Origin of the sequence: Gibbsiella dentisursi (genome assembly GCF_039539505.1) — a bacterium.
In the GTDB taxonomy this organism is placed as follows: domain Bacteria; phylum Pseudomonadota; class Gammaproteobacteria; order Enterobacterales; family Enterobacteriaceae; genus Gibbsiella; species Gibbsiella quercinecans.
Map to the genome: position 1 here is coordinate 633,953 of NZ_BAABDG010000007.1, position 115,343 is coordinate 749,295.

The window sequence follows — 115,343 nt, forward strand, 5'->3', positions numbered from 1 at the left end:
ATTGCCCGGCACGTTCGTCTTATGGTCAAACAGAGACAAAAAATTATAAGCTCGCAAGGCCACGACGCGGCGCCGCTAACAACCACGGCACGGTGTATCAGCAGAGCAAGCGGCATCTGGAATTTAATCCACACTCAGCACAATCCGGTACTGCCGGACCCATTATCTGTCCCAACATCACAGCGTTAATTCCAGGGCTTCGGCTTGAGCCCATCTTACACAGATGAGAACTATGGCTAATCAATCGATTTCACCGTCAGCGGATGACCCGCGTCATCAAGAAAACAACCCGCAACAAGACCAAGATAGCGAACAACCCGAACGCCGGCGCCCCGGTAAAAAGCCGCTGATTGTTTTAGCGATCGTGGTGGTGGTGATGCTGATCGTCGCCCTGTGGTACTGGCTGGCTACACGCAATATTGAAACCACCGACGATGCCTATACCGAAGCCGACGCGGTCACCATCGCGCCAAAAACGTCGGGCTTTGTCACCCAACTGTTGGTGAAAGACAACCAGCGGGTGAAACGCGGCCAGCTGCTGGTGGTTATCGATCCACGCGACAACACCGCCCAGCGCGATCAGGCCCAGGCCCAACTGGGGCTGGCCGTCGCGCAGTTGCATCAGGCACAGGCGGCGCTGGATCTCGCCAAAGTGCAATACCCGGCGCAGAAAGATCAGGCGCTGGCCCAGTTGGCCAAGGCGCAGGCCAACCTGCTCAACGCGCAGGAAGACGACAAACGGCAACGGGGCGTAGATCCGCGCGCCACCTCGCAACGCAATATCGATGCGGCCAGCGCCCAGTTGAGAAGCGCACGGGCCGAGCTGGCAAGCGCCAAAGCGCAGGTGGAAATCGCCTCGCAGATCGCGCTGCAAATCCGCCAACAGGAAACCACCGTTGAGGCGCGCCAGCAGCAGGTTCAGCAGGCACAGGCCCAGCTCAACACCGCCAACCTGAACCTGGCCTACACCGAAGTGCGCGCCCCTTACGATGGCTTTATCACCCGGCGTAACGTGCAGCTCGGCAGCCTGGTGCAGGCAGGCAGTTCATTGTTCTCGCTGGTTTCCCCCGAGGTGTGGATCAGCGCCAACTTCAAAGAGACCCAGTTGGCGCGCATCCGCCCGGGCAATCCGGTGGATATCACCGTCGACGCCTGGCCGGATATCACACTGCACGGGCATGTCGACAGCGTTCAGATGGGTTCCGGCTCGCGCTTCTCCGCCTTCCCGGCGGAAAACGCCACCGGCAACTTTGTGAAAATCGTCCAGCGCGTGCCGGTGAAAATCGTCATCGATAAAGGGCTGGACGCCGACAAACCTTTGCCGCTGGGCCTGTCGGTTGAACCCAGGGTGACGGTGAAATGAGCCAAAGCCAGAGCTGGCAGCCGGCCAGCAACCCCTGGCTGGTGGCCATTACTGTCACGCTGGCGGTGTTTATGGAGATCCTGGACACCACCATCGTTAACGTGGCGCTGCCGCACGTCGCCGGCTCGCTGTCATCCAGCTATGATGAATCTACCTGGGTGCTAACCTCGTATCTGGTGGCCAACGGCATTGTGCTGCCGATTTCCGCATTCCTGAGCCGGGTATTCGGCCGCAAGCAATTTTTCCTGATCTGCATCGTGATGTTCACGCTCTGCTCGTTCCTGTGCGGCATCGCCACCGAGCTATGGCAGATTATTCTGTTCCGGATCATGCAGGGCTTTTTCGGCGGCGGGCTACAGCCGGTTCAGCAATCGGTGCTGCTGGATTATTTTAAGGTGGAGGATCGCGGCAAGGCGTTCGGCCTTTCCGCCATCGCGGTGATCGTCGCCCCGGTGATCGGGCCGACGCTCGGCGGTTGGATCACCGATAACTACAGTTGGCGCTGGGTGTTCTTCATCAATATTCCCGTCGGCATCTTCAGCGCGCTGGCGATCTATCAGCTGCTGGAAGATCCGCCGTGGGAACGCAAGACGGCGAAGGGCAAGCTCAGCATCGATTACATCGGCATCGGCCTGATCACCCTGGGGCTGGGCTGCCTGCAGGTGATGCTCGATCGCGGCGAGGATGAAGACTGGTTCCAGTCAAACTTCATTATCACCTTTGCCATCCTGACGACCATTGGCCTGGTCGGCGCCGTCTACTGGCTGCTGTACGCCAAAAAGCCGGTGGTTGATCTCTACTGCCTGAAAGACCGCAACTTTGCGGCCTCCTGCGTGCTGATGGCAGGCATGGCGATGATCCTCTACGCCAGCGCGGTGGTGATCCCACAGCTCGCGCAACAGGATCTGGGCTATACCGCCACCTGGTCCGGGCTGATCCTCTCGCCGGGCGGCGTGCTGATCGTGCTGTCGATCCCGCTGGTGCTGCGGCTGATGCCGGTGATACAAACCCGCTGGCTGATCGCCTTCGGCTTCTTCTGCCTGTCGGCCTCGTTCGTCTATTCCGCCACGCTTGCGCCGAACGTTGACTTCACCACGCTGGTATTGATGCGCAGCGCCCAAACCATCGGGCTGGGCTTCCTGTTTGTGCCGCTGACCACCATTGCGTTCGTCACCATACCGCAGCGGCTAAATGCCGATGCCTCCGCCCTGTTCACTATGTGCCGCAACGTGGCGGGCTCGATCGGCATTTCACTCTCCACGGCGATGATCACCGAACGCCAACAGGCCCACAGCGCCAATATGGTGCACAACATGTCAACCCTGAATGAGCCTTTTAACCTGACGGTGGAACGCTGGGCGCAAGCGATCAGGGATTTCACCACCCAGACGGGCGATCCCATTTCTCTCGCCACCGGCCAGTTATACAAAACCATGATCGAGCAAGCGCGCATCCTCGCCTACATTGACGTTTTTACCGGCCTGAGCGTTATCGCCCTGCTACTTATTCCTTTTTGTTTACTGCTTGCGCCCATCAAGAGCAAAGGCAGTGCGGGAGCACACTGACATGACGGTTTACCCCTCATTTTCCGCCTCACGAGCCGGCTTACTGGCAACGGCCCTGCTGGCGCTTTGCGCCTGTTCGGTCGGGCCTGACTACCAGGCCCCCACGCCCAACACGCCGGGCGGGTTTAATACGTTGGCTTCCGACGGCGCGTCAAAACCGCAGGCCACGGCGATCGACGCCAACTGGTGGAAATCCTTTCACGATCCGCAGCTCGACAGCCTGGTGGAGCGGGCGATCGCCGGCAATCTGACCTTGCAACAAGCCGTGCTGCGCATTGCCGGTTCGCGCCAGCAGTTGAACCAGGCGCGCGGCGCCTGGTATCCGGCGGTGGAAAGCAAAGCGTCGGTACAGCGCCAGCAGATGGGGCTGAAGGGGATCCTGGAATCCCATGGCGCATACAGCAAGGTGGATGAGGTCGATCCCAGCCTGAGCTCGGCGCTGGATAGCCTGGCCCAGCCGGTAGGGCTGTATCAGGGCAGTTTCGATGCCTCCTGGGAACTGGATCTCTGGGGCAAAGTGCGCCGGCAGGTGGAAATGGCCGGCGCCCAGCAGCAGCAAGCCATCGAAAACCGCAACGACGCGCTGGTGTCACTGGAGGCGGAAGTCGCCAGAACCTATTTACAGCTGCGCGGGGCGCAGGCCACCAGCCAGACGCTCGCCAGCCAGATTGAGATCGCACAGCAGACGCTGGAACTGACGCAAAGCCAACAGCGCAATGGCCTGGCGCCGCAAATGAACGTGGAAAACGCCCGCGCCCAGCTTGGCTCGCTGCGCGCGCAGATGCCGCAATACCAGGCGCAGATCCATCAGGCGATGAACGGCCTGGCGGTGCTTATCGGCCAGCCGCCGGGCGCGCTGGATGGCGAACTGGCGGCGAATAAGCCGCTGCCCGCCTTGCCGAAGGCGGTGCCGGTCGGCGTGCCGTCCACGCTGGCCAGGCGCCGGCCGGACGTGCGCGAAGCGGAGGCGCAGCTGCATGCCGCCACCGCCAACATTGGTGTTTCCATCGCACAGTTGTTCCCGGATCTGTCGCTAACCGGCCAGTTCGGCGTACGCAATACCGACGCCAGCTATCTGGATAACTGGAGCAGCCATTTCTACAGCTACGGCCCTTCGATTTCGTTGCCGATATTTCAGGGCGGCCGGCTGGTGGCCGGCGTTAAGCTGGCGCGCGCCGAGCAAGCCAGCGCCGCGCTGGGCTACCGCCAGACGGTGCTGACCGCGCTGCAGGATGTGGAAAACGCGCTGGTGAGCTACCGCGCCGATCAGCAACAGGCGCAGGAGCTTGATCACACCGTCGACGCATTGCAAAACGCGTTTGAACTGGCCAGCGACGGCTACCGCCAGGGGCTGTCTTCGTTTATCGACGCGCTGGATACCCAGCGCCAGTTGGCGCAGGCCAGGCAACAGGCCAGCCAGGCGCACATGCAAAGCAGCCTGGATCTAGTGGCGTTATATAAAGCGCTGGGCGGCGGCTGGGAACCTTATCAGCAGGCCAGGCTGCCCGATTACCCGGTATTCGGCCCGGCCGGCAGCTAAAAAAACGGGCGTTGCCCCCGCGGCCGGCCGCCGTGGGGGCAACACATCGGCCAGCGCGTCATCCGCCGGGCAACCGCCTCTCCCCTTTGTTAACGCCCTGCACAAGCACACTAAAAATAATTGCACCTATGTGCAAAACGGTCACCGGGCCGTCATAAAGCGCCGATATAGTCCTTTCCTGTCTAAAAACAGAAAAGGGAATCCCCCGTGACGCCCGAAGCCGTTAACCCGGCACCGCCTTCATGGTGGTGCAAATTCCGGCACGCTTTCACCATCGCCCGCCACGAGCCGGCGAACCTGATTGGCATGCTGTTGATAGTGCTGTTTGCCTGGATCATCCTGGCGCCGGTGCTGTCGATTCTGCTTGACGCCATCGTCGTGCAAAGCGGCGACAGCGAGCGCGTGCAGGCAGCCGAAGGCGCCTTTACCCAATATTATCTGCTGCGCACCCTGGCTTCGCGCATGTCCAGCCTGCTGCTGTGGACGCCGTTGCTCAATACGCTGGCGGTGGCGATCAGCAGCGTGTTGGGTGCGCTGGTGGTCGGCGTCAGCCTCGCCTGGCTGGTCAACCGCACCGATATGGCCGGGCGCAAATGGTTCGCCACTGCGCTGATCGTGCCGTTTATGCTGCCCTCCTGGACCTTCGCGCTGGCCTGGACCACGCTGTTTAAAAACCACACCGTCGGCGGCCAACCCGGCTGGCTGGAAACCCTCGGCTTCCACACGCCGAACTGGCTGGCCTATGGCTATTTCCCGATCGTGGCGATCATGGTGCTGCACTACGCGCCGCTGGTGATCCTGATCGTCGGCAACGCCCTGAAACGCATGGATAGCCAGTTGGAAGATTGCGCCCGGGTGCTCGGCGCCTCACGCCAGGTTATCGCGCTACGGATTATTGTGCCGCTGGTGCGCCCGGCGCTGCTGTCGGCCGCACTGCTGATCTTCGCCGATTGCATCGGCGAGTTCGCCATTCCGTACATTCTCGGCTTGCCGGTGCACTTCGATACGCTGTCCACCGGTTTGTACCGCGCGTTGGGTTCACGCCAGACCGGCGTTGCCGCGGTGATCGCCGCGGTGATTATGCTGATGGGCATGATCACACTGCTGCTGGATATGCGCATGCTGCGCGAAGCCAAACGCTTCGTTACCGTCAGCGGTAAGGGTGGGCTGGATCGCCGCCGCCATCTCGGCCGCTGGCGCCTGGCCGCCGGGGCGGCCGCACTGCTGTTTGTGCTGCTGGGCGTGGCCATACCGCTGCTCACGCTGTTCTTTTCCACCATCATGAAACTGCCGGGGCGGTTCAGCGCCGACAACTTCACCTTCGATTTCTGGATTGGCCATCATCTGGATACGGTAGCCCTGCATAACGGCATTCTGATTACGCCGGATTTCTGGCACGCGGTCTGGAACACCGTGGTGATTGTCGGCTCGGCATCGCTGGCCTCCGGCGTCCTCGGCCTGTTGGTCGGCTATGCGGTGATACGCAGCACGGTGCGCTGGGTGGGCGGGTTTTTACGCCAGATCACCTTCCTGCCCTACCTGGTGCCCGGCATTGCCTTCGCCGCCGCGTTCCTGTCGCTGTTTGCCGTCGCGCGCGGCCCGGTGCCCGCCCTGTACGGCACCCCGCTGATCCTGGTGATTGCGCTGATCGCCGAGAAAATGCCCTATGCCAGCCGTTCCGGCATCGCCGCAATGACCCAGTTGGGCAAAGAGCCGGAGGAAGCGGCGCGCGTGGCCGGCGCCGGCTGGTTCACCCGCATCGGGCGGATTGTGATCCCCATCCAGGCCGCGCCGCTGACCACCGGCATTCTGCTGCCATTTATTTCCGGTATTAAGGGCGTCAGCCTGTTCATCATCCTGGCGATCCCCGCCACCGACGTCCTGACCACCTATTCACTGCGCTTGATTGACTACAACTACCAGCAGGCGGCCAACGCCGTGGTGTTGATGATCGCGCTGATTTCATGGGCCGGCACGGTACTGATTCAAAAAATCTCCGGTACCGGGTTGGCTGAAGGTTTGGAGAACTGACATGCCCGCCATTACCCTGACCAACCTGAGCAAAACTTACCCCGGCGCCAAACAGCCGGCGGTCAACGCCATCAACCTGACCGTTAAAGACGGCGAATTCATGTGCCTGCTTGGCCCCTCCGGCTGCGGCAAAACCACCATCCTGCGCATGATCGCCGGTATTGAACACGCCAGCGGCGGCGAGATCGCCATCGGCGATGCGGTGATGGATTCCGTATCCCAGGGGGCCTTTGTGCCGCCGGAGCGCCGCCGCGTCGGGCTGGTGTTCCAGAGCTACGCCCTGTGGCCGCACATGACGGTGGAGCAGAACGTCGATTTTGGCCTGCGGCTGCAAAAAGTGCCGAAGCAGGAACGTATTGCCCGCAGCCGGGACGTGATGGAAAAGCTGCGCATCGCCGAGTATGCCGGCCGCTATCCGGCACAGCTTTCCGGCGGCCAGCAACAGCGCGTCGCACTGGCGCGCATGCTGGCGGTCAACCCCGGCGTACTGCTGCTCGATGAGCCGTTGTCCAACCTGGACGCCACCCTGCGCCTGGAAATGCGCGCGGAGCTGCGCCGCCTGCACGCCGCCTTCGGCACCACCATCGTGTTCGTCAGCCACGACCAGTGGGAAGCGATGACGCTGGCCACCACCATCGCCGTGATGAGCGCCGGACATGTCCAGCAGGTGGGCACGCCGGATGAGATTTACGCCAGGCCCGCCAACCGCTTTGTCGCCGAGTTTATCGGCACGCCGAAGCTGAACATGATCCCGCTCAATCAGCCGGCCAGCGCATTGGCCGCCCACCTGCAGCAGCGCTTTGCCCTGCGGGAAACGGCGCATACCTGCGGCATTCGCCCAGAGGAGATCGCGCTGTGCGAGCAGCCGCACAGCGACAGCATTCCGATGACGATCGACAACATCATGCCCACCGGCGGCAGTTGGGTGATCGAGCTGGTAAAAGACGGCGATCGCCTGTTTCACTCAACGCAACTGCGCCCGCGCTGGCAGGCCAACCAACAGGTGCACTGCCAGTTGCCCGCCGCCGCCCTGCACTTCTTCAACCAGCAGGGGCAACGCCAGGAACCGTATGGGCGCTAACCACCACGATAGCCGTTTCGCTTAACCGCAACCCAAGGAAATGTGATGAACCGCAAATTGATAACGCGTCTGGCGATACTCGCCGTCTGTGTCGCCGGTGCTGCCGGCGTCAACGCGGCCGAACCGCTGGATCTCTCCACCCTGATTGCCAACGCCAAAACAGAAGCGCCAATCACCGTTTATGCCTCCACCGGCAAGATCGTCGAGCAGGCGAAAAGCTTTAGTCAGCAATATGGCGTTAACGCGGTAGGCATTAAGGCCGACGCGCCGCAGATCATCGAGATCATCAGCCGTGAAGCGCAGGCGCACAACGTGAAAGCCGATGTGGCGATCATCGAAGACGCCCCGGCCGGCATGGCGCAGCTGTTAAACAAAGGCTATGTGCAAAGCTGGGTGCCGGATGACATGAAGGCCACCGTGCCGGCACAGTATCAGGCACCGTTGACGGTGGTGCTGGCGCCGAACGTGTTTGCCTACAACACCGCGCATCACGGCCGTTGCCCCATCACCAATATCTGGCAACTGACCGAGCCGCAGTGGCGCGGCAAAGTCGCCATGCAGGATCCCACCAGCAAACCGGCCTACACGGATTGGTTCAGCCAGATGGCCACCCACTATGATCAAGAGGTGCGCGCCGCCTATCAACAGGCGTACGGCAAACCGCTGGAAACCGACGAAAGCACGGCGACGGCGGCGTTCGTTAAGGCGCTGGCCGCCAACAGCCCGCTGCTGACGCATTCCGACAACGACGCGGCCGAAGCGATTGGCGCGCCGGATGGCAAAGGCGATTTCGTCGGGCTGGTTTCCACCGCGAAATTCCGCGATAACAAACAGGGAATGAAGCTGGGCCTGTGCAACGGAATGAAGCCGTTTATCGGCTGGAACTACCCCAGCCTGGGCGTGGTGGCGACCGGTAGCCACAGCCCGAACGCCGCCAGGCTGTTTGTCCATTACCTGATGACCGCCGAAGGCATCGCACCGCAAGGCGTGGACGGCAAAATGTCCACCAACCCGGCGGTAAAACTGCCGGCAAACGAGGCTTCGGGCATCGAAAAATACCGCACGGAGCTGATGGTCTACCAGACCACCAGCGCCAAGACGGACTGGCAGAGCCGCCAGGACTGGCAAGATCTCTGGAACCTGAACTACCAAAAATAACCGCGCCGCCGCGCGCCCGATATTTTCAGACTGGGAGAGCCCTTTGACACAGATTAACCTGGCGCAGCGTGAAGCTGCGTTAAAACGCATTATCCTCGCCGCCGGCGAGACGGCGCTCGGCCACTTCCGTTCCCGCCAGCCGGGAGCGTTCTCACTGAAAGGCCACCAGGACTTCCTGACCGAAGCCGATACCCTGGTAGAACAGCAGATCCGCCAGGCCATTGCCGCGGCGTTTCCCGAAGACACCCTGCTGGGTGAGGAAACCGGCAGCACGGCCTGCGATGCCACCCGCCTGTGGGTGATCGATCCCATCGACGGCACCGCGAACTTCGCGCGCGGCATCGAGCATTTTTGCGTCGCCATCGCCTTCGTCGCCGACGGCGTCACCGAGCTGGGCGCCATTTACAACCCCGCCAGCCAGGAGCTGTACCTGGCGCGGCGCGGCCACTACGCCGAGAAAAACGGCCGGCCGCTGCAGTGCGTCGCCACCGATGACGTGCGCAACGCCACGTTTGAGCTCGGCTGGTCAACCCGCGTGCCGCAGCGGCGTTATCTGGACGTGCTGGCCGCGCTGTTGGGCCAGGGAGCGAACGTGCGGCGCGGCGCCTCGGGTGCGCTGGCGCTGGCCTGGGTGGCGGAAGGCCGCACCGACGGTTACGCCGAACTGCACATGAACGCCTGGGATTGCCTGGCCGGGCTACTGCTGGTACGTGAAGCCGGCGGCCGCACCGGGTACATCCCCACCCACGCAGCAGACATCTTTAACGGGCTGCCGGTGTTAGCGGCCGCACCGGCCGTGGTCAATGCGCTGGCGCGCGCGACCGGCATTCCGGTCGCCACGGCGGCGTTGCCCCCCGCCGAAGAATCGCTGGCCACTACGCATTACGATCGCCCGGCCATCAGCCTGATCGCATCCGATTTTCCCGGCTGGGGAATGGATATTTATATCGGCGGCTCCAGCGGCGTGACCGATCTGGCGCTGCTGGAACAGTACGGCATCAAGACGGTGATCAACTGCGCCGTCAACCTGGATATCGACTGGGTTTCCACGCCGGAAGCGAACATCGGCGCGCACTTGCTCAACCACGGCGCCGGGGCCATTCGCTATTACAAACTGGGGCTCATCGACGGCGAGGGCAACGCGCCGACCATGCTGCACGCGGGCTATCACCTGATGCGCTCCGCCCTGCTGCAGCAAATCCCCGCCAAGCCGTCTTACCGCAACCGCGAGCGCGGCAATGTATTGGTCAACTGCCGCGGCGGCCGCAGCCGGTCGGTGGCGCTGGTGGCCCTGTTTATGCACCTGGAGTGCCCGGCCCGTTACCCGACGCTGGATGCCGCTATCGCCCATATCCGCGATAAACGCCGCCTGCACCCAGACGAATGGTACGAAACACCGAAGCCGGAAATGGTGGCCCTGGCGCAGCGCGCTATTGAGATGGAACAGGCGTTAAACGCGGCAGGGTTGGGCATTGGGCAATAAACCCCGCCAGGAGGCCACGGCATGAGCGTGAAAAACATGGCCAGCGCTGCCGAAGTGGCGCGCCTGGCGGGGGTTTCCCGCTCGGCGGTGTCGCGCACCTTTACCCCCGGCAGCAGCGTTTCGGCAGAAACCCGGCGCAAAGTGTTGGCCGCCGCCGAAGCGCTTAACTACCACGTAAACCATCTGGCGCGCGGCCTGTCCAAACCGGCCAGCCGCCCGGTTTGTCTCCTCGGCGGCAACCTGAGCGCGCCCTACCAGGCCAGCCTGCTGGACCAGATCACCCGGCGCCTGCATCAGGCGCAGCGCGCCGTGATGGTGATCAATACCGACGGCGGGGAAGAAAGCGCCGACGCCGCGCTGCGGCAAACCCTGAATTACCGCGCCGCCGCCACCATCGTGCTGTCGGGCAGGCCACAAACCTCGCTGGTGGAAACCTGCCTGCAAAGCGGCCAGCAGGTGATACTGATTAACCGCATGGGGCAATTCGCCGGCGCCGACAATATCGACATCGATTACACCTCAACCATGGCCGATGCTCACCATATGCTGCGCCAGGCCGGCTGCCAGCGCATCGCCCTGGTCTCGTCTTCCGCCCGTTCACCCAGCATGGTGATACGGGAAAGCAAGTTTCTCGAAGCCGCCGGCGCTCAGTGCCAGGTAGCGCGCCCGGGGCCGGCCGACTATGCCAGCGGCGCTGCCGCCGCGCGGCAACTGCTGGCGGGGCCGAACCGGCCGGACGGTATTTTTTGCGTGACCGATCTGCTCGCCTGCGGCGTTATCGACGTGGCCCGTCATGAATGGGGGTTGCGTATTCCCGAGGATCTTTGCGTTATCGGTTTCGACGACATCGAACAGGCGAGCTGGGGCGGCTATCAGCTCACCACCTTCGCCCAGCCGCTGGCGGAGATGGCGAACGCCATCATGGAACTGTTGCAGCCGGCATCAGCGCCGCGCCTGCCGGGCAAGCGCCTGTTCCAGGCGCCGCCGGTATGGCGCAAAACGGTGCGTTTAGGCTGAACCGGCCTACGCGCTGCCGCGTACCCGCAATGCCGGCGCCAGGCTCGTGAGCGCCGGGATGGCCTCTTCGCTCTCCGCCATCATGTGCAGCAGTTGGATCACCCGTTCGGCAATCTGCGCAACCGGCTGGGCGACCGTGGTCAATTGGTAGCCTTGCCAGGCGGCCTGCGGCACATCATCACAACCGATCACTTTCAGTTGGCCGGGAACAGACGGCCCCCCCTGTTGGCGGCAGCAGTCCATCAGCCCCATCGCCAAGGTATCGCAAGCGCAAAACACGCCGTCCATATCACGCAGCGAGGCCCGCGCGCGCATGGCCAGCGCAAAACCCGCCGCGTAGCCATATCGCCCGGCTTCCAGCCGCTGCGGCGCCGCGCCCCCCATAGCCTGGATCTGCTGGCAAAAACCCAGGTAACGTTCGTTGGAGGCTTGCCCATCGCCGCGCCCGGCGACAAACCCCAGCCGCGTCAGCCCCAGCGAGAGCAGGTGCGCGGCCGCCAACCGGCCGGCCTGCACGTTATCAGTCTGCACCGCGGGAATTAAACCGCGGGCATCGGTGCGCCCCAGCGTCACCAGCGGCAATGAAAGTTTCAGGCACTGGCCGAAACGCTCCGCCGGCAACGATCCGACAACCGCAACCACGGCGTCCACCTGGTAACCTGATAAGCGCAGGATGGCGTCATCGAGATCCTCATGCTGGTTAACGCTCAGTAACATCGGCTGCTTGCCGTGGCGTTGTAATGCCGCCGACAGCGCTTCAAACAGATACGACTGATAGGGGTTGGAAAAATCGCTGATCAGTATCGCCACCAGATTCGAACGTTTGCGCTGCGCCGGCGTGCTCAGCGTGCGGGCAAAGAAATTGGGTTGGTAACCCAGCGCTTTCGCCGCGGCCAGGATGCTGGCGCGTTTCTTTGGCTGGATGCTGGCGCCGTCGGTAAATGCGCGCGACACCGCCGAGCGCGACACGCCGACATAAGCGGCGACGTCGGCGGCGGTCACTTTTTTATTCATATTAACGATGAGCTTGCTCCTGTTTAACGTAAACACGGCCGTTCCTTATGCACGGGCGCTGCGGGCGCCGATATCCGCGACGGCCAGCGTTTCCCCCTCTTGCGCCAACGCCAGCCCGGCGATGCCTGCGGTACGGGCGCGTAGCTCTGGGCGGCAGTGCGGGCTGATATGGTACAAGCGCCACTGGCTGCCCGGCTTGCGCGCCAACGGGGCGATAGCCTGCCATGAGCCGTGGCTGGGGTGATGTTCCAGCACTTCACACTCTAAAAATACCCAGTCGCTTTGCGCCGCCAACCACTCGCCCGCCGGCGACAATAATCCGTCACCGGAGTAAAACAGCTGGTGCCCGCCGGCGGTGGTGACGTGCAGGCTACGGTTCGGCACCGCGTGGCGGGTCAGCGAGGTTTGCAACGCCCACGGGCCGAGCGAAGCTACGGTTTCGCTGTCTTGCTGCACGAGCGCAAACCCGCCGGTGGCCTGCGGCCAAAATGCGTAATCAATCAGCGGCGCGATCACGCGCCACTGCGCACGTTGGGCGATCAGCGCCAGCGGCCGCCGCCGGCCATTGGCCGCCATCCAGTTCAGCAGCGCCGTCAGGCCCAGGCAGTGATCCGGGTGGGCATGCGTAAGGTAAACGGCATCAATCCCATGCGGATCGCGCCCTTGGGCGAATAGCGCCGCCGGCACGGTCGGCCCACAGTCAATCAGCAACTGATAGCCGCCCTCCGTTACCAGCACGCTGGCGTTGGTATGTTCCCCGTCATAAGCATTGCCGCAACCTATCACCTCAAGTTGAAAATCACGCGGCATGCGTCACCTCTGCGGGCACAACGCGCCGTTGCGCGGCGTCGAAATAATGCAACAGGGAATCCGCCAGCCGCAGCGGCAAACGGTCACCGGTTTGATAATCGGCCGTGCTCTCGACGATAAAGGGCTGGCCTTGCAGCTGGCCATAATACAAACGCGCATGGCCCAGCGGCTCCACCACGCTAATCGTCATTTCACAGTCCGGGCGCGCGGCGTCAATCACCACATGGTTCGGCCGCACGCCAACGGTGGCGACGTTTTCCATCGCCGCGCCGTTGATCAGGGTATTAAACAGACGGGCATCGAGAAAGTTCATCACCGGCGAGCCGATAAAGGCGGCGACGAACTGGTTGGCCGGCTGCTGGTAAAGCGCTTCGGGCGAGCCAATTTGCTCGATCCGCCCCTGATTGAGCACCACGATTTTATCGGCCAGCGTCATGGCCTCGACCTGATCATGCGTAACATAAATCATGGTGGCCTTCATTTGCTGATGCAGCTGTTTCAAATAGGTACGCATTTCGCTGCGCAGCTTGGCATCCAGGTTCGACAGCGGCTCATCAAACAAAAACAACTGCGGGCGGCGGACGATCGCCCGGCCGATAGCGACCCGCTGCCGCTGGCCGCCCGACAGTTCGCCCGGCAGGCGGTTTAACAACGGGGTCAGCTGTAAGTTCTCTGCCGTCTGCCGCACGCTCTGCGCGATCGCCGCTTTGGCCATGCCGGCCATTTTTAGCGGGAACCCCATGTTTTTCTCAACCGACATATGCGGATAAAGCGCATAGGACTGAAACACCATCGCGACTTCGCGCTCTGACGGATGCACGCCGTTCAGCGCCTTGCCGTTCAACAAGATCTCGCCCTGGGTGACGCTCTCCAGGCCGGCGATCATCCGCAACAGGGTGGATTTACCGCAGCCGGAAGGGCCAACGAACACCACGAACTCCCCTTCTTCCACGGTCAGGTCCACATGGGGAATAACGCATTGCTGGCCATAGGCTTTTTGAATGTTTTTAAGTTCAAGCTTTTTCATGGTGATGTCCTATTTCAGCCCCATCGAAAAACCGCGCAGCAGGTAGCGCTGCATGTAGCTGGCCAGCGCCAGCATCGGCAGGGATGAGACGATGCCGGTCGCCATCAACTGGCCCCAGACGGTGCCGTCTTCGGTAACAAAATTGGAAATAAACAGCGGCAAGGTGAGCTTATCCGGACTATGCAGAAACAGCAGTGAGAAAAGAAACTCATTCCAGCCGAGGATCATGGCGAAAATCGCGGTGGCAACCAGGCCCGGCGCGCACAGCGGCAGCACGATCAACGCCAGGCGTTTGCTCAGGCGCGCGCCATCCATCGCCGCGGCCTCTTCAATTTCTGCCGGGATGTCGCGCACGAAGCCCAGCAGCATCCAGATGCAAAACGGCAGGGTATAAACCTGATAGACCAGCACCAGCCCGAGCCGGGTATCCAGTAGCCCCAGTTGGTTCATCAACGAATAGAGCGGGATTGCCACCACGATCGGCGGCATCATTTTGATCACCAGCACCGCCAGTAAAAACAGCATATCCAGGCGAGCCGGGAAGCGGTAACGCACCAGCGCATAGGCCGCCAGCACGCCGGCCATCACCGATACGGCGGTGGAAGCCAGCGAGACAAACAGCGTATTGCCGACCAGCATCGGCAAATCCCCCTGCCAGATCGCCTTGAAGGATGCGAAGCTGATCTGCCGCGGCAGCAGGTTGGCGCCGGCGTTGAGAATTTCGCCCGGCGGCTTGAAGGCCGTGCCGAACATCCAGACAATCGGCAGAATAAACAGCACGACGATCAGCCAAACCCACAGCGGGTGAAGATACGCTTTCATCGTGTGCTCCCCTTCATCACTTTGCGGGCATAAAACAGCGTCATCGCCAGCGAGATCGCCAGCATGACCAGCGCCGAGCTGCTCGCCATCCCCAGATCAAAAAAGCGGAAGCCATATTTATAGACAAACATCGACAGCGTTTCAGTGGCGTTGCCCGGCCCGCCGCCGGTCATCACGTACACCTTGTCAAACAGCTTGAAGGTATCGATCGCACGCAGCAAAAACGCCAATATCACCTGGTTTTTAATCTGCGGCAGGGTGATGTAGACAAAGGCGCGCCAGCCTTTGGCGCCATCAACCAGCGCGGCTTCGCTGATGTCTTTCGGGATGGATTGCAGGCCGGCCAGCACGATCAGAAACGCCATCGGCGTCCATTGCCAGGTATCCACCAGCGCAATGGCGTACAGCGCCAGATGGGGGTTAAACAACCATTCTTGCGCCGGCAGGCCCAACGCGGTCAACACCGTGTTCAGCAAGCCGTAATCGTAATTGAACCAGGCGCGCCAAATTGCCGAGCACACCATGGTCGAGATCATCATCGGGTAGATAAACAGCGGCAGGGCCAGGCGGCGCCCGGGAAAACGGCGGTGAAACAGCAGCGCAATGCCAAGGCCAAGCACCACCTGCGCCACCGAGGCCACCACGGTAAACACCAGGGTATTTTTAATCGCAGCGACAAAGAAAAAGTCATCGAACAGGGTGCGGAAGTTAGCCAACCCGACAAACTGATAGTGGTTGTTTGCACGATCGACTTCGCCGAAGGCGTGATAAATCACGCTGACGATAGGGTACGCCGTTAATAATCCCAGAATCGCCAGGGCGGGCAACAGCAGAATCAGGCATTGTTTACGATTTTCAGAAAACATAAATCAATCCGAATTGGCGCTGGCGTTAACGCACAGCGCCGTTGAGCCAATTACATTTTGATGATGCGGCTAATGCTGCGCTGGGCCTGCTGCAGCGCCTGTTCGGCGCTCATCTGGCCCATCATGGCCATTTGCAGGTAATCGCCCAGGATGCTTTCAACCTCGGCCCAGTTCTGAATGCGCGGGCGCGCCTTGCCGATTTTCAACGCTTCGGCCTGCTGCGGATACCAGCGGTATTTCGCCACCACGTCTTTGTCGGCATAGACGCTGGCGCGCGTTGGCGGCATGCCGTAGCTCAACGCCAGCGTTTTCTGCATATCGGCACTGGTGGCGAAGGTGAGGAAAGCTGCCGCATCGGTTTTGTTTTTCGCATCTGCCGGGATCGCCAATTGCCAAAGCCCCAGCATCGGCGACGGTTTACCGACTTCCGCCGGCGGCGCCATGATTTCCATCTCGCCGACGACTTTCGACACTTCCGGGTTATCCAAATTCGGCACCCAGGCCGGCCACACTTCGATCGCCATGGCGGCGCGGCCTTTTTGCAACGCGTCGCGCACTTCATCGGCGTTATAAACATCCACGCCGCGCGCCGCGTACTGCTTCATGGTCAGGAACGTTTCCAGCGCCTGCTTCGCCTGCGGCGAATCCAGCGTCGCCTTGCCGTGTTGGTCCACCACGTCGCCACCATAGCCCCACAGAATCGGCAGGAACCCGGTGACGATCGGGTTGCCCTTCACGCCGCGGAACACCACGCCCTTCATCTCTGAATGCTGATTAATCACCTGCGCAGCGTTGAGAACATCACGCCAGGTTTTCGGCTGTGAGAGGTGGTATTTTTCAAACTCCGCGCGGTTCCAGGCGAACATGGCGACGTTGCCCACCATCGGCAATGCGTAGATCGCGCCATTGGCATCGGGATAACGGCCAATATCAAACGGCGCCGTAATGAAATCGCTGTCTGCCACATCGTTGGCCAACGGCGCCAGCCAGTGGTTGCTGAAAAACTCCGGCGCCCAGGCATCATCCATTTGAATGACATCGTAATTACCGGTCTTTTCACGCATAGACAGCGCGATGTTCTCGTAAAGGCCCTTATTCGGGCGCTTCACCAGGGTGATTTTGGTTTCCGGGTGGGCTTTTTGGTAGGCGTCCACGACGTACTGCAGCGCTTCGCCATAGCTGCTGTCGCGGCCGGCAATAACCAGTTCGCTCGCCAGAGCGCCAAACGTGGTGGCCAACAGCGTAGCGGCAAGGATGGTGCGTTGGAACATGGATATCTCCTCAACATTGCTCATGAATGCGTCTTTTTGCACGCGCGTGCATTTCAATGAGCACCAGCCTAGAGAGGAAAAATGTCACCCAGATTACAACGCCGTAAAAGTTAATAGGCGGCGCCGACGCGCCGCCCGTCTTCCCGATTACCGGCAACCGGCCCTACCCGCATGGCAGCGATGCCGGCGTGCCAGCCACAGCAAGGGAAGCTGGGCCAACAACGCCAGCGCAAACCCGGCCCAGGGGGTGTGGGCCAACTGCCCCTGCGCCACCAAGGTGCTGCCGCAGGCCTGGCCAAGGGTAATGCCCAGATTAAAGGCCGAGATATTCAGCGCCGAAGCAAAATCCACCGCCCGCGGCGCCCAGCGTTCGGCGGTATCCAACATCCCGGTCTGGAACCCCGGCGACATGCCGAAGGCGAATACGCCCCAGATAAACAACAGCGGCACCATCGCCGTCTTGCTGGTCATCAATAACGCCAACGCCGCGAAGACCACCAGCAGCCCGGCAAACATACGCCGCAGCGCCAGCGGCCAGCCCAGGCTTGCCGCCAGCCGCCCGCCCAGCAGATTGCCCACCAGCGTTGCCGCGCCAAACACCACCAGCAACAGGCTGGCGCTATGCAGCGAAAACCCGCTGATGTCGACCAGAATCGGCGTGATAAAGGTGAAAGCGGCAAAGCTGGCGCCAAACCCCAATGCGGTGATGCACATCATCGCCAGCACCGCCGGCTGGCGTAACGCGGCCAACTGCTCCCTTCCCCGCGCGGCGGCCAGGGTGGGCAAGTTCGGCACCCAGCGCGCGGCCGCCAACCAAGCCAGCCCGGCCAACAGCGCCACGGCGAAAAACGGCAAGCGCCAGCCAAAACTGTTGCCGATAAAACTCCCCAGCGGCACGCCAACCACCATCGCCAGGTTCAACCCGGCGAACATCACCGCAATCGCCCGGCTGGCCTGCCCTTCCGGCGCCAGGCGCGCGGCGATGGTGGCGCCGATCGCAAAGAAACTGCCGTGCGCCACCGCGGTGATGCTACGCCCGGCCAACAGCATCGGGTAGCTGGCAGACAACGCCGACAGCAGGTTGCCCGCCAGAAACAGCGCCACCAACCCCAGCAACACCGTTTTACGCGGCAAACGCGCCAGCGCCAGCACCACCAACGGCGTGCCGATCGCCAATGCGAAGGCGTATAGCCCCACCAGCCCACCCGCGCTGGCCAGCGGCACGCTGAATTCTGCGGCAATGGCCGGCAGTACGCCGACCACGATGAACTCCGCGACGCCAATCGCAAACGCCCCAATGGCCAGCGCATAGATGCCGGGGTGGGTATGGTCCTTACGACGCATGCGGCCCCTCCTGCGTGGCGAACGGATAATCGGTATAGCCTGCCGCCGCACCGCCGAAAAAGCGATCGGCGTCCGGCAGGTTCAACGGCAGCCCCAGGCGCAGGCGCGCGGGCAAATCCGGGTTAGCGATAAACGGCCGCCCAAAGCCGATCAAATCTGCCCAGCCGTGTCGCAACGCCGCCTCGGCGCGCGCCAACGTGTACTTACCGGCATAAATCAGCGTCCCGCCATAGATCAGCCGCAGCGCTTCTTTGAACGCTGCCGGCATCTCGGGGGCATCCTCCCAATCCGCCTCGGCGATGTGCAGGTAGGCGACATGACGTTCGCCAAGCAAACGGGCGGCGGCCAGATAGGTCGCCTGCGGCGTATCGTCCACCGCGCCCTGCAGGGTGGTTAATGGCGCAAGCCGGACACCGAGCCGCTCCGGGCCGGTGACGGCAGCGACCGCCTCAACCACTTCGCGCAGGAATCGCAGGCGGTTGCCCAGGCTGCCGCCGTATTCATCGCGCCGGGCGTTGGCCTGGGAGTCGATGAACTGGTTGATCAGGTAGCCGTTGGCGGCGTGCAGCTCTACGCCGTCGAAGCCGGCCGCCAGCGCATTACGCGCGGCATCGGCATAATCACGCACGATGCCGGCGATTTCCGTTATTTTCAGCGCACGCGGCGCCGAGTGCGGTACCTTTTCGCCCATGCCGGCCAGCGGCCCTTTGCCGTCGGGATCGATAAATACGCTCACGCCCTCGGCCCGCAGCGGCGAAGAGGACACCGGCGCCGCCCCTGCGGGCTGCAATGACGTATGGGAAACACGGCCGACGTGCCAAAGCTGTGCGAAGATGCGTCCGCCGGCGGCGTGCACCGCGGTGGTTACGCCGCGCCAGCCGGCAACCTGTTCGGGGCTGTGGATGCCGGGCGTCCAGGCATAGCCTTGCCCCTGCTGACTGATTTGCGTGCCTTCACTGACGATCAATCCGGCCGAGGCGCGCTGCGCATAATATTCGGCCATCAGGGCCGTCGGTACGTTAGCGGCGCCGGCGCGCGAACGGGTCATCGGCGGCATCACGATTCGGTTGGGCAACGTCAGATCGCCCATTTGATAAGGGGTAAAAAGCATAGGTTAGTGCTCCTGTGTGGTGGCCGGCAGTTTAAGATCCGGTAACAAGGCCGGTAGATCGACGGCCGCGGCCAGCGCGCGGTTGCCCTCATCACCCGGGTGCAGGCGATCGCCGGAATCGAAACGGGCCGCCAGGCGGGCGCAGTGCGCGCCATCGCGCAGAATGGCATCGGCGTCGATCACTGCATCGAACGCGCCGCTGTGGCGTATCCAGTCATTCACCTGCCGGCGCAGGGCATCCTTGGCCGGCTGGTAGTAATCCTCCAGCGGCGTGCCGGGCAATGCGCCCTCGAACGGCGTCAGCGTGGCGCCGATGACGCGCACGCCGTGGCTGTGCGCCTGCGCAATCAGTTGACGGTACCCCGCGGTTAACGCGGCCAGCGTGGGGGGCGCGCTTGCCGGCGCGAATGCCGTTCCCGGCCAGGCAATATCATTGATCCCCAGCATCACAATGGCGCTTTGCACGCCCGGCTGCGCCAGCACATCACGCTCCCAGCGCGCCAGTGCATTGACGCCCATGCCGTCGGATAACAAACGCCCGCCGGAAATACCGGCGTTGAGCACGGCAACGCCATGCGGCGCCAGGCGGGCGGCCAGGAAATCGGGCCAGCGCGCGTTGTTATCCAGGCTGGCGGCGGCGCCATCGGTGATCGAATCGCCAATAACCGCCACCGCGCGCGCCGCTGCGGGCGCCTCGACTTGAACCCCGGCCAGCAGCAGCCGCGTCGTCGTGGTTTCCCCGCCGGACAGCGCCGGCGCCATCACCCGATCGCCCGGTACAATCCAGCCGGTCTGGCGGCCATCCCAGTGGAAGGTGCTGATGGGAATAGCCGCCGGCAGGTACAGACTCACCGCCACCTGCCCCAAGGCGGGCACCGGCAGCGCGATCGGATCGCTAAGCAGCACGGCGCCGGGCGGGATCACCGCCGCCGCCTGGCCGCCGAAGGTAATGGTACGCAGGCTCTCAACGTGTATGGCCCCGTCGGGCGCTGGCTGGGCGGCCGTCGCCTGGCCCAAAAAAAGCGGCCGGTCGCCGTAGGCGTTGGACAAGACGATGCGTATCCGTGGCCCGCCCAAACTGACGCGCACCAACTGGCGCACGGTATGATCGTGCAGTTGCGCGGGCGCATTGCGCGGAAATAAAAAATCCGCATCCCAAACGGGCTGGGGGCTGGCGCTCCAACTGGCCACCCAATGGGAAGCGGATGCCGCCGCGCCTCCTGCGGTGAATGCACTGGCCAGCAGCATGCCTGCCGATAGGGTTTTGGCGTTTTTCATCCTGGTGATCTCAATGGCAATGTGTCGCTAAAGGGTGAACCTAACGGCAAAAATGGACTAGACTGCCTTCAGGAAAAACATTTATGAATTGAAGTCATAAGGAGACCACGATGGCCCGGCTGGAAATCAACCGTTCCGGTGAACTGGACGTTTTTGTGCAGGTTATTGAACAGGGTGGGTTTTCTGCCGCTGCGCGCGCCTGTGGGATGACGCCCTCCGCCGTAAGCAAGCTGATCACTCGCCTGGAACGCCGGCTGGGCACCCGGCTGTTGAACCGCTCGACCCGCCAGCTCCAGCTCACGCCGGAAGGCTGCGCCTTTTACGAGCGCGGCGTGCGCATCCTGGCCGATCTGGCTGAAGCGGAACGTTGCGCCAGCGCCCACTCGACGCCGCGCGGGCGGCTGCGGGTGAATGCCAACGTGCCGTTCGGCCACCATTTTCTGTTGCCGCTGGCGCCGGAATTTCTCGCCCGCTACCCCGACGTGGCGTTAGATATCGTACTGACCGATGAGGTCATTGATATTCTGGAACAGCGCACCGACGTGGCCGTGCGCGCCGGCCCGCTCAAAGACTCCAGCCTGGTGGCGCGCAAACTCGGCCAGACGCGCATGATGATCGTCGGCGCGCCGGATTATCTGGCGCGCAACGGCATGCCGACCACGCCGGATGAATTGGCGCATCACAACCTGCTGGGCGCCAACTATGTGCGCGCCCAACCCGGCTGGCCGCTGCGTTACCAGGGGGAGGACATCACCGTGCCGATCGGCGGCAATGCGCAGGCCAGCGACGGCGAAGCGCTGCACCGCCTGGCGCTTTGCGGCCTGGGCCTGACGCGTCTGGCGGCGTTTCAGGTGCGCGAAGACATCGCCGCCGGCCGGCTGCTGCCGGTGCTTGAGGCGTGCAACCCCGGCGATATCGAAGAAATCCACGCGGTATTCGTCGGCCAGGGGGGCTACCTGCCGCTACGGGTGCGCGCTTTGCTGGATTTCCTCGTTGAGCGGGTCAAGATCGGCGCGGAGTAGCCCGGTTGGCGGGAAAGAAATGGGCGGCGCTGTTGGCATGGCGTAAGCACGCCATGCCCGCTCTTTATTCCGGCAGCGCGGCCACAAAACGCGCAGTGATCTGCTGCGGGCGGGTAATGGCGCCCCCAACCACCACCGCATGGGCGCCCAACTGCAGGCAGCGCGCCATCATCGCCGGCGTCGTGATATTCCCTTCGGCGATCACCGGCCTGGCGACCGCCGCCAGCACCTGCTGAAGAAACGCGAAATCATCCATCGGCAGGCTGCGGCCCTGCGTTTCCGCGGTATAGCCATGCAGCGTCGTGCCGATGCAGTCAAACCCCAGCGCGTCGGCGGCGCGCGCTTCTTCCAGCGTGGCGATATCCGCCATCAGCAGCAGTTGCGGATAGCGGCGGCGGATTTCGCAGACCAGTTCCGGCAGCGAAACGCCGCCCGGGCGTGGGCGCGCCGTAGCGTCCAGCGCGATCATAGCCGGCGCCGCGGCCATTAACTCTTCCACTTCTTGCAGCGTGGCGGTGATGAAGATGGCGCTGTCGGGGTAATCACGCTTTATGATGCCGATGACCGGCAGCGCCACCGCCGCCATAATCGCTTTGATATCGGCCACACTATTAGCGCGGATCGCCGCGGCGCCGCCTTGCTGGGCTGCCAACGCCATGCGGCTCATAATAAAATCACTGTGCAGGGGTTCATCGGCTAACGCCTGGCAAGAGACAACCAATTTCCCTTTGATGGTTTCCAACATCGTCCGGCTCATAGTGCCAATCTCTCCTCAATTTCATTTTTGATCACGGTAACCTGCGGGCCATAGATCACCTGAATGCCCTTGCCATGGCTGACCACGGCCCGCGCGCCGGTCTGTTTCAGTAGCGCTTCGTCGACCAAGGCGCCGTCTTTCACCGTCACGCGCAGCCGGGTGGCACAGCAGTCCAGTTCATCAATGTTGTGTTGGCCGCCCAACGCGGCGATCGCCAGTTCAGCGCGCGATCCTGCCGCCGCCAGCGGCGCATCGGGAGCCAACGTTTCCTGCTCACGCCCCGGCGTTTTCAAATCGAAGCGGGTGATCAGGAAACGGAACGAAAAGTAATAAAGGAAGAACCAAGGCACCCCGACCAACGGAACCCGGAGCCAATGCGTTTTGGCTTCGCCCTGCAGGACGCCGAACAGAATAAAATCAATAAAACCGCCCGAGAACGTCTGGCCGATGGTGATGTTGAGCATATGCGCCAGCATGAACGCCAGGCCGTCAAAAAAAGCGTGCAATACGTACAGCAACGGCGCGACAAACAAGAAGGCGAACTCGATCGGCTCGGTGATACCGGTCAGGAAAGAGGTGAGCGCCGCAGACAGCAACAGGCCGCCAACGCGTTTTTTGTTCTCTGGCCTGGCGGTGTGATACATCGCCAGGCACGCGCCGACCAAGCCGAACATCATGGTGATGAAGCGGCCCGACATAAAGCGCGAGGTGCCGGAATAGAAATGGCGGGTAGCGGGATCGGCCAGTTGCGCGAAGAAGATCCGTTGTGTGCCCTCCACCAATTGGCCGTTAATCATTTCGCTGCCGCCCAGGGCGGTGGTCCAGAACGGCAGGTAGAAAATGTGATGCAGCCCCAATGGCCCCAGCATGCGCAGAATAAAGCCGTACAAGAAGGTGCCGATATAGCCGGTTTGCTCCACCAGGCCGCCCAGCCCAAAAATCACTTTTTGGAAATGCGGCCATACCACCACCATCACGCCGCCCAGGGCGATCCCCGCCAGCGAACAGACGATCGGCACAAAGCGTGAGCCGCCGAAAAAACCCAGAAACTGCGGCAGGCTGATCTTGTTATAACGTTGATGCAGCCAGGCGCACACCAGGCCCACCACCACGCCGCCAAACACGCCGGTTTCCAGCGTTTGGATCCCCAGCGTCATGCCCTGCCCCACCGCGCCGGGATTACTGGCGGCCAGCTTGCCGCTCAGCGTCAGCAAGCTATTGATGGTGGCGTTCATCACCAGAAAGGCCAGCAACGCGGCCAGGCCGGCGGTGCCCTTATCGCTGCGCGCCAGCCCCACCGCCACGCCGACCGCAAACAGCACCGCCAGGTTGGCAAAGACGACGGCGCCGGCGCTGCTCATCACCGAGAAAATGCCCTGTAGCCAGGGGATATCGAGGAAGGGGTAAGCGGTGACGGTATTGGGGTTCGACAGCGCGCCGCCGATCCCAAGGAGTAACCCGGCCGCCGGTAACACCGCGATCGGCAACATGAACGACTTGCCAAAGCGTTGCGCTTTTTCAAACCAGGGACTGTTGCCACTGCTGCGAAATATCGACATGAAAATTTTCCTCACCGACGTAGCCATTAGTGATAATTTTTATCACAGCAATCGAAAAAGGAAACAATTATCATCATAGGATTTGATTATGATCGCAGGGCGAGGACGGGATGAACGAGAAAGAGAATGTGCTGCTGCACCTGAAACAGGATCTGCCAAGCCTTAGCCCGGCATTACAGAAGTTGGGCAGCTACGTTATTTCGCAGGCGGAGCGGGTGCTCTACCAGACTATCACCGAACTGGCGCGGGAAAGCCAAACCAGTGAAGCCACCATCACCCGCCTGTGCCGCCTCCTGGGCTGCAAAGGGTACACCGAATTCAAGATGGCGCTGGCGTTCGACATTCAGCAAACGGCGCCGGCCATCGCCAGCGGCCGGGATGATATCGACACCCTGATCGATGAATGCGCCCAGTCCCTGCGCGACACCGGCAGGCTGACCAAACGTGAGGATCTGGATAGCGCCGCCGCGCTCGTCCATCAGGCACGCCACATTCAGATCTTCGGCGTGGCGGCCAGCGCCACGGTCGGCGATTACCTGCACTATAAGCTGATGCGCCTGGGCATCCCGGCGCAGGCGTTTACCGATAGCCATTCGGCGGCGATGAACTGCGTCAGCCTGGGCGCGGAAGACGTGACGTTCGCCGTCTCCAGCTCCGGCTCTACCCGCGATGTGCTTTACGTGGTTGAGCAGGCCCGCAAACGGGGCAGCAAGATCATTGTGTTGAGCAACACCTCGCGCAGCCCGCTGGCCAACCTGGCCGACGTACTGCTCGTGGCGGCCAAACCGGAAGGCCCGTTCACCGCCGGGGCATTGAATTCGAAGGTGGGCGTGATGCTGCTGGTGGAAATGCTGATCATGGCGCTGTTGAAGTGCGATCCGCGCTATGCGCAGCGCAGCCAGGAAACGGCGAGCGTGACGCTGCCGATGCTGCTGTAACGCGCCTGCGCCGCAGAAACGATGGGCAGCGCTGCGGCTGCCCTTACCGCCTTACTGCTCCAGTTGGCTGATATCCGCCGGCGATAACTGCAGGTGCGCCGCCGCCAGGTTTTCCTGCAGATGGCCCAGCGATGAGGTGCCGGGGATCAGCAGAATATTCGGCGAGCGCTGCAGCAACCAAGCCAGCGCGACCTGCATCGGCGTGGCGCCCAGCCTGCCGGCCACATCGTCCAGCGCCGCAGATTGCAGGGGCGAAAAACCGCCCAGCGGGAAATACGGCACCAACGGAATCCCCTGCGCAGCCAGGGCATCAACCAGGCTATCGTCCTGGCGGTGAGCCAGATTGTAGTGGTTTTGCACACAGGCCACCGGCGTGATTTTCTGCGCATCGGCAACCTGCCTGGCCGTGACGTGGCTCAGGCCGATATGGCGGATCAGGCCACGCGCCTTCAGCTCCGCCAACACGGTTAAGGGTTCTTCCAGCGGGCCTTCGGCGGGCTGATGCGGATCGAACATGCTGCGCAGGTTGACGACATCCAGCACGTCCAGCCCCAAATGGCGCAGGTTGTCTTCCACCGCCTGGGTGAGCTCTTTCGGTGAAAAGGCCGGCAGCCAGTTGCCTTTATCATCCCGCCGCGCGCCCACCTTGGTGACGATGCACAGATCGTCCACGTAGGGATGGAGCGCTTCTTTGATCAGCTTGTTGGTGACGTGAGGGCCGTAAAAATCGGACGTATCGATATGGTTAACGCCGGCGGCCACGGCTTCGCGCAGCACGCGAATGCACATTTGCGGATCCTTGGGCGGGCCAAACACCCCAGGCCCAGCCAGTTGCATTGCGCCATAGCCGATGCGTTTCACCTGCCGATCGCCCAGTTGATAACTGCCGGACGCATGAATGTTAGACATTGTGGCTCTCCTGTTCGGGGTTTGTTTCATTGTACGGGCCGTTGACCTGTACGACTATACGCCCAAACAGAGACAGGCTGTACGGCGTTCAGAACAATGCCAACCAGCCTGTAAAAGCACCTGCGGGATTGCATGAAAAACGCATCGGCGCTTTTATTGAAAGTATATATCCAATCGATGGCCGGCATCGCCAAAAATTTTGGCTGCTGTAGCAGCGACGTTTATTTCGAAGACAGATTCTTATAAAAAAACAAAGCGGCCAATAGGCTGCTGGTATATTAAGGATAATTCATCCTACAGATATTTCCCTCCCGACAAATAAGATGTTGTTACCCATTAAAACTAAGTCCGCCGAATGGACTTTCACTTTATTCAACTTGGAAAGTCCATCATCCAATAGGATAATTTAAACCGACGCAAAGTTGATATATATCGAAAATAATTCGAGCCGCAGTGTGAAATAGGGCCGCCACAACGGCGGTTTTTAACAGGATGGAATGCTTGTCATGAGCAGAAAAGCGTTGTGCTGCCGTGCCATGCTCCCCTTAATCTGCCGAAGCGGCAAACGGTTCATTTGGCAAGCGCATATACCCTACCACCAGGAGAAATAAAATGCATAACGCCACCACGACAACGTTCAATCGTCATCCACGCCCGGTCGCCATCGTCACTGGGGGGTTGCAGGGCCTGGGGCTGGCCACCGCAAAACAACTTGATAGCGACGGGTTTGATATCGCCATCATCGATTTGCACCCTGAGAACCGGTTAGGGGAAGAGGCCGCCCAGTTTATTGCCGATGGGCGCGGGCGCCATCGCTACTATATGCTGGATATCGCCGAACTCGGGCAACACACCGCGGTACTGGCGCAGATCGTCAACGACTATGGGCGCCTGGACTGCCTCGTCAACAACGCCGGTATTGCCGCCCGCCCGTTGACGGATCTGCTTGAATTAACACCCGAAGCCTTTGATCGCTCCGTCGCGATCAACCTGCGCGGAACCTTCTTCCTGACCCAGCGCGCCGCGAAACTGATGCTGGCGCAGAAAGCCGTTGATGCCGCAGATTATCGCGCCATTATCTTTATTACGTCCATCGCGGCGGGCATGGTGTCTACCGATCGCAGCCAGTACTGTACGACAAAGGCCGCACTGTCAATGGTCAGCAAACTGTTCGCGATCAAGCTGGCGCCGCACGGTATCCACGTTCATGAGATCCGCCCCGGCTTTATGCGCACGCCGATGACCGCTTCTCTTGGGCGCACCGCCGTAGATGAATGGATCGAATCAGGCAGGGTTCCGCTCAGCCGCTGGGGGGAAGCCAGCGATATCGCCCGCGCGATCGGCACGCTGGCCCGCGGCCAACTGCCCTATATGACTGGCGAAGCGCTGTATATTTCCGGCGGCGTTGATATTCCACAAGCAACATGACGACAATCCCTGCCGCTGGCATATGCCGGGGCAAAACGCCCTCTCCGTCTGGAGAGGGTATGGCTGCACCGCTTAAAACAATTTGAAGCGATATTCGGCGATGAACTCGGCGCCCAGGGTATGCGCCGTCCGGTAATGCCCGTTGGTTATCACCGGCGTTTTATTCTCGTTTTTATAAGACCAGCCCGGCCCAACAATGGCGAAGACAACCAGATTTTTTAACGTGGGATGGGAAGGCGCCCAGCGGCCAAAAACGTTGACCTCGCCGGTACGCACGGCGACGCCCTGATAGCTGAACTGCCCATAGTTGCTCAGTATACCGGCGGTGAATTCAGGCGTGATACGATAGTCGATCTGCGCGGCCAACATGGTTTCCCCGTCACGCATATAGTCTTCGGCCGCAAAGGCCATTGAGGTGAAGGTGCCGCGAGCATTCTTCGCCATATGGCGCGGATAAAAACCAAGCTCGCCGCCGCCCTTTGGCGCCCGCGTATGGCCAACGCCGAGCTTAAGGCTCCAGCGCGGCGCCTGCCATTTGGCGTCGAGGGCATAATGATTGGCCTGTCGGTCAAAATTGCGTTTGCTCAACGCCATCGCCTTGTAACCTGCCAGCGCCTGCGTGGTGTAAATCTGGCTGCCCAGGCTAAGCCTTGCCGCCGGCTTGAACGCCATACGCAGGATCTGGCGGCGCAGGTAGTTTTGCGATTCACCGTACGCCAGTTGGCCGGTAAACGCGTGGCCCTCGTAGCCCAGCTCACCGCTAAACAGATGCTGGATGGAACGCCCGTCGTTGGTTTGCAGGCGCAGGCTATTCGGTGAGTTGCGCTCTATGCTGCGTTCAATATAAGCGCCGTGCAGCGAAAAGCCGGCATGCCGCACCCCGCCGCTCCAGCCCAGATAGGTGGTCGGAGAAAGACGGTACGAGGTGGTAATCACACCATCATTGCGCAACATTTGCCAACCGACGCGCGCGTTGAGATCGGCGCCGCCGATATTCCCCTTCAGCTTGATATAACGCTGGCCAAACTTGCTGTAGCCGGCAGCATTATATTTGCTGCTGGCACTCTGGGTGCTATATAACACGCCACAGGAATTAAAATTATCATTGGCCGCTAATTTTACCGCGCCATAGTAATGGATATCGGCGCCGATCGTGTCAGCCAGATAGCCGGACTGATAGCCCATTGCAATCCCTTGCCCCCAGGCGTTGTGCACCGCCTTTGGGTTGGCGGCATCTTCCTTTAAATATTTCCAGTAATTCTTTAACGCTATTTCCGCCTGGCCGTCGGTGAAAAAAGGCGAAGCGGCCATTGCGCTGAGCGTGCTTTCCGCGGCGGCGTTGGTGATGAAAGACAAGAGCAGGATATGAATAAAATTCCGGGCGGCGTAAATTCTCATCGTAATAACTCTCCCTGATATAAAAAATAGCAATCCACTGGCGGGGAATTACGCCCCCGCCTTATCGCACACTGTTGCTATTTCGGCGCTCTGCGCTACGGCGTTTTTTCCAGCGCCGCCTTGCCTTTGGCGACATATTGCATATCGCCAATATCGGCTACGGTATATTTACCGTTTTTATAGGTAATTTTGACTACCGCGGCGTTGGCCAGCGGCCTGTTCTTCGCCGGGTTATCGGTCAGATCTGAAATCATCATCAGGATGGAAAGCCCGGAAGAGACGGCCAGCACATGCTTATCCCCGGCTTTTAACGCATCCTGCACCATCGTATGCAGCGCCTGCTGCGTGCGGGCCTTCACCTGGGCGGCGTTTTCCGCCGCTTGTTTCTCATCAATTTGGCTGATGGCGTCGATCACGAGGGGCATCGCGGGCATGACGATATCCATTGCCTTACGATCGGCAAAGCCTAATTTTTTCGCGGCGAGATCAAGCATATCCGCCAGCGACAGCCCTTCAAAACCGCCGAAGAATACCTCGCGCAAGCCGAGAAGCTCCACCACCGGCGCCTGGGGCTGGCCCATTTCCTGCAGGATTATCTGCATGGTTTCCCGCTGCCGCCCGGCATCACTGGTGTAATAACGGCCGAACGGGATCCCTTTTAGCCCGGCGCCCAAGTAGCGGGCGGTTTCAATGCCGGGCGCGACCAAGGGGGAATCGGCCCACCCCTGCGCGCGATCGTAAGTATTGAGCACCGTTTTCCCATGGCGGGCAAAGTAAATAGTAACGCCGTCCTCCCCGGCGGCGGCGTTATTGATTAATGCCGTTGAAACGGCAAGCAAAGAGATAAATAACCCTTTTTTTATGTTCATCCTGGATTCCTTATCGGGCACAAATAGAGACGCCATAGGGGTTCATGCCCCCATCCGTTGTCATGGTAAGAGCAAGATTGCGAATATTTTTAAATCAACCCCCGGCGAACGGCCTGCTACAGCCCGATCGGCAGTTCGCCGCATTTACCGCGATTACAGGCCGAGCAGCTTTTCCAACATCACATTTGCCTGCAGCCAGAAGGTGTAGCCATTTTCAGGTTTGACGCTGGTGGCGGCGTACTGCCAGTTCGTGTTGTTCCAGACGCGGGAACCCGTCATGGTCAGATTGATCTCCGGCGTCAGCATGAACGATGCGTCGATGCTCAACTGGTATTCATTGCGCGGCACTCGCCAGCCGGCCCCGCCCAGGGAATCGTAGGTATCCTGCAAGTAGCGCTGTTCTCCCCCGGTCAGGCGGCCGTAGCGAAACGTCAGGCCATAGCTGTCATGGGGACGGCTGCGCCAGGGGCCGGACCAGATCACCCCGGCATCAGCCAGCGTCGCGACGCCCGTATAAGCATCCGACTGCAAGGTTTGCGTAATGCTGCCGTGCAGGCTCACGGCGCTGGGGGCGTCATCCTGCGGGTTGGCGCCGCCGTCGCTTCGCCATACGGCCTTTTTGGCCGTCAAATAAATCCCTGACACGCCTTTATGCGTGCGCACCGCAGCGTTGCCGTCATAAACTTTCGAGGTGCCGTTCACCGTGTAATAGGCATCGTCAAAGGTCAGATCGTTATAGAACGCCAGCATTTCCCAGTTAAATGGATAGGCTTCCTGCTGCCAGTTCACGCGGCGTGCAATATTGGCGACCACCAAGGTGCTGCCTGAACCATAATCATCGTCCCACCGTTCCCAACCGTTGGTGAACGGAAAAGCCTGATAGGTGCGCCAGGCACCGAGGGTGGATGCCAGGGCCGGTGTGAACTGATAACTCGCACGCATACCCCAGCCGGCATAGGGCGCCGGCCCGAACACCGCGGTTTTATTCAATACCGTATTGACACAGGACGATTGCACATTGCAGTTAGTGAAACCGACAAACTGACCGGGGTTGCTCTTGCCAAGCTCAATCGACAGCCGATCGTTAAACAGCTTCTGCTCATAACCAAAACGCAGTAAATGCGCGACCTTAGGGATATAAGGCGGCGGATCGCCGGCCAGTAAACCGCCCGCGCCGTCGCCCAGGCTGATGTTGTCTTTGAAAGGCACCCACAGTTGCATGAAATGAACGCTGCCGCCGGGGATCAGCCCCATGCGATCCAGATCGAAATCCGCACCGGCGAAAAACAGGGTATAAGCCGACTGTTCACCGGTGCGGGTTCCCGCGCTGGGGTTCCCCAACCAAAGCTGCGATACCATGATATGGGGAGTGACGCCGTGCTCTTTCAGCCATGTTCCCGTATCGGCCAACGGCCGGTCGGCACTTTCCACATCCGCAGCGGCGGCGCCATTCGTCAGCATAATGGCGCACGCGATCGCGCCAGAGCACAACATTCTCTGCCATAGATTACGAGGTGTTATTTTCATATTGCTATCCCATCACGATGGGACGGAAATGCGCGGTCATCAACGACCAAAAACAGCAAAGTAAATCTTTAACTCTTATTTTTAAGCCTGGTTAGATGAATACCGACAGGCCGCGAATAAGATTATTAAAACTTTATTTCGGTCCAGAGAAATACAGTAATGACGTTCAAGCAGCAATAATTTATATACTCGTCATACTTCAAGTTTCAGGTGTATTGGCTTTCCTGCAACTCGAATTATTTAGAGTATCCACTTACAGCGGATATTATCCATTATCACTGCTTTATTTCCGTCTCTAATCAATATTAATACGGTTCGTTTTACCTATGCCGTACATTGTTGTTTCCGTTATTACGGTATATTTTTCTTTTCACCTTCCTGCCGGGGTTAAACGCGCTCAACGATCATCGCCACGCCTTGCCCGCCGCCGACACACAGCGTCGCCAGCCCCAGCGTTTTGTCTTTGGCCGCCAGCGCATGCAGCAGCGTGACCAGAATACGGGCCCCTGAAGCACCGATCGGGTGCCCTAATGCAATCGCGCCGCCGTTAACATTGGTTTTTTCCATATCCAGCTTCAATTCACGGGCAACGGCGATGAATTGGGCGGCGAAGGCTTCATTCGCTTCGATCAGATCGAGATCCGGCACGGTCAACCCGGCTCGGCTTAACGCCAGGCGGGTGGCGGGCAAAGGCCCCAGCCCCATCAACGCGGGATCGACGCCGCTGGTCGCGTAACCGCGAATACGGGCCAGCGGGCGAATGCCCAGGCTTTTCGCCCGTTCCTCACTCATCACCAGCAGCGCCGCCGCGCCGTCGTTGATACCCGAGGCGTTGCCTGCGGTAACCGTCCCCTCTGGCTCGAACGCCGGTTTCAGTTTCGTCAGGCTCGCCAACGTCGTATCGCTCTTGGGGTGTTCATCCACCGTAAACAGGCTGTCTCCCTGTTTGGTGCGCACGGTCACCGGAACAATCTCCGCCCGGAAGGCGGCACGTTCAATCGCCGCCGCCGCCCGCTGCTGCGATAACAACGCAAACTCATCCTGCTCCTGGCGGCTGACGCCGCAGCGCCGCGACACGTTTTCCGCCGTGATGCCCATGTGGTAGTGATTGATCGCGCAGGACAGCCCATCGTTGACCATACTATCCCTCACGGGATAATCCCCCATGCGATACCCCCAGCGCGCCTTATTGAGCAGATAAGGCGCCGCCGACATATTTTCCATACCGCCCGCCAGCACCACCTCGGCAGTGCCGGCGGCAATACTTTGCGCGGCGGCGATCACGCTTTGTAACCCAGAGCCGCAAACCATATTGAGGCTGGTTGCCGGCTTATCTTCCGGCAGGCCGGCCTGCAACATCGCCTGACGCGCCGGGTTTTGGCCCAACCCCGCCTGCAACACATTACCGAAAAGCACTTCATCAACGGCAGAGGGAGCGACAGCCGCCCGTTCGATCGCCGTTCTCATCACCAGCGCCCCCAGTTGCGGAGCGCTGACCGTAGTCAGACTGCCGCCGAATTTACCGATAGCAGTGCGCACGGCACTCACAATCACCAACGATTTCATATTTACCTCGCGTCATCTGCGGTCATGCCGGTACTGACCGGCGTCACATCAATCAACCAAAACAACAACAGCGTTATCGCGCCCACCCCGGCCAACAGCAGATAAGCGCCGGCATAGCCCCCCAGATAAGTCAGGCCGAAGGCCAACAGGGTAAATGCGGAACAGCGCACCACCGACTGGATCGGGTGGATAATGCCGAGGGCCCGCACATAGATGCGGCGGGGGAACTTGGCGGCGATCAGCGCAGTGCTTAGGTTGGTCGCCCCCGGCATCGCCAGGCCGATCATCACCAAAGAGATCCACAGCGCGACGGCGTGGTGAGCAAGCATGTTGATCACTATCGCCAGCATCCACCATAGGGTGTAGAACAGCAGCGATCGCCGGACGCCAAAGCGCTGGTTGCACCAGCCCCAGCCATAGGCCGCGGGTAAACCACACAGCGCCGATAGGGTCATATAAAAGATGGCCGTGCTCTGGGCATAGCCCATGCCCACCAGCCGGGGCACGATCTGGCTGGTCACCCCGACCAGCATGATGTAGAGGCCGCCGGTCGCGATCCCCATAAACCATACGTCCCGCATGCGCAGCAGTTGCCCAATGCCCAGGGGGAACCTGTCGCCGTCATGCTGGCGGCGCCGTTCGGTTTGTTCTCCACCGGAAAGCCCGCCGTTATCAGGCGCAAGCCCCATATCCTCAGGCCGGTTGGCGATAAAGCGTTGCGCCAGGACGGCCACGATGAACATCATCGCCGAAATGCCCCAGAAACCGTCACGGACGCCCAGCCAGAGAAAAAGCCCGGCCAGCGTCGGCACAAAGAACGCGCTGGATAGCGTCTGCCCGATGGTGCACCACCCCAGCGCCAGCCCCTGCCTACGCACGAACCAATTGGCCATGATCGCCGTGCCGCCGACATAGGCGAAGCCGGTACCAAAGAAGCAAACACCGGCGAATAGCAGCGTGAAACCGATAAAAGATCCGCAATATCCCAGCAGGCCATAACAGAGGCCACAGGCTATCAGGCAGAAGATGACGTTGAATTTGGCCCCTTTCTTTTCACTCAACCACGCGCATAGCGGGCCGGCGAGGATCGAGGACCAGGATGCCGGCGTCGCCAGCGCAAGCAGCACACTGTAGTCCAGGCCAAAGTTGCGCGCCAAAGCGGGCAACATGACGTTCAGACCGTGAGTCACCGCACCGGCGGCAATCCAAAACAACACGCCCTGGAACACAATGACGCGCCAGCCGTGCACGCCAAAGTGATTCCCACGGTGCGCAACGTCGGGGCCATTTTCGGCGGTCTGCACCCTATTATTTTCCTGCGCAATCATAGCGTTGTTGTCCTTGAACCGATGCGATAGCGCACCATTCGCACACCGTGTCAGGCCGACATCACCTTCGGCGATGCGGGTACGATCAGCCGGGGTTCCACCTGGCTCTGGATGTCGTCCGGCGTCAGCCCTTCCAGCAGTTCAACCAGCACCAGCCCATCGGGCGTGACGTCGATGACGCACTGTTCGGTAACGATATGATCCACGCAGCGGCGCCCGGTCAGCGGATAGCTACAGGCGTTGACCACCTTCGGCTTACCGTCTTTGGTGCACAGTTCCATGGTGACGATCACCTTGCGGGCGCCGCTGACCAAATCCATCGCGCCCCCCATCCCGAACACCCGGCCGGGCTGGGCCCAGTTGGCCAAATCGCCGTTTGCCGCCACCTGTAACCCGCCCAGCACCGTCGCCGCCAACTTGCCGGAACGCACCAGCGCGAAAGATTCCGCACTGTCGAACGCACTGGCGCCGGGTACCGGAATAAAACGCAGGGCAGTGGCATTGGAAAAGCCCTCTACCGCCAACACGCCCTCCACCAGCGGCCCCATCCCCACCAGGCCGTTTTCGGTGTGGAACATCACCCCAGGCGGGGCATAGTCGCTGCACAGGCTGGGTATGCCGATGCCGAGGTTGATGACGTCGCCGTCGGTGAAGTACTCCGCCGCGCGGCGGGCGATTCTGTTACGTGGGTTCATAGCCGTTCCCCCTGAACCGTCAGGATCTTGTTCACGTAGACGCCGGGCGTGACGATGCTATCAACGCCCAGTTCGCCCACGTCTACCTGTATATCGGCGTCGACCAGCGTCAGGTTGGCCGCCTTGGCCACCAGCGGGTTAAAATTGCGCATCGTGCCGCGATAGGTCAGGTTGCCCAACGGATCGGCGGTGCGGGCGCGCACCAGGCCGATGTCCGCCCGCAGCGGCGTTTCCAGCAGCCACTCTTCGCCATCCACCTCAATGTGCTGTTTGCCCTTATCGACCACCGTACTCAACCCCGTTTTCGTCAGCACGCCGCCCAGCCCGGAACCGCCGCAACGCATGCGCTCCGCCAGGCTACCTTGCGGCACCAGCTCCAGCGCGATCTTGCCTGCCGCCACCAGCGCCACGGTTTCGGTATTGCGGCCGATATGCGAAGCGATCAGCTTGTCGACCAGCCCGTGATGGATCAGGCGCCCAATCGTCAGGTTGGCGTCGCCGCTGTCGTTAGAGATCAGGGTGAAATGCCGCGCCCCGCTGGCGATGACGCAATCGATGAGCCGATTCGGCACGCCGTGGTTGGCAAAACCGCCGCACATCAGCGTCTGCCCGTCTTTAAACAGCGCGATAATCTCTTCGGGTAGTGCAAATTTAGTCGCCATGGTTTATTCCCTCGTCAGCAATACCGCCACGCCCTGACCACCGCCGACGCAGAAGGTGATAACGGCATTGTCCAGGTGGCGGCGGCGCATGTCGTACACCGCTTTCGCGGCCAGGATCGCGCCGGTGCCGGCCAATGGATGGCCCATGGCGATGGCGCCCCCATTTGGGTTGACCCGATCGGGATCCATACCGATTTCCAACATGCAAGCCAGCGATTGCGCGGCAAAGGCTTCATTCAGCTCCCACAGATCGATATCGCTCACCGACAACCCGGTTTGCTGCAGGAGCTTGGCGGTCGCGGGCACCGGCCCGAGCCCCATGTAGTTGGGATCAACACCGGCGGCGGCATAGCCGCGAAATACGCCCAGGATTTCCCGGCCCGTTCGCTCCGCCAGGCCGCGCTCCATCACCACCAGCGCACCGGCACCGTCGCTCATCGGCGAACTGTTGCCCGCCGTGACCACCCCGTCGGGGCGGAAACTGGGGCGCAGCGTGGCCAGCGTCTCTAGCGAACAATCGGGGCGCACCGATTCGTCGCGGCTGACCGCTGTCGCCCGCCCTTTTCTGTCCATTACGGTCACGGGCACAATCTGTTCGTCATAACACCCGGCCTGCCAGGCAGCACTTGCCCGTTGGTGACTCCGTTGCGCAAACGCATCCAGTTGCCGGCGGCTGAAATCGTATTTCTCGGCAATGTTCTCCGCGGTGATCCCCATCGGCGGGTTACCCAAGCTGTCCGGTGCTGTATGAATGTCCACGAAGCGTGGCGGCTGCACGGAATAAGCCATGTCGGTTTTTTCCAGCATCCAGGTGCGGCGCGAATCGCTCTCTACGCCGCCGGCGACGATCACATCGGCAAAGCCCGCCATAATCTGGATAGCCCCGTAGGCCAATGCGTTGAGCGACGCCGCGCACTGACGATCGAGCGTGATGCCGGGAACCGAAATGGGCAGGCCCGCTTCTAACGCCACCATGCGCCCCATGTTGTTAATCTCGTGATTCATCAGATTGGCGAAAATCACGTCGTCGATACTTTCGGCAGCAATGCCGGCGCGGCGCACCGCCTCTTTTACCGCCAGGGCACCCAGTATGTGCGCTGGCACCGGCGCCAATACACCGCGGCAGCGGCCGATGGGCGTGCGCGCCGCTGCAACAATAACGGCTTCTCTCATCATTTTTTCCTTAACGTCTCGGCATGCTTATCGGCCTATTGATATCAGCGCGCTCACGCGGAAATGGCCGTTGCTCCTGCCGACGACAGTGTTTAACGCGCATTAACGGTGAGCGGCGCAATGCCCAGAATCTCTCTGGCGATAGCCGGCGTGGCCACCCGTTTACCAAATAGCTGCACGGCTTGCGCCGCACGTTCCACCAATTGAGGGTTGCTCGCCTTGACGCCCTTGCTGAAATAGACGTTATCCTCCAGCCCCACGCGCACGTGGCCGCCCAACGCTAACGCGGCAAACAGTATCGGCAGGTGCGATTTGCCCACCCCGAAGGCCGACCAGGTGGAACCTGCGGGAATCTGCCGGGTGAGATAAAGCAGGTTTTCCACTGTGGCGGGCATGCCCCCCGGAATACCGAGGCAGAACTGATAGTGAAGCGGCGTGTTCAACACCCCTTGCTCAGCAAAATAGTGGGCAACCCCCAGCATGCCGCTGTCGAAAATCTCCACCTCGGGCTTGATGCCGCGATCCTTCAGGACTGCGGCCAGGCGCCCCAAGAACTGTGGGCTGTTGACGAACACCCCGCCGGGCATCCAGTTGAACGAGCCGGCATCCCAAGAGGCGATTTCGATACCGTTCAGCGTCGAGACGTGCGCCATGCGCTGTTCATCGCTGGCCCGGTGGTCGCCGGAGGTGGTGCAGTTGATGATGACGTCGCAGTCCCGGTATTCCCGTAACAAGCGGATGGTTTCGGCAAAGCGTTCACGGTCCATCGTGCCCAGGCCGTGTTCATCGCGCATATGCAGATGAACCACCGCCGCCCCTTGCTGCCAGCACCGGTAGGCGTCGGCAGCAATTTCCTCCGGTGTGAGCGGAATATATTCGTTAATCTCTTTCGGCGTTACCGCGCCGGTCAGGGCAGCAGAAATAATGACGTCGTTTCCGGTTTTCATGAAACACTCCCGCTTACTGTCGTTGTTATTTTTTAAACGGCATGTTGTATTAAATAAAACGCGCATCTTGCCATCATGGGGAAATAAATGTTTTATTCTTGCACCGCCCCACCGACATTAATTATTAAATATCGGAAAAAACGGTGCGCAATAAACAACCGACATTTGACCAGCCGCAGGCTGGCTTTCGGTGAATGAACGCCGCCACCCCATATGCAATGTGAAATATGGCGAGTATAAGCCGGTTATTTTAATTATGCCGTTACCAAACTGGCCGCAGAAGATTATTTAATTTCGTCTTCTGCCTGCCCACCACCGATGCGCGGGCGCACCACCTGGCCATTTTTCTCTGCGGCTTTAACCAGCTCCGCTTCTTCTTTGGCCCATTGCCAGTAATTAACTTCGTGGGGCGAGTGTTCGGTGGCGGTGACGTACATCTCCGCCGCGAAGGCATTACGCAGTTCGTTGGCGATGTCTTCCTTCCAGGCTTTGCGCAACTGCTGGGTGGTAATACGACGGGTGACGCGGGTGCCGGTGCGCATAATCAGCTCGGCGATCTCCCAGGCGCGATCATAGCAAGCTTCGGTGTCGGCGCAGATTTCGTTGACCATACCCAACGCCAACGCCTTGCGCGCGGTAATAATCTCACCGGTCAGTTCCGCATAGGCATATCTCTTGCGCCCCATCAACTCACGCCAGGCAATCCCAATGCCATCGCCCGGCACCATATTTACGCGAAAATGCATCTCAGTGGTCCAGGCATCTTCCGTGCAAAGGGTAATATCATTAAACAACACCAGATCGGTGTGAAAAGCCGCGCCGTTCCATACGCCGATAGTGGGCACTTGAATATCGAACACCTGGCCTTCAATGTCCCTGGTGCCATCGTAATACTGATAGTCGTACATCTTCCAGGCTTCTTCCGGGGCGGAATTAAATTCGGTTGCCGGTTGCCACTGGCCTTGATCATCAATCCGGCCAATCCCTTTCATAAAGTCTTGCCCGGTGCCGCCAAGAATAATCACTTCGTTATCCGGATCTCTTCCCGCCCAGTTAAAGAAATAATGCAACCCCTGATGGGCCGGCGCGCCCCATTGCAAACTATCGCCATTGGTATGCAAACGGGCTTCCAGGATGCCGTTCTTTCTTTTCATGGTAAAGCAATGCTTCAGTCTTTCCGAGTATTCTTCGAAAGGCATATGAGGAATCGTCCCCAATTCCTTATGCGACATTTCTTTACGTTTATCATGATCGGATTCATAGTTGGCTTTAATTACCATGAATAACTCCTTAATAAATCACTATGAGGGTGAGTAACGTCTAATATCCCTTACGACAGCCGCTCGCATTCGCCGCAGAATGTCGTATTAGCAACAGTGGCAAGAATTTTTAGCCACCTGGCGACGACTCAGAACGTAGCACCACCTAAAAGTTGGGAGAAATTCTTTTTTATCTTTATGGCTATGTCATTTTCACATAACCAAGAAAAATCAACGTGAGAATATTTTATAGCGATTGAAAAACAAGCATAAAATAAAACACCTCATATTAAATGGGGCAGCCTTTCCCCAACAAAGAAACGGCAACGACAATTAATTATTGTGAGTTAAATCACATAGAGTTATCCGCGCCGAGGAGAATAACCTATCTCTTCGGCGGGCCGGCGAACACACTATCCGTGATTGGCATCTAAAAACTTTCTAAACTCTGTTAAAAAAATATTGATATCCGCATTGGTATTTTGATTATCCCAAACCAATTCCAGATTGAACCAGTAATCATCTTCGATGACCTCCAGCAACACGCTGTTATCGCCGAGCAGGTACTGCCGATGCTTCGGCATCAGTAGCGCCACGTCTTTCCGGTATTCCAGATTAAAGCAGCAGGTTTTCAGGTTGGGGTATTCTTTATCCAGCCTGTAGGTGATGTTGTAATGGTCGAGAAAGCGTGTGCTGAATTGCTCGAATAACGGGGATTCGCGATGGTCGACGCGGATAATCGGCCATTCACTGACCTCCCTCAGCGATACCTTGCCCCGTTTAGCCAGAGGATGATGCCGGTTCACCGCCACGCACAGCGGATCGGTAAGAAACGGCAACGCACAAAAGCGGTTGTTTTCCAGGAAATTGGGGCGGATCACGAACCCCAGATCGCAGGCGTGCTCTTCCAGAAAACGCAGCGCCTCATCCAATTCGTTGTCGCGGCACTCTATCGCGATATCGGCATAGTCCTGCTGAAACTGCGTTAAAAAAGGCGTCAGGAAATCCTGTATGGCCTCACCTAACACCACGATCTTCAATTGCCGGTAGCCCTTGCCGGCAAAGGCATTGATGATCGCCAATGAGCCTTCGTACTGTTGGACGATTTTGCGCGCTTCCTCTAAAAACAGTTTACCGGCTGATGTCAGTGCGACCTTATGCGTACTACGGATAAACAACACTACGCCTAACTTGTCTTCCAGCATTTTCATATGGCGGCTAAGTACAGGTTGCGTGACGTTCATTTTTTGCGCGGCCTGGCTAAAATTAAGCAAATTTGCTAGCTGCATAAATTCATACAGAAGTTGCATCTTCATAGATAACCTCATGATTATTAATCGATTCTAATGTTACTCTCTGGAAGATTAATCACTTTGCTGCAGGATAACGCTATCTCAATAACATGCGCCCCGCATTGGTTATGTCACCAGAACATGACGCGGTTCAGAAAAAAGCGGCAACGGCATATTCCAGAGTGAGGATAAAAGGCTGAATCATGGTTCCGACATTCTTGATTGACGCGGGAATAGGTTAACGATTTGCTATGCATTATTTACATATATTGCGAATAAAAAAAGAATTACCATTTCATATTTAATTAAGGTACAAGAAACCCAGTGCTAATTTCGAATGTAAAAACCGCGCCATCATAATTTGTAAAACAGATCACATTATTTTCAGCATCATCCGGAGAATTCTATGACGAATAACAGGAAACCCGATACGGCAACCATGGCTGAAATGCAGGCGGTATCGAAAAGTGAGTTTTGTGATGCGATGTCACAAATTTGTGCCGCCGTGCATATCATCACGACAGATGGCGTGGCGGGCAGAGGCGGCTTCACGGCCACCGCGGTATGCAGCCTTTCCGACTCCCCGCCATCGTTGTTGGTTTGTATGCGGCGGGAATCCGCCCAACATGACCTGTTTAAGCGCAACGGCCACTTTTGCGTAAATGCGCTTTCCTATGCGCAAGCCAACCTGGCGGGTGTTTTTGCCGATAAAAACACAGAGATGGACAAGCGATACGCATCAGCCGACTGGCAAACATTACGCACCGGTAGCCCTGCGTTAAAAAATGCCCTGTTAAATGTTGACTGTGTGCTAGAGAATCTTCACGAAACCACGACGCACAGCATATTCATCGGCCGCATTGTCGCCATTGAAAAATGGCAAAGTCGTCATTCACTGGTTTATTTTGACCGGGCCTATCGTTACGTAAAAAAGATTGACGCAGCGATCGCTTAATCACCATTCATTAAATAGCATTACTGCAAACGTTATTCACAATAACTTTAACACTTCACAGACATTGACGTTTGCATAGCGATAATTGCTTAACATTTTTATTTATCATTTCCGGTTAATCTCCGGCCAACCGATTAGTAAAGTTAAGAGGAAAAAATGATCAATTCATACAATAAATGGCAAGAGCCAGAAAACCATCTGCCTGTCCCTGGCTGGGACACGCCGCCCCAGCCAATCCCTGATAATAAAATCACGCAAATTGTCGAAAGTGATGTTGTCATCATCGGTGCGGGCTGCGCCGGTTTGTTTGCCGCCCATTCAGCAGCGGAACACGGGCTGAAAGTTGCCGTGGTCGAAAAATTCTCCACCTTCTCTGCCCGCGGGATGGACAACGGCGCCGTCAATAGCAAACTGCAACTTCAATCAGGCAAAGAGATTGATGAAGACCTGATTTTTGCCGATCTCATCCGCTTCGCCAATAACAAAGTGCATCCTGAACTGTTGTCTATATGGGTACGCCAAAGCGGCCGGGTATTCGATCACTACATCGATCTGTGTGAAGCCAACGGCATGAAAATCGCTCTCGCCGATGCGTTTAGCGTGGCCAAACAGTATCCGGACCTTTACCGCCAATACCCGACGGCGCATATTTTTGCACGCGCGGACCAGAAGATCAGTACCGGGAATGAATACATCCCTACCCAGCAGGCATTTCTCGGCTTTATCGAGGATCAGTGTAAAAAACTGGGGGTTGCCTTCTATTACAACGTTGCCAGCGAGCAAATCCTGCGCGAAGACAATGGCCGGGTAAGCGGCGTAATCGGCCAAACACAGGATGGGCACGCTGTGAAATTCACGGCGGCCAAAGCCGTGATATTGGCCAGCGGCGGATACTCTGAAAACCAAGCGATGATCGATGCCTGGTGCCCAATCATCAATAAAGCCGAAATCAAAACCTATAATCCCCAGGGCGGCAATGCCGGTGAAACGTTGGCCCAGGCCTTGTGGATAGGCGCCGGCCTGCAAAACTGGCCGCATCCGGTGATGTTGCATACCATTCCCGGTTTTCATGTTGATTTGATGTGCGGCAACCAATCGTTCATGCACGTTAACCAGTTTGGCAAACGGTTCCAAAGTGAGTCGTTGCCTAACCAGAGCCTGGTTAACGGCCGCTTCCGCCAACCCAATCAGCTGGCGTGGGCGATTTTCGACGCCAGATATGAGAGCGATCATCAAACATTCCAGAGCGGCTTTGACGGCCCGGTGACCGAGCCCATTGACGTGCTGAACGCCCATGCCGACAAAGGCCGCCTCTACCGGGCCGATACGCTGGAAGCGCTGGCGCAACAGATAGGCGTCCCCGTCGATAACTTCGTCGCAACCTGCAAACGATACAGCGAAATGGCGCATAGCGGTAAAGACACGGACTTTAACAAAGAACCCTATCTGATGTTCCCCATCGAACAACCGCCCTATTACGCCGTGCCGATCCGCTCCCACCTGCTCGTAACCGTGGGGGGCCTTGATTGCGATCCCGACATGCAGGTGCTTGATATCAACGGCAACAAAATCCCAGGGCTTTATGCGGCTGGCAACATACAGGGTAATTTTTTCGCCAGCGAATACCCTCTCATGGCGCCAGGGTTAAGCCACGGCCGCGCCATCACCTTGAGCTATGTGCTGGGCGAACAGCTGGCGAAACAATAAGCCATCCCCCCCGGCCTCTGGGGGGGAAAACAACACGCATTGCAAACTGGCCCTATCCAACAACCGCGCCGCATTAATAATTAATGATAGCGCGCGGGTACCAGGAGTAATCAGTATGAGTGCTCACCACACGTCACAACAATCGCCTTATCCATCAATACGCTGGGCAATACTCGCCGGATGCTGCCTGGCCGGCGTATCTTTCCAGCTTGCCGCTATGTCTTACGCGCCATTATTTGGCGTCATCGCCAAGGATTTGGGGATCGCGTTTCCCGAAGCGGTGCAGTTGATGACCTATTTTATGCTGTTTTCTAACCTCTCCTTCTTTATCAGCGGCCCCTTTATTGACCGATTCACCCCAGCAATATCGATTATCGTCAGTATTATCCTGTCATTTGTGCCAACACTGGCGACGCTATGGGTTGGCAATTCCTACGCCAGCGTGGTCATTATTCGCATTCTGCAAGGGTGTGCCGTCGGTTTTTGTATGGCGGCAACGGTGCCGCTGATAATGCAATGGTTCCCGGGAAAACAGAGGGCGTTTGCATTAGGGATCACCGGTGCGTTTATTCCTCTCGGCGCCATGTTGAGCGTTGTGATTGCACCAGTGATATATACCTTGTTGGGTAATTGGAAATTATCCATGGCGGCCATCTCACTTTTTGCGCTGGTTTCGCTGATTTATTGCCTGATTATTTTTAGCATCGCCAGAAATAAGGCACCATTATTAACGGATGAGGCGCCCGGCCCCAACGAAATCGCCGACAATGCCCCCGGTGAAGGGTTATTCAAAGCGGCGTTACTTTCCCGATATACCTGGATCGGCATTGCGGCCACCTTCGCCGCCAACTGGATCCTACAGTCCGTCTTTAGCCTGACGCCTTCCTATTTTTCGGAAGCCGAACCCATTGGTTTAGGGCTGGGGCCCATCGCAGGCGGCAGCCTGACGGCCGTTTTACAGGTGGCCTCGGTCATTGCTCCGGTGATCGGGGGATATATCGCCGGCAAATACTTCAATGGCCGGCCCGGAGGCATCATCACGGTCGCCATGGTGCTGACTACCGTATACGGCGCGATTCAATTCCAGCAAGTTTATCGCCAGGAAGCGGTTTTGATGCTGTGCCTGATCCTGCCGGGCTTCGGTATCGGTATGCTGATGCCAATGCTACAAGCTAAAATAGCGGAATCTTACGATCATCGCATCGTTGGGCGCATGAATGGGCTGTGGCTGGGCATCGGTTCATTCGGGGGTACCGTCGGCTTGTTCGTCTCGGCAAAGGCGCTGGCCGCCACGGGCAATTATATTAGCATTATCAATATTATTGCGTTGGTCGCACTAGTCGGATTAATCCTTTCGCTCTTCCTGAATCGCCGCAAAGAGCAAAAAGATAGCCACCCGACGCTGGAAGCAAACAAAAATTGAAACCAGAGGAAATCTCCCTGCGGGGGCGGAATACTGCCGGTGTGACTAAAGGCCAGAGAAAACATATGTATCATTCACTGCTGTTGTTTGCCTTTATCACATTGGCGATGAATCTGCGGGCGCCGCTGACATCATTGCCATCAGTGATTGAGTTCATTAAGGCCGATCTGCATATTAATTCAGGCCTGGCGGGATTACTGACGACGATTCCGGTATTGTGCTTCGGCGCACTGGCACCCGTCGCCTCTGCGGTCATTGCGCGCGTAGGTATCGAGAAGGCCATTTATGTCACTCTGTTCGGCGTAACACTGGGAACCTTGCTGCGTTCGGCTGATGGATTAAGCCTGGTTTTGGCGGGCACATTGCTTCTCGGCGCGGCCTTGACGCTTGGCAACATCGCCAGCCTGATGGTAATCGCCCGGGACTTCCAACACCGCTCGAGCCTGATTACCGGATTGTATGTCATGTCGATGAGTATCGGCGCCATGCTGACCGCCGCGTTAACGGCGCCGTTAGCCGCGGTGATCGGCTGGCGCGCCGCGCTGGCCGTTTGGAGCGGGCTGGCCGTACTGGCCATCATGCTATGGCTGGCGGTCAACCATGTTAAGCGTTCCTCACCGGCGGCCATGCAGCCCCCCTTGCCCTCTTCCCAACGGGAGGCCGGTGAGCAAACGCCTTCCCAGCGGGCAAGCGCAGAGCAAGTATGGCGCCGCCCGGTGGTCTGGTTACTGGCCATCGCATTTTCAGCGCACACATTCCTGTTTTACGCCATGACCGCCTGGCTGCCGGACTATTTGAAACACGCCGCAAATATGAATACCAGCGGCGCCGGAATGGCGGCCTCACTGTTTCAGATCCTCGGTATCCTCGGTTGCTTTGGCATCCCCTGGCTGGGTTCGGCCGCGCATTTTTCCAAGGCCACGCGCTTTCTTATCGTGGGCCTGGCGTGGTTTTGTATGCCGGCCGGGCTGTTGGCCTATCCCGGCCTGTGGCCGCTATGGATAATTTGCGGCGGGATCGGCGCCGGAGGCGGCTTTCTGGTGGTCTTCACTTTGGTCATCGACATCGCCGGCAATCTGGATGAAAACCGCCGAATATCCTCTTTTGTACAAGGCGTTGGCTACATCGTGGCCTCAACCGGGCCGATTGTGGTCGGGGTGATTCATCAATTAAGCGGCGGTTGGCACAGCGGATTCATTCTACTGGCCTCGATTGCCTTATTGATGTGCCTTAGCGGAACCAGGGCGGCGAAATCTCAACGCAGGTAAATTAGCCGGCGCCGGGCCGATGAACGGTATGACCCGGGTTGCAGGGAACGCCATTATTCTTTTAGCGGCCCGGCGGTATAGCCAAGGATCCTCTCAAATGGCATTCAGATCGACATCATCCGTATATTCCAGGCTGGAAATCTCCTTGGTTATCGGCTGGCCGCAGATGACGCGCTTTCGTTCAGTGTCGAATGTTAACGTGGCGGGGCCGGCGATTTCCCACCCATTGTTCAGCAGTTTGGTAATCCGTTGGCAAAACTCAGCATCATCTGGCCCGGTGATATATCGGTAAGCTTTCATTCTGTGACCTCCATTTTTCGTCGGTGCCGTGGTTAAGGCCGGTCCAACCTGAATAAAAAACGAACAAGGTTCAGAATAAGCATCCTGTTGTTGCCGTCAACATCTGCTTCATCGCCGGTAGCGGCAAAGCGCATATTGACGGGCAACGGCTGATTTATTTTGCTTACGGGCGGCCGCGTTAAAATGCCGCCAGATGGCTATTACGAATATCCGTCACCACCATATGGCCCGGGGCGTGGGTAATCGCAAACGGCAGGCCCGCGGAACGAATGGCTTCCTGCGGCGTAACGCCGCATGCCCAAAATACCGGGATTTCGCCCGCGTGAATCAGCGAACGGCCACCGAAATCAGGCGCGTCGATATCGCTAATGCCGATCAGGGCAGGGTCCCCCAGATGCACCGGCGCACCGTGCACATCAGGAAAACGCGAGGTAACCTGCACCGCGCGAATAGCCTGCGCGGGCGTCATTGGGCGCATGCTCACCACCATATTGCCGGCAAAATCGCCAGCCCGGCCATTGGCAATATTGGTGATATACATCGGCACATTGGTGCCCTGTTCGATATGGCGGATCGGGATCCCGGCGTCCAGTAATGCATCTTCAAATGAATAGGAACAACCAATAACAAAACCGACTAAATCGTCACGCCAGACATCGTGCAGATTTTCCACCTCGGCGACGCGCTTGCCATCATGGAACACATAATAGGAAGGGAAATCGGTTTTGATATCTACATCCCCAAGCTCCGGTACTTTGCCGCTACCCGGTTCCGTCATGCCGATCACCGGGCAGGATTTAGGGTTAAGCCGGGCAAAGCGTAAAAACGCATCGGCATATTTGTGCGGCAAAACCGCCAGATTACCCTGGGTATATCCGGGGCACTGCCCGGCCGTTGGGACAGTAAATCGCCGTTGCCGAACGGCCTGACGGAACTCCGCCGGATTATGCCAAATCGTTGCCATTATCATCACCTGATAATCAATTATGGGAAGCCTTATTCTTTTGCAGCAACGGCGTGATGTCTAACCAGAAATAATCACGGTGGCTGTTTAATATTTATAGACAATGCTTGCACCAATATTGTGCCATTGCACAACGTCAGCCTTATTTATTTCATTATTAATGCCAAGATGCCACCAATAATAAATACCCAAAATAATTCGAGTTGCAGGACAAAAACGAAAAAGCGTTTTTGAACAGCGCTAGCGTTGGCCCCGAAGGGGTGAGGCCGTATGGCCGAATCACGCGGCAACACAGCGAATCCCCAGGAGCTTACTGAAGTAAGTGACTGGGGTGAGCGAGGAAAGCCAACACACCTGCAACTTGAAGTATGAAGGGTAAAGATATTACGTATCAACGCCTGGGCGGGGAATAGATAAAACCCCGCTTAGCCATAATATTCCGCCAATGAATCAAGCAGGCGGGCGCGTTCAGTCCGCAACGCCTGCGCGTGATGAAGATCGCACCAGGTAAAATGGATCGTCTCCCCGGGCAAACGCTGGGCCAACAGGGGCAAATCGACGCTGATGACATGCGCGATTTTGGGGTATCCGCCGGTGGTCTGACGATCGGCCATCAACAGAATCGGCTGGCCGCTGGGGGGCACCTGGAGAGTGCCGAAGGCAACGGCTTCTGAAAGTAGCTCCAGCGGTTCGCGCAGCGGCAACGCGGCGCCGCTCAATCGATAACCCATGCGCTCCGATGCGCTGGAGATCTGGTAATCCTTTTCCGTCAGCGCCTGCTGGGCTTGTTCGGTAAAATAGCGCCATTCCCGCCCGGGGATCACCCGGATCGGCGCGGCCGCCAACAGATCGACCCGCAGGCTGCGCGGCAGCGGTAAACGCGGCAATGCATTTTTGAACGAAGACGGAATCGCAATACGATCCCCGGCCTGTAACGGGCGGCCAGCCATGCCGCCAAAACCGCCGTGGCGATAGGTACTGCAACTGCCCAATACCGGCGGGATCAGGTAGCCGCCATGTACGGCAATATAGGCGCGCGCGCCGGATATTCGCTGGCCAAAGCGCAATACGCTGCCGGCTTCCACCCGCACCGCGACGCCGGGTTGTATCGCCCGCCCATCCAGCGTGGCGGAAAGATCGGCCCCGGCGATCGCCATCAGGCAACGCGACTGGAACAACAGCTCCGGCCCTACCAGGGTGACTTCCAGCGTACTGCAACTGCCGGGATTCCCCACCAGCAGATTGGCCACGGTGTGGCTCACCTCATCCATCGGCCCACTGACAGGAATGCCTAAATGCTGATGCCCATAGCGCCCCGAATCGTGAAGGGTGGTGCATAAACCCGGTTTAATAACCTGAATACTCATCGCTGCGCTTCCTGTGCCATGGCATAAAACGTCGGTTCATCAATCGCCACAAACCGCACGCGATCGGCATTACGGAATAAACATGGTTCTTCCCTGTCAGTTGCAAACACTGTTAACGGCGTCCGGCCAATAATGTTCCAGCCGCCAGGCAAATCCATCGGATAAATAACCGATTGCCGATTCGCGATGCCAATGCTGCCTTGCCGCACCTGCGTCCGTGGCGTCGCGCGTCGCGGGGGGTTCAGCGTGCTATCCAACATGCCGATATAAGCATGTCCCGGGGCAAACCCCAGCATCAGCACATCCAGCCAGTGTGCGGTATGTTTTTCAATTAAGGCCGCCGGCGACAGGCCGCAAAGCGCCGCTGTTTGAGCAAGATCGGGCCCGAACGCACCACCGTAACAGACCGGAATGTCGATTTGCCGCGGCGGCTGAAGCGTAGCCGAGAAAGGCGCCTGCAAAACCGCAATAATCTGCCGGCAGAGCGCCTTATAGGGCGAGTTTTCGCCCTCGCCACAGCGGATCCGTTCAGGCAGGTAGTGAACCCCAACCGTCACCATAGCCGGGACGATATCCAGAACGCCGGTTAGCTTGCCGGCCTGTTTCGCCGCGGTTAGCATGGCCGCGGCGTTGGCGGCCTGATGATTAGCCGCGGGGCAAAATGTTGAAGAAAATTCGAGAATGACGCAGCCATCGCCGGAAGCAACAATGCCGCAGCCAGCCCAAGAGAACTCCGCCGAAGCATCGGGCATAAAAGAAAAATCGTTATCATGTTCAAACATAATCAAAACCTGATGACAAAATAAAAAACATCCCCTTCCCCTGGCATTCACCGTAGCCGCCTTCCTGCAACTCGAATTATTTTGGGTATAGACTGGTTATGATGTCTATCGCAGAATAATCTGCGAATCTGTTCAGCTAAATTTAACCGTTATGGCACTCATCATGGGCAAATTTACCGGCCATAGCATTCATTGCACCAACCCGAGGCATGAATGAACACGCGATTTGTTGAAACTTTTGTACTGTTAGCCCATATCGGCAGTGTCCGTCAGGTTGCCAAACGCTTATATTCCACGCCAGGGGCAATCTCTATGCGTGTAAAAAAGCTGGAAGCGGAACTGAATGTCGTGCTGTTTAACTGGGATCATAAAACCCTGCAATTATCCCCCGATGGTTTACGGCTATTGCCCTATGCCGAACGTTTGCTGGAATCGACACAGCAACTGGAGCGCATGGCCAAATCCCCCAGCAGAGAAAAAAGCAAAATACGTATCGGTATTATTGAAACCGTCGTGCATACGTTCCTGCCGGAATTTATGAAAGAGATGAACCGCCTGATGGCGGACGTTACTCTCGATCTGTCGGTTGAACTCACCACTAACCTGAAAGAACAATTAATGCGGCGCGATATTGATTTATTGATTCGGGTTAAAGACGATGAAAGTAATAATCCGTTTGCCATCACCCGGCCGATCGCCGAATTGCCCATACATTGGATCGCTCATCCCCGGCTTATCCCCACGCATGATCTTGTCCGCAACATTTTAAGTAAACAGCTCCTGACCCAAATGCGCGGTTCAGTGCCTTATGAATCCGCGGTCGCCGTCGCCCAACAACTGGCATCGGCACACGGCCTGCTCCCCAGCGAATTACGCATTTCCGGCACACCTTCGCTGGCCACGCTGGTGGCGCTGGTGCGTGAAGGCGTCGGGGTGGCGATCATGCCCGGGATCTTGGTTAAAGAGCCGCTGGAACATCACGCATTACAGGAGCTGGCGTTACCGGGTTCCCCGCCGTTCCAACTGGCGATTTCCTACATGAAAAACGCCTCCCCGCTGATCGCCGATGTGGCAAACATCGCGCATAACGTCTGCAGAAATTACTGCCAGCGGCAGGGGGAGCACTGGATAAAATTTATCGAGTAACCCGCATCAACGGCGCCGCCGGCCCGGTGTTGTCTTGTGTCCGAATGCGGGGCGCCATGTTATATCCAACGCTGGCCGTCAGTAATACGGCATGCCCACATGCCGCGACGCACCGATTATTTCAACACATCATTGTGCGTGTCACGCATACGCAGCAGGGTGAACAGGCTACAGAATGCAGCGAACGCCATAAAGAAGCCCGGCATCAACAAAATGCCGGTTTTATTGATCAACGCAGTGACCAGATACGGAGTGATACCGCCACCGAGGATCGCCCCGATATTAATACTGATCGCCATCGCGGTATAACGTACCGACGTCGGGAATTGCTCGGCGTACGTTGGGTAGCCCACGGACTGAATAATCGGCATCGGCAGAGTTGCAATCAACATCGCTAGCGCAGCAATCCAAATATTGTGGCTGTCCATTAACAACATCATCGGAATAACGATCACTACATAACCAATAAAACCGGTTAATAATAATTTACGCCGCCCCAGCCGGTCGGATAGTCCGCCCCAAAACGGCATCATCGCCGCCACGCATAATCCCAGTGCCGCCATCAACCAAAACACATGGCTCTTTTCATATCCCAGATAGGTGGTGAGATAAATATTCATAAATATCACCCCAATCCAGTAGCCGGCATTTTGCCCAAAGGTCAGCATAATCACCCGAAACAACGCCGAAGAGTGCTCGCGCAATACCGACATAAAGGGCGTATGCACCACTTTTTTATTGCCGGAGATAAACCTTTTGAATGCCGGCGTTTCCTCCACCTGATGACGAACATGGACAGAAAACAGCACCAGCGGCAACGTCAACAGAAATGGAATACGCCAACCCCAGGCCTGCAATTGCTGCGGATCAAGAATCGTGGTGACCAGGCCACAAATAATTGCCGCCAGCGCGCCGCCCAATGCCACGCCAACCGGGGTAAATGAGCCATAAAACCCCCGCCGCCCGGTGGGCGATGATTCAGCAACAAACGCCGCCGCGCCAATAATCTCCCCGCCGGCAAAAAAGCCCTGTGTCAGCCGTAAACAAACCAGAAGTATCGGCGCCGCAATGCCGATGGAAGCGGTCACCGGCAACATCCCGATCGCCGCCGTCGCCCCGCCCATACCAATCACGGTTAACAACAGCACCTTTCGCCGCCCCACGCGATCGCCAATACGCCCTAGCAAAATACCGCCCAACGGCCGGATAAAGAAGGCGCTGCCGAACACCGCCAGAATAGACAACAATGCCGCCGCCGGATTATCTCCGGGGAAAAACAGCGGCCCGATAATCACCGCCATAAACCCATAAATACCAAACTCATAATATTCAATCGCGGTACCGGTCATGGAAGCTATCGCCGCACGTTTTGCGATCCGTATTGAGGCCGAATCAGGCACTGCGGCCTGGCGTATATCAGTAAAATCAGACTCTAGTTCATATGACATATATCACCCGTCTGGTTGTCTGCTAAGGATGAACAGCGCTGACATCATGCTCGCTGCCCGCAAAGCTAGTTCTCAATTAGCTACTCTAAATAAATGCAAGTGCGGGACCAGACTGACCAATCAGGAAAATGTTTTGTATATCAAATGACTGATAAACAAACGCGATGAGTCAACCACCGATAAGGCGATAAAAAGGCGGAACTGATGGCAAAAATCGCATCAGGCGGTAGAAAATGCATATTTCCACCCGCGATGATAAAGAAATAAAGTAATAATCAATACCCGTAATCCCCAGCCAGGTGCAAATCACAGATTATTTTCACCGTACTGGTGCAGCAATATTTTTGACAAGTTAGGGAATAAAGTCAGCCAACTCAATATCGCCAAAATGGGGAAAACAGAGGGTGCGGCGGGGGAGTAAAAAACACAACGGACTACGGGGAAATTAAAAGACGCCATTAAAACACGACGGCGGCTTGATTATTCGCAAGCCGCCGCGATGTTATCAGCAGAGAATTACTGTTTTTTCGTCGCCTCATAACGAGCGCGATTTTCTTCATTCGGCGGGTAAAGCCCCGGCAATGCGGCGCCGGCGTTAACTTCGGCCATGATCCAGCTTTCAAGGCGCTCCTGCTCAACGGCCAGTTCGACGATGTCGTCCAACAACGCGGCAGGGATCACAACCGCGCCGTCCTGGTCGGCGACGATAACGTCATCCGGGAAAACGGCGACGCCGCCACAACCGATGGGCTGCTGCCAGTCAACGAAGGTCAACCCGGCCACCGAAGGCGGCGCGGCGGCACCGCGTGCCCAAACCGATAAACCGGTTTCCAGTACCCCGGCCCGATCGCGAACGACGCCATCGCTGACCAGCGCGGCGACGCCGCGTTTAGCCATCCGCGCGCACAGAATATCGCCCCAGAACCCGGCGTCCTGTACGCCGTTGGCATCAACCACCGCGATACAGCCTTCCGGCATCAGTTCAATCGCCGCACGCGTCGACTTCGGGGAACTCCAGGATTCCGGCGTCGCCAAATCCTCACGGGCGGGAATAAAACGGACGGTGAAAGCACGCCCGATGGTGCGAGGCAAGCCGGATTTGAGGGGGAACGCCCCACGGATCCAGACATTGCGCAGCCCCTTCTTCAATAACAATGTGGTCAGCGTGGCCGTCGTAATATTGGCCAGCGTAGCAAACGCCGCTGCGTCTTTAGACAAGGTCATATGCCATCTCCTGTAAGCCGGTGGAATACCGCACCGGCCGTTAGATATTATTGATTAAGCCGCCATCAACCCGCAGGGTAGAACCGGTGATGTAAGCCGCCCGATCGCTGGCCAGAAAGGCCACCGCATCGGCATACTCTTCCGGGCGGCCGTAACGGCCTAACGGAATGGTGGCGGTGCTTGCGGCTTCCACATCGGCCAGCTCCCGCCCTTCGCGTTTCGCCCGGGCGCCGTCGAGAAAACGGGTCCGCGCCGTAGCAATACGGCCTGGTACGATAATATTCGCGGTGACCCCTTGCGCGGCCACATCGCGCGCCAGCGTTTTAGACCAGCCGAGCAGAGAAATCCGCGTCGCATTCGATAAACCCAGGTTGGCAATCGGTGTGATCACCCCGGAGGAGGTGCTGGTGATAATCCGGCCCCATCCGCGTTCACGCATCCCCGGCAGCAGCATATCGGTAATACCGATAACCGGGATAATCATGGATTCAAAGGCGTTGCGCCAGATGGCACTGTCATGCCCGAAAGCCGGCCCCGGCTGCGGGCCACCGGTATTGTTAATCAGGATATCGATGCCGCCGACGCGCTCCAGCAGCGCCGCAACGCCGACGCGCCATTGCGCCTCATCGCTTAAGTCCCAGCTAAAAACATGGGCGGTGCCCTGCTGGGCACGCACTTTTTCTGCCGTTTCCGCCAGCGCCGCTTCATTTTTATCGGCCAGGCAAACCGTCACGCCTTCATTTGCCAGCGCCAACGCAATCGCGCTGCCCAGCCCGCCGCCAGCGCTCATCACCAGCGCGCGTTTCCCCGCGATGCCTAAATCCATCTGCCTTCCCCTTATTGATTCAGTTGGCTGCACGCCTGATGAATACGCTCGCAGGCGCGTTCAAGTTTCTCTGTCGATGTGGCGAAAGAGATACGGAAATGGCCCTCATAGCCGAAAGCGCTGCCGGGCACCACCGCAACCTGCGCCTGTTCGAGCAGATAACGGCAAACATCCAGATCGTTTTGCAGCAGGACGCCATTCGGCGTGGTACGGCCGAACAGGCCGCGGCAGGACGGAAACAGGTAAAAAGCCCCTTCCGGGCGCAGACAGGATAATCCCGGCGTCGCATTAAAATTTGCCAGGCACAAGTCGCGGCGCTGGCGGAATATCTCATTACGCGGCGCGAGAAAATCCATGGGGCCGTCAAGCGCCGCCAGGGCGGCTGCCTGTGCAATCGAGCAGGGGTTACTGGTGCTTTGTGACTGAATCGTCGCCATGGCGGCAATCAGTTTTTTCGGCCCGCCGGCATAGCCAATGCGCCAGCCGGTCATCGCATAGGCTTTGGAAACGCCATTGACCGTCAGCGTGCGTTCGCGCAACGCCGGAACCTCTGCGGCGATATTGGCAAACTTCCAGCCGTCGTAGCACAGGTGCTCATACATATCGTCGGATAAGACATACACCTGCGGATGCGCCAGCAGCACCTCACCCAAGTGGCGTAAATCATCAGCGCTGTAACCGGCGCCCGTCGGGTTGCCCGGCGAATTGAGAATCAGCCATTTGGTTCGCGGCGTAATCGCCTGGTGCAACTGTTCCGGTTTTAACTTGAACCCTTGCTCTGCACCGCAGCTAACGCTGACCGGCGTTCCCCCCGCCAGCCGCACCATATCCGGATAGGAAACCCAGTACGGCGCCGGAATAATGACTTCATCACCGGGATCCAGCGTCGCCAGCATGGCGTTGAAAATAATTTGTTTACCACCGGTACCGACGCTGATCTCCGATCGCTCATAGACCAGCGCATTATCGCGTTCGAATTTACGCGCAACGGCCGCTTTCAGTTCGGGCGTGCCATCGACATCGGTGTATTTTGTTAACCCCTGATCGATCGCTTCACGTGCCGCAGCATTAATATGCTCCGGCGTTGGGAAGTCCGGTTCGCCTTGTGACAAACTGATAACGTCAATGCCATTTCGCCGCATTTCCGCTGCCTGCCGGGTTATCGCCAGCGTAGCAGAGGGTTTAACTGAATCCAGCAGGTGCCCCAGCAATTGCATATCCATCCCCCTTGATTTAGACCTGAACTTCATCGTAGGGCTTGATAAGCAATAATAAAATCAATATATTTTTTATAAATACTCAAATAAAATCTATCAATGATCCGCGAACTGAAAACGCTACTCGCCGTCGCGCGTGAAGGCACCTTTGCCGCCGCCGGTAAAAAAATCGGCCTGACCCAGGCGGCAATCAGTGCCCAGATGCAACGGCTGGAGGCCGGGCTGGGCTTTCCCCTTTTTGAACGCAAGGGGCGCTCTGCACATCTGAACCCCATGGGTGAACAGGTATTGCGCCAGGCGCAGGCGCTGTTGGAGCTCTATGATCATCTTGGCTCAGTTCCCCCGCCGGATACCGGTAGCCGCCTGGTCAATATTGGTGCAATCGCCTCGGTGCAATGCGCGTTGCTGCCAGCCGTGCTGGCAAAATTTCATCAAAGCTATCCGGGATGCCGTTCACGCGTGATGCCGGGGCTATCGATGGAACTGGCTAATCTTGTCGATGCCGGCGAGCTGGATATCGCGGCGATTATTCGCCCCCCTTTCTCACTGCACAGCGATCTGCAGTGGTCAACGCTGGCGAGCGAACCGTTCCGCCTGCTGGTGCCCCACGCCATCCCCGGCGACGATTGGGTTGAATTATTGAGTAGCCAGCCGTTCGTGCGCTATAACCGCACGTCGTTTGGCGGCCGCCAGGTTGATCGTTTCCTACGGGAAATGCACCTGTCGGTGCGCGAGATCTGTGAAGTTGACGAACTGGATGCCATTGTCCAATTGGTGGCGCATGGCGTTGGCACGGCGCTGGTGCCGCAAACGCTCACCTATCAACGCTGGCCGGCGACCATTCGGGTGCTGGATCTGGGGCAACATACCTTTCACCGCGATATCGGCCTGATCTACCGTGCCGGGCTGGAACTGAACGAACCGTTAGCCACGCTGAAACAGCTGATTACCACCTATACGCACGTGCAATACCATCGCACGGTTCAGCCGGCCGCCGGAAAAAAATAGGGCGTGGATTAACTGCTGCCGGGAAAAAACCCGCACTCGGCAGCAGCAGATAGCGTTAGCCACGGCTTGTAATATTTACCGCTCGTGATTACTATTTTTTATCAAAAATAGAATCCTCCCCTGCAAATGAACATTTTTATTAATGAATGGGGTCGTCATGATACGAGAGCTCAAAACCTTTGTCGCCGTAACGCAATTCGGTACTTTTGCCGCGGCTGGGCAACATATCGGCCTGACGCAATCCGCAGTCAGCGCCCAGATTCGCTCGCTGGAAGAGGCGCTGGGTATGCAGCTCTTTGATCGTTCAGGGCGCACCGCGCAGTTGAATACCGCCGGCAACCGGGCGTTACCCATGGCGGAAGAGATTCTGGCTATTTTTGCCCGCATGTCGCAGCCGGAAGATCTGGATCGCTATCGCGGCGCCATTAAGATTGGCGCGATTGCCACCGTTCAGACCGGCCTGCTGCCGAAGATGCTGGTGCAACTGCATCGGCAGGCGCCTGCGCTGGAAATGAAGCTGCTGCCCGGCGTTTCATTTGATTTATTAACGCAAGTGGATGCCGGGCATATTGATTTGGCGATTGCCCTGAAGCCGTCCTTTGCGTTAAGCAAAGATCTGTATTACGAAACGCTCAAGCAGGAGCCTTTTGTGCTGATTACACCGCCCGATCTGGCGGGCGATAACCCGTTGGCAATCATCCGGGAAAAGCCGTTCATCCGTTATGACCGCACATCTTTCGGTGGGCGGTTAGTCACGCGTTTTTTACGCGAACAACGGCTAGAGCCAAATCAGGTGCTGGAAATTGACGAAATTGACGCCATCGTCAAGATGGTGGAAAACAATCTGGGCGTAGCCCTGGTGCCGCAGGCAGGGCTATGGCATGAACGCGAAAATCACGTGCGAATAGTGCCGCTGGGCGATCTCACCTTTTGCCGCCAACTGATCGTCGCAACGCGCCAGGCCGATCAACATAAGCCCTTACATCAGATGATTATCCAGTGCCTGCACCACTATGCTAAACAATAATTCTGTTTTATCGCGGTGAACATTAAACATGTTTTATGCAATACAGTGAGAAGCGCATAGACATCAGCCATAAAGCTATTTATTGCCTCTGTAGAAAAATAAAACCTGGATTGCGACCCGGTTACTGAGTCTGGCTATGCTTCAAGAAGTCGGCCTTGCCGAGCATACAAACAAATATCCTCATCGACTATTCGGGGGGCGGCAACAACGTGTCGCGATAGCCCGAGCTTTGGCCATGCAGCCCTCTGTCATTTCCTGTATTCAGTAGCCAGATGATGTATTCGCGGCCCATTGGCTTAACACCGCCTAAAGGGGCGATAGGGGGAAAGATCCCCCTATCGCTTCACCCGCCCAGATTTTAGCGATTCAACGGCGGGAAACTTGATTTAACGCCTGTATCAGTTCGCCCTTTGTCATACGTACACAATACGTCGGCATACCTCTTTCGAAACGCCATCCTTCAGACAGCGGACCAACATCCACGCAGTCAAAGCCAAAGGCATCATAAAGATCAGCAACGATTTTTTTACCTGCGGGATCGTCGCCGGCAACAGGCAGCGCGCGCCTGGCCGGATCTCCCGTGGGCAGCCCATCAGTTTCCAGTTGCGTCATGGGTATGGCATTAAATGCTTTTGTTACTTTTACCTGCGGCAGTTGTTCGGCCAAAAGTTCACTGGTTGTTGTCTGCCTGGCATCCAGTGCTTCAATCTGCCCATCCCGTTCAGGATAATAATTAACCGCATCAATCACCGGTTTTCCGCTAAGCACGCCCCGCGGAAGCTGCCCGATAGCCGTAAGAGGCACAGCGATAATAACAATATCGCCGTACATCGCCGCATCGTTGGCCGCGCCTATCTCACAGCCAATCATTGGCCGGAGGCTAAACAGCGTTTGCGGGCTGCGGGAATTACTGAGCATAACCGTATGCCCCGCTTTAATAGCCAGTTGAGCCACGGCCCGCCCGACAAAACCTGCACCTATGATCCCGATCTTCATCACTCCACCCTCTTTCTTCACGAATGAAAAAAGAACTTATTTCATTACTCTTTAATGATAAAGTGCATTGTTTAACCAACATAAACAACAAAACGGGGTTAATTGTGGACAAGCTAACCAGCATGGGGGTTTTCGTAAAAGCAGCCGAACTGGGTTCCTTTGCCGCAGCAGCCAATACGTTAAAAATATCCCCGCAGATGGTGGCAAAAAACGTTGCGTGGCTCGAAGCCCGACTTGGCGCCAGATTATTGAATCGCACCACGCGTCGTCAGAGCCTGACCGACATCGGGCGTAACTACTATGAAAGATGTAAGATCGTGCTGGCAGAAGCCGAAACGGCTGATGCCGTAGCACTTGAAATGAAAACATCCCCTTCAGGTATCATCAAAGTCAACGCGCCGCTGACCTTTGGTTCATATTCCTTACCCCGCTTTATTGATGGTTATCTCGCCGAATATCCTGATACCGAGATTGAGCTTACATTAAACGACCGTATCGTCGATCCGATTGAAGAAGGATTCGAAGTCATTATCAGGATAGGGGAGCTTGCCGATAGTTCAATGGTCGCCTGGCCCCTGCGCCCTTATCGGCTTATCACCTGCGCTTCACCTGGTTACCTAGCAAAAGCGGGAGTGCCAGAAACACCATCCGAACTTATTCACCATTCTTGCCTGGTTTATGGTATTTGGTCGCCCTCTATGCCTTGCCGCTGGGTTTTCAGCAGAAACGGCAAGACGGAAGAAATAAAACCAACGGGAAGGTTCCGCTCAAATGACTGGAAAGCCCTTCTCCACGCGGCTATAGCAGGCAATGGCGTCACCTTGGGGCCGGAAGACGTACTGAACGATGAAATTCAACAAGGCCGCCTAGTACAGGTTTTGCCACATTATGAAGGGCCAAGCCGCCCGATGCATATATTATTACCCGCAGGGCTGCGGCCAACGATGAAAATAAAAAGTTTTGTTGATGCAATGCGAAAACAATTTGGCCTTAAAAGCCCTTCGCCAAGGTAAAAGCCTGTTTTCAGCCTGTTCCTGCCGTATTCACCAGTTAAACAAGCCGCTAAAAATGGGCGACGCAATTGCCAGGCTGCTGACAAATGATATAAGCCGGCACATCCCGCAAGGCGAACGTTCACTCGCCTCACCATGCAACGGTCTGTCGGCTTGGCGATAGCTGTAACACTCACCGTTGCCACCACCACGTCCTCTTCCGTGCTGTCTGAATCAACATCGGCATCAATGCATGCATCGATCCTTTTTTGCCCTAGGCATGGCCAAACCGCGCTTGCAGCCTGGCTCTTGGGCTTAACCGGCGTATTTTTGCTGCCGCTTGGCATAAACGTCATAAATGCCCTTCCACGTTCAGCGCGAGCAAAACAGAGACAAAAGTTGTGATCCTATTCTCCTTTCCGCACAGTTTTTTTGGACAAGTCACAGCGTATGCATGATATTTACAGAATAATAAATCATCATTGAATATTTATTCATAATGGAGATAATAAATGAAACGTACCCTGCTTACCTGTTTACTGTTTTCCACCATGGCGTTCTCCACCGGGGCGCTGGCAGCAGAAAAAGGGCTGATCGTCATCATCACCCCGTCCCACGATAACCCGTTCTTCAAAGCCGAAGCCGATGGCGCGGCGCAGAAGGCTAAAGCACTCGGCTACAGCACGTTGACGGCCTCTCACGATGATGATGTCAGCAAACAAAATCAACTGATTGAAACCGCCATCGGCCGTAAAGCCAAAGCCATCATACTGGATAACGCCGGGGCTGATGCCACCGTCGGGCCAGTACAGAAGGCCAAAGATGCCGGTATCCCAACCTTCCTTATCGACCGTGAAATAAATAAAACCGGCGTGGCCGTGGCGCAGATCGTCTCCAACAACTATCAGGGCGCGCAGTTGGGGGGAGAGAAGTTCGCCAAACTGCTGGGCGGCAAAGGCGAGTACATAGAGCTGTTGGGTAAAGAATCCGATACCAACACCAGTGTGCGCTCCCAGGGCTATCACGATGTGCTCGATGATTACCCGGAGATGAAAATGGTGGCCCAGCAAAGCGCCAACTGGAGCCAGACTGAAGCCTTCAGCCGTATGGAAACTATCCTACAGAAACACCCGAATATCGTCGGGGTGATCTCCGGTAACGACACCATGGCACTGGGTGCCGAAGCCGCGCTGAAGGCCGCGGGGAAAAAGGATGTGGTGGTCGTAGGGTTTGACGGCAGCGACTACGTGCGCGACTCCATCATCAACAAGGGCAATATCAAAGCCACCGTGTTGCAACCGGGCTGGGCGCAGGCGCAGATGGCGGTTGAACAGGCGGACTACTATCTGACGCACGGCAAAGCGCAGAAGGAAGAAAAGCAACTGATGGACTGCGTGCTGATTGATGACAGTAATGCCAGCAAACTGAAAACTTTCAACCTGGCACAGTAAACAGGGAGCCGATGATGGTGATGAAACTTGCACACGGCGCTCTGTTGGCCGCAGCCGCTTTACTGTTAAGCGCCTGCAAAGTGGTTGATCTCGACGCTAACGGCCAGCCGATCATTCCACAAGATCCCAATGTGCAGCACGGTTATCGCAACCAGACGGCGCAACAGGTGGCGGAGGCCACTTGGGACAGCAAAGTGCTGGTCAGCGCCGATCAGCATGCGATGAGTTGGGCCGACATGAAAACCCGCAGCAGCACCGTGAAGGCCGGCAGCAGCGACAGTGTGTTTGTACGCGCCGGTGGAACCGTAGCTGCAGTCGGCGGCGCCGACGAGCGGGAACGGATCCTGACAGTCACCATTAACGGTGAAGCAGTGCCGGTGGCCATCGGGCCCGTGGTGCGCAGCAATGCGATACGCGATGCCGCCGGCTTTAAGTTTGAAGAGTTCACCAACCAGGTGCAATTTGCCCAACTGACCAAAGCGCTTAACCGCCACGCGGTGCAACAATTGCCGCCGATGGACGAAAACTGGGTGGGCAAACCGGTGCAGCTGTTGCTGGCGGTCACGATGCAGCCTAACAAAGTGCAGGACGTGGTCGCCGTCAGCGTGAAGCAGGAGCAACCGTAATGAGCCAAACTGACCCAATCATTCTGCGCACCAAAGGGGTTTCGATGCTATTCCCCGGCACCTTGGCACTGGACAAGGTGGACTACAACGTCTGGCGCGGCAAGGTCAACGTCATCATCGGTGAAAACGGCGCCGGGAAATCAACGCTGATGAAAATCCTTGCCGGGGTGCAACAGCCGACCAGCGGCGAGATCTGGCTTAACGGCCAGCTGGTCACGCTGCCCAGCACCCGCGCGGCGGCCAAGCTGGGTATTGGCATGGTGCACCAAGAGCTGAACCTGTTTGAGAACCTGTCGGTGGCGGAAAATATTTTCCTCGGGCGCGAGTTACAAAGCGGCTTGAAGCCGATTGATGAAAAAACCCAGGAAGCACGCACCGCCGAGCTGATGCAGCGCCTCGATCAAGATATTTCGCCGCGCGAGTTGGTGGCGAACCTGAAGGTCGGCCAGCAGCAACTGGTGGAAATTGCCAAAGCGCTGGCGGAAAACACCGATATTCTGATCCTCGACGAACCCACCTCCGCCCTGAGCAAAACCGAAGTGGAGATCCTGTTCCGGGTGATCCGCGAACTCACACGCCAGGGGGTATCAATTATCTATATCTCCCACCGGCTGGAGGAACTGATGGCGATTGGCGATGTGATCACCATTCTACGAGACGGCCATTTCCAGGTGGAAGCGCAGGTCAGCGAGATCGATGTGCCATGGATTGTGCGCCAAATGCTCGGCAGCGAACCGGTCACCAGTTTCCTGGAGCCGGGACGTGAATTCGGCGTGCCGGTGCTGGAAGCGGAAAACATCACCTGCGTTGGCCCCGCCGGTAATGCGGTGGTGGATAACGTGTCGTTTAACGTGCGGGCCGGTGAGATCGTCGGCATTTACGGCCTAATGGGCGCCGGACGCACCGAACTGTTCGAGTGCCTGCTCGGCACCCAACGCAGCTATCTCGGCAAACTGTGGCTCGACAGCAAGCCGGTGCCGCTGCGGCTGGATACCGCAGAACGCATCCGCATGGGCATGAGCCTGGTACCGGAAGACCGCAAACGTACCGGTATCTTTCCGGTGTCGTCGGTGGCCAGCAACCTGACCATCGGCAGCCTGTGGCAACGGCTGGAGTATCGTTTCGCCATCTCGCGCAGCCAGGAGAAAGCGGTGGTGAATGATACCGTCAGCAATCTGTCGATCAAAATTTCCTCACCGGAGGTGACCATTAACGCCCTGAGCGGTGGCAACCAGCAGAAGGTGGTGATTGGCCGCTCGCTGCTAACCAACCCACGCCTGCTGCTGCTGGATGAACCCAGCCGCGGCATTGACGTCGGGGCCAAGGCGGATGTGTTCCGCATGATGGTGAAGCTGTCGCAACAAGGCATTGCCATTTTGTTTTCCACTTCGGATCTGAAAGAGATTATGGCGGTCTCGGACCGCATTCTGGTGATGTCCGGCGGCAAACTGACCGCCGATATTCCACGTGCAGCGGCGGAAGAATCGGCGCTGGTGAAAGCAAGTGCTCAGGGGTTCTGACATGAAAAATACCACGACGGCCACGCTGGCCGCACCCACGGCAAAGGCCTTTAACTCGCGCGAGAGCCTGATCCTGCTGCTGTTAAAAATGCGCACCTTTATCGCGCTGTTCCTGATCGTCGGGTTCTTTGCCATTACGGTGCCGGATTTCCTTGCGGTGGGCAGCATGGTCATCATGATTAAACATATCGCCATCAATGCCTTCCTTGCCCTCGGCATCACCTTTGTGATTATCACCGCCGGCATCGATCTTTCCATCGGCGCCACGCTCGGGCTGTGCGGCATGGTCGCGGGTTGGCTGATCACCAAAGGCATTGTGCTGCCGATGTTTGGCATCGCCATCTTCCCCAGCGTTTGGGTGATTGTGCCGCTAGTGCTATTGCTGGGCGGGCTGATCGGCGCCGCCAACGGCTGGATCATTACCCGCTATAACGTAGCGCCGTTCATCTGCACCCTCGGCACCATGTACATCCTGCGCGGTGCGGCGATGCTGACATCAGGTGGCGAGACCTTCCCCGGCCTGCAGGGCAATCCGCAGCTCGGCAATACCGGCTTTGATCAGATTGGCGCCGGTTATTTCCTCGGCCTGCCATACGCTATTTGGATGATGATCGTACTGGCGTTGGTCATTGCCTACATTGCCCGCCGCCTGCCGTTTGGCCGCCAGGTATACGCCATCGGCGATAACGAACGCGCCGCCGAACTCTCTGGGGTGCGAGTAAAACGTGTGAAGATCATGGTGTACGCACTTTCGGGCTTCTGCGCGGCGATCGCCGGGATCGTGGTCTCTTCCCAGTTAGTCGCCAGCCACCCGGCCAACGGCACCTCGTTTGAGATGAACGCCATTGCGGCGGTGGTGCTGGGCGGCACTTCACTGGCGGGCGGGCGCGGCACGATTGTCGGCACGCTGATCGGGGCGTTCGTTATCGGCTTCCTGGCGGACGGGCTGATCATGATGGGCGTCAGCGAATTTTGGCAGATGGTGATCAAGGGCATTGTGATCATCATTGCGGTGATCATCGACCAAATGCAGAACCGCATGCAGCAAAAAGCCGCGGTCGTCGCGCAGAAGGCGCTGATTGAGGAAGGTGGCGCGAGCCGAGCGGGCTGATAGCCCGGCAGCCGCGTAATTTTCCATCCGTTTCGCTTTTAAATAAAAAACCAGGTGGCGTGATGAACCCGTTCAATCTGTCGAAAGAACAACTGCAGAGCAAAGCGCGAACAGCCCGCCGCCACATTATTCAACAGAATGCAGCCGGCCCCGCCGGAGGGCATGCCGGTGTAACGCGCTTTCCCTCTTGCCGCCAAGGCTGCATGCACCCTCTTATCTTGTTAAGCCTGGAGAAAGATCAAAATGACTCACTACAATTACCCAAAATTTGGCGCCGGTTTGTGGCATTTCGCTAACTATATCGATCGCTATGCGGTGGATGGTTATGGCCCGGCGCTGAGCACCTTGGAACAGATCCAGGAGGCCAAAAAGGTCGGCGATCTGTCCTATGTTGATATTCCTTATCCCTTCTCACCGGGGGTGACCTTAAGCCAGGTGAAGGAGGCGTTGAATGACGCTGGGCTGAAGGCCATCGGCATCACGCCGGAGATCTATCTGCGCAAATGGTCACGCGGCGCCTTTACCAACCCCGATCCAGTAGCGCGCGCCGAGGCGATGAAACTGATGAATGAGGCAGCCGATGTGGTGCGTGAACTGGGCGCCAGCTATGTGAAGGTGTGGCCGGGCCAGGATGGTTGGGACTATCCGTTCCAGGTGGATCACAAACAACTGTGGAAGCTGGCGGTGGACGGTATGCGCGAACTGGCGGCGGCCAACCCCGATGTTAAATTCGCCATCGAGTATAAACCACGTGAACCACGGGTAAAAATGACTTGGGATTCGGCCGCGCGCACGCTGTTAGGCATTGACGATATCGGCCTGGATAACGTTGGCATACTGTTAGATTTCGGCCATGCGCTGTTTGGCGGTGAATCGCCGGCAGATTCCGCACAGCTGATTATAGATCGCGGCCGCCTGTTTGGTATGGATGTGAATGATAACCTGCGTAGCTGGGATGACGATCTGGTGGTTGGCACGGTGCATATGACGGAGATCTTTGAGTTCTTCTATGTGCTGAAGATCAACAACTGGGATGGCGTGTGGCAGTTGGATCAGTTCCCGTTCCGCGAAAATAATGTTGAGGCTGCGCGCCTGTCCATCCGTTTCCTCAAGCATATTTACCGCGCGCTGGATAAACTGGATATCGCGGCGTTGCAGGAAGCGCAGTCGCGCCAGGATGCCATGCAGGCACAGCGTATTATTCAGAATGCGCTGTTGTCGTCCATCGAAGTGGAATAAGAGTGCTTCCACAAAAATGAAAGGCCTGCTGCCCCGGTGACCGGGGCAGCAGGGAAATTTACCGGTTTCCTACCTATTCAACGCCTTTGTAGCATCTGCAGCAGAGGCGTTGAAGGCTGTTGGCGCCAGCCTACTGTGTTTGTTTAGTGACGACAAAAGAACACCTCTTTGAGAGGCATTCTTCACGATTCAACTTAGCGCGTTATTTCGCTATCGGTGAGTGGTATGCTTTCAACATGCCCGCCTGATAACGCAATCCCCGTTACAATGCTTCTTTGTGCCCGCCGATCACCAGGAGCTTCGAGTATGAATTGTACAATGAACTGTCCTTTATCGGGGAATTGATAAAAACCGGGCGGATACACAACTTGCCATTTTCTACAGCCAGATCAGGTGAACCCGTTACTGACAACTTTTGCGGCGGCGTTCCTCTGGGGGTTTATTGCGCTCAGAGAAAGCGGGTAGTTCCCGACATCTGGAACCTGAAAGCATATGTCTTCACCGATCTTACTAACCGTTGTTGTTTCGTCTGCTTTTAATCTGTCGCCTGAACTCGAGCATCCAGCCAGAAAAAAATGAGGTAATCAAATAAGAGGGAACTACTTTTAGTTTTTTTCATTATTCCCCATGGGAAGCCAAAAGCCAGGCCAGTCGCAAAGGTGTTGGCAACGATCCAGAATAACGCCGCGTTTTTCCGTGAGCTTACTGAAAATAAAATATTAATGAAAAGCCCTAAAGGGCTTTTCATCAATAAGCATCTGCAAAAGGTTAATTACCACATTAAATCATCGGGCACTTTAAAATCAGCATACGGATCGTCTTCATCTTGTTCTTCCTGACTAAGCGCACTATTCAATACAATGCTGCTCGCATCTCGCTGTGCAATTTTATCGGCTACGCTCGCGGGGATAATAGCGTATTCACTCTTGCCACTGTTATCAACAACCAAACGCGCAATAGCAAGACGCCCGCTAATTAGCTGGGCTTGGGTAGTTTTATCCACAACTATCTTTTTGATTAAATTATTATCTGTAAAGTTGAAACCAATATCACCTTTTGAAATGTCGATCCTGTTCATTTCAATGAGTTGCTTCACCTGAGCTTTATACTCTTTAGATAAAGCAGCTTGTTTTTGTTGTTCGCTTAGCTGTTTATCACGCTCGAGTTGTGCCTTTTTATTTTCTTCCACCGCGGCTCTTGCCTCACGAGCCTGAACCCGTGATTTTTTAGCCGTTCTTTGGACCTTGGCCATTTTTTTGCTGGATACTAATCCAGCTTTTAGCATCTGCTCTTGTAAGGTGAGTTTTGTCATCTTCGTTTCTAAGCCAGTTGAATAATTTAGGGGATTATACCTGTAATTTTTAAGGCTGTACCAGTTGCAGCACGGTGTGGTCTGAGTTTAAAGAAGCCTATCTAAGCAGATAAAGCGTCTAACACATTGATGGCGAGAATAACGGAAGTCATAAAATGCCGCGATTCCCTGTAGCACGCTATCTCGCCAGGTCTGTAGAGCCACAAGCGCAAGCAGCCTATTGAAATGCTGACATTCTATAGACTGCAAAAGCGCAGGGAAGAGATTACCCGTATGCACGGGAATGCTCTCCCCATTTAGCCCTCGGCCATATGTCAGTCTGGGGAGGACTCACTTGAAGGTGCCTGCAGCACCTCTTCCGCCACCTCACGTACCAGCTGTAGCTTTTTGGCCTGATCTGCAGTGGTCAACGGATTGCCTTCCCAGGTAGAAGCAAAGCCGCACTGAGGAGAAATGCCGATCCGTTCGAGCGGTATAAAACGGGTCGCCTCGTCAATTCGCGCCTTAAGCAGGTCTTTTGCTTCAATATCTGGCCGCTTGGTAGAGATTAACCCAAGGATAACCCCTTTGCCCTTGGGAACCAACGCCAGGGGTTCAAAGCTTCCCGAACGAGGGTCGTCGTATTCCAGAGAATAAAGGTCGAAACTGCGCGCCCCTTTGAACAGTGCCTCGGCGATGCTCTCATAACCACCCTCGGCATAGAACTGCCCTGCATTATTGCCACGGCAGATATGCAAACAGGTTTTTATCCCTTCCAGACCGTCGACGACCTCGTTGATGCAGGCAATCCCCTCTTTGAGTAAGCGCTCAGTATCGATGCCCGTCTGAGCCTTCACCCCTTCCCTTAATGATGGATCGATGAGGATCGCCAGTTCCGGCGCGTCGATCTGCACATATTCACAACCGAGAGCGCGTAACTCTTCGATTTCTTCCCGGAGCAGCCTGGCCACGTCATGAAAAAGATCGAATATATCGGGATAGGCCGCCGCTGAATGAGAGGAAGACCAGAACGACCATGCGAGAAGCGGCGAAGGCAACGTGATCTTCTTGGGCCGGTCAGTGATGGCACGAAGAAAGGTGAACTCTTCCACCGATACGGCCTTCTTGCGCGCGAGTTTACGGGTGACTACCGGCACAACGGGCGTTTTCGCATTGGTGCTCTGCGCCGCCCCCTTCAGGCCACGCCATTCCAGGCCCGGAAAATTGGACGATGCAGTAAGATCAAATCCTGATAGCGCATCAAAAAACCAAGAGAAGAACATCGACCGACGCTGCTCGCCGTCGGTAACGACATCCATACCGGCAGCTTCCTGAACTGCGACGGCCTCACGCACAGCACGATCCTCGATACTCTTGAACTCCGCCGCTGAGATTTCGCCCGCGTCGAAGCGGATGCGTGCCTCTTTCAACCATTCAGGCCGGAGCAAAGAGCCAATCTGTTCTACTTTGTACATCATTCCAACCTCGTTCCTTTTTCGTTTAGTCTGCAGTAAGACGGGGTAGAAAGGCATCGACTATCTGCCCTGACCACCGCGATCTGTTTAGGTGCTTGTTTGATAAAGTGACCAGCTACCCATTGATAGGTATACCTTGATGTTAGCAGTGTTCGCTTCTGGCACAAAACCGTTCATTGCAGGGCTAGGTCGGCTATGAGAGAAATATAGTCATTCACACCCTGAGAATTACACTTTGAAGTGATTAAGAGACTCTGGCAATCATTACAATACGGGCGCGGAGTCAAAATAATGATAGCGTCATAAGTTAGTTAATAGCACATTCTCATTACATGAAAAACTATGTGGGAATAAGTTACCTATAAGTGATAATGAAAGTTATTATGCTGAAAAATGCTAAAACTATCTGTTAAAAAGCGAGATATCTACTGAATGACCCGACAAAGCGAGTTTGATTTTTCATGCCGGTCAGTTATTCCCTATGCACATGATTACAGGCATGGAGATTATGAAAGTTGGCATACACACAGTTGTGCTCAGCTTATCCATACGTTGAGCGGCGTCATTCGTATTGAGACCCGGCAAGGGGTTTGGGTCGTTCCTCCTTCACGAGGAGTATGGATACCGGCACATATCCCGCATGCTTTGCATATTACTGGAGAGGTTAAATCCAGAGTTCTCTTTGTCGAGCCATTAGCCAGGGCTGACCTGCCCGTTATCTGCCAAGTAGTTAGCGTGAGTAATTTGTTACGAGAGCTGATTATCTGCGCACTGGATCTTCCTTGTGACTACGAGTCAGGCAGTCGGGCTGAACGTATTCATGAATTGATGCTTGATGAAATTCGCCTGATGGATACGCTTCCGTTTTATTTGCCGGAGCCTGTATCCGAACGTCTGAAGCAACTGTGCCAGGACGTTCGCGAAGCACCTCAGGAGACATGGTCCGTGGCAAAAGCAGGCAAAAAAATCAACGCCAGCGGACGTACGCTCAACCGCCATTTTTACCAGCAAACTGGTATGCAGTTCAGTGAGTGGGTTCGTCGGGCACGTCTGTTGCACGCCCTGACGCGCCTGGCGCAGGGCGAACAGATAACGCGTGTGGCACTGGATTCAGGTTATGCCACTCCTGGCGCTTTCAGTGTTATGTTTCGGCGGGTGATGGGGGTCACACCCAGCGATTACTTCAGCCCGTGACAAAATTTGCCGCGGCATTCAGCATGGCCTGTAGAGACGCCCGAGTAATATCACTGTCGATACTAACTCCCCATGCACATCTTCCCGCCCTATCCTGGCAGCACACATAGGCGACAGAGCGACTGTCGCTGCGTTTTCCGAGCGTATGTTCCTGATAACTCACTATTTCAAGTTCTGCTTTCATCTCCCGGCAGAAAGCCGTGAGGGCAGCAGACAGAAAACCATTTCCCTGTCCCTTAAGACTTAGTATTTTATCATGACAAATAATCTCGGCAGAAAGCGTTGTACTTTGGTCTGCCTGGTTGTTGCAGCTATACTCTTTTAACCGAATCGGGGGTGTATCAACAAGCCCGTATGAGTGGCGGAAAAGATTCCAGACAGCTACCTGTGACATTTCTTTCCCCCCAGCTTCAGCCTCTTTCTGAACGCAAAGACTGAACGCCTGCTGAAGCGGGCGTGGAAGGCTGAGGTTGTGATTTTGCTCCAGCAGCCAGGCCGCGCCACTCTTGCCTGACTGGCTATTCACGCGAATAACTGCTTCATAGCTGCAACCTATGTCCGCCGGATCGAGCGGCAGATAGGGGATTTGCCAGAAAGAACTTGGTGAACATTGCATTGCAGCAAAACCTTTTTTGATCGCATCCTGGTGAGAACCAGAAAAAGCGGTAAAGACAAGTTTGCCAGCGTAGGGATGACGCGGTGCGACAGGCATCTGATTGCACTCTTCCACTACTTCAATGACCCTTTTCATCTGACTGAAGTTAAGACCAGGTGAAATGCCCTGAGTGTACAAATTTAGCGCCAAATTCACCAGATCCGCATTACCGGTACGTTCTCCGTTTCCGAATAGGCAGCCTTCAACACGCTCAGCGCCAGCCAGTAGAGCAAGTTCGGCACAGGCGATGCCTGTGCCGCGATCATTATGCGGATGAACGCTTATGCAGACCTGCTGGCGGCGAGAGAAATGACGGCAGAAATATTCAATCTGATCGGCGTAAATATTAGGCATACTGACTTCGACCGTTGCAGGAAGATTGATAATCATGGGGCGAGATACTGTCGGCTCCCAGACTTCAGCCACAGCCTCACAAATCTGAAGGGCAAAATCCGGCTCAGTAAAACAAAACGTTTCAGGAGAGTATTGAAATGTCCAATCGGTTTGCGATGTCTCATCGCATAACCGACGGATCTGCCTCGTTGCGCTGACGGCAAGCTGAACAATTTCATCACGTGTTTGACAAAATACTATGTCTCTGAAAAGCGGTGCCGTCGCGTTATATAGATGAATGGTCGCCCGATGAACTCCCCGAAGTGATTCAAAAGTTCGTGTAATCAAATCTTCTCTTGCCTGGGTTAGCACCTGAATGGTCACATCTTGGGGAATACGTTTTTCTTCAATCAGCGTCCGAACAAAATCAAAATCGGTTTGTGAAGCGGAGGGGAATGCGACTTCAATTTCCCGGAAGCCACAGGCAATAAGCAAATCCCAAAATTTCAGCTTCCTTGCGCCGTCCATAGGCTCAGCCAGAGCCTGATTACCATCGCGGAGATCCGTTGAAAGCCAGCGAGGGGGGTGAGTTAGCGTATTATCAGGCCATTGCCTGTCAGTAAGGCTGATTGGAGGGTGCGCTTTATATTTGGTTGCAGGATTATTCAGCATACTGGTTTCCCTTTTAACAAAGATGCCTTAGTGTCATGCTAAACCTGCCGGAAAACTCACCAGAATATGACAACTGATTATTCAAAAATGACAATTACGAATTAAAAAATTTTTTTCATAAATTTTGCCAGCATAACCTCTTTGTTCCTTGCATGTTTCTCCCATGGCTCAACACCGTATGCAGGAGGGCTACCGGTGCAATCATGATTTAGACAATGACGAGTGCCCCCTTCTGTCAGGATAGATTGACCAGTTCCCCGCTGATAAGTATTAATGTTGGCTTCTGGCACAAACTTTCCTGACTCTTTCTCATGCTAATTCTGTCTCTGTCATGCCCCCGTCAATGATTTCAGCCAGCAACCAGCGTTCAAAATCCTGCAGTGCAGATTCATTTATTCCAGTTTCCCCCGGTTTTACCAAACAGAATCTTTTGCTCAAGAGTTCGGATTCTGGCCAGGGCGCGACAAGCGCTCCGCTATTCAGTTCTTTTTCAACATACATTCGCGGCACTATTGCCACGCCTTGTCCCACCAATGCAGCAGCTATTGCCATTTCATGAAGGTCATACCGGACACCCTGCCCCGGATTATCAAGAATTATTCCACTTTCCTGGGCATAGTTATGCCATGCTTCCGGATTTTGCCGCCGATGAATACGCGGAAGTTCGTTCAATTGATCGTAGATATTCTTATCCGTGAGTAGTACAGGATGGCACACAGGCACTAGTTTTTCCTGAAAGAGAAAGTGCATGCGCATGCCTGCCCATGCGGGGTGCTCAAAATGAACTACGGCGTCAAAGCCACTCCCAGTAAGAATAAAAGGGTCGGTTCTGGCTGCAATATTTAATGTTATGTCCGGGTACATAGATCTAAAGCCGCTCAAGCGGGGAATAAGCCATCGACTGGAAAACGTCGGCAGGACGGCAATATCCAGACTTTTACTGCCTTCAGGCATTCCCATTATGTACTGAGTATCCCTTTCGAGCCGTTCGAGCGTTTCGCGTATGTGATGTGCATAGCGTGCCCCTATAGGATTAAGCTTTACGCGGCTTCCCGTTCGGTCAAACAGTCTGCAATTCAGCAAAGATTCAAGGCGTGCAATCTGCCGGCTGATGGCCCCTTCCGTCAGCGATAACTCCTCTGCGGCCCGGGCAAAATTACCGTGCCTTGCGGCGGCATCAAAAGCCTGCAGGGAAGTGCTACTGGGAATTTTTCTCCGCATAAAAACCGACCCTCACCTTATACATGCAATGACCTTTCAGTGAGTTAATATCACTAATTAATGAAATAATATCGATTTATAGCCGAAAAAACAGCATATAGCATGATTAAAAGTCATTAATCAGGTTCGTTAGGTCCCTGCCGTTTATTCATGTAGAGGTTAGTCAATGCTATACACCGTGGAATGCACCTATAACGATGCCAAAAGCGAGGAAAACTGGAATGAATTTTACAGCCAGGAAAAACTGCCAGCGTTGGTCTCCGTCACCGGATTCAGTACTTCCCAGCGCTTCCAAGCCCTGAAACCTGGCTGCCCTGCTTATCTTGCCATTCATACCGTTAAGAATGCAGATGTTCTCACCAGTGATGAGTACCGGCTGAAAGGAGGTGGTAATTTCTCGCGCTGGCAGGTGTACATCACTGACTGGCACCGTAACCTGTATGAATGTGAAGGCTCGGCTCCGACCGTATCATCAGATGAAATACTGTTGCTCAGCGCCCAGCCGCTCAGCTTTATAGAGACAGAGCTAGGGTGCTGGGCACTAGAAATGCAGGCGGCAGGGCTGGATAAATCCCCAGAACGGCGCGTGGCATACGTTCTTGCGCGTGAAAATGCCGCGCAGCTAGCGGGAATACCTGGAGCATACCTCTACGAACCGCTTACATCGCAATTGCAGAGCCCTGTTAAGGATCACTAGGGAGGGAAACCATAACATCATGCCTAATCTTACTTTTTATATTTCTGAAGATCAGTCTGGCAGGTTTACCGATCTCCCCGATTTCACCCATAACTGCAGTGCACTCTGCAGTCATATTCTCGGCGCAGAATCGGAAAAAGTTCACATCATATATATCGATGTAAGGCCGGGATGCGGGTATCCAGTGTATGCCGAACTCTTTTATCGTCTGACAAAATTACGTACGCCGGAAGTGATGCAGAACTTTATGTGCGAACTGGATCTGGCCATTCGACAGGCCTCAGGGCTAACGGCGCGTATTCGCTGTTTTGGCTCTACTGCACCACAAATATATGCTCGAAACTAACGCTGAGGTATTTATGAACCACTCGCCCTTCACATCCCGTCAGATTGGGGATTTTCTGGTTACTGCCGTGAGTGACGGCCATATATCAGCCAACCTGGATTTACTGTCAGGCATTGAGACATCTGATGCAGAGGTAATTCAGCACAGTGCCGGGATCGCTGAACCCGGCAATATCCATATCAACGGTTATCTCATCCGCGGTCGGGGGCGAACTATTCTCGTTGACGCTGGTACGGGAGGACTGAACAACGTGGGAGGGCTGCTCAGAGAAAACCTCAGTGCAGCCGGGGTCAGCCCTGATGACGTGGACACAATCTTACTGACGCACGGCCATCCTGACCACATTGGCGGCCTGCTGGACGCTGAAGGACGGCCAGTCTATAAACATGCTGAACTCCATCTTCATACCTTCGAAGCGCAATACTGGAGGAATGATGAAAAACTAAAAATTGCCAGCGAGCGCGGGAAGCGCAATTTTACACTTGTCCGTCGAACGTTAGACGCTTACGCACAGAAATTACGTTTTATTGACGGGAACGAGATAACAGAGGGTATTCTCCCGGTATGGCTGCCGGGTCACACACCAGGCCATACCGGATACCGCATTGATTCAGATGATAAATGCGTATTGATATGGGGAGACATCGTCCATTTCCCACATATCCAGTCAGCACACCCGGCCGTTTCCATTGTATTTGACTGCGATCCCGAACTGGCCGAAGACACACGGAAACAACTCCTGGAACACGCTGCCAGAGAAAAACTGCTCATTGCAGGCATGCACTTAGACCGAAAAGGGTTTGCTAACATTATCATGGCCGATGGTGGATATCGTATTTCCTACCCAGAAGAATGAATGGGTATGCGCCTTTGACTGAATATCTGTTCGCAAATCACTTGACCGCTTCCAACAAACCGGATGTGGGAGAGGGTCAGTTAGGATTGGGGTGATTATAGGACTGGGTCGACTACTACAAAATAAACAGAACAGAATGGAAGTTGATAGCGCTAAGAAAACGAAAAAACGCGGGTAAATCATATGATTTACCCGCGTTTTTAGACGTTAGCGGAACTCAGTGGATGCTAAAAACTCACTCCCACTCGATCGTCGCCGGTGGCTTGCCGCTGATGTCATACACCACCCGCGAAATGCCATCAATTTCATTAATGATGCGGTTGGAAACACGGCCGAGGAACTCATACGGCAGGTGCGCCCAGTGTGCAGTCATGAAATCAATGGTTTCCACCGCGCGCAGTGAAACCACCCAGTCGTATTTGCGGCCGTCGCCCATCACGCCGACGGAGCGCACCGGCAGGAACACGGTGAACGCCTGGCTGACTTTGTTGTACAAATCGGCCTTATGCAGTTCTTCAATAAAGATGGCATCGGCGCGGCGCAGCAGATCGCAATACTCCTTCTTCACTTCGCCCAGCACACGCACGCCAAGGCCAGGGCCTGGGAACGGGTGGCGATACAGCATGTCGTACGGCAGGCCCAGCTCCAGGCCGATTTTACGCACTTCATCCTTGAACAGCTCTTTCAGCGGTTCAACCAGACCCAGCTTCATTTCTTTCGGCAGGCCACCCACGTTGTGGTGCGATTTGATCACGTGCGCTTTGCCGGTGGCGGAAGCGGCGGATTCGATAACGTCCGGGTAAATGGTGCCCTGCGCTAGCCACTTCACTTCGGTTTGCTTGCAGGCTTCTTCGTCAAACACTTCAACAAACACGCGGCCGATGATTTTGCGTTTGGCTTCCGGCTCGTCCACGCCGGCCAGCGCGCTCAGGAAGCGATCTTCCGCCGGCACGTGCACAATGTTCAACCCAAAGTGATCGCCAAACATTTCCAGCACCTGATCGGCTTCGTTCAGGCGCAGCAGGCCGTTATCCACGAATACGCAGGTCAGGCGCTTACCGATCGCACGGTGCAGCAACATGGCGGTAACGGAAGAATCCACGCCACCAGACAGGCCAAGGATCACGTGATCTTCACCCACCTGTTCGCGAATACGCGCAACCGCGTCTTCAATGATCGTCGCCGGCGTCCACAGCGCTTCACAGCCGCAGATATCCAGCACGAAGCGCTCCAGCATGCGCTGGCCCTGGCGGGTATGGGTCACTTCCGGGTGGAACTGCACGCCGTAAAAGCGTTTTTCTTCGTTAGCCATAATGGCGAACGGGCAGGTATCGGTGCTGGCAACGGTTTCAAAACCTTGCGGGATGGCGGTGACTTTATCGCCATGGCTCATCCACACGTCCAGCAACGGGTTGCCGGCGGCGCTCAGGGCATCTTCGATACCTTGCACCAGCGCGCTGTTGGTCTTCACCTCTACCTGCGCATAGCCAAATTCGCGCTCATTCGAGCCCTGCACATGACCGCCCAGTTGCATCGCCATGGTCTGCATACCGTAGCAGACACCCAGCACCGGCACCCCTGCGGTGAACACGTATTCAGGCGCGCGCGGGCTGTTTTCTTCCGTGGTGCTTTCCGGGCCACCAGAAAGGATGATGCCGCTTGGGTTGAAGGCGCGAATTTGCTCTTCGCTAACGTCCCAGGCCCAGAGTTCACAGTAAACGCCGATTTCACGCACACGGCGAGCAACCAACTGCGTGTATTGCGAACCGAAGTCCAGAATAAGAATGCGATGCTTATGGATGTTTTTTGTCATGTAAGGCAAATTCCAGCAACAGAGAAAAAAGAAAAATCAATTCGACAGGATTGATCCCAGTGGCAAGGCCGGGCAATGGGGTGCCGCCCGAAGCCCTGCATGCGCGGCTGGCATCAAGCCAATGTGCGCGGGAAACGGACGGCGGCCTAATGCACAGGCCCCCCGGCCAGCATCAACCCATACGGTAGTTTGGCGACTCTTTGGTGATGGTCACATCGTGCACATGGCTTTCCTGAATACCGGCGCCGCTGATGCGCACAAACTCGGCCTTGGTGCGCAATTCATCAATGGTCGCGCAGCCGGTCAGGCCCATGCAGGAGCGCAAGCCGCCCATCTGCTGGTGCACGATGGCTTTCAGCATGCCTTTGTAAGCCACGCGGCCTTCGATCCCTTCCGGCACCAGTTTGTCCGCCGCGTTATCGGTTTGGAAATAACGGTCGGAAGAGCCTTTGGACATCGCGCCCAGTGAGCCCATGCCGCGGTAAGATTTGAAAGAGCGGCCCTGGTACAGCTCGATTTCGCCCGGGGATTCTTCAGTACCGGCCAGCATGGAGCCAACCATCACGCAGGATGCGCCAGCGGCGATAGCCTTGGCGATATCACCGGAGAAACGGATACCGCCGTCGGCGATAACCGGGATACCGGTGCCTTCCAGCGCGTCCACGGCATCGGCGATAGCGGTAATCTGCGGTACGCCAACGCCGGTTACGATGCGGGTGGTACAGATAGAGCCAGGGCCGATACCCACTTTCACTGCGCTCACACCGGCATCCGCCAGTGCTTTGGCGCCTGCGGCGGTGGCAACGTTGCCACCGACGATTTCCAGATTCGGATATTTAGCGCGGGTTTCACGAATGCGCTGCAGCACGCCTTCGGAGTGGCCGTGAGAGGAGTCGATCAGCAGAACGTCAACGCCAGCGGCAACCAGCGCGTCGATACGCTCTTCGTTGCCGGCGCCGGCGCCAACGGCAGCGCCAACGCGCAGGCGGCCCTGGTCGTCTTTACAGGCGTTAGGCTTGCGTTCGGCTTTCTGGAAATCTTTCACGGTGATCATGCCCAGCAGGTGGAAGCTATCGTCCACCACCAGCGCTTTCTCAACGCGTTTTTCGTGCATTTTGTGCAGCACAACTTCACGTGCTTCCGCGTCTTTCACGGTAACCAGACGCTCTTTCGGCGTCATCACCGCGCTAACAGGCTTGGAGAGATCGGTCACGAAGCGCACGTCACGGCCGGTAATAATCCCCACCAGTTCGTTATCATCGGTGACCACCGGGTAGCCGGCAAAGCCGTTACGCGCGGTCAACTCTTTGACTTCCTGCAGGGTGGTGTTCGGGGTAACGGTTTGTGGATCGGTGACCACGCCGCTTTCGTGTTTTTTCACGCGCATGACTTCTTCAGCCTGGCGCTCAATGGACATATTTTTGTGGATGAAGCCCAAACCGCCTTCCTGCGCCAGCGCAATAGCCAGGGCGGATTCGGTTACGGTATCCATTGCCGCAGACAGCATTGGAATATTCAGGCGGATGTTTTTGGTCAGTTGCGTGCCCAATTCTGCGGTGTTAGGCAGAACGGTAGAATGGGCTGGAACCAAGAGAACGTCATCAAACGTTAGAGCTTCTTTAGCGATACGTAGCATGGGCAATATCTCACCAAGGTGGATGCAGAAAAGATAAAATATTGCCGCGGCATTATACAGAGCGTAATCGCTTGCCTCCAGCACTTTCTTACAAAAACTCTTGATTACCTGTTTCAGCCATGTAGTATCGACCAATTAAGTCGTTGTTTTGGAATTTGATCTGGGTCACATGTCGCTACCTACCTCACCGCCCATTTTTACCGTAAGCCGCCTGAACCAGACGGTTCGTCAACTGTTGGAAATGGAGATGGGGCAGATTTGGCTTTCCGCCGAGATTTCCAACTTTACCCAGCCGGCCTCCGGCCACTGGTATTTCACGCTGAAAGACGACCGCGCCCAGGTGCGCTGCGCGATGTTCCGCAACAGCAACCGCCGCACCACCTTCCGCCCGCAAAACGGCCAACAGGTGCTGGTGCGCGCCAATATCACCCTGTATGAACCGCGCGGCGACTATCAGCTGATTGCCGAGAGCATGCAGCCGGCCGGCGACGGCCTGTTGCAACAGCAATTTGAACAGCTCAAGCAAAAGCTGGCCGCGGAAGGGCTATTCGCCCAGCAGGCGAAGCAACCGCTGCCCAGCCCGGCGAAATGCGTGGGGGTAATCACCTCCGCCAGCGGCGCGGCGCTGCACGATATCCTGCAAGTATTGCAACGGCGCGATCCTTCGCTGCCGGTCATCATCTACCCTACTGCGGTGCAGGGGGCAGAAGCGCCGATGCAAATCGTTAATGCGATAGCCACCGCCAACCGCCGTGCGGAATGCGATGTCTTAATCGTTGGGCGCGGCGGCGGCTCACTGGAGGATCTGTGGAGCTTTAACGATGAGCGGGTGGCGCGCGCTATCTTTGCCAGCCAGATCCCGATCGTCAGCGCCGTCGGCCATGAAACAGACGTCACCATCGCCGATTTTGTCGGCGATCTGCGGGCGCCAACCCCTTCCGCCGCCGCCGAACTGGTCAGCCGCAACCAGCTTGAACTGGTGCGCCAGTTGCAATCGCAGCAGCAGAGGTTGGAAATGGCGATGGACTACTATCTGGTGCAGCGCCAACAGCACTTTACCCGTATCAACCATCGCTTGCAGCAACAGCACCCGCACCTGCGGCTGGCACGCCAGCAAACGCTGCTGCTCAAACTGCAGCGCCGGTTGGAAGAAGGTATGCAGTTGCAACTGCGCGGCGCCGGCCGCCGCAACGAGCGAGCCCAACATCGGCTGGCCCAGGCGCAGCCGCTGGGGCGTATCCATCGCGGCCAGCAGCGCCTGCAGCAGCAGGAATATCGTCTGCAGCAAGCGCTTGAGCGCCAGCTAAACGGCTACCGGCAGCGCTTTGGCGTAGCCTGCAGCCAGCTAGAAGCCGTCAGCCCGTTGGCCACGCTGGCGCGCGGCTACAGCGTGACGCAAACGCCGGCTGGCACCTTGTTAAAAACCACCAAACAAGCCCAGGTTGGCGAACTGCTGACCACGCGCCTGCAGGATGGCTGGGTTGAAAGCGAAGTGAAGACCATCACGGTGGCGAAAAAGCCCCGCAAGAAACGTGCGGAAAAATAGCCAGCGGCTAGTGTGTTAAGCGTTGCATTGCCGGGTATGGCGCCTGGCGGCGATATGTGGCGCGATGCTGAGAGTGAATACTTACAGCGGCTGATAGCTGAACCGTACCCGCTTTTTCGAGATCAATCCATGGCCGTTCTGGCACAGATAGTCCACCGCGCCGCAGGCTTTCAGCGCCTGTAACGGCTGACCGCAGTCCGGGCAGTGGGCAAACTGCTGGTAGCTGCTGTTGCAGCCCTCACAATGATAGTGACCATTCACCCAGCCCATCGGCTGGCCACACTGTGGGCAAAGCGCTTCCATCTTCCCTCCCGCCTCTCACGCCCACCCGCGGCTTAAGCCACTGGGCGGGCGGCGACGCATGATTATTTGCTTTTCTTCAGGTGGCTCATCAGGCGTTTACGCTTACGCAGTTGATTTGGCGTCAGCGTGTTGCGCTTGCCGGCAAACGGGTTTTCCCCTTCTTTGAACTGGATGCGGATGGGGGTGCCCATCACGTTCAATGAACGGCGGAAGTAGTTCATCAGATAGCGCTTGTAGGAATCGGCCAGATCGGTCACCTGGTTGCCGTGGATCACCACAATCGGCGGGTTATAGCCCCCGGCATGCGCGTATTTCAGCTTCACGCGGCGGCCACGCACCAGCGGCGGCTGGTGATCTTCAGCGGCCATGTTCATGATTTTGGTCAACATGGAAGTGTTTACACGGCGGGTGGCGCACTCGTAGGCTTCCTGTACGGATTCGAACAGGTTACCAACGCCGCTGCCGTGCAGAGCGGAAATGAAGTGCACGCGTGCGAAGTCAACGAAGCCCAGGCGCAGATCCAGCATTTCCTTGACGTGTTCGCGGTCTTCTTCGCTCATGCCGTCCCATTTGTTTACGGCAATCACCAGTGAGCGCCCACTATTGAGGATAAAGCCCAACAGTGACAGGTCCTGATCGGAAATCCCTTCACGCGCGTCGATCACCAGCAGCACCACATTGGCGTCTTCAATCGCCTGCAGCGTTTTGATCACCGAGAATTTTTCCACGGTTTCGGTGACTTTGCCGCGCTTGCGCACCCCGGCGGTGTCGATCAGCACGTATTCACGTTCGTCGCGCACCATCGGGATGTAAATGCTGTCGCGCGTGGTGCCCGGCATGTCGTAAACCACCACACGCTCTTCGCCCAGAATGCGGTTGGTAAGTGTAGACTTACCGACGTTCGGCCGCCCGACGATAGCCAGCTTAATCGGCAAATCCTGCGGGTTGAAGTCGTCTTCCGGCGCTTCGCCTGCTTCATCTTCGGCCAGTTCGCCGCTCTGCTCCGCCCAGTAAGCCGCATTGGCTTCCTCTTCGGTCAGTTCAACTTCTTCTTCCTTCGCGGGAATGAACGGCACCAGCACATGCTCGATCAGTTGCGTTACGCCGCGACCGTGGGATGCGGCGATAGCATGCACATCCCCCAAACCGAGCGAATAAAAATCAGCGGCGGCCATGTCTGGATCGATACCGTCCGTCTTATTGGCCACCAGGAAAGTCGCCTTCTGGCGGCTGCGCAGGTGTTTGGCAATCGCCTGATCGGCCGGCATCAGCCCGGCGCGGGCATCAACCATAAACAGCACGATATCGGCCTCTTCGATGGCCATCAGCGATTGGCCCGCCATGCGAGTTTCAACGCCGTCTTCGGTGCCATCGATACCGCCGGTATCGATAATGATGAATTCATTACCCTCAACTTCAGCACGACCATACTTGCGATCTCGCGTTAGCCCGGGGAAATCCGCCACCAGCGCATCGCGCGTACGTGTTAAACGGTTAAACAAAGTGGATTTACCCACATTCGGGCGCCCGACCAGCGCGACGACAGGTATCATTGTTGAAGCCTCATTACTTAATAATCAATACGTTACCACGCAGCGGATTCATATCGGCAACGCAGCTATAAAAATACGAAACGGCCCCTGATGCTTCAGGAGCCGTTGCAAAACCAACCAGCGGGCGTACGCGGTTAGCGGGTGAAGGCGTAAACTTTACCGCCTTTGGCCTGGATAATCAGCTTATCGCTGGCCACGGCCGGTGCCGACAGGAAGCCGGAGCTGTCCACTTCCTGCTGGGCGACAAAACGGCCATCCGTGGTGTTGATCCAGTGCAGGTAGCCTTCGGCATCGCCAACCACCAGGTAGCTATTATACATCACCGGCGGGGTTAAATTACGGTGCAGCAGTTCGCTCTGCGTCCACACGGTCACGCCGCCATCAGTGCTCAACGCCACCACGCGGTCGTTTTGATCGACCAGGTAAATACGGCCGGCATCAACGATGAAGTCATTCACCGAACCCAGCTCACGTTTCCACATGATCTGGCCGGAACGCAGATCCAACGCGCTCAGGTTGCCATTGTAACCCAATGCATAGACCACGCCGTCAACAATCACCGGAGTGGTGTCTACGTCGTTCAGGCGATCGATTTCGGTCGCGCCGCTCGGCTGGGAAATGCGCTGCTGCCAAATCAGCTGGCCCTGCTGCATCAGCACTGCGCTGACGCGGCCGTTATCGCCGCCGACAATCGCCGCACCGAACGCCGTTGCCGGCGCAGATTCACCGCGCAGCGAGAGTGAAGGCATATCCAGGTTCACCGTCCACTTCACCGCGCCGTCAGCTTCGTTCAGCGCCTGCAACTGGCCGTTGCTGGTGTGGATCAGCACCATGCCGTCGCTGACCACCGGGCGGGAAATCGCTTCGCCGGCCACTTTGGTCTGCCAGGCAACGGTGCCGTCGCCGGTATTCAGGGCATATACCACCGCTTTCTCACTGCCGACGTAAACGTGGGCGCCAGCGGCGGTCAGGCCGCCAGAGAGCAGCGCAGGCCGGTTGCTGGAGAAGAAGCCGGTTTTTTCGGAAAGATCGACTTTCCATTTTTCATTGCCGCTGTCCGCATCGATCGCTTTCACAATGCCGTGACGGTCGGCAGCATAAATCGTGTTGTCCTGGAACGCCGGGCGCAGGTGCGAATAGTATTCGCCAATCCCGTCACCAACCGACGTGCTCCATACCTTGCTCGGCGTGAACTGGTTCTCAACCTTCGGCAACGGCGACATCGTTACCACGTCTTCTTCACTGTTGAACAGCGAGCAGCCACTCAGCAAGGCGACGGACATCAGCCCAACCAAGAGTGTTTTACGCAATTGCATGGGAATTCCCCTTAGCTGGCCAGATTATTCAATTTCATGCGCAGCAGAACCTGCAGCGCCGGAGAGGCGTTGGAGCTAATGCCCTTTTGATAGGCTTCACGCGCCCCTTTGGCATCATTTTTCGCCAGCAAAATATCACCGCGCACATCTTGCTGCATCGCAACCCAGCCTTCGCCTTTAACGCCATCAAGCGTTTTCAATGCGTCATCCAATTTCTTTTCCTGCAGTTGCACACTGGCCAGACGCAGGCTAATCATTGCCTGCAGGTTGGGCTCTTTCGCCTGCCCCAGCGCCAACAGCAGTTGCTGCTCCGCCTTGGCAAAATCATTTTGCCCCACGAAGTGCTTCGCCAGCTCCAGCGCGGCAAGCACACCATAGCTGTTGCCGTTAGCCTGGATGAACTTCTCCGCCGCGGCAACGCCTTCCGCCTTCCCGCCGGCCAGTGATTCACTCACCTGCTGGTAGGACTGCGACGCTTCCATCATGCTGGTGCTTTGGTGGTTCTGCCAGTAGCGCCAGCCGACCAGGGCACCAATACCGAGTACCACACCCACCGCCAGCGCCTTGCCGTTTTCGGCAAAGAAGCGGCGCACGGTGTCGAGTTGTTCGTTTTCTGTGGTATAGACTTCCACGGTGTCCTTCTCCTCAACCTAACATCGAAGCCAGGCGCGCTGCGACTTCGCTTTGCGCCAGCGTTTCTTGTTCACCGCTGCGCAGGTCTTTTACCACTACCTGCTGGGCTGCCACTTCGTTCTCGCCCAAGATCAGGGCGGCACGAGCGCCCCATTTGTCTGCGCGGCTCATTTGTTTCTTGAAATTACCGCCGCCGTAGTTCGTCATCACTTTCAACTGCGGAGCCGCATCACGCACGGTTTCCGCCAGCGCCATCGCCGCACTCTGCGTGCCTGCGCCGGAAGAAATCACATACACATCCACGGTAGCCGGCGCTTTGAAGTCCGGATTAACGGCCTGCACCAGCAACACCAGGCGCTCCAGCCCCATGGCAAAACCCACCGCCGGGGTTGCGCGCCCGCCCAGCTGTTCCACCAGGCCGTCGTAACGGCCGCCGGCGCATACCGTGCCCTGAGCCCCCAGGCTGGACGTCACCCACTCGAAGACCGTGCGGTTGTAGTAGTCCAGGCCGCGCACCAGGCGCTCATTAATGGTATATGGGATACCGGCTTGCGATAAAAGTTCACACAGGCCGTTAAAATGCTCACGGGATTCTTCATCCAGGTACTCCGACAGGCGCGGGGCACCGTTCAGCAGCGCCTGCACATCCGGGTTCTTGGAATCCAGCACCCGCAGCGGGTTGCTGTACATACGGCGTTTGCAGTCTTCGTCCAGCACCTCAACGTGCTGTTCCAGGAAGGCCACCAGCGCATCACGATAGCGGGCGCGCGCCTCCAGCGAACCGATGGAGTTCAGTTCCAGGCTTACGTGCTCGGCAATGCCAAGCGCCTTCCACCAGCGCGCAGTGAGCAGGATCAGCTCGGCGTCGATATCCGGGCCCTGCAGGCCGAAGACTTCGGCACCCAACTGATGGAACTGGCGGTAGCGGCCTTTCTGCGGGCGCTCGTAGCGGAACATCGGGCCGATATACCACAGACGCTGTTCCTGATTGTACAGCAGACCATGTTCAATGCCGGCGCGTACGCAGCCCGCCGTCCCTTCAGGGCGCAGCGTCAGGCTTTCGCCGTTGCGATCGTCGAAGGTGTACATCTCTTTTTCGACGACGTCGGTCACTTCACCGATGGCGCGTTTAAACAAAGGGGTCTGCTCTACAATCGGCAACCGTATTTCGCTGTAACCGTAGCTGCCGAGCACCTGTTTCAGGGTGCCTTCAATACGCTGCCATAATGCCGTGTCTGCCGGCAGGTAATCGTTCATGCCGCGGATGGCTTGAATATTCTTTGCCACGTGAATTCTCTGTCCGTTTTAGATAAAAATGAACCCGATTATAGGGACTTTGCCGGCCGGTGTTCAATCATCGCCCCGGCCTGAACCGAAGCGTGATGGCGATTGGCGAACCCTGCCTGGCCCCTCGGGCCTATCAAACAAGCGGGCGCTAGCGCCCGCCGATCGGTAATCCGTGCTTATTTTTCCATCAGGTTGACGGTGATAATGCGGTTTTTCTCATCCAGCATCGCAGCCTTGGCGCGGATCTTCGCTTCCAACTGGTCGATCATCGCTTCGTTATCAAAACGCTCTTTCTGCCGCACACCGTCTTCGTAGAAGCCGCTTTTTTTATGGCCGCCAGTCACTCCCATGGTGGAAACCAGCGCTTCGCCCGGCCCGTTGACCACGCAGCCGATGATGGAGATATCCATCGGCGTGATGATGTCTTCCAGGCGCTGCTCCAGCGCGTTGACCGTGCCGATCACGTCAAACTCCTGGCGCGAACAGGTTGGGCAGGCAATAAAGTTGATGCCGCGCGCCCGGATACGCAGTGACTTGAGGATATCAAACCCTACTTTCACTTCTTCCACCGGGTTCGCCGCCAGCGAGATACGCAGTGTGTCACCGATGCCTTCCGACAACAACAGCCCCAGGCCAATCGCCGATTTGACCGCGCCGCTTCGTGCGCCGCCGGCTTCGGTAATACCGAGGTGCAACGGTTGATCGATCCGCGCGGCCAGCAGGCGATAGGATTGCACCGCCAGGAACACGTCCGAAGCCTTAACGCTGACCTTGAACTGATCGAAGTTCAGCCGATCCAGGATATCCACATGGCGCATTGCCGATTCCAGCAAGGCTTCCGGCGTTGGCTCACCGTATTTTTCCTGCAGATCCTTTTCCAACGAACCGCCGTTAACGCCGATACGGATAGGAATGTTTTTGTCGCGCGCGCAATCCACCACCGAACGGATACGGGATTCGTTACCGATGTTGCCCGGGTTGATGCGCAGGCAATCAACCCCATACTCGGCAACCTGCAGAGCAATACGGTAATCAAAGTGAATATCGGCAACCAGCGGCACGTCGACCTGCTGTTTGATCAGTTTGAACGCCTCGGCGGCATCCATGGTGGGAACGGAAACGCGGACAATATCAACCCCCACACGCTCAAGCGCCTTGATCTGGTTTACCGTCGCTTCAACGTCGGTGGTGCGGGTGTTGGTCATTGATTGTACGGCGATGGGAGCGCCATCGCCGATAGGCACCTTGCCGACGTAAATACGTGTTGATTTGCGGCGGTTAATGGGTGCTTGGTTATGCATTACTTACTCTCCATTGCCGCTCTGACAAGCAAAAGCAACCGCGCACTTACTGCGCGGCTACGGTCAGGCGGGCAACACGGTTTGACTTAATAAACCGGCTCAGATCCACCGGCTTACCTTGATACTGAATTTGTACTGCCGCCGGGGCGCCAATGGTCAGCTTATAGGGTGCGGTGCCGTTCAGGCTCAGTTTACCACCGCTTTTCTGAATGCCGCTGAACAGCGTTTTACCGCTGGCGTCCGTCACCTGCAGCCAGCAATCGGCGCTGAAATCCATCACCAATGCGTTCAGATCGGCAGTTGCGCCGCTCTCGGCGACGGGTGCTGCCGGTTCTGGGGCCGCGGGGGCAGTTGGCGCTGGGATCGTCGCCTGGCTGGGAGCAACCACCGCCGGCTGTTGGGCCGGTGCCGCCGGTGCCTGTGCGGTGCCGTTGTCCGGTGCAGACGGTTGCGCATTGCTGCTGCCGTCGTCGGCAGGCGGCGTATTGGTATCCGCATTGTCATCGTTCAACGGAACCGACTGCCCTTCCCCCTGTGACAGCTGCGCCGAGGATTGCACCGCCATCGTGGCGATTTCGTCCTGCTGCGCCTTGTGGTTTTGCCACCACCAGGCGCCGGTCAACCCCACCACGACAAACCCAATCAGCCAGGTGAAGCTCATCAACCAGCCATCGCGTTTTTTGCGGCGCTTGCCCAAAGAAAAACTCTGCATGGGCGCCACTTTTGCTGCTTTCAGCGGCGCCTGCTTGGCCAACATCGGCAACAGTTCTTCTTCCGGCACGTGCACCAGCTTGGCATAGGAACGGATGTAGCCACGCACAAAGGTTGAGGCAAGATCGGCGGAAATATTGTCTTCTTCAATATCACGAACGGTGGACATTTTTAGGCACAGGCGTTCTGCAACCACCTGTTGGCTCATCCCGAGTTGCTCACGGGCTTGACGCAGGCGCTCGCCTGTCGTCATTGATACGGCTTTATCTTGGGAAGCTTCAGTATTCATTAGCTAAGAACTGCTGGTACTGTTTGGATTGTGGAAAACTTCGCGCAAGCTGCTTGCCATAGCGTTGAACGCTGTCCTGGCGGCCGGCTAACGCGGCGAAACGAATCTGTAACCATAAGCTGCTGGCGCTGGCCGGCAGAACATGCTGATAAACATTCAATAAAAGTTGCGACTGTGCGCGCTTCCCTTCTCCAAATTGTTTTTCGGCTTCCGCCAGCAACGGCGCGCCTTTGTCAGGATCGGCCTTCAGCGCGCGGGTTAGTAACGTGCGCGCTTCATCAAACTGCCCAGCCTTTAAGAAACAATAACCTGCATTTTCCTGGCTGTCAGCCACCTGGCCGTAATCTGTAGCCAGCGCAGCGGCGCTAAACTGCTGCTGTGCCGCTACATACTGCCCTAAACTGCAAAGAAACGCACCGTAATTATTCAGCACGGTGCCGTTGTTTGGTGCAAGTTTGCGCGCCTGCTGATAACGCTGCTGGGCGGCGACGTTATCCTGCACCCGCTGATAATAAAGCGCCATACCCAACTGGGTACGATAATCCTGTGGGGCCGCGTTTAGCGCCTTTTCAAGGTTGGGCTTGGCCGCAGCCAGATCCCCCTGGTTAAGATAGGCCAGGCCCAGTTGCAAACGCGTTTCCGCCGAGCCGTTTTGCTGGCTCGCGCTTTCTGGCCCTGAACTTGAACAACCGGCCAGCAGGCCAGCCGCTAACACCACACCCCACAGTCTCAGCTTCATGCCGTGCTCATTCCTTATCTGATTTAGCTATGGACGCATTGTTCACATAACAGACTGTTAGATAACATAAAATCACACTATAGCGTTCAGACCGCCCGGACGTTGATAGGTTCCCCGGCCATTTTCTTTTTCAGCGTGCGTTTGGTGCGGTCGATCACTTCACCGGCCAATTGCCCACAGGCGGCATCGATATCGTCACCACGGGTTTTACGAACAATAGTCGTAAAGCCGTATTCCATCAATACCTTGGAGAAGCGGTCCACGCGGCTGTTGGAGCTGCGGCCATACGGTGCGCCCGGGAACGGGTTCCATGGGATCAGGTTGATCTTGCACGGCGTATCTTTCAAGACCTCCGCCAATTGGTGCGCGTCGTCGGTGCTGTCGTTAACGTGATCCAGCATCACATACTCCACCGTCACACGCCCTTGGTTGGCATTGGATTTCGCCAGATAGCGGCGCACCGCGGAGAGGAAGGTGTCGATGTTGTACTTGCGGTTGATCGGCACGATCTCATCGCGGATCGTATCATTTGGCGCATGCAGCGAAATCGCCAGCGCGACATCGATCATATCGCCGAGCTTGTCCAACGCCGGCACTACGCCGGAAGTCGACAGCGTTACGCGGCGTTTGGACAGGCCGAAGCCGAAATCATCAAGCATGATTTCCATCGCCGGCACCACGTTCGTCAGGTTAAGCAGCGGCTCGCCCATTCCCATCATCACCACGTTGGTGATCGGGCGCTGGCCGGTTACCTTTTGGGCGCCGATGATTTTCGCCGCGCGCCACACCTGGCCGATAATCTCAGAAACCCGCAGGTTGCGGTTAAAACCCTGCTGCGCCGTGGAGCAAAAACGGCATTCCAGCGCACAGCCTACCTGGGAAGAGACGCACAGCGTCGCACGGTCCGCTTCGGGGATATAGACGGTTTCAACCTGTTGGTCGCCGACTTTGATCGCCCATTTGATGGTGCCGTCGGCAGAGCGTTGCTCTTCGGCCACTTCAGGCGCGCGGATCTCGGCGATGCTCTGCAGTCTTTGCCGCAAAACTTTGTTGATATCGGTCATCTGCTCGAAATCATCGCAGCAGTAATGATAGATCCATTTCATGACCTGATCGGCGCGGAAGGGTTTCTCGCCCATTTCAGCGAAAAACTCGCGCATTTGCTGACGGTTTAAATCCAGCAGGTTAATTTTGGCCGCAGCCGGTTTTTCCATTTTAACGGTTTGATTTGTCAGCGAATTATTTTCAGACACGATATGCTCAGATGCGATGGGTTCTAACATGATGATCTATGGCCTCGTTATTACACGTTATGGCGCGAAAAGAAGAGAATAAGTTTGCAATTTAGCCTGCGTTTACACCGCGGCACGCCCCAGGTTTGCCCAGGCAATGCAGCAACCGGGAGTAGAAAAGCAGGCCCCGGACAAGACGTCTTATCCGGGGCGCGGCATTGTACAAATTTTAGTAGCGCGTTTCCATGTCTGAAAGGCTATCGGGGCATTTTTATTGTTTCATCCGATAAACAGCGCCCTGGAGCATAGGTGAACAAGCTATCAACGCGGGCAGATTTCGCTTTCGTCAAAGAAGTAAGCGATTTCACGCGCCGCAGACTCTGGGGAGTCGGAACCGTGTACGGCATTGGCGGTGAAGCTGTCCGCGTAGTCAGCACGCAGGGTGCCGGCCAGTGCGTTTGCCGGGTTAGTCGCGCCCATGATGTCGCGGTTACGCTGGATAGCGTTTTCCGCTTCCAGCACCTGCACCATGATCGGGCCAGAGGTCATGAATTCAACCAGGCCATCGAAGAATGGGCGGCCTTTGTGCTCGGCATAGAAGCCTTCAGCCTGCTCACGGGTCAGTTTGAGCATTTTGGCGGCGATGATTTTAAAGCCCGCGCGCTCAAAACGTGCATAGATAGCGCCGATATCGTTATTAGCTACGGCGTTCGGTTTTACGATGGAGAAGGTACGTTCTACGGTCATAATGGCCTCTGTCTAACTTCCAAAACAGGTCGGGCGCAAATATCCCCCTTATCGGCCAGAGCAGGCGTATTGCCCTTCCTGCAGCTTGACTTATTTGGGGCATAACTGGGCCAGCCTTCCAAGTGGCGCAGATTATATGTGTGTCATTAACGCTTGCCTACGGGAAAATCAACATTCCATTAAAAAAATGTTAGCGTTATTCCTCATAATCAGCGCGTGAATCCCATTCTATACCCAAATCGCCATAAATGGACGTGCGCCGCCGGCTATTCCAGGCGAAACGCTTTCAGCGCCACCTGCCCACCTTCATCCAACACGCTGAGTTGAAAACGGCCCGGCTGCACCAGCGTTTGCAGCAAGCTATCGCCTTCGCCCACCAGTTGGCCGTTCAGGAACCACCAGCGTTGCCCACTGCCGCCCTGCGCCGACACCCGCAGCGCTACCGCATGCTGGCCCGACAAACGGCGCAGAATCGCGCCGTCGTTCACCCCAAGCAACAGGAGCGGCGCCACCGCCAGCTGCTGCAACGGCGGGCACTGGCTGCTTATCGGCGGCAACCGCTGCGCCCGGCGCTCCTGCGGCGGCAGCCAGGGCTCAAGCGGCAACGGCCACAGCGCTACCCGGCGCGGCATGGCGCCAGGGCAATCCGCCGCAACCCGCTCGCCGTTGGCATTCAGCCAAACCAGCGGCTGGCTACCCTGTGCGCTTTCCTGCCCCGGCGCGGGCAACGTGGGCGGCATGGTGCCATCCAGCACCCAGCCTAGCCGGCGCTGGCGGCAGTTGCTGTCGCCGGCCGGCAACGGCTGCCCACCCGGCCAGCAGATCACCGCGCGGCTCACGCTCGCCGGCCGCGGATCCAACGGGATCCCCTGCCCACTCTGGCGCAATGAGGCCAACAATAGATTATTGACCTGATGCAGCATCGGCACCGCCGTGGCAAAGCCGAACTGGCCGGCAACCGGGGTGCCATCCGGCCGCCCCACCCAGATGCCAATGGTATATCGGGCATTCACGCCCAGCGCCCAGGCATCGCGGTAGCCATAGCTGGTGCCGGTTTTCCACGCCAGCGGCACGCGGTTGGATAAAGCGTCATCCGGCAGCGGCCGGGCCTGCCCGGCCAAAATACGGCGCACGATCCAGGCCGCACCCGGCGACAACAACGGGCGATCGCGCAACGCCTGGTTTGGGGTAAAGCGCAGCGGCGCGGCCTTCCCCTGGCGCGCCAGCGCGCTAAAGCCGGCCACCAGTTGATCCAGCCGCGCGCCTGCGCCGCCGAGGATCACCGCCAGGTTAGGCTCGGCATGCGGCGGCAGGCGCAGCTCAATGCCCGCATTGCGCAAGTTAGCGGCGAAACGTTTCGGCCCGTAGGCCTCCAGTAGCTGCACCGCTGGCAAATTAAGGGAACGGGCCAGCGCTTCGCTGGCGCTGACCGGGCCATGGAACCCGGTATCAAAATTGCCGGGCCGATAGTCGCCGAAACGCCGGGGCACGTCCTGCAACAGGGACTCTGCGTGGATTAACCCGTCATCCAGCGCCAGGCCATACAGCAACGGTTTTAGCGTTGAACCGGGCGATCGCCAGGCAGCCACCATGTCCACATGGCCGAAGCGGCTGTCATCGTTGAAATCAAGCGATCCCAGATAGGCCCGCACCTTCATGCTGGTGTGATCGACCACCAACACCCCGGCCGAGGTTTTCTCCGGCAGTTGGCTTTTCCACACGCGCGCCAAGTCCTCCAGCCGCTGCTGCAAGGTGGCATCCAACGTGGTAGCTATCACCTGCTGGTTTTGGCTTTGCAGCATCCGGCGCGCCAGCAGCGGCGCCAACTGCGGCACCTGGCGTGGTGCCAGCCACACGGCTTCCTGGCGGATTTCCGCCACCTGCCGTTGCGGCCAAACGTGGTAATAGGCCAGCCGCGCTAACACTTTGTCACGGGCTGCCTGCGCTCGCAGCGGGTAACGATCCGGCCGCAGGCGGCTTGGCGCCTGCGGTAATACCGCCAGCAGAGCCGCCTCTCCCGGCGTCAGCGCAGACGGCGGTTTGCCCAGGTAAGCCCAACTGGCCGCCCCCACGCCTTGCAGCGTGCCGCCGAAAGGCGCACGGTTCAGGTAGATCTCCAGAATCTGCGCCTTAGAGAGGTGCCATTCCAACTGCGCCGTGCGCCAAACCTGGCGCAGCTTGCCGCCAAGGGTACGGGGGTGCGGATCGATGAGCCGCGCCACCTGCATAGACAGGGTACTGCCGCCAGAAATAACCTGCCCGCCCAGTAAATCCTGCCAGGCGGCCCGCAACAGCGATAACGGGTTCACCCCTGGGTGGCGATAAAACCAGCGATCTTCATAGGTCAGCAACGCTTGCAGATAATAGGGGGAAACGTCCGCCAGGGTAACTGGATAGCGCCATACCCCGTCGCTGTCGGCATAGCGCCATAGTGGGGTGCCGTCTTCTGCGGTCACGACGCGCGCCATCTGCACTTCCGCCAGCGGCAGCGGCCACTGCCTATCCGCCCACCACAGCAACAACGGTGGCAGGCAAACGGCTAACAGCCACCGCAGCCAACGGCGGCGCAGGTGGCGTATCAGGCGGCTCATAGCACCCTCACGCCCCGCTGCACGCAGCATCACCACCGCGGGCGGCCAGCCTAGCGGCCAATCTCAAGCCGCTGCGGGGTGTCACCCACCGCGCGCCAGTTGGGCACGTACATTGATTCCACCTGCGGCGCCGGGATCCGGTAAACGCCGGGTGTCACCGCACGGGCCAAATAAACCAGCGTTGTATGCCGGTAACCGTCAATATCCACCGCCGCTACGTAGCGATCGTCACGGAACTCCTGATGGCGAATTTCCGCCTGCTGCATATCCTGCAACAGCTCCGCCAGGTTGCTGGCGCTTTCTTCCAGGCTAGCGCTGCTGTCGGCCAGGTTTTGGTTTTCCAGCTCCAGGCCGGCTGGCAACAGATCAACCACCAGCGCATCCGGCACGTGAGTGGTGGCCGAGATGTCCAAATGCACCACCACCAGTTGACCGCTTTTCAATGCATCAAGCGCCAACGGCTTGCCATCAAGCCCCAGGAACTCGCGCTCTATGTTCAACACATTGCTATAGGGCGGCGGCGCCTGCTGCGGATACCCCACCACATCAAGCAAGCCATACAGCGTGCCGTCGCCGGTATTGGTCAGGTGGATGCCGGCCGCCAGTTTATCTGCCGGCAGCGTTTGCCCCCATGGCCGATCGCCCGCCAGCGTGTCGCCTTCGGCCGTCTGGGCCTGCCAGTGCGTTTGCGTGCTGCCGATCAGATTACGGGTTGCCAGGAACAGCGCGTTGCTTTCCTGTGTGGATAGGTATTCCTGGCCGACAAGGCGTTCGCTCAACGACAGCAGCAGCCGATCGCGCGTTGGCGGCAGCAGATCGTTTTCAGCCAGTAGCGCCAATATCAGCGCATCATCACGCAACGAACTGCCGTAATCGGCCAGCAGATAATCCCGGGCATTACGCTGGATCGCCAGCCCCTGTTCGAGCGCCTGGTTGGCGCGCGGCATATCGCCCATCAATTTCAGGGCAACGCCCAACTGCACCAGCGGCAGGCCAGAGCGTGCATCCGCACGGCGTTCATACAGTTGGCGCAGCGCCCCCAACGGGGCTTTCTGCTGCCGCGCCAGCACCAAGCCGGCATAAGCCTGCACCGCCAGGCGGGTATGATCCGGGAATGAACTGTATGCCACATCAATCTGGTTGCGATCCTGCAGGTAGCGCTGCAAACGTTCATTAGCCTTGGCCAGCGCATCCGCCGGCACGCTGTAGCCCTGCTCGCCGGCCCGAACCAGGAAATCGGTGGCGTAGGCGGTCAGCCAGAATTCCTCCTGGCTTTCGCGGCTCCATAAACCAAAGCCGCCGTTATAGCGCTGCATACTGAGCAAATGCTCAATACCGGCATCAATACTTTGGCGACGCGATTCATCGCTGCCGGTTTTAATGCCCAGCGCCGTAAGCTGCGCACGGTTGGTATACAGCGAAGGGAACAGACCGCTGGTCGTCTGCTCCAGGCAACCGTACGGATAGGCGTACAGTTCCCGAACGTAACGCGCCAGATTGATCGGCGGGCGGCTGCTCAATACCCACTGCCCTTCCAGCGTGGAGGCCACCAGCCCGCTATAGGCCTCCGGTGGCAATGCCCAGCCCTCGCCGGGGCGCATCACGGCCGAAAAGTGGCGGGTTTGGCCAGGATAGGCCGGGCGCACGCCGATGGGCCAACGGTGCTGATAATCCGCAACGTCCTCTCCCGGCAGATTTAACCCGCTGACGGTCAGCGCCACATCCCCCTGGCCGAAGCCCGCCAGCGCCTGTACCGGCACCCGCAACGTTTTACGTTCGCCCGCGGCCAGTTGAACCTGCTGTTCGCCGGTGCCCTGCAGGCTAAGCAAACCGCTGGCCGCCAGCTTCACTTGCAGGGCCTGCGGCCGGCCGGTCAGGTTGCTGAGATCCAACGCCAACTGCGTGCTGTCGCCGCCGGCCAGAAAGCGCGGCGTTGCCAGCTCTGCCACCAGCGGCGCAGCCACAATCACTTTCCCTTCTGCGCTACCGAAGTCTTCATCACTCCATGCCTGTGCCATCAGGCGCAGTTCACCGTTAAAATCTGGAATCGCAAGCGTGATTTGGCCTTCACCGTTGGCATCCAGCGCCACGGGCTGCGCCTGTTGCGCCACGATCGTCACTGCGCTGATCGGTTTTTTGCCGCCGCGCGCCAGCGGATCTTCATCGTCGCCATCTCCGCCATAGCGCAGGCTGGCCAACCGCCCTTTGCCTTCGATCAACTGCCCGTAAACGTCGTATTGATCGGCGCCGTAACGTTTGCGGCCAAAGAACGCTTGATACGGATCCGGCGTTGCGTAGCCGGTGATATTCAGGATGCCGCTGTCAACGGCGGAAAGCAGCACGTTGATCTGTTTTGGCAACTCGCCGCTACCACGCGCCGCTTTAACCTTTACCGTTAACGTTTTATTCGGCCGTATTTGTGCCGGCGCATCCAGCGCCAGCGCCAACTTGCGATCGGCGCCCGCCAGCGGCAAGTGCAGCAGCCCGACCGACCGTTTCGGCAGCGCCTGCTGTTGCTTATCGCCGGGGCGGATCACCAGGGCGCTCAGGTAAAGATCGTGACGGGCCCACGCCTGATTGACCGGCACCTCAACCTCTGCACCGTTTTCCGGCACGTCCAGTTCCTGCCACCACAATGGGCCATCGCTGGATTCAACCAGCAGATAACCTTTGCCGGCCGCCGGCGCTTCTATACGTACGCGAGCTTTTTCACCCGGCGCGTAGGCCGGTTTATCCAGCTTCAACTTAACCTGGTCCGGGCGCACCACGCCGCTGCCGCCGGTGTTGTCTTGCCAACGGTAGCCGGCCCAGAAACGCACGCTGCTCAACAGGTGGCTTTGCGGATCAATCACTTCCAGGCGATATGCCCCCCACTCAACCGGGAAGCTGACCCTGGCGCTGCCGTTGGCGGCGATATCCACGGTTTGCTCCGCCAGCGGCAGATCCTTTTTATCGTACAGCGATTGCCAGCCTTCGCTTTCCGACCACTGCCAGTAGTAGTCGCGCCGCTCACGGACCAGGCGCGCCTTCAGCCCATGTGCCGCCAGCTTTTCACCGGCGGCGTTGGCATACACGATATCAAAGCCCGCCTGGCTATTTTCATCCACCATCGCCTGCATTTGCTGGCTGTCGGTGCGGTAGTCATACACCGGCTGTTTGCTGAACAGCGGGCGGATGCCCGGCAGCGCCGCCGCGGGCCAGATGGCCTGCTCGGCCCGGCGCGTTACCGGGCGGCCGCCGGATTCCAGCAGGCTGGCCTGAATAACCGCCTTCAGCGGGGATTTTACCCCGCCCCAGGTGCTGTCTAACGCTATCTGCGCCTTACCGGCGGCATCCAGCGCCTGATCAAACTCGTCCATATTGCGCACCAGGTTTTCTTCCGTGACGGAGCCAAACTCATAACCCGGCAGGCTGCTGACGGCTTCGCGCAGCGGCCGCAGAAAAAGCTGCCCCTGCAACGCATTGCCGGCGGCGGGCGCGCCATAGAGGTAATGGCCGCTGACGCTAAACGCCAACGGTTCATCCGGGCGCAGCGGCTGCGGCTGCGCACTGATAGCCAGCGCCATACGCTCCGGCAAAAAGTCTTCCACCCGGAACTGATACAGGCGCGGCTGATTGTCGCCGACATTGAAACGCAGCGACCAGGTGCCGGTCGGCGCGTTTTGATCGATGGGATATTGGTATTGATACAGGCCGTTTTGCGGCTGCCAGACAAAGCTGCGCGCCACCTGATCGTCAGGCTTGACGATCTCGACCTTAACCGGCTGGGCCGGCAGCGGTTTGCCATTGGCATCACGCAACAGGCCGTTGACCACCAGCGTCTCACCCGGCCGATAAATATCACGCGGCCCAAAGGCAAAGAACTGTTTGCTGTAGCCCGCCGGGCCCGCAATATCGAACTCGGCCAGATCGAGCGCCGGCGCAGACAGATCGATCATGCTGGTTTGCCCCTGCTGGGTCGCCAGCAGCAGCCGCGCCTTGGCGCTTTTTTCCAGTTGGGCATGGCCCTGGCGATCCGTGCTCGCCTGCGCCAGCTCCCGGCCTTTTTCATCCAGCACGCTCAGTTCAACCCCTTCCAGAGCCCCGCCGCTTTCCAACCGTTGAGTGAAGACATCAAGACGATCGTGGTAGCTGTGTAGAGAAACGCCAATGTCGCTCAGGGTAAACAGGGTAGCCGGATTACTGTAACCGTAGTGCCCAGCCTGCTGCATCACCGCCAGATAAACCCCCGGCTGCTGCAGTTTTTCGATGCCGGCCAGCGGCAACAGCAGCCGCTCGCGGGTATTGCGCGCGGGGTTGAGATCAAAGCGCCCGCTATAGACCAGATCCGCCATTTTCAGCAGATCTTCGGATTCCCAACTGGAAAGCGCGCTGCGGTATTCCCAATTAGCCAAAAACGCCGGCAGTGAAGCCGCTTTGATGCGGAAGAAATTCACGTCGACGCTGTCGACGTTAAGCGCCATGACCGGTAGCCCGGCAGCCAGCTTGGTTGGCAACAAAGAACCTTTGCTGGCAAAGCCGACGCTGGGTGTGATATCGCGGGTCGTCAGGGTTTGCTGCTGCTGGCCGCCCAGTTCGGCGCCGTTGAGCGCTTTCAAGCCTCCCTCGACGGTCAGCACCAGTTTGCGGTTCGGCGGCAGATGGCGCATGCGCAGCTCCGTTAAGTTATCGGCAAGCTCCCAAACGCCGTCAATTTTGCCACTGGCGCTGTCCACCAGGTGCACGCGCGCCATAAAATCCTGGTTTGGATCCAGCGGGATGGAGAAGGTCAGCACCATGGCGCTGGCGCCATCCAGCTGCAGTTCGGCCGCGTCCAGCAGTTTGAGCGGTTTGCCGGCGTCGCGCCGGGCCAGCGCTGCCAGTGCATCAGCACCCGGTGTTTTCGCCGGTGCGGTGGCCGTGGGTTGCCCCGTAGCGGCGGGTGTAGCAGGCGGATTATTATCACAGGCGGCGAGCAGCCATAACCCACCCGCCAATAAGATGCCCTGCAAAAGCGATTTGCCTGGTGCAAATGCCCGGCGACGGCATAATTTCATCGTTTAACTCCCTGGCACGATAAGCGCTGTCCTGACGGCGAAAATGCGGAATACCCTTCACACTTCACGTTGCCGGTGCGTTGCCGGAGTTACGCAGCCCATATCTGGGCCGCGCCTCTGCGGCGCGCGGCCTGCAACGCGAATTATTTTGGGTAGATATGCAGGGAATAATAACGTGCAGGCCACCGGGCGGCGAAATATTTTGCGCCGACTTTGCGCAATGCGCCGCATTAAATCACCAGGGTTCAACGGCGCAGGCCAGATAAGACGCCGCCTGCGGCGGCATCCTGGCGGCAATAAATTACTGGGTTTTATCGGTGGAAGGGATGATATTGCGCAACCAACTGCCCCAGCGGCGCTGATAAAAAGGCTGGGTATGGCCGATCAGATAGTGGCTGACGCCACGCTCTTTCTCCGACACCAGGCAAAAATCCACCGGTTCATCGTCAGGCATGGTTTCGCTGGCAACGCTGCCCGCTTCGTTGATTAACGCCTCAACATCCGTTGTATCGCCGTCAATCTCCAGCCCCACCAGCAGGTTAGGCCGCTCATCCACCGCACGATCGTGCATCAGCGCCAAAAACGCACGGCGCACCGGTTTGCGCTGGCTGAACAGCGTGGTCAACGCATCGACCAGCGCCGACGGGTAAACCTCCGGCTGGCCCAGCAGGATCTGGGTATCCTGATCCACATAGTGCTCGACCGGTTTGGCTACGCCGCCGGTGGCCAGCAGCATCGCCACTTCTTCCGGGTAGAACTCTTTGCCGTATTCCGCTTTCGGGTTGAGAAACAGCTCCGCCCCTTCGGTCAGCTCAAACAGCACGCGCGCCGGCATGGCGATAAACGGCTGTTCGGTTTCGACCGCCCGGCGCAAGGCTTCCAGCGAAGAGAAAAACGGGATCACGCTGCCGCCGCCCTGCTTTTCCCAATGCTGGATATTCACCGGCGTGTCGGCATTCAGCGCGATCTCGCCCGCCTGCGGCAGCTGTTCACGGTCGCCAAGAATGTAGACCGTAGCGTCCAGCAGCGTCTGGAAAAAGGCCGGCCGATAGGCCGATTCCGTGGCCGCCAGTTTCAACAAACGCTCCAGTTCGTTTTCACCGGGCGCGCTATCTTTATGGGTGGCGCTCATTGCTTACTCCAATATCAACACAGCCAAAGGGCCCGGCCTGCGCCGAGCCCTTGTCAACGTGATGGCCAGGCCGCCGTTTAGTTGGCTTTATTTAGCAGCAGGTTGGCCAGGGTGCGCACACCCAGGCCAGTGGCGCCGGCCGACCATTGTTCCACCGCCCCTTTGCGGTAGGTGGCCGAACAGTCAATGTGCAGCCAGCCCTGGCGGTAATTTTTCACGAAGTGCGACAGGAAAGCCGCCGCCGTGCTGGCCCCGGCGCTGTAGGCCGGCGCCGCCACGTTGTTCAGCTCGGCAAAGTTAGACGGCAACTGGCTACGGTGGAACTCGGCCAGCGGCAAGCGCCAGAACGGTTCATTCTCCGCCTGGGCACTGGCCAGCAGTTCCTGCGCCAATGCATCGTCGAAGCTGAACAAGGCGTGATAGTCGTTGCCGAGCGCCGTTTTCGCCGCACCGGTCAGGGTGGCGCAGTCGATAATCAGCCCCGGGTTTTGCTCAGAAGCGTCAATCAGGCCGTCGGCCAATACCAGGCGCCCTTCGGCATCGGTGTTCATCACCTCAACGGTTTTACCGTTGCGGTAACGGATGATATCGCCCAGTTTGAACGCATTGCCGCTTACCATATTATCGGCGCAGCACAGATAGAGCTTCACGCGCTTGTTCAGCCCGCGCGAAACGGCCAGCGCCAGCGCACCGGTGACGGTGGCGGCGCCGCCCATGTCCGATTTCATCGAATCCATAAAACCGCTGGGCTTCAGGCTGTAACCGCCGCTGTCAAAGGTGATGCCCTTACCCACCAGGCAAGCAAAGACCGGGGCCTGCGCATCACCGGTCGGGTTGAAATCCAGCGCCAGCAGCACCGGCGCGCGATCGGAACCGCGGCCTACCGTATGCAGGCCGGCATACTCCTGCGAACGCAGATCTTCACCTTTAGTGATCCGGTAGGAGACGGCTTCGCCGCCAACGTCACACAACAAATCCACCGCACGGGTTGCCAGTTGCTCTGGCCCCAATTGCTCTGCCGGCAGGTTGATGGTGTCGCGCACCCAGTCGACGATCTTCAGGCGCCGATCCAGTTCCTGGCGCGCATTCTGCGGCAGTTCGGCCCATTCAATGCTGCGCTGGCCCTTCGGCCCGCGGAAACCTTGCCAAAACGCCCAGCTTTGCTCCAGCCCCCAGCCCTCGCCGGCCAGCTTCACTTTTTTTACGCCCTGGCCGTCAACTTTATGGCCCGCGCGTTGGATGGCGGCCAGTTCGTCGGCGCCGGTCAGATGGATAACCATGCCTTCGCTATTGGTGCTCAACAGCGCTTTTTCGCCCCAACGCGCATCGGCGGGGGTATGAGAGAGCGTGACCTGCATAATATCGGTTGTCATAGCCTTACTCCGGTTTTGCTGTCCCTTGCATCTTCCCCGCTTTGCCGTTGCGGCCAGGGGAACAATGGGGGAGTTTTGTTATCGTGTCGGATACAAAATAAACGGGCCGCCCCAGGCAGCCCGCGCTATTCACTCCGCTTCATCTAACCAGACCAGCAGAATGGCTTCCAGTATTTTCTCATTGGAAGCCTGCGGATCGTCATCAAACTCGTCCAGATCGCAAATCCACTGGTGCATATCGGTAAAACGGACGGTTTTCGGATCGGTATCCGGGTAGTTATCGAACAGCGCTTCGCCAATTTCGCGGCTGTCGGTCCATTTTAATCCCATCATGATCTCCTGATTAAGCAAAACGCGCCGTCGGGCGGCGTGTTTTAATGCTCGCGCGCATGGTTAATGGTATAGCGTGGAATTTCCACCACCAGATCTTCATCGGTAACACGCGCCTGGCAGCTCAGGCGGCTTTCCGGCTCCAACCCCCAGGCTTTATCCAACATGTCGTCTTCCAGTTCGCTGCTTTCTTCCAGCGAATCAAAACCTTCACGCACGATGCAGTGGCAGGTGGTGCAGGCGCAGGATTTCTCGCAGGCGTGCTCAATTTCGATCCCATTGCGCAGCGCGACGTTCAGGATAGACTCCCCTTCCATCGCCTCCAGCACGGCGCCCTCCGGGCACAGATCCTGATGGGGCAGGAAAACAATTTTAGCCATGGTTAAACCTCATCCACAGAATGACCGGCCAACGCCCGGCGAATGGAAGCATCCATACGGCGCGCGGCAAAATGTTGCGTTGTTGCATCAAGTGTTTTTATTGCGGCTTCGATCGCAGCAGGATCGCTGCCCTGCACCGCTTGCTGCAGGCTTTGCTGCGCCGTAGCGATCGCCTGGCTTTCGGTTTCGCTCAGCAGCGCGGCGTCGCTCGCCAATGCGCCGTGCAGGCTTTCCAGCACCCGGGCGGCCTCAACCCGCTGTTCCGCCAGCCGGCGTGCGCCGATGTCGCTGTGCGCATTGGCCATGGAATCCGCGATCATGCCGGCAATTTCCGTGTCGGAAAGGCCGTAGGACGGCTTCACCTGAATAGCCGCGGCCACGCCGGTGGATTTTTCCATCGCGCTGACGCTCAGCAGGCCGTCGGCGTCCACCTGGAAGGTCACGCGAATATGTGCGCCCCCTGCCGGCAGCGGCGGCAAGCCGCGCAGGGTAAAACGCGCCAGCGAACGGCAATCCTGCACCAGCTCGCGTTCGCCCTGCAGGACATGGATCATCATGGCGCTCTGGCCATCTTTGAAGGTGGTGAACTCCTGCGCGCGCGCCACCGGGATGGTGGTATTGCGCGGGATCACTTTCTCCACCAGCCCGCCCATGGTTTCCAGCCCGAGCGACAGTGGGATCACATCCAGCAGCAGCATATCGCTGTCAGGTTTGTTGCCCACTAAAATATCGGCCTGGATCGCCGCGCCGATGGCGACCACTTTATCGGGATCGATCGATGTCAGCGGCGTGCGGCCAAAGAATTCGCCCACCCGCTCGCGCACCAGCGGCACGCGGGTGGAGCCGCCGACCATCACCACTTGCAGTACGTCGTCAGTGGCGACGCCGGCGTCTTTTAGCGCGCGGCGGCAAGCCACCAGCGTGCGTTTCACCAGCGTTGCGATCAGCGCCTCAAACTGCTGGCGGGTCACGCTGCCCTGCCAGCCGGCGACGGTGACCGTGGCAACATCGGCTTCGCTCAGGGCGATTTTTGCCTGGATGGCCGCATCCAGAAACTGGCGCTGTATGCCGTGATCGCTGCGATCGGCGATGCCGGCTTGCTCGCGCAACCAATCGGCCAGCAGGTGATCGAAGTCATCGCCGCCCAGCGCGGAGTCGCCGCCGGTCGCCAGCACTTCAAATACGCCGCGGCTTAGCCGCAGAATAGAAATATCAAAGGTGCCGCCGCCCAGATCGTAAACGGCGATCACCCCTTCATGGCCGGAATCCAGGCCGTAGGCGATCGCCGCCGCGGTCGGTTCGTTCAGTAAACGCAGCACCTGCAGGCCGGCCAGGCGCGCGGCGTCTTTGGTGCCCTGGCGCTGCGCATCGTCGAAATAGGCGGGCACCGTGATCACGACGCCGTCAAGCTCTCCTGCCAACGCCGCCTGCGCACGGGCGCCAAGTACTTTGAGAATGTCGGCCGACACGCTGACCGGGTTGACCAGCCCGCCGGCGGTGGCGATCAGCGGCAAACCGTTGTCGCTGGCCTGAAATGAGTACGGCAGATTGGGATAACGGGCGGAGACATCGGCCAATGAACGGCCCATCATGCGTTTGATCGAACTGATGGTGTTGGCCGGATCCTGCGCCGCTTGCGCGCGCGCCGCCCAGCCGACGTTGTGGCCGCCGGCCTGGTAGTGCACGACGGAAGGCAAAAGGTGTTGCCCCTGGGCATCGGCCAGGGTTTCAGCCTGCCCGCTGCGCACGGTGGCAACCAGCGAATTGGTGGTGCCCAAGTCTATACCGGCAGCTAAACGGCGCTGGTGCGGTGCTGAACTCAGGCCGGGCTCACTAATTTGTAATAAGGCCATATTGAGGCTTCCACAAGCAAAATGTAATACGCGTCATCCGTTAAGTCGCCTGTGCATCGGCCGCGCTCAGGCTGCGGATTGTCTAGAGTATGTTATTCAAAACCCAGCAATTTTTCTTCGAGTTGTTCAACCTGTTGCTGAAGCTTATCCAGAAAACGCAGTTTACGGACGGTATCGGCGGCCACGGGCCACTGCTGGCCGTCCAACTGTTCCACCATCGTTGCGCTGCGCTGTTTGATCATCGCGGCCAACTGCACGGCAAAACGGGCAAGCGCATTTTCATCCGCTTGCTGTTCAATGGCGTCCAGCGCTTCACGCAGTTCCAACTGCTCCATCAGAAACGCGGTATCACGCAGGGTATGTTGCTCATTGCTCAGATCAAAACCGTGCAACGATAACATATACTCTGCGCGTTTTAACGGGTGGCGCAGGGTTTGATAGGCTTCATTGATGGTCGCCGCCTGCGTGAGCGCCATCAGGCGTTCGCGCTCCGGCTGAAGGGCGTTGCGGTCAGGGTGAAATTGGCGCTGCATATCCTGAAAACGGGATGCAAGCAGGCTACCGTCCAGCGCATAGCGAACCGGCAGCCCGAATAAAGTAAAGTAATCCATAGCGTGCTCTGGTGGTTTGAGGCCCCCCGCCTGCGCCGGGGGCTTGTCATTAAACCGCAAGCGGGTTGCGGTGGAACACGATACTGGCCGTCAGACGTTGAAACTTTCGCCGCAGCCACACTCGTTTGAAACGTTCGGGTTATTGAACCTGAAGCCTTCGTTGAGGCCTTCCTTAACGAAATCAAGCTCCGTGCCGTCAAGGTACACCAGGCTTTTGCCGTCAATGATCACCTTAACGCCCTTGTCTTCAAACACCACGTCGTCGCCGTTAACTTCGTCAACGAATTCCAGCACGTATGCCATCCCGGAGCAGCCGGAGGTTCGCACTCCAAGGCGCAGGCCAAGACCTTTGCCACGGTTAGCCAAAAAGGCCTGAACCCGCTGCGCCGCGCTGTCGCTCATCGTAATCGACATGACAACCTCACACTTACCCTGCCACGTTCACAACCACGGCCGGGCGATTGCATGCAACCGCCGCGGCAAGCGTTGAAAACGTGGGATATCATTCAACAATAACTACTTGGCGCTGCTTTTGCTCTTGTAGTCGGCGATCGCTGCTTTGATGGCGTCTTCCGCCAGAATCGAGCAGTGGATTTTAACCGGCGGCAGTTCCAGTTCTTCGGCGATCTGCGTGTTTTTGATCGCTTCGGCCTGTTCAAGAGACTTGCCTTTCATCCATTCGGTGACCAGCGAGCTGGAAGCAATAGCAGAGCCACAGCCGTAGGTTTTGAAACGTGCGTCTTCAATGATGCCCGCCTGGTTCACCTTAATCTGCAGCTTCATCACATCGCCGCAGGCCGGTGCACCCACCATACCGCTGCCCACGGAAGGATCGGCATTGTCGAACGAACCGACGTTACGCGGATTTTCATAGTGATCGATTACTTTTTCACTGTAAGCCATGACCTTTGCTCCTAAAATCCTGAGAACTTAATGGTGTGCCCATTCAATGCTGTTGATATCCACGCCCTGCTTAAACATTTCCCACAGCGGGGAAAGATCGCGCAGGCGGCCGATGGATTTACGCACCAGTTGAATGGCGTAATCGATCTCTTCTTCGGTGGTGAAACGCCCCAGAGAGAAGCGGATCGAGCTATGGGCGAGTTCATCATTCATGCCCAACGCACGCAGCACATAGGATGGCTCCAGGCTGGCGGAGGTGCAGGCGGAACCGGAGGAAACGGCCAGGTCTTTCAGCGCCATGATCAGCGATTCACCTTCAACGTAGTTGAAGCTGACATTCAGGATGTTGGGAGCGCCCTGTTGCAGATCGCCGTTCAGGTAAACTTCTTCTAAATCTTTCACACCGTTCCACAGACGATCGCGCAGGGCACGCAAGCGTTCCATTTCGGTGGTCATTTCTTCTTTGGCGATGCGGTAGGCTTCGCCCATACCGACGATCTGGTGCACAGGCAGAGTACCGGAACGCATGCCGCGTTCGTGCCCGCCGCCGTGCATCTGCGCTTCAATGCGGATCCGCGGTTTGCGGCGCACATACAGCGCGCCGATGCCTTTCGGCCCATAGATTTTATGGCCGGAGAAAGACATCAGATCCACTTTCAGCTTGCTCAGATCGATTGGCAGTTTGCCCACGCTTTGCGTGGCATCGACGTGGTAAATAATGCCGCGCGCGCGGCACATTTCGCCGATAGCCGCGATATCCTGCACCACGCCGATTTCGTTGTTCACATGCATGATAGAAACCAAAATGGTGTCATCACGCAGCGCCGCTTCCAGCGCCTGCAGATCGATAATGCCGTTGCTCTGCGGCGCCAGATAAGTGACTTCGAACCCTTCACGCTCTAATTGGCGGCAGGTGTCCAGTACGGCTTTATGTTCGGTTTTACAGGTGATGATGTGCTTGCCCTTTTTCTGGTAGAAATTGGCAGCACCTTTGATCGCCAGGTTGTCGGATTCCGTGGCGCCGGAGGTAAACACGATCTCGCGTGGATCGGCCCCGACGAGTTCTGCTATTTGGTTACGCGCGATATCGACGGCTTCTTCGGCCTGCCACCCGAAACGGTGGGAGCGGGAAGCAGGGTTACCGAAAGTGCCGTCCAGGGTCAAAAACTGCATCATCTTCTCAGCAACGCGCGGATCAACCGGCGTCGTTGCTGAGTAATCCAGATAGATCGGTAATTTCATTACTCTTATGCTCCGTACATCACTTCCAAAAACAAAATAACTTGCCGCTATCTGCTTATGCGCGCAGATTAACGTTGATCGTTTCTTGTGAACGGCTGGTCGCCGTGCGGCGCGTATCGTTGTTTTGGCGATCCGCGACATCAAGAACTTCCTGATTGTTGACCAGTTCAGCCAACGTAATGCTGTTGAGGAACCCGCTGATGCGCTCGCTCAGATCGCGCCACAGGGTATGCGTCAGGCAGCGATCGCCGCCCTGGCAGCCTTCTTTGCCCTGGCAACGGGTAGCATCGACGGATTCATCGACGGCGGTAATCACGGCGCCAACGGCAATTTCGCCAGCGTCTTTGCCCAGCAGATAACCACCGCCTGGCCCACGTACGCTGGCCACCAGGCCGTTTTTACGCAGGCGCGAGAAGAGTTGTTCCAGATAGGAGAGCGAAATACCCTGGCGCTCAGAAATATCCGCCAGAGGAACTGGCCCGTCCTGGGAGTGTAATGCCACATCGAGCATTGCGGTTACGGCATAACGGCCTTTGGATGTCAGTCTCATAGCTAAATGGTTACCTGTTGGTGGAACATAGCCGGAGTCTGACATTCCCGAGTAAATCAGTCAACTATTTAACCGAGTAATTTACTCAAGTATTAGCATTTTTGAGTTTTTTCCTAACGGTAGTATTTCAAATGCATGTTATAACCAATTGAAAATAAATACCATTACCCTTTCTTGTTAGGCCGCGTTAAATTAATTTCCTTGATGTTTATCCTGTTTTTCGATCGAAGTCAGCATGCCGCGCAGGATGTTCAGCTCCTGGGCTTCAGGCCGCGCGCGGGCAAATAAACGGCGCAAACGGTTCATCACCTGCCCTGGGTGGGCCGGGCGGATAAAGCCGGTTTTTTGCAGCGTCTGCTCCAGATGCTGATAAAAGCGTTCCAGATCGTCCACCAACGGATAAGGCGAGGCTTCCTGCGGCGCGGCGCCCTGCTGCTGGCGATCCAGGTAAGCGACACGCACTTCGTACGCGAGGATCTGCACCGCCATCGCCAGGTTTAGCGAGCTGTATTCCGGGTTGGCGGGAATGGCAACGTGGTAGTGGCATTTTTGCAGCTCATCGTTGGTCAGGCCCACGCGTTCGCGGCCAAAGACCAGCGCCACCGGCGCCTGTTCGCTTTCCTGCACGGCGCGCACGCCACACTCGCGCGGCTCCAGCATCGGCCAGGGCAGCGTGCGTGAACGCGCACTGGTGCCCACCACCAACCCACAACCGGCGATGGCCTGATCGAAATTATCAACAATGGTGGCATGGCCGATCACGTCGCTGGCGCCGGCGGCCAGGGCAATCGCCTGGGAATCGGGTTTGACCAAGGGATTAACCAGATAGAGGTTAGTCAACCCCATGGTTTTCATGGCTCTGGCGGTGGAGCCCATGTTGCCGGTATGGGAGGTTTCTACCAGAACAATGCGGATATTATGCAGCATACAAACTCTGAACGTAGCGGAAAATCGCAGCATCTTAACACAGGCATAGGTATTTTGCCGAACACCTGCTATACTCTGCGCCGTTTCCTGTTCTTTAACATCCTAGTGGAAGATACCCATGCATCCGATGCTGACTATCGCCGTGCGCGCTGCGCGCAAGGCCGGTAACCTGATTGCCAAAAACTATGAAACCCCGGACGCTGTAGAAGCGAGCCAGAAAGGGACTAACGATTTCGTCACCAACGTCGATCGCGATGCAGAGCATCTGATCATCGATGTCATTCGCAAATCCTACCCGCAGCACACCATCATTACGGAAGAACGCGGCGAACTGGTTGGCGAGGACCAGGATGTACAATGGGTGATTGATCCACTGGATGGCACGTCAAACTTCATCAAACGTTTTCCTCATTTCTCCGTTTCCATTGCCGTACGCATTAAAGGCCGCACTGAAGTCGCCGTCGTGTACGATCCAATGCGCAACGAACTCTTTACCGCTACCCGCGGCCAGGGCGCGCAGCTCAACGGTTATCGTCTGCGCGGCACCCACGCCAAAGATCTGGATGGCACCATCCTGGCGACCGGCTTCCCGTTCAAGGCCAAGCAGCATGCGCCGGCCTACATCAACCTGGTGGGCAAACTGTTCACCCAGTGCGCAGACTTCCGCCGCACCGGCTCCGCCGCGCTGGATCTGGCCTACGTTGCCGCCGGCCGCGTTGACGGTTTCTTTGAAATTGGCCTGAAGCCATGGGATTTTGCCGCCGGTGAACTGCTGGTGCGTGAATCCGGCGGCGTGGTGACCGACTTTGTCGGCGGCCACAACCATTTCAGCTCTGGCAATGTGGTGGCAGGCAACCCACGCGTAGTGAAAGGGCTGCTGTCGACCATGCGTGAAGAATTAAGCGAAGCGCTAAAACGCTAATCCACCCGTTGCAGCACCATGTTGATGCCAGTCCGCTCACGCCGACTGGCATTTTTTATGGTGCGTACTGCACCGGCGCTCAGCGGGAAAACGGCCGGATGCCGCCGCCAAGCTCCGGCTGGGCGCTCAGGTAAAGCAGCACCCCGGCGAACAGCAGGATCAGCCCGCCGGCCAGCGCCAACGCCCCCCAGGCGACCGAGCGCCAGGCGGCCGGCGCCCGCGTGCGGCTGATGCGCTCCGCCATCTGGCGGCTGTAATGCACCAGCAGCGCCAGCAGAGAAATGGTCAATGAGGTGCCCAACGCCATCGCCAACGCGGAAATTACCCCCCAGACATACACGCCGAGCACCTTGGCAAACAACAGCACCAAAATCGCGCCGGAACAGGGCCGCAGCCCCATAGCCAACACGATGGCGGCCTGGGTGCGCCAGTCGCCGCCCGCCTGCAGTTCGGCATCATTAGGCAAATGGCGGTGGCCGCAACCACAGTCGGCGCTGTGCACATGGCCCGCCGGCAGCGGCTGCAAGCGGTTGATCCGCAACCCCGGCGCCGGCTTTAGCGCCTTAATGGTGTGGTAAAGCCGCTTCAACGCCCGCCAGCTCAGCATCACGCCCAACAAAATCACCAGCAGGAAACTGCCCTTTTCCATCCAGAAGCTGCTCTGGTGCAGTTGGCGGGAAGAAAGCTGTAATACCACCAGCACCAGCGTGACCAGCCCGATGGCTACCAGCCCCTGCACCAGTGAAGAAATAAAAGTCAGTTTCAGGCTGCTTTTCAACCGTGCCGGATGCGTTGCCAGATAAGTGGCGATCACCACTTTACCGTGCCCCGGCCCCAGCGCATGCAGCACGCCATAGCTCAGGCTGAACAAGAGCAGCGTTATCCCTGCCTGCCGTGGCGCGGCCTTAACCTGCTGCATCAGCCCGGCCATCTCCTGGTGCAGGCTTTTCTGCCATATCACGCTTTGCATCACGATCTGCGGCCAAAAATGCCACGCAATCTGCGCGCCGGCGGCCAACACCAGCAGGAATAGCGCCAACGGCCACAGGCTGAAGGCCCAATGGCGTTGGCGGGCAGGCGGCTGGCTGAGGTTTATTGACATTGCAGCGTTATCCGTTGCGCAAACTGCTGCCCCAGCGCCATATCTTCGCCGGGGGAGTCGTTTTTATCCAAAGACAGCGCATACGCCTGCAGTGAGGCATCCGGCTTTGGCGTCTTCAGCGTGAACTTGCACTGCTGGGCGATTTCTGCCGGCAGATGGATCGCTTTTTCGTCTTTGTAGCTCATATCGACAAAGTAGGTGGGATCGTAGGTGGAGATTTCAAACGGCTTGCCGGCCAGCGGCTGCGGCGTGGCCAACGGCAGGATAAACTCCAGCACCGCCTGGTTGCCCTGGCGTGAAAGATGGTATTCCGGCGGCAGATTCAGGTATTTCACCGGTTTGCCGTCTCGGTAGATGTCGGTAAAGTAGTGCTGGCCGAGCACATTGGCCATCACCTCTGCCGCCAGCTTTTTCCAAATTTCAGAATCGCTTTTGGCGTTCTGTGCATCGTAGAGCAGATCGGCAGACGTAATCTCATCCATCACCCATACCATTTTCAGCCCCTGGAGCTTGCCGTCTTTCACCACCAAGGTGGTGTTGATATCGATAAAACTGTGCGGATGGGCGGCAACACCACCGCAGAACAGCATGAATAATCCGGCCAGTAAACCACGTATTTTCATGATCAAAGCATATTCGCTCTTGGAGTAAAACAACATAAACAGAGGCTAAACGGCGGTTAAACGCCGCAGGCACAGCGCGATGATCCAACTTAACGTACCACCGCCGGGCGAATGAACAACGCAGGCAGCGCCAGCGCAGCCATCACCCAGAACAATCCACCACCCCAGTGTTCAAACAGGAAGCCGGCAAGCACCGTCATCACCGCAATGCCGCCGCCCATCGCCAACCCGGAATACACCGCCTGCAGGCGAATCACCTCGATGCCCTTATAGGCGCTGATAAAGCGCATCGCCGCCAGGTGGCAGACGGTGAACGTCCCGCAGTGCAGCACCTGGATCAGCACCAGCAAGCTCAGCTCGGTTGAGGACGCCATCAGGCTCCAGCGCACAATGCCGCAGCAGGCGGAAAGCAACAGCAGGTGGCTGGCGCTCCAGCGGCGGAACAGCACATTGCTGCTGGCAAAAATGACGATTTCCGCCACCACCCCCAGTGACCACAGGTAGCCGATGGTTGCGGCAGAATAGCCAGCATCCTGCCAATAAATCGAGGCAAAGCTGTAATAGCCGGCGTGCGCGCCCTGCAATAGGGTAACGCAAAGTAAGAAGCGCCAGACCGGCCCCTGCGTCAGCAGCGCACGCCAGCTGCGCGTGGATCCCGCCGGGCCGCGCGCCTCCCCTTTCGGCATAACGCTAGGTTTGAGCAACATACCGAGCAGCATGGCGCACAGACTAGCGATCAGGCTAAACAGGATGGCGTTATGCCCCCACACCGAAACCAGCTTGCCGGTCAGCGCCGAGCCAATCACAAACGCCAGCGATCCCCACAGCCGCACCCGGCCGTAATCCATGGCGATCTGTTTTTGCCAGGTGGCCGCCAGGGCGTCGGTGAGCGGCACCAGCGGCGAGAAAAACAGGTTAAACCCGGCAATCACCAACATCAGCCAGGCCCAGCCTTCACCAAAGCAGAACCCCACCGCAAAGGCCAGCGCCAACAGGGCCAGCAGGCGCAATGCGCTGACCAGATGCGTGGGCTCTTTCACCCGCGGCGCAATCAGCAGGCTGCCCAGAAAGCGCGCCACCAGGCCGGCGCCCAACAAAATACCGATGGTGTCCGGCGCGAGGCCTTCGCCTTTGAGCCACACGCCCCAGAAAGGCAAGAAAATGCCATAAGAAAAAAAGTAGGTGAAATAACTGAGCGCGAGCCAACGCGTTGATTGCAGGACCATGAACCCTCCGGTGTAAGGGCAATACTTTGACAGAGGCCCCCCCTGCCCGCAAGGCTCACGTTGCCCACCGGGCGGCGGCCCAGGCATAAAAAAACGGAGAATAGCCAAAAGGCATTCTCCGTTCATTTACCGCCGTTTTTGCACAGCGTCAGCAGACGCTGCGATGCCTATGTTTAGGCATAAACCGGCAGGCGTGCACAGATTTCCAGCACTTTCTTCTTAGTGCGTTCAATCGTGGCTTCATCATTGATGTTGTCCAACACATCGCAGATCCAGCCGGCCAGTTCACGCACGTCCGCTTCTTTAAAGCCGCGGCGCGTTACGGAAGGCGTACCGATACGCACGCCGGAGGTGACGAACGGGCTTTTCGGATCGTTTGGCACGCTGTTTTTGTTCACTGTGATGTTAGCGCGGCCCAGTGCGGCATCGGCTTCTTTACCGGTCAGGTTTTTATCAACCAGATCCAGCAGGAACAGGTGGTTATGCGTCCCGCCGGAAACGACGTTGTAACCACGTTCCAGGAACACTTCAACCATCGCCTTGGCGTTTTTGGCAACCTGTTGCTGGTAAACTTTAAACTCTGGCTCCATGGCTTCTTTCAACGCCACCGCTTTACCGGCGATCACGTGCATCAGCGGGCCACCCTGGCCGCCAGGGAACACGGCGGAGTTCAGTTTTTTGTACAGATCTTCATCGCCACCCTTCGCCAGGATCAGGCCACCGCGTGGGCCAGCCAGGGTTTTGTGGGTGGTGGTGGTCACGATGTGGGCATGGGGAACCGGGTTAGGGTAAACGTCTGCTGCCACCAGGCCGGCCACGTGGGCCATGTCCACAAACAGGTAAGCACCGATGCTGTCAGCGATTTCACGCATTTTTGCCCAGTCAACCACGCCGGAATAGGCAGAGAAACCACCCACGATCATTTTTGGTTTATGGGTTTTCGCCAGTTCAGCCAGCTCGTTATAGTCAATCTGGCCTTTATCGTCGATGCCGTAAGAAATCACGTTGTACAGTTTACCGGACAGGTTGACCGGGGAACCGTGAGTCAGATGGCCGCCGTGCGCCAGGCTCATGCCCAGGATGGTGTCGCCCGGCTGCAGCAGCGCGGTATAGACGGCAAAGTTAGCCTGGGAGCCGGAGTGCGGCTGAACGTTGGCATAATCCGCGCCGAACAGCGCTTTTGCGCGATCGATCGCAAGTTGTTCAACGATATCAACGTATTCGCAACCGCCATAGTAACGCTTGCCTGGATAGCCTTCCGCGTATTTGTTGGTCAACTGGGAACCCTGTGCCTGCATAACGCGCGGACTGGTGTAGTTTTCAGAAGCAATCAGCTCGATGTGCTCTTCCTGACGCACCACTTCCTGCTCCATTGCTCGCCACAGTTCGGCATCGTAATCGGCAATGTTCATTTCACGCTTTAACATCCGGCATCTCCTGACTTCAATCAGCTAACTAAAAAAATCACCAAAAATATACCCATAAACTCTGCGTTGTTGCCTGCTGGCACACGCATCAATCCTCAGGCGCCGGTTTCACCCAGGTGACTGAGGATGAAGGCGCGGGGCCAACACCGCTGCAACAAGAAAGAGGAAGGATATACCTACCCAGGTTGGGTTCTGGCTAACAGTGTAAACTGTTTTCCCCCGTTGAAGATAGGCCTTGACAGAGGTTTTTACGCAAACGATTGGCTTTAGGCCCGGCAAGGATTTCACCCGCCAAATTGGCCATCCAGGCAACGGACTTTTCCTCATATCGTGAATGCGTGTTTTTCATGTTCTGCATGCCCTGGCGCCGCCATAACGATTATGGGGGTATTTACAAACGTGGCCGCACCCAATAAGATGCGTTTTAAATACAACATTTAAATCAACCCAGGAACTCTACCCAATACATTCGAGCCGCAAAACAACCTGCCAACGCGTTTTGAACTGCGTTAGCGCTGGCCCATTAGGACGGGTAACAGAGCCAACGTAGCTGCGGCCAGAAAGAATGAAAGGTATATCCCTTAAGGAGCGTCACCATGCTAGATAGCCAAACCATCGCCACCGTTCAATCCACTATTCCCCTGCTGGCTGCAACTGGGCCGAAGCTAACCGCCCATTTCTACGATCGTATGTTCAGCCATAACCCCGAGTTGAAAGACATTTTCAACATGAGCAACCAGCGCAACGGCGATCAGCGCCAGGCGTTGTTCGATGCCATCTGCGCCTATGCCAGCAACCTGGAAAACCTGGCGGCGTTGCTGCCGGCGGTGGAGCGCATCGCCCAGAAGCACGCCAGCTTCAACATTCAGCCGGAGCAATATCAGATTGTCGGCCAACACCTGCTGGCGACGCTGGATGAAATGTTCAGCCCCGGCCACCAGGTGCTGGATGCCTGGGGTAAAGCATATGGCGTGCTGGCCAACGTTTTTATCCAGCGCGAAGAACAAATCTATGATGAAAGCGCCGGGGCCAACGGCGGCTGGCGCGGCCTGCGGCCGTTCCGTATTGTCAGCAAGCAGATGCAGAGCGAAGCGATCTGTAGCCTGACGCTGGCGCCGGTTGACGGCCGCCGCGTGGCAGACTACCAACCGGGGCAATATCTGGCGGTTTACCTGCGCCACCCTAGCCTGCCGCAACAGGAGATCCGCCAGTATTCACTGACCACCGCCCCTAACGGCGAGTATTATCGCATCGCGGTAAAGCGCGAGGATCACGGCGCGGTTTCTGGTTTTCTGCACCAGCATAGTCAGCCAGGCGATGTGATTGAACTGGCCGCGCCGCACGGTGATTTTTTCCTTGATGAGCAGCCCGGCACGCCGATTGCGCTGATTTCGGCCGGCGTTGGCCAAACCCCGATGCTCAGCATGCTCCATACCTTGCACAACCAACGGCACACGGCGCCGGTATATTGGCTGCATGCGACGGAAAATGGCGCGGTGCACGCCTTTGCCGATGAAGTGGCGGCGATTGCCGGCCAGATGCCAAACCTAAGCAGCCACATTTGGTACCGTGAACCGGGGGCGAACGATGTCGCTGGCCAGGATTACCAACACCGCGGGTTGATGGCGCTCGATCAATTAGGCAGCGCGCTGGCCGATCCGCAGATGCAATTCTACTTCTGCGGGCCAGTGGCATTTATGCAGTTTATCGCGCAACAATTGCTGGAGCAGGGAGTGGCGGCGGAATGCCTTCACTACGAATGCTTTGGCCCGCATAAGATCCTGTAATTCCCACGAGCCGCTTCCCTATGGTGGAAGTGGCTCGTGTTTACAGGCACTTACTGCCCGGCCAGTTTGCGTGTCTCCTTCACCTGCCCGGCGGTGACCGGCGCCGCCTGGTTGCCCCAACTGCCGCGCAAATAGTTCATCAAATCAGCCACCTGACGATCGTCCAGCGCCCAGGCATAACCGGGCATGCTGAGCGCCGCCCCATGTTCGGTAATGGGCGTCTGCGCTCCTTCCAACACCACGCGCAGGGCCGTCAGTGGGTTACTTGCCGTTACGCTAGGGTTGCCCGCCAGGGCAGGAATGGCGTTGTCGCTGCCCTCGCCCTGATTGCCGTGGCAGGTAGAACAGTACATGGCGTAGGTCTGTTTACCGGATGAACCGTCTGCGGCGCCCGCCGATTGAAGCGCCGGCACCGCCGATGCCAGGCTATGCAGATACAACCCGATACTCTGCAGATCGGCATCGTTCAGGTACTGGGTACTGTGCGTGACCACCTCAGCCATTGGGCCGGCTACCGCCGCATGCTGGCTGCGACCGGTTTTCAACAATGCCGCCACGGCGCCCGGCTCCAGGCCACGCAGCCCGGTTGCATACCAGCCATCCAGCTCCGCCCCGCTCAAATACAGCGGCGAGGCGTTATCCAGCGCCTTTTCCTGCATCGCCAAACCGCGCGGCGTATGGCAACTGCCGCAGTGGCCAAGCCCTTGTACCAGATAAGCCCCGCGATTCCATTCAGCGCTCTGCCGGGCATCCGGCTGGTAAGGCGTGTCATCGTGGAACAAAAGGTTCCAGGCGGCCAGCGGCCAACGCATCGACAGCGGCCAGGGGATATCGCTGCGGCGGTTGGCGGTGGGATTGGGATCTACATCATGCATCAGGTAGTCGTAGAGCGCATGCATGTCCGCGGCGCTCATCCTGGCATAGGCGGTATACGGCATCGCCGGGTAGAGGTGGTGCCCGTCTTTGGCGATCCCCTGGCGCATCGCACGGTCGAAATCCTCAAACGAATAGGCGCCAATGCCGTGCTGCTTGTCCGGAGTAATATTGGTGGCATAGATATCGCCGATCGGCGTGGAAAAACGCCGGCCGCCGGCAAGCAGTGCGCCATTCTCGCTGGTGTGGCAGGCGGTGCAGTCGCCCGCTTTTGCCACGTATTCACCGGCAGGCATGGCGTTAACGGTGCCGGCCAAGGCCAACAGCAGGCCAAGATAACATTTACGCATCGTTATACCCCTTCCCTGGCGGCAATCTTGCCGTAAGCCAATTCATTCACCGCACGCCATGCCTGATCGATCGCCGAATTGGCATATGGGCTCCAGTCCGCATCGGAGTTGGCAATCGCGATTTTGCCAATCGGCCGGCGGGCAATGGCGATAATCTGCTGCGCTTCGTCTTCATCATCGAACAGGCCGTTGAGGAAATAGGAATAGCCGTGGGACCAGCGGTTGACGGTGATCGCCTGAATATCACGCTGGTGATCAAAGCCAGCGGCGCCCAGCATGCCCTGCAACTGTTCCCGGATCATGTTTTCATGCACCTCAAACGGCGTGCCCAGCAGCAACGCTCGCCCTTTGCGCGACTGTTCGCGCGGGCTCAGGCCGCTGCCCGGCAATACCGGCACATACACCATATGCAGGCCGATTGGGCTGTCGGGATCGTGCGGGTGGGCGTAGCCGCCCATGCTCACCGGGTAATCCAGCTTCACGCGGCAATACGGCGCGGTGGGCGAATACACTTCGTGTACGCCTAGTTTGAGGAATGGCCGCCAGTTGCGGATCACCACTTTGCTGTACACCAGCGGCGCCTTCACGTTTTGCTTCAGCGCTTCCTGTTGCGCCGGCGGCATCTCCGGCACCAGGTACGGGATCATCATGTTGTAGCCGGCCATCACCACCTGCCCGGCGCGCACCTTGGTCATTTTCTCGCCGGTCATATAGGTGACCTCCACCCGATCGCCCACGTTGGCCGCATGCAAGCCGGTGCTGTTCAAGCGAAGCTTCACCGGCGATTCGGGGCGATCGAGCTGGGCATAATCAAACCGGGCCAACACGATATCGTTCATGTCTTTGCCGGCAGGCGCCACGGCCGGGATCAAATGGCGCACCATCAGGCGCGCCAGCGATGCGTTGCCGTCCGGAAAGTGAAACACATAAGGATCGTCCAAATCCGCCTGTGATTCGGCATCCAACGGCGGCAGGTTCATGCCGTCTAACCCAGGCAAATCGCAAATCCGCGCGTCGCTGCAGGAGGTGGCATCAATGCCCACTGCCTGGAAATCGCTGGTCGTCTGCTGGAAATAACGTATTGCCATCTCGCTCAGCCCCACCTTTTCACGCAGGAACTGTTCATAGCTGTGGCTATCCAGCCACCTCACCTTTTCGTCTACGCTTAGCCCCGGCAGATAGTCTTTCTCCACCGTGTGTAGCGCAATCAGGGCCTGACGATCGCTTTCCGGTAGCGGGAAGTCACCGATAAACGCCTGATAAGAACGGCCGTTGAGCCGGTCGCGCGGGATATCATCCGCGACCATGCGGCCCGGATCGCCGCTGACCACTTTATCCACGCCAAAGTTTTTGCGATCGAAATAAACGCCGCGGCTCAGATTCAGATCGGGGTAAAAGGTTTTGTCGAAGGCGTTTTCCAGCCCATCGATGCTGACGCCAAGCGTTTTCAACAACCCGATGGCCACCGGGCTAAAGTTGGAACGGGGTGACTGAAGCGATTCGCTGCCGCCGTAACCCAGGATCCTATTCTGGCCGCTGCCGAATTCGTTGC

The 115,343-nt window shown here is 57.6% G+C and carries 101 protein-coding genes (1 of these 101 cut by a window edge); 31 read left to right on the forward strand and 70 right to left on the reverse strand.

The window, feature by feature from the left end:
• The first annotated feature begins 223 nt into the window (after positions 1-223).
• The 8 genes from ABFX35_RS17045 to ABFX35_RS17080 all read left to right on the forward strand — a co-directional run bounded on the left by ABFX35_RS17045 (position 224) and on the right by ABFX35_RS17080 (position 11,238).
• Entirely contained in the window at positions 224-1,363 is a 1,140-nt protein-coding gene (locus ABFX35_RS17045) for an HlyD family secretion protein (protein WP_095847685.1), read from the forward strand.
• Positions 1,360-2,928: a DHA2 family efflux MFS transporter permease subunit gene (locus ABFX35_RS17050; protein ID WP_095847684.1), complete on the forward strand. Its 1,569-nt coding sequence runs from the start codon at positions 1,360-1,362 to the stop codon at positions 2,926-2,928. Before ABFX35_RS17045 ends, ABFX35_RS17050 begins: the two co-directional genes overlap by 4 nt.
• A gap of 1 nt (position 2,929) precedes the next feature.
• Complete coding sequence (locus ABFX35_RS17055) at positions 2,930-4,468, forward strand: efflux transporter outer membrane subunit (RefSeq protein ID WP_346082268.1); 1,539 nt, start codon at positions 2,930-2,932, stop codon at positions 4,466-4,468.
• A 207-nt stretch (positions 4,469-4,675) separates the two neighbouring features.
• A complete protein-coding gene (locus ABFX35_RS17060; protein WP_346082269.1) occupies positions 4,676-6,499 on the forward strand; it encodes an ABC transporter permease in 1,824 nt (607 codons plus the stop codon).
• Position 6,500: 1 nt separating this feature from the next.
• Entirely contained in the window at positions 6,501-7,580 is a 1,080-nt protein-coding gene (locus tag ABFX35_RS17065) for an ABC transporter ATP-binding protein (RefSeq protein WP_279028331.1), read from the forward strand.
• Positions 7,581-7,625: 45 nt separating this feature from the next.
• The gene (locus ABFX35_RS17070; protein ID WP_346082270.1) at positions 7,626-8,738 is read left to right on the forward strand and encodes an ABC transporter substrate-binding protein; all 1,113 of its coding nucleotides are present in this window, start codon (positions 7,626-7,628) and stop codon (positions 8,736-8,738) included.
• Between the two features lie 43 nt (positions 8,739-8,781).
• A complete protein-coding gene (locus ABFX35_RS17075; RefSeq protein ID WP_346082271.1) occupies positions 8,782-10,221 on the forward strand; it encodes an inositol monophosphatase family protein in 1,440 nt (479 codons plus the stop codon).
• Positions 10,222-10,242: 21 nt separating this feature from the next.
• Positions 10,243-11,238 carry a LacI family DNA-binding transcriptional regulator gene (locus ABFX35_RS17080; RefSeq protein ID WP_346082272.1) on the forward strand — a complete coding sequence of 332 codons (996 nt, stop codon included), beginning with the start codon at positions 10,243-10,245 and terminating at the stop codon, positions 11,236-11,238.
• A 6-nt stretch (positions 11,239-11,244) separates the two neighbouring features.
• Here ABFX35_RS17080 and ABFX35_RS17085 read toward each other — a convergent pair whose 3' ends face one another.
• The 9 genes from ABFX35_RS17085 to ABFX35_RS17125 all read right to left on the reverse strand — a co-directional run bounded on the left by ABFX35_RS17085 (position 11,245) and on the right by ABFX35_RS17125 (position 20,781).
• Positions 11,245-12,288 carry a LacI family DNA-binding transcriptional regulator gene (locus ABFX35_RS17085; RefSeq protein ID WP_346082273.1) on the reverse strand — a complete coding sequence of 348 codons (1,044 nt, stop codon included), beginning with the start codon at positions 12,286-12,288 and terminating at the stop codon, positions 11,245-11,247.
• A 9-nt stretch (positions 12,289-12,297) separates the two neighbouring features.
• Entirely contained in the window at positions 12,298-13,062 is a 765-nt protein-coding gene (locus tag ABFX35_RS17090) for an MBL fold metallo-hydrolase (protein ID WP_346082274.1), read from the reverse strand.
• Complete coding sequence (locus ABFX35_RS17095) at positions 13,052-14,089, reverse strand: ABC transporter ATP-binding protein (protein ID WP_346082275.1); 1,038 nt, start codon at positions 14,087-14,089, stop codon at positions 13,052-13,054. Before ABFX35_RS17095 ends, ABFX35_RS17090 begins: the two co-directional genes overlap by 11 nt.
• 9 nt (positions 14,090-14,098) lie before the next feature.
• Positions 14,099-14,911: a carbohydrate ABC transporter permease gene (locus tag ABFX35_RS17100; RefSeq protein WP_095847675.1), complete on the reverse strand. Its 813-nt coding sequence runs from the start codon at positions 14,909-14,911 to the stop codon at positions 14,099-14,101.
• A complete protein-coding gene (locus tag ABFX35_RS17105) occupies positions 14,908-15,777 on the reverse strand; it encodes a carbohydrate ABC transporter permease (RefSeq protein ID WP_346082276.1) in 870 nt (289 codons plus the stop codon). The genes ABFX35_RS17100 and ABFX35_RS17105 overlap by 4 nt, the downstream gene beginning before the upstream one ends.
• Positions 15,778-15,827: 50 nt before the next feature.
• Positions 15,828-17,048 carry an ABC transporter substrate-binding protein gene (locus tag ABFX35_RS17110; protein ID WP_279029141.1) on the reverse strand — a complete coding sequence of 407 codons (1,221 nt, stop codon included), beginning with the start codon at positions 17,046-17,048 and terminating at the stop codon, positions 15,828-15,830.
• 147 nt (positions 17,049-17,195) lie between these two features.
• The gene (locus tag ABFX35_RS17115; protein WP_346082277.1) at positions 17,196-18,392 is read right to left on the reverse strand and encodes an MFS transporter; all 1,197 of its coding nucleotides are present in this window, start codon (positions 18,390-18,392) and stop codon (positions 17,196-17,198) included.
• Entirely contained in the window at positions 18,382-19,503 is a 1,122-nt protein-coding gene (locus tag ABFX35_RS17120; RefSeq protein ID WP_095847671.1) for an alkene reductase, read from the reverse strand. Before ABFX35_RS17120 ends, ABFX35_RS17115 begins: the two co-directional genes overlap by 11 nt.
• A gap of 3 nt (positions 19,504-19,506) precedes the next feature.
• Positions 19,507-20,781 carry an SGNH/GDSL hydrolase family protein gene (locus ABFX35_RS17125; RefSeq protein WP_346082278.1) on the reverse strand — a complete coding sequence of 425 codons (1,275 nt, stop codon included), beginning with the start codon at positions 20,779-20,781 and terminating at the stop codon, positions 19,507-19,509.
• A 110-nt stretch (positions 20,782-20,891) separates the two neighbouring features.
• On the opposite strand from ABFX35_RS17125, the gene ABFX35_RS17130 reads away from it, so the two are divergent.
• Positions 20,892-21,803 (forward strand): LysR family transcriptional regulator, encoded by a 912-nt coding sequence (locus tag ABFX35_RS17130; RefSeq protein ID WP_279029818.1) that lies wholly within the window; start codon positions 20,892-20,894, stop codon positions 21,801-21,803.
• 64 nt (positions 21,804-21,867) lie between these two features.
• Here the strand turns inward: ABFX35_RS17130 and ABFX35_RS17135 are convergent, their stop codons facing one another.
• A complete protein-coding gene (locus ABFX35_RS17135; RefSeq protein WP_121555463.1) occupies positions 21,868-22,560 on the reverse strand; it encodes an N-acetylmannosamine-6-phosphate 2-epimerase in 693 nt (230 codons plus the stop codon).
• Positions 22,557-24,119 carry a PTS transporter subunit EIIC gene (locus ABFX35_RS17140; protein ID WP_279029675.1) on the reverse strand — a complete coding sequence of 521 codons (1,563 nt, stop codon included), beginning with the start codon at positions 24,117-24,119 and terminating at the stop codon, positions 22,557-22,559. Before ABFX35_RS17140 ends, ABFX35_RS17135 begins: the two co-directional genes overlap by 4 nt.
• Positions 24,120-24,229: 110 nt before the next feature.
• On the opposite strand from ABFX35_RS17140, the gene ABFX35_RS17145 reads away from it, so the two are divergent.
• Positions 24,230-25,057 carry a MurR/RpiR family transcriptional regulator gene (locus tag ABFX35_RS17145; protein ID WP_095847666.1) on the forward strand — a complete coding sequence of 276 codons (828 nt, stop codon included), beginning with the start codon at positions 24,230-24,232 and terminating at the stop codon, positions 25,055-25,057.
• A gap of 51 nt (positions 25,058-25,108) precedes the next feature.
• On the opposite strand, the gene ABFX35_RS17150 is transcribed toward ABFX35_RS17145, so the two are convergent.
• Positions 25,109-25,966 carry an aldo/keto reductase family oxidoreductase gene (locus ABFX35_RS17150; RefSeq protein ID WP_346082279.1) on the reverse strand — a complete coding sequence of 286 codons (858 nt, stop codon included), beginning with the start codon at positions 25,964-25,966 and terminating at the stop codon, positions 25,109-25,111.
• A gap of 612 nt (positions 25,967-26,578) precedes the next feature.
• Here ABFX35_RS17150 and ABFX35_RS17155 point away from each other — a divergent pair.
• Complete coding sequence (locus ABFX35_RS17155; protein ID WP_346082280.1) at positions 26,579-27,394, forward strand: 3-ketoacyl-ACP reductase; 816 nt, start codon at positions 26,579-26,581, stop codon at positions 27,392-27,394.
• Between the two features lie 72 nt (positions 27,395-27,466).
• Here the strand turns inward: ABFX35_RS17155 and ABFX35_RS17160 are convergent, their stop codons facing one another.
• The 11 genes from ABFX35_RS17160 to ABFX35_RS17210 all read right to left on the reverse strand — a co-directional run bounded on the left by ABFX35_RS17160 (position 27,467) and on the right by ABFX35_RS17210 (position 40,134).
• On the reverse strand, positions 27,467-28,792 hold the full coding sequence (locus tag ABFX35_RS17160; protein WP_346082281.1) for an OprD family outer membrane porin: 1,326 nt from the start codon (positions 28,790-28,792) through the stop codon (positions 27,467-27,469).
• A 95-nt stretch (positions 28,793-28,887) separates the two neighbouring features.
• Positions 28,888-29,655: a histidine phosphatase family protein gene (locus tag ABFX35_RS17165; protein WP_428832212.1), complete on the reverse strand. Its 768-nt coding sequence runs from the start codon at positions 29,653-29,655 to the stop codon at positions 28,888-28,890.
• Between the two features lie 159 nt (positions 29,656-29,814).
• The gene (locus ABFX35_RS17170) at positions 29,815-31,188 is read right to left on the reverse strand and encodes a carbohydrate porin (RefSeq protein ID WP_346082283.1); all 1,374 of its coding nucleotides are present in this window, start codon (positions 31,186-31,188) and stop codon (positions 29,815-29,817) included.
• Between the two features lie 387 nt (positions 31,189-31,575).
• The gene (locus ABFX35_RS17175) at positions 31,576-32,754 is read right to left on the reverse strand and encodes an acetyl-CoA C-acetyltransferase (RefSeq protein WP_346082284.1); all 1,179 of its coding nucleotides are present in this window, start codon (positions 32,752-32,754) and stop codon (positions 31,576-31,578) included.
• 2 nt (positions 32,755-32,756) lie between these two features.
• Positions 32,757-34,058 (reverse strand): MFS transporter, encoded by a 1,302-nt coding sequence (locus ABFX35_RS17180; RefSeq protein WP_346082285.1) that lies wholly within the window; start codon positions 34,056-34,058, stop codon positions 32,757-32,759.
• A gap of 74 nt (positions 34,059-34,132) precedes the next feature.
• Complete coding sequence (locus ABFX35_RS17185) at positions 34,133-34,777, reverse strand: 3-oxoacid CoA-transferase subunit B (RefSeq protein WP_346082286.1); 645 nt, start codon at positions 34,775-34,777, stop codon at positions 34,133-34,135.
• Positions 34,774-35,439, reverse strand: coding sequence for a 3-oxoacid CoA-transferase subunit A (locus ABFX35_RS17190; RefSeq protein WP_346082287.1), 666 nt, complete (start codon positions 35,437-35,439; stop codon positions 34,774-34,776). The genes ABFX35_RS17185 and ABFX35_RS17190 overlap by 4 nt, the downstream gene beginning before the upstream one ends.
• Before the next feature lie 3 nt (positions 35,440-35,442).
• Positions 35,443-36,615, reverse strand: coding sequence for a thiolase family protein (locus tag ABFX35_RS17195; protein WP_346082288.1), 1,173 nt, complete (start codon positions 36,613-36,615; stop codon positions 35,443-35,445).
• Between the two features lie 89 nt (positions 36,616-36,704).
• Positions 36,705-37,559, reverse strand: a complete 855-nt coding sequence (locus ABFX35_RS17200) for a beta-keto acid cleavage family enzyme (protein ID WP_346082289.1) — start codon at positions 37,557-37,559, stop codon at positions 36,705-36,707.
• A gap of 284 nt (positions 37,560-37,843) precedes the next feature.
• On the reverse strand, positions 37,844-38,839 hold the full coding sequence (locus tag ABFX35_RS17205; protein ID WP_095847657.1) for an enoyl-CoA hydratase/isomerase family protein: 996 nt from the start codon (positions 38,837-38,839) through the stop codon (positions 37,844-37,846).
• 392 nt (positions 38,840-39,231) lie between these two features.
• A complete protein-coding gene (locus ABFX35_RS17210; RefSeq protein WP_346082290.1) occupies positions 39,232-40,134 on the reverse strand; it encodes a LysR family transcriptional regulator in 903 nt (300 codons plus the stop codon).
• Positions 40,135-40,516: 382 nt separating this feature from the next.
• On the opposite strand from ABFX35_RS17210, the gene ABFX35_RS17215 reads away from it, so the two are divergent.
• The 4 genes from ABFX35_RS17215 (at position 40,517) to ABFX35_RS17230 (ending at position 45,463) form a co-directional block, all read left to right on the forward strand.
• A complete protein-coding gene (locus tag ABFX35_RS17215) occupies positions 40,517-41,065 on the forward strand; it encodes a flavin reductase (protein ID WP_346082291.1) in 549 nt (182 codons plus the stop codon).
• A 156-nt stretch (positions 41,066-41,221) separates the two neighbouring features.
• The gene (locus ABFX35_RS17220; RefSeq protein ID WP_346082292.1) at positions 41,222-42,772 is read left to right on the forward strand and encodes an FAD-dependent oxidoreductase; all 1,551 of its coding nucleotides are present in this window, start codon (positions 41,222-41,224) and stop codon (positions 42,770-42,772) included.
• Positions 42,773-42,887: 115 nt separating this feature from the next.
• Positions 42,888-44,195 carry an MFS transporter gene (locus ABFX35_RS17225; RefSeq protein WP_346082293.1) on the forward strand — a complete coding sequence of 436 codons (1,308 nt, stop codon included), beginning with the start codon at positions 42,888-42,890 and terminating at the stop codon, positions 44,193-44,195.
• 65 nt (positions 44,196-44,260) lie between these two features.
• A complete protein-coding gene (locus tag ABFX35_RS17230) occupies positions 44,261-45,463 on the forward strand; it encodes an MFS transporter (RefSeq protein WP_346082294.1) in 1,203 nt (400 codons plus the stop codon).
• 93 nt (positions 45,464-45,556) lie between these two features.
• Here ABFX35_RS17230 and ABFX35_RS17235 read toward each other — a convergent pair whose 3' ends face one another.
• The 4 genes from ABFX35_RS17235 to pxpB all read right to left on the reverse strand — a co-directional run bounded on the left by ABFX35_RS17235 (position 45,557) and on the right by pxpB (position 48,927).
• The gene (locus ABFX35_RS17235; RefSeq protein ID WP_095847652.1) at positions 45,557-45,763 is read right to left on the reverse strand and encodes a DUF1737 domain-containing protein; all 207 of its coding nucleotides are present in this window, start codon (positions 45,761-45,763) and stop codon (positions 45,557-45,559) included.
• Between the two features lie 178 nt (positions 45,764-45,941).
• The gene (locus ABFX35_RS17240) at positions 45,942-46,727 is read right to left on the reverse strand and encodes a putative hydro-lyase (RefSeq protein WP_279025187.1); all 786 of its coding nucleotides are present in this window, start codon (positions 46,725-46,727) and stop codon (positions 45,942-45,944) included.
• 425 nt (positions 46,728-47,152) lie between these two features.
• On the reverse strand, positions 47,153-48,094 hold the full coding sequence (locus ABFX35_RS17245) for a 5-oxoprolinase subunit C family protein (RefSeq protein ID WP_279025185.1): 942 nt from the start codon (positions 48,092-48,094) through the stop codon (positions 47,153-47,155).
• Positions 48,091-48,927 carry a 5-oxoprolinase subunit PxpB gene (gene pxpB, locus ABFX35_RS17250; RefSeq protein ID WP_346082295.1) on the reverse strand — a complete coding sequence of 279 codons (837 nt, stop codon included), beginning with the start codon at positions 48,925-48,927 and terminating at the stop codon, positions 48,091-48,093. The genes ABFX35_RS17245 and pxpB overlap by 4 nt, the downstream gene beginning before the upstream one ends.
• A 162-nt stretch (positions 48,928-49,089) precedes the next feature.
• Here pxpB and ABFX35_RS17255 point away from each other — a divergent pair, with 162 nt between their 5' ends.
• Complete coding sequence (locus ABFX35_RS17255) at positions 49,090-50,022, forward strand: LysR family transcriptional regulator (RefSeq protein ID WP_346082296.1); 933 nt, start codon at positions 49,090-49,092, stop codon at positions 50,020-50,022.
• 116 nt (positions 50,023-50,138) lie between these two features.
• On the opposite strand, the gene ABFX35_RS17260 is transcribed toward ABFX35_RS17255, so the two are convergent.
• The 4 genes from ABFX35_RS17260 to ABFX35_RS17275 all read right to left on the reverse strand — a co-directional run bounded on the left by ABFX35_RS17260 (position 50,139) and on the right by ABFX35_RS17275 (position 54,743).
• Entirely contained in the window at positions 50,139-51,470 is a 1,332-nt protein-coding gene (locus ABFX35_RS17260; RefSeq protein ID WP_346082297.1) for an MFS transporter, read from the reverse strand.
• A gap of 516 nt (positions 51,471-51,986) precedes the next feature.
• Positions 51,987-52,694 (reverse strand): ribonuclease activity regulator RraA, encoded by a 708-nt coding sequence (locus tag ABFX35_RS17265; RefSeq protein ID WP_095847647.1) that lies wholly within the window; start codon positions 52,692-52,694, stop codon positions 51,987-51,989.
• Between the two features lie 40 nt (positions 52,695-52,734).
• Positions 52,735-53,520: an SDR family oxidoreductase gene (locus ABFX35_RS17270; protein WP_346082298.1), complete on the reverse strand. Its 786-nt coding sequence runs from the start codon at positions 53,518-53,520 to the stop codon at positions 52,735-52,737.
• Positions 53,521-53,531: 11 nt separating this feature from the next.
• Positions 53,532-54,743, reverse strand: a complete 1,212-nt coding sequence (locus tag ABFX35_RS17275) for a pyridoxal phosphate-dependent aminotransferase (protein ID WP_423783654.1) — start codon at positions 54,741-54,743, stop codon at positions 53,532-53,534.
• 93 nt (positions 54,744-54,836) lie between these two features.
• Here ABFX35_RS17275 and ABFX35_RS17280 point away from each other — a divergent pair, with 93 nt between their 5' ends.
• The gene (locus tag ABFX35_RS17280; RefSeq protein ID WP_279025175.1) at positions 54,837-55,745 is read left to right on the forward strand and encodes a LysR family transcriptional regulator; all 909 of its coding nucleotides are present in this window, start codon (positions 54,837-54,839) and stop codon (positions 55,743-55,745) included.
• A gap of 157 nt (positions 55,746-55,902) precedes the next feature.
• A complete protein-coding gene (locus tag ABFX35_RS17285; protein WP_095847643.1) occupies positions 55,903-56,772 on the forward strand; it encodes a LysR family transcriptional regulator in 870 nt (289 codons plus the stop codon).
• Positions 56,773-57,138: 366 nt separating this feature from the next.
• Here the strand turns inward: ABFX35_RS17285 and ABFX35_RS17295 are convergent, their stop codons facing one another.
• Positions 57,139-57,768 (reverse strand): NADPH-dependent F420 reductase, encoded by a 630-nt coding sequence (locus ABFX35_RS17295; protein ID WP_346082389.1) that lies wholly within the window; start codon positions 57,766-57,768, stop codon positions 57,139-57,141.
• Between the two features lie 104 nt (positions 57,769-57,872).
• Between ABFX35_RS17295 and ABFX35_RS17300 the strand changes: the two genes are divergently transcribed.
• From ABFX35_RS17300 to ABFX35_RS17320, 5 genes are all read left to right on the forward strand, one after another.
• Positions 57,873-58,781, forward strand: a complete 909-nt coding sequence (locus ABFX35_RS17300; RefSeq protein ID WP_346082390.1) for a LysR family transcriptional regulator — start codon at positions 57,873-57,875, stop codon at positions 58,779-58,781.
• Between the two features lie 491 nt (positions 58,782-59,272).
• Positions 59,273-60,211 (forward strand): D-ribose ABC transporter substrate-binding protein, encoded by a 939-nt coding sequence (locus ABFX35_RS17305; protein WP_279025170.1) that lies wholly within the window; start codon positions 59,273-59,275, stop codon positions 60,209-60,211.
• Positions 60,212-60,231: 20 nt separating this feature from the next.
• Entirely contained in the window at positions 60,232-60,837 is a 606-nt protein-coding gene (locus tag ABFX35_RS17310) for a DUF2291 family protein (protein WP_279025168.1), read from the forward strand.
• Positions 60,837-62,357: a sugar ABC transporter ATP-binding protein gene (locus ABFX35_RS17315; protein ID WP_095847632.1), complete on the forward strand. Its 1,521-nt coding sequence runs from the start codon at positions 60,837-60,839 to the stop codon at positions 62,355-62,357. Before ABFX35_RS17310 ends, ABFX35_RS17315 begins: the two co-directional genes overlap by 1 nt.
• A 1-nt stretch (position 62,358) precedes the next feature.
• Positions 62,359-63,468: an ABC transporter permease gene (locus tag ABFX35_RS17320; RefSeq protein ID WP_095847631.1), complete on the forward strand. Its 1,110-nt coding sequence runs from the start codon at positions 62,359-62,361 to the stop codon at positions 63,466-63,468.
• Positions 63,469-63,506: 38 nt separating this feature from the next.
• Here ABFX35_RS17320 and ABFX35_RS24225 read toward each other — a convergent pair whose 3' ends face one another.
• Positions 63,507-63,677, reverse strand: coding sequence for a hypothetical protein (locus tag ABFX35_RS24225; RefSeq protein WP_428832207.1), 171 nt, complete (start codon positions 63,675-63,677; stop codon positions 63,507-63,509).
• 34 nt (positions 63,678-63,711) lie between these two features.
• On the opposite strand from ABFX35_RS24225, the gene ABFX35_RS17330 reads away from it, so the two are divergent.
• Positions 63,712-64,707: a sugar phosphate isomerase/epimerase family protein gene (locus ABFX35_RS17330; protein ID WP_279025164.1), complete on the forward strand. Its 996-nt coding sequence runs from the start codon at positions 63,712-63,714 to the stop codon at positions 64,705-64,707.
• 535 nt (positions 64,708-65,242) lie between these two features.
• Here the strand turns inward: ABFX35_RS17330 and ABFX35_RS17335 are convergent.
• The 3 genes from ABFX35_RS17335 to ABFX35_RS17345 all read right to left on the reverse strand — a co-directional run bounded on the left by ABFX35_RS17335 (position 65,243) and on the right by ABFX35_RS17345 (position 67,476).
• Positions 65,243-65,455, reverse strand: a complete 213-nt coding sequence (locus tag ABFX35_RS17335) for a hypothetical protein (RefSeq protein WP_279025163.1) — start codon at positions 65,453-65,455, stop codon at positions 65,243-65,245.
• Positions 65,456-65,479: 24 nt separating this feature from the next.
• Positions 65,480-66,019 (reverse strand): DUF2058 domain-containing protein, encoded by a 540-nt coding sequence (locus ABFX35_RS17340; RefSeq protein WP_346082299.1) that lies wholly within the window; start codon positions 66,017-66,019, stop codon positions 65,480-65,482.
• Between the two features lie 314 nt (positions 66,020-66,333).
• Positions 66,334-67,476 (reverse strand): cobalamin-independent methionine synthase II family protein, encoded by a 1,143-nt coding sequence (locus ABFX35_RS17345; RefSeq protein ID WP_346082300.1) that lies wholly within the window; start codon positions 67,474-67,476, stop codon positions 66,334-66,336.
• Positions 67,477-67,905: 429 nt separating this feature from the next.
• Between ABFX35_RS17345 and ABFX35_RS17350 the strand changes: the two genes are divergently transcribed.
• Complete coding sequence (locus ABFX35_RS17350; protein WP_346082301.1) at positions 67,906-68,667, forward strand: AraC family transcriptional regulator; 762 nt, start codon at positions 67,906-67,908, stop codon at positions 68,665-68,667.
• Here ABFX35_RS17350 and leuA read toward each other — a convergent pair.
• From leuA to ABFX35_RS17365, 3 genes are all read right to left on the reverse strand, one after another.
• Complete coding sequence (leuA, locus tag ABFX35_RS17355; RefSeq protein WP_346082302.1) at positions 68,657-70,327, reverse strand: 2-isopropylmalate synthase; 1,671 nt, start codon at positions 70,325-70,327, stop codon at positions 68,657-68,659. The two genes, ABFX35_RS17350 and leuA, sit on opposite strands and share 11 nt — an antisense overlap.
• Positions 70,328-70,428: 101 nt before the next feature.
• Positions 70,429-70,617: a hypothetical protein gene (locus ABFX35_RS17360; RefSeq protein ID WP_346082303.1), complete on the reverse strand. Its 189-nt coding sequence runs from the start codon at positions 70,615-70,617 to the stop codon at positions 70,429-70,431.
• A 19-nt stretch (positions 70,618-70,636) separates the two neighbouring features.
• Complete coding sequence (locus ABFX35_RS17365; RefSeq protein WP_346082304.1) at positions 70,637-71,548, reverse strand: LysR substrate-binding domain-containing protein; 912 nt, start codon at positions 71,546-71,548, stop codon at positions 70,637-70,639.
• A 166-nt stretch (positions 71,549-71,714) separates the two neighbouring features.
• On the opposite strand from ABFX35_RS17365, the gene ABFX35_RS17370 reads away from it, so the two are divergent.
• The 3 genes from ABFX35_RS17370 to ABFX35_RS17380 are packed head-to-tail and all read left to right on the forward strand — an operon-like array spanning position 71,715 to position 73,447.
• On the forward strand, positions 71,715-72,245 hold the full coding sequence (locus ABFX35_RS17370; protein WP_346082305.1) for a sugar ABC transporter: 531 nt from the start codon (positions 71,715-71,717) through the stop codon (positions 72,243-72,245).
• Positions 72,246-72,264: 19 nt separating this feature from the next.
• Entirely contained in the window at positions 72,265-72,591 is a 327-nt protein-coding gene (locus ABFX35_RS17375) for a hypothetical protein (protein ID WP_346082306.1), read from the forward strand.
• 13 nt (positions 72,592-72,604) lie between these two features.
• Positions 72,605-73,447, forward strand: a complete 843-nt coding sequence (locus tag ABFX35_RS17380) for an MBL fold metallo-hydrolase (RefSeq protein WP_346082307.1) — start codon at positions 72,605-72,607, stop codon at positions 73,445-73,447.
• Positions 73,448-73,682: 235 nt separating this feature from the next.
• Here ABFX35_RS17380 and guaA read toward each other — a convergent pair whose 3' ends face one another.
• Both guaA and guaB read right to left on the reverse strand, forming a co-directional pair.
• Positions 73,683-75,260, reverse strand: a complete 1,578-nt coding sequence (gene guaA, locus ABFX35_RS17385; RefSeq protein WP_279025150.1) for a glutamine-hydrolyzing GMP synthase — start codon at positions 75,258-75,260, stop codon at positions 73,683-73,685.
• A gap of 172 nt (positions 75,261-75,432) precedes the next feature.
• Positions 75,433-76,896 (reverse strand): IMP dehydrogenase, encoded by a 1,464-nt coding sequence (gene guaB / locus ABFX35_RS17390; protein WP_145957820.1) that lies wholly within the window; start codon positions 76,894-76,896, stop codon positions 75,433-75,435.
• 169 nt (positions 76,897-77,065) lie between these two features.
• On the opposite strand from guaB, the gene xseA reads away from it, so the two are divergent.
• Complete coding sequence (xseA, locus tag ABFX35_RS17395; protein ID WP_346082308.1) at positions 77,066-78,442, forward strand: exodeoxyribonuclease VII large subunit; 1,377 nt, start codon at positions 77,066-77,068, stop codon at positions 78,440-78,442.
• 81 nt (positions 78,443-78,523) lie between these two features.
• Here xseA and ABFX35_RS17400 read toward each other — a convergent pair whose 3' ends face one another.
• The 23 genes from ABFX35_RS17400 to trmJ form a co-directional block, all read right to left on the reverse strand.
• On the reverse strand, positions 78,524-78,745 hold the full coding sequence (locus ABFX35_RS17400) for a zinc ribbon domain-containing protein (protein WP_279029662.1): 222 nt from the start codon (positions 78,743-78,745) through the stop codon (positions 78,524-78,526).
• 62 nt (positions 78,746-78,807) lie between these two features.
• Positions 78,808-80,298: a ribosome biogenesis GTPase Der gene (gene der / locus ABFX35_RS17405; RefSeq protein ID WP_279029660.1), complete on the reverse strand. Its 1,491-nt coding sequence runs from the start codon at positions 80,296-80,298 to the stop codon at positions 78,808-78,810.
• Between the two features lie 134 nt (positions 80,299-80,432).
• The gene (gene bamB / locus ABFX35_RS17410) at positions 80,433-81,614 is read right to left on the reverse strand and encodes an outer membrane protein assembly factor BamB (RefSeq protein WP_121553545.1); all 1,182 of its coding nucleotides are present in this window, start codon (positions 81,612-81,614) and stop codon (positions 80,433-80,435) included.
• 11 nt (positions 81,615-81,625) lie between these two features.
• Positions 81,626-82,246 carry a YfgM family protein gene (locus ABFX35_RS17415; RefSeq protein ID WP_346082309.1) on the reverse strand — a complete coding sequence of 207 codons (621 nt, stop codon included), beginning with the start codon at positions 82,244-82,246 and terminating at the stop codon, positions 81,626-81,628.
• A gap of 13 nt (positions 82,247-82,259) precedes the next feature.
• On the reverse strand, positions 82,260-83,534 hold the full coding sequence (gene hisS / locus ABFX35_RS17420; RefSeq protein ID WP_279026333.1) for a histidine--tRNA ligase: 1,275 nt from the start codon (positions 83,532-83,534) through the stop codon (positions 82,260-82,262).
• Between the two features lie 176 nt (positions 83,535-83,710).
• The gene (ispG, locus tag ABFX35_RS17425) at positions 83,711-84,835 is read right to left on the reverse strand and encodes a flavodoxin-dependent (E)-4-hydroxy-3-methylbut-2-enyl-diphosphate synthase (protein ID WP_279026332.1); all 1,125 of its coding nucleotides are present in this window, start codon (positions 84,833-84,835) and stop codon (positions 83,711-83,713) included.
• Positions 84,836-84,881: 46 nt separating this feature from the next.
• Positions 84,882-85,835: a cytoskeleton protein RodZ gene (gene rodZ, locus ABFX35_RS17430; RefSeq protein ID WP_279026330.1), complete on the reverse strand. Its 954-nt coding sequence runs from the start codon at positions 85,833-85,835 to the stop codon at positions 84,882-84,884.
• Positions 85,825-86,574 (reverse strand): type IV pilus biogenesis/stability protein PilW, encoded by a 750-nt coding sequence (gene pilW, locus ABFX35_RS17435; protein ID WP_279026328.1) that lies wholly within the window; start codon positions 86,572-86,574, stop codon positions 85,825-85,827. The genes rodZ and pilW overlap by 11 nt, the downstream gene beginning before the upstream one ends.
• Before the next feature lie 86 nt (positions 86,575-86,660).
• Positions 86,661-87,857: a dual-specificity RNA methyltransferase RlmN gene (rlmN, locus tag ABFX35_RS17440; RefSeq protein WP_346082310.1), complete on the reverse strand. Its 1,197-nt coding sequence runs from the start codon at positions 87,855-87,857 to the stop codon at positions 86,661-86,663.
• A 270-nt stretch (positions 87,858-88,127) separates the two neighbouring features.
• Positions 88,128-88,553: a nucleoside-diphosphate kinase gene (gene ndk / locus ABFX35_RS17445; RefSeq protein ID WP_095847608.1), complete on the reverse strand. Its 426-nt coding sequence runs from the start codon at positions 88,551-88,553 to the stop codon at positions 88,128-88,130.
• A gap of 266 nt (positions 88,554-88,819) precedes the next feature.
• Entirely contained in the window at positions 88,820-91,144 is a 2,325-nt protein-coding gene (pbpC, locus tag ABFX35_RS17450) for a peptidoglycan glycosyltransferase PbpC (protein WP_346082311.1), read from the reverse strand.
• A gap of 50 nt (positions 91,145-91,194) precedes the next feature.
• On the reverse strand, positions 91,195-96,180 hold the full coding sequence (locus ABFX35_RS17455) for an alpha-2-macroglobulin family protein (protein ID WP_346082312.1): 4,986 nt from the start codon (positions 96,178-96,180) through the stop codon (positions 91,195-91,197).
• Between the two features lie 301 nt (positions 96,181-96,481).
• Positions 96,482-97,312: an enhanced serine sensitivity protein SseB gene (gene sseB, locus ABFX35_RS17460; RefSeq protein ID WP_279026321.1), complete on the reverse strand. Its 831-nt coding sequence runs from the start codon at positions 97,310-97,312 to the stop codon at positions 96,482-96,484.
• Positions 97,313-97,389: 77 nt separating this feature from the next.
• Entirely contained in the window at positions 97,390-98,685 is a 1,296-nt protein-coding gene (gene pepB / locus ABFX35_RS17465) for an aminopeptidase PepB (RefSeq protein WP_279026319.1), read from the reverse strand.
• A gap of 129 nt (positions 98,686-98,814) precedes the next feature.
• Positions 98,815-99,015 carry a Fe-S cluster assembly protein IscX gene (gene iscX, locus ABFX35_RS17470; protein ID WP_279026334.1) on the reverse strand — a complete coding sequence of 67 codons (201 nt, stop codon included), beginning with the start codon at positions 99,013-99,015 and terminating at the stop codon, positions 98,815-98,817.
• Between the two features lie 44 nt (positions 99,016-99,059).
• Complete coding sequence (gene fdx, locus ABFX35_RS17475) at positions 99,060-99,395, reverse strand: ISC system 2Fe-2S type ferredoxin (protein WP_095847603.1); 336 nt, start codon at positions 99,393-99,395, stop codon at positions 99,060-99,062.
• Between the two features lie 2 nt (positions 99,396-99,397).
• On the reverse strand, positions 99,398-101,248 hold the full coding sequence (hscA, locus tag ABFX35_RS17480) for a Fe-S protein assembly chaperone HscA (protein ID WP_279026315.1): 1,851 nt from the start codon (positions 101,246-101,248) through the stop codon (positions 99,398-99,400).
• 92 nt (positions 101,249-101,340) lie between these two features.
• Positions 101,341-101,859: a co-chaperone HscB gene (gene hscB, locus ABFX35_RS17485; RefSeq protein WP_279026313.1), complete on the reverse strand. Its 519-nt coding sequence runs from the start codon at positions 101,857-101,859 to the stop codon at positions 101,341-101,343.
• Positions 101,860-101,949: 90 nt separating this feature from the next.
• A complete protein-coding gene (iscA, locus tag ABFX35_RS17490) occupies positions 101,950-102,273 on the reverse strand; it encodes an iron-sulfur cluster assembly protein IscA (protein WP_095847600.1) in 324 nt (107 codons plus the stop codon).
• Positions 102,274-102,375: 102 nt separating this feature from the next.
• On the reverse strand, positions 102,376-102,762 hold the full coding sequence (iscU, locus tag ABFX35_RS17495; RefSeq protein ID WP_095847599.1) for a Fe-S cluster assembly scaffold IscU: 387 nt from the start codon (positions 102,760-102,762) through the stop codon (positions 102,376-102,378).
• 27 nt (positions 102,763-102,789) lie between these two features.
• The gene (gene iscS, locus ABFX35_RS17500) at positions 102,790-104,004 is read right to left on the reverse strand and encodes a cysteine desulfurase (RefSeq protein ID WP_095847598.1); all 1,215 of its coding nucleotides are present in this window, start codon (positions 104,002-104,004) and stop codon (positions 102,790-102,792) included.
• A gap of 55 nt (positions 104,005-104,059) precedes the next feature.
• Positions 104,060-104,554, reverse strand: coding sequence for a Fe-S cluster assembly transcriptional regulator IscR (gene iscR / locus ABFX35_RS17505; RefSeq protein ID WP_095847597.1), 495 nt, complete (start codon positions 104,552-104,554; stop codon positions 104,060-104,062).
• A 192-nt stretch (positions 104,555-104,746) separates the two neighbouring features.
• Complete coding sequence (gene trmJ, locus ABFX35_RS17510) at positions 104,747-105,481, reverse strand: tRNA (cytosine(32)/uridine(32)-2'-O)-methyltransferase TrmJ (RefSeq protein WP_279026308.1); 735 nt, start codon at positions 105,479-105,481, stop codon at positions 104,747-104,749.
• Positions 105,482-105,599: 118 nt separating this feature from the next.
• On the opposite strand from trmJ, the gene suhB reads away from it, so the two are divergent.
• The gene (gene suhB / locus ABFX35_RS17515) at positions 105,600-106,403 is read left to right on the forward strand and encodes an inositol-1-monophosphatase (RefSeq protein WP_279026306.1); all 804 of its coding nucleotides are present in this window, start codon (positions 105,600-105,602) and stop codon (positions 106,401-106,403) included.
• Between the two features lie 79 nt (positions 106,404-106,482).
• On the opposite strand, the gene ABFX35_RS17520 is transcribed toward suhB, so the two are convergent.
• From ABFX35_RS17520 to glyA, 4 genes are all read right to left on the reverse strand, one after another.
• The gene (locus ABFX35_RS17520; protein ID WP_279026304.1) at positions 106,483-107,505 is read right to left on the reverse strand and encodes a nickel/cobalt transporter; all 1,023 of its coding nucleotides are present in this window, start codon (positions 107,503-107,505) and stop codon (positions 106,483-106,485) included.
• Positions 107,496-108,164, reverse strand: coding sequence for a DUF1007 family protein (locus ABFX35_RS17525; RefSeq protein WP_428832208.1), 669 nt, complete (start codon positions 108,162-108,164; stop codon positions 107,496-107,498). Before ABFX35_RS17525 ends, ABFX35_RS17520 begins: the two co-directional genes overlap by 10 nt.
• Before the next feature lie 53 nt (positions 108,165-108,217).
• A complete protein-coding gene (locus tag ABFX35_RS17530) occupies positions 108,218-109,354 on the reverse strand; it encodes a 3-phenylpropionate MFS transporter (RefSeq protein WP_346082314.1) in 1,137 nt (378 codons plus the stop codon).
• Between the two features lie 173 nt (positions 109,355-109,527).
• Positions 109,528-110,781, reverse strand: coding sequence for a serine hydroxymethyltransferase (glyA, locus tag ABFX35_RS17535; protein WP_095847591.1), 1,254 nt, complete (start codon positions 110,779-110,781; stop codon positions 109,528-109,530).
• Between the two features lie 596 nt (positions 110,782-111,377).
• On the opposite strand from glyA, the gene hmpA reads away from it, so the two are divergent.
• The gene (gene hmpA / locus ABFX35_RS17540; RefSeq protein WP_346082315.1) at positions 111,378-112,568 is read left to right on the forward strand and encodes an NO-inducible flavohemoprotein; all 1,191 of its coding nucleotides are present in this window, start codon (positions 111,378-111,380) and stop codon (positions 112,566-112,568) included.
• A gap of 50 nt (positions 112,569-112,618) precedes the next feature.
• On the opposite strand, the gene ABFX35_RS17545 is transcribed toward hmpA, so the two are convergent.
• The gene (locus ABFX35_RS17545) at positions 112,619-113,791 is read right to left on the reverse strand and encodes a c-type cytochrome (protein WP_428832209.1); all 1,173 of its coding nucleotides are present in this window, start codon (positions 113,789-113,791) and stop codon (positions 112,619-112,621) included.
• 2 nt (positions 113,792-113,793) lie between these two features.
• Positions 113,794-115,343, reverse strand: the 3' portion of a protein-coding gene (locus ABFX35_RS17550; protein WP_346082316.1) for an NAD(P)-binding protein. 361 nt of this gene lie beyond the right edge of the window; the window shows 1,550 of its 1,911 coding nt (coding positions 362-1,911); the start codon falls outside the window, past its right edge; its stop codon occupies positions 113,794-113,796.

What these genes read in the sequence shown, in the direction of transcription:
- ABFX35_RS17210 (WP_346082290.1), bottom strand. Translation starts at nt 40,134, where the DNA reads ATGAAGATGCAACTTCTGTATGAATTTATGCAGCTAGCAAATTTGCTT.
- ndk (WP_095847608.1), bottom strand. Translation starts at nt 88,553, where the DNA reads ATGACCGTAGAACGTACCTTCTCCATCGTAAAACCGAACGCCGTAGCT.
- ABFX35_RS17055 (WP_346082268.1), top strand. Translation starts at nt 2,930, where the DNA reads ATGACGGTTTACCCCTCATTTTCCGCCTCACGAGCCGGCTTACTGGCA.
- xseA (WP_346082308.1), top strand. Translation starts at nt 77,066, where the DNA reads ATGTCGCTACCTACCTCACCGCCCATTTTTACCGTAAGCCGCCTGAAC.
- pbpC (WP_346082311.1), bottom strand. Translation starts at nt 91,144, where the DNA reads ATGAGCCGCCTGATACGCCACCTGCGCCGCCGTTGGCTGCGGTGGCTG.
- guaA (WP_279025150.1), bottom strand. Translation starts at nt 75,260, where the DNA reads ATGACAAAAAACATCCATAAGCATCGCATTCTTATTCTGGACTTCGGT.
- bamB (WP_121553545.1), bottom strand. Translation starts at nt 81,614, where the DNA reads ATGCAATTGCGTAAAACACTCTTGGTTGGGCTGATGTCCGTCGCCTTG.
- ABFX35_RS17215 (WP_346082291.1), top strand. Translation starts at nt 40,517, where the DNA reads ATGACGAATAACAGGAAACCCGATACGGCAACCATGGCTGAAATGCAG.
- ABFX35_RS17530 (WP_346082314.1), bottom strand. Translation starts at nt 109,354, where the DNA reads ATGGTCCTGCAATCAACGCGTTGGCTCGCGCTCAGTTATTTCACCTAC.
- ABFX35_RS17365 (WP_346082304.1), bottom strand. Translation starts at nt 71,548, where the DNA reads ATGCGGAGAAAAATTCCCAGTAGCACTTCCCTGCAGGCTTTTGATGCC.
- hscB (WP_279026313.1), bottom strand. Translation starts at nt 101,859, where the DNA reads ATGGATTACTTTACTTTATTCGGGCTGCCGGTTCGCTATGCGCTGGAC.
- ABFX35_RS17255 (WP_346082296.1), top strand. Translation starts at nt 49,090, where the DNA reads ATGAACACGCGATTTGTTGAAACTTTTGTACTGTTAGCCCATATCGGC.
- ABFX35_RS17520 (WP_279026304.1), bottom strand. Translation starts at nt 107,505, where the DNA reads ATGTCAATAAACCTCAGCCAGCCGCCTGCCCGCCAACGCCATTGGGCC.
- fdx (WP_095847603.1), bottom strand. Translation starts at nt 99,395, where the DNA reads ATGGCTAAAATTGTTTTCCTGCCCCATCAGGATCTGTGCCCGGAGGGC.
- glyA (WP_095847591.1), bottom strand. Translation starts at nt 110,781, where the DNA reads ATGTTAAAGCGTGAAATGAACATTGCCGATTACGATGCCGAACTGTGG.
- ABFX35_RS17260 (WP_346082297.1), bottom strand. Translation starts at nt 51,470, where the DNA reads ATGTCATATGAACTAGAGTCTGATTTTACTGATATACGCCAGGCCGCA.
- ABFX35_RS17280 (WP_279025175.1), top strand. Translation starts at nt 54,837, where the DNA reads ATGATCCGCGAACTGAAAACGCTACTCGCCGTCGCGCGTGAAGGCACC.
- iscX (WP_279026334.1), bottom strand. Translation starts at nt 99,015, where the DNA reads ATGGGATTAAAATGGACCGACAGCCGCGAAATTGGCGAAGCGCTGTTC.
- ABFX35_RS17400 (WP_279029662.1), bottom strand. Translation starts at nt 78,745, where the DNA reads ATGGAAGCGCTTTGCCCACAGTGTGGCCAGCCGATGGGCTGGGTGAAT.
- rlmN (WP_346082310.1), bottom strand. Translation starts at nt 87,857, where the DNA reads ATGTTAGAACCCATCGCATCTGAGCATATCGTGTCTGAAAATAATTCG.
- ABFX35_RS17070 (WP_346082270.1), top strand. Translation starts at nt 7,626, where the DNA reads ATGAACCGCAAATTGATAACGCGTCTGGCGATACTCGCCGTCTGTGTC.
- der (WP_279029660.1), bottom strand. Translation starts at nt 80,298, where the DNA reads ATGATACCTGTCGTCGCGCTGGTCGGGCGCCCGAATGTGGGTAAATCC.
- ABFX35_RS17125 (WP_346082278.1), bottom strand. Translation starts at nt 20,781, where the DNA reads ATGAAAAACGCCAAAACCCTATCGGCAGGCATGCTGCTGGCCAGTGCA.
- ABFX35_RS17105 (WP_346082276.1), bottom strand. Translation starts at nt 15,777, where the DNA reads ATGTTTTCTGAAAATCGTAAACAATGCCTGATTCTGCTGTTGCCCGCC.
- ABFX35_RS17275 (WP_423783654.1), bottom strand. Translation starts at nt 54,743, where the DNA reads ATGGATATGCAATTGCTGGGGCACCTGCTGGATTCAGTTAAACCCTCT.
- ABFX35_RS17185 (WP_346082286.1), bottom strand. Translation starts at nt 34,777, where the DNA reads ATGAACCCACGTAACAGAATCGCCCGCCGCGCGGCGGAGTACTTCACC.
- ABFX35_RS17310 (WP_279025168.1), top strand. Translation starts at nt 60,232, where the DNA reads ATGAAACTTGCACACGGCGCTCTGTTGGCCGCAGCCGCTTTACTGTTA.
- ABFX35_RS17270 (WP_346082298.1), bottom strand. Translation starts at nt 53,520, where the DNA reads ATGGATTTAGGCATCGCGGGGAAACGCGCGCTGGTGATGAGCGCTGGC.
- ABFX35_RS17120 (WP_095847671.1), bottom strand. Translation starts at nt 19,503, where the DNA reads ATGCTTTTTACCCCTTATCAAATGGGCGATCTGACGTTGCCCAACCGA.
- ispG (WP_279026332.1), bottom strand. Translation starts at nt 84,835, where the DNA reads ATGCATAACCAAGCACCCATTAACCGCCGCAAATCAACACGTATTTAC.
- ABFX35_RS17340 (WP_346082299.1), bottom strand. Translation starts at nt 66,019, where the DNA reads ATGACAAAACTCACCTTACAAGAGCAGATGCTAAAAGCTGGATTAGTA.
- ABFX35_RS17050 (WP_095847684.1), top strand. Translation starts at nt 1,360, where the DNA reads ATGAGCCAAAGCCAGAGCTGGCAGCCGGCCAGCAACCCCTGGCTGGTG.
- ABFX35_RS17350 (WP_346082301.1), top strand. Translation starts at nt 67,906, where the DNA reads ATGACCCGACAAAGCGAGTTTGATTTTTCATGCCGGTCAGTTATTCCC.
- ABFX35_RS17285 (WP_095847643.1), top strand. Translation starts at nt 55,903, where the DNA reads ATGATACGAGAGCTCAAAACCTTTGTCGCCGTAACGCAATTCGGTACT.
- ABFX35_RS17455 (WP_346082312.1), bottom strand. Translation starts at nt 96,180, where the DNA reads ATGAAATTATGCCGTCGCCGGGCATTTGCACCAGGCAAATCGCTTTTG.
- ABFX35_RS17265 (WP_095847647.1), bottom strand. Translation starts at nt 52,694, where the DNA reads ATGACCTTGTCTAAAGACGCAGCGGCGTTTGCTACGCTGGCCAATATT.
- ABFX35_RS17345 (WP_346082300.1), bottom strand. Translation starts at nt 67,476, where the DNA reads ATGATGTACAAAGTAGAACAGATTGGCTCTTTGCTCCGGCCTGAATGG.
- ABFX35_RS17220 (WP_346082292.1), top strand. Translation starts at nt 41,222, where the DNA reads ATGATCAATTCATACAATAAATGGCAAGAGCCAGAAAACCATCTGCCT.
- iscA (WP_095847600.1), bottom strand. Translation starts at nt 102,273, where the DNA reads ATGTCGATTACGATGAGCGACAGCGCGGCGCAGCGGGTTCAGGCCTTT.
- ABFX35_RS17240 (WP_279025187.1), bottom strand. Translation starts at nt 46,727, where the DNA reads ATGGCAACGATTTGGCATAATCCGGCGGAGTTCCGTCAGGCCGTTCGG.
- ABFX35_RS17095 (WP_346082275.1), bottom strand. Translation starts at nt 14,089, where the DNA reads ATGAAAAAGCTTGAACTTAAAAACATTCAAAAAGCCTATGGCCAGCAA.
- ABFX35_RS17145 (WP_095847666.1), top strand. Translation starts at nt 24,230, where the DNA reads ATGAACGAGAAAGAGAATGTGCTGCTGCACCTGAAACAGGATCTGCCA.
- ABFX35_RS17320 (WP_095847631.1), top strand. Translation starts at nt 62,359, where the DNA reads ATGAAAAATACCACGACGGCCACGCTGGCCGCACCCACGGCAAAGGCC.
- rodZ (WP_279026330.1), bottom strand. Translation starts at nt 85,835, where the DNA reads ATGAATACTGAAGCTTCCCAAGATAAAGCCGTATCAATGACGACAGGC.
- ABFX35_RS17090 (WP_346082274.1), bottom strand. Translation starts at nt 13,062, where the DNA reads ATGCCGCGTGATTTTCAACTTGAGGTGATAGGTTGCGGCAATGCTTAT.
- ABFX35_RS17235 (WP_095847652.1), bottom strand. Translation starts at nt 45,763, where the DNA reads ATGAAAGCTTACCGATATATCACCGGGCCAGATGATGCTGAGTTTTGC.
- leuA (WP_346082302.1), bottom strand. Translation starts at nt 70,327, where the DNA reads ATGCTGAATAATCCTGCAACCAAATATAAAGCGCACCCTCCAATCAGC.
- ABFX35_RS17335 (WP_279025163.1), bottom strand. Translation starts at nt 65,455, where the DNA reads ATGAAAAGCCCTTTAGGGCTTTTCATTAATATTTTATTTTCAGTAAGC.
- hmpA (WP_346082315.1), top strand. Translation starts at nt 111,378, where the DNA reads ATGCTAGATAGCCAAACCATCGCCACCGTTCAATCCACTATTCCCCTG.
- iscU (WP_095847599.1), bottom strand. Translation starts at nt 102,762, where the DNA reads ATGGCTTACAGTGAAAAAGTAATCGATCACTATGAAAATCCGCGTAAC.
- ABFX35_RS17205 (WP_095847657.1), bottom strand. Translation starts at nt 38,839, where the DNA reads ATGGTAATTAAAGCCAACTATGAATCCGATCATGATAAACGTAAAGAA.
- sseB (WP_279026321.1), bottom strand. Translation starts at nt 97,312, where the DNA reads ATGAGCGCCACCCATAAAGATAGCGCGCCCGGTGAAAACGAACTGGAG.
- guaB (WP_145957820.1), bottom strand. Translation starts at nt 76,896, where the DNA reads ATGCTACGTATCGCTAAAGAAGCTCTAACGTTTGATGACGTTCTCTTG.
- hscA (WP_279026315.1), bottom strand. Translation starts at nt 101,248, where the DNA reads ATGGCCTTATTACAAATTAGTGAGCCCGGCCTGAGTTCAGCACCGCAC.
- ABFX35_RS17195 (WP_346082288.1), bottom strand. Translation starts at nt 36,615, where the DNA reads ATGATGAGAGAAGCCGTTATTGTTGCAGCGGCGCGCACGCCCATCGGC.
- ABFX35_RS17330 (WP_279025164.1), top strand. Translation starts at nt 63,712, where the DNA reads ATGACTCACTACAATTACCCAAAATTTGGCGCCGGTTTGTGGCATTTC.
- ABFX35_RS17065 (WP_279028331.1), top strand. Translation starts at nt 6,501, where the DNA reads ATGCCCGCCATTACCCTGACCAACCTGAGCAAAACTTACCCCGGCGCC.
- ABFX35_RS17190 (WP_346082287.1), bottom strand. Translation starts at nt 35,439, where the DNA reads ATGGCGACTAAATTTGCACTACCCGAAGAGATTATCGCGCTGTTTAAA.
- ABFX35_RS17080 (WP_346082272.1), top strand. Translation starts at nt 10,243, where the DNA reads ATGAGCGTGAAAAACATGGCCAGCGCTGCCGAAGTGGCGCGCCTGGCG.
- ABFX35_RS17225 (WP_346082293.1), top strand. Translation starts at nt 42,888, where the DNA reads ATGAGTGCTCACCACACGTCACAACAATCGCCTTATCCATCAATACGC.
- ABFX35_RS17200 (WP_346082289.1), bottom strand. Translation starts at nt 37,559, where the DNA reads ATGAAAACCGGAAACGACGTCATTATTTCTGCTGCCCTGACCGGCGCG.
- ABFX35_RS17150 (WP_346082279.1), bottom strand. Translation starts at nt 25,966, where the DNA reads ATGTCTAACATTCATGCGTCCGGCAGTTATCAACTGGGCGATCGGCAG.
- ABFX35_RS17525 (WP_428832208.1), bottom strand. Translation starts at nt 108,164, where the DNA reads ATGTTGTTTTACTCCAAGAGCGAATATGCTTTGATCATGAAAATACGT.
- ABFX35_RS17230 (WP_346082294.1), top strand. Translation starts at nt 44,261, where the DNA reads ATGTATCATTCACTGCTGTTGTTTGCCTTTATCACATTGGCGATGAAT.
- iscR (WP_095847597.1), bottom strand. Translation starts at nt 104,554, where the DNA reads ATGAGACTGACATCCAAAGGCCGTTATGCCGTAACCGCAATGCTCGAT.
- suhB (WP_279026306.1), top strand. Translation starts at nt 105,600, where the DNA reads ATGCATCCGATGCTGACTATCGCCGTGCGCGCTGCGCGCAAGGCCGGT.
- ABFX35_RS17545 (WP_428832209.1), bottom strand. Translation starts at nt 113,791, where the DNA reads ATGCGTAAATGTTATCTTGGCCTGCTGTTGGCCTTGGCCGGCACCGTT.
- ABFX35_RS17370 (WP_346082305.1), top strand. Translation starts at nt 71,715, where the DNA reads ATGCTATACACCGTGGAATGCACCTATAACGATGCCAAAAGCGAGGAA.
- pilW (WP_279026328.1), bottom strand. Translation starts at nt 86,574, where the DNA reads ATGAAGCTGAGACTGTGGGGTGTGGTGTTAGCGGCTGGCCTGCTGGCC.
- pepB (WP_279026319.1), bottom strand. Translation starts at nt 98,685, where the DNA reads ATGACAACCGATATTATGCAGGTCACGCTCTCTCATACCCCCGCCGAT.
- ABFX35_RS17110 (WP_279029141.1), bottom strand. Translation starts at nt 17,048, where the DNA reads ATGTTCCAACGCACCATCCTTGCCGCTACGCTGTTGGCCACCACGTTT.
- ABFX35_RS17305 (WP_279025170.1), top strand. Translation starts at nt 59,273, where the DNA reads ATGAAACGTACCCTGCTTACCTGTTTACTGTTTTCCACCATGGCGTTC.
- ABFX35_RS17100 (WP_095847675.1), bottom strand. Translation starts at nt 14,911, where the DNA reads ATGAAAGCGTATCTTCACCCGCTGTGGGTTTGGCTGATCGTCGTGCTG.
- ABFX35_RS17315 (WP_095847632.1), top strand. Translation starts at nt 60,837, where the DNA reads ATGAGCCAAACTGACCCAATCATTCTGCGCACCAAAGGGGTTTCGATG.
- ABFX35_RS17115 (WP_346082277.1), bottom strand. Translation starts at nt 18,392, where the DNA reads ATGCGTCGTAAGGACCATACCCACCCCGGCATCTATGCGCTGGCCATT.
- ABFX35_RS17130 (WP_279029818.1), top strand. Translation starts at nt 20,892, where the DNA reads ATGGCCCGGCTGGAAATCAACCGTTCCGGTGAACTGGACGTTTTTGTG.
- iscS (WP_095847598.1), bottom strand. Translation starts at nt 104,004, where the DNA reads ATGAAATTACCGATCTATCTGGATTACTCAGCAACGACGCCGGTTGAT.
- ABFX35_RS17375 (WP_346082306.1), top strand. Translation starts at nt 72,265, where the DNA reads ATGCCTAATCTTACTTTTTATATTTCTGAAGATCAGTCTGGCAGGTTT.
- ABFX35_RS17175 (WP_346082284.1), bottom strand. Translation starts at nt 32,754, where the DNA reads ATGAAATCGTTGGTGATTGTGAGTGCCGTGCGCACTGCTATCGGTAAA.
- ABFX35_RS17045 (WP_095847685.1), top strand. Translation starts at nt 224, where the DNA reads ATGAGAACTATGGCTAATCAATCGATTTCACCGTCAGCGGATGACCCG.
- ABFX35_RS17135 (WP_121555463.1), bottom strand. Translation starts at nt 22,560, where the DNA reads ATGAGCCGGACGATGTTGGAAACCATCAAAGGGAAATTGGTTGTCTCT.
- ABFX35_RS17140 (WP_279029675.1), bottom strand. Translation starts at nt 24,119, where the DNA reads ATGTCGATATTTCGCAGCAGTGGCAACAGTCCCTGGTTTGAAAAAGCG.
- ABFX35_RS17380 (WP_346082307.1), top strand. Translation starts at nt 72,605, where the DNA reads ATGAACCACTCGCCCTTCACATCCCGTCAGATTGGGGATTTTCTGGTT.
- ABFX35_RS17160 (WP_346082281.1), bottom strand. Translation starts at nt 28,792, where the DNA reads ATGAGAATTTACGCCGCCCGGAATTTTATTCATATCCTGCTCTTGTCT.
- ABFX35_RS17295 (WP_346082389.1), bottom strand. Translation starts at nt 57,768, where the DNA reads ATGAAGATCGGGATCATAGGTGCAGGTTTTGTCGGGCGGGCCGTGGCT.
- ABFX35_RS17170 (WP_346082283.1), bottom strand. Translation starts at nt 31,188, where the DNA reads ATGAAAATAACACCTCGTAATCTATGGCAGAGAATGTTGTGCTCTGGC.
- ABFX35_RS17155 (WP_346082280.1), top strand. Translation starts at nt 26,579, where the DNA reads ATGCATAACGCCACCACGACAACGTTCAATCGTCATCCACGCCCGGTC.
- ABFX35_RS17245 (WP_279025185.1), bottom strand. Translation starts at nt 48,094, where the DNA reads ATGAGTATTCAGGTTATTAAACCGGGTTTATGCACCACCCTTCACGAT.
- trmJ (WP_279026308.1), bottom strand. Translation starts at nt 105,481, where the DNA reads ATGCTGCATAATATCCGCATTGTTCTGGTAGAAACCTCCCATACCGGC.